The organism is Nocardioides sp. CCNWLW239 (assembly GCF_037137035.1).
In the GTDB taxonomy this organism is placed as follows: Bacteria; Actinomycetota; Actinomycetes; order Propionibacteriales; family Nocardioidaceae; genus Nocardioides.
On the sequence record NZ_JBBBNW010000006.1, the window covers coordinates 232,269 to 343,889 of the forward strand.

General features: G+C 69.8%; 98 protein-coding genes and 2 tRNA genes. 34 read left to right on the forward strand and 66 right to left on the reverse strand.

What is annotated here, in order from left to right; translation table 11 throughout:
* Window positions 1-140 precede the first annotated feature (140 nt).
* The 3 genes from ilvC to WBG06_RS21785 are packed head-to-tail and all read right to left on the reverse strand — an operon-like array spanning window position 141 to window position 3,516.
* Window positions 141-1,166 carry a ketol-acid reductoisomerase gene (gene ilvC, locus WBG06_RS21775; RefSeq protein WP_336739180.1) on the reverse strand — a complete coding sequence of 342 codons (1,026 nt, stop codon included), beginning with the start codon at window positions 1,164-1,166 and terminating at the stop codon, window positions 141-143.
* Between the two features lie 35 nt (window positions 1,167-1,201).
* Window positions 1,202-1,765: an acetolactate synthase small subunit gene (ilvN, locus tag WBG06_RS21780; protein WP_336739181.1), complete on the reverse strand. Its 564-nt coding sequence runs from the start codon at window positions 1,763-1,765 to the stop codon at window positions 1,202-1,204.
* Window positions 1,765-3,516, reverse strand: a complete 1,752-nt coding sequence (locus WBG06_RS21785; protein ID WP_442945492.1) for an acetolactate synthase large subunit — start codon at window positions 3,514-3,516, stop codon at window positions 1,765-1,767. The genes ilvN and WBG06_RS21785 overlap by 1 nt, the downstream gene beginning before the upstream one ends.
* Before the next feature lie 357 nt (window positions 3,517-3,873).
* Here WBG06_RS21785 and WBG06_RS21790 point away from each other — a divergent pair, with 357 nt between their 5' ends.
* Window positions 3,874-4,356 carry a nitroreductase/quinone reductase family protein gene (locus WBG06_RS21790; protein ID WP_336739185.1) on the forward strand — a complete coding sequence of 161 codons (483 nt, stop codon included), beginning with the start codon at window positions 3,874-3,876 and terminating at the stop codon, window positions 4,354-4,356.
* A 4-nt stretch (window positions 4,357-4,360) separates the two neighbouring features.
* Here WBG06_RS21790 and WBG06_RS21795 read toward each other — a convergent pair whose 3' ends face one another.
* Window positions 4,361-6,481 (reverse strand): prolyl oligopeptidase family serine peptidase, encoded by a 2,121-nt coding sequence (locus tag WBG06_RS21795; RefSeq protein WP_336739187.1) that lies wholly within the window; start codon window positions 6,479-6,481, stop codon window positions 4,361-4,363.
* Window positions 6,482-6,615: 134 nt separating this feature from the next.
* On the opposite strand from WBG06_RS21795, the gene WBG06_RS21800 reads away from it, so the two are divergent.
* On the forward strand, window positions 6,616-7,953 hold the full coding sequence (locus WBG06_RS21800) for an ABC1 kinase family protein (RefSeq protein ID WP_336739189.1): 1,338 nt from the start codon (window positions 6,616-6,618) through the stop codon (window positions 7,951-7,953).
* A 4-nt stretch (window positions 7,954-7,957) separates the two neighbouring features.
* Here WBG06_RS21800 and WBG06_RS21805 read toward each other — a convergent pair whose 3' ends face one another.
* From WBG06_RS21805 to WBG06_RS21835, 7 genes are all read right to left on the reverse strand, one after another.
* A complete protein-coding gene (locus WBG06_RS21805; RefSeq protein ID WP_336739191.1) occupies window positions 7,958-8,371 on the reverse strand; it encodes a VOC family protein in 414 nt (137 codons plus the stop codon).
* A 32-nt stretch (window positions 8,372-8,403) separates the two neighbouring features.
* Window positions 8,404-8,727, reverse strand: a complete 324-nt coding sequence (locus WBG06_RS21810; protein ID WP_336739193.1) for an SHOCT domain-containing protein — start codon at window positions 8,725-8,727, stop codon at window positions 8,404-8,406.
* A gap of 113 nt (window positions 8,728-8,840) precedes the next feature.
* Window positions 8,841-9,536 carry a GNAT family N-acetyltransferase gene (locus WBG06_RS21815; RefSeq protein ID WP_442945493.1) on the reverse strand — a complete coding sequence of 232 codons (696 nt, stop codon included), beginning with the start codon at window positions 9,534-9,536 and terminating at the stop codon, window positions 8,841-8,843.
* 34 nt (window positions 9,537-9,570) lie between these two features.
* Entirely contained in the window at window positions 9,571-10,803 is a 1,233-nt protein-coding gene (locus WBG06_RS21820) for an MFS transporter (protein WP_336739196.1), read from the reverse strand.
* 135 nt (window positions 10,804-10,938) lie between these two features.
* On the reverse strand, window positions 10,939-11,502 hold the full coding sequence (locus WBG06_RS21825) for a pyridoxamine 5'-phosphate oxidase family protein (protein ID WP_336739198.1): 564 nt from the start codon (window positions 11,500-11,502) through the stop codon (window positions 10,939-10,941).
* A gap of 236 nt (window positions 11,503-11,738) precedes the next feature.
* Complete coding sequence (ilvD, locus tag WBG06_RS21830; RefSeq protein ID WP_336739200.1) at window positions 11,739-13,586, reverse strand: dihydroxy-acid dehydratase; 1,848 nt, start codon at window positions 13,584-13,586, stop codon at window positions 11,739-11,741.
* A gap of 66 nt (window positions 13,587-13,652) precedes the next feature.
* Entirely contained in the window at window positions 13,653-14,708 is a 1,056-nt protein-coding gene (locus WBG06_RS21835) for a hypothetical protein (protein ID WP_336739202.1), read from the reverse strand.
* A gap of 92 nt (window positions 14,709-14,800) precedes the next feature.
* On the opposite strand from WBG06_RS21835, the gene WBG06_RS21840 reads away from it, so the two are divergent.
* On the forward strand, window positions 14,801-15,085 hold the full coding sequence (locus WBG06_RS21840) for a type II toxin-antitoxin system Phd/YefM family antitoxin (RefSeq protein WP_336739204.1): 285 nt from the start codon (window positions 14,801-14,803) through the stop codon (window positions 15,083-15,085).
* Window positions 15,069-15,482 (forward strand): type II toxin-antitoxin system VapC family toxin, encoded by a 414-nt coding sequence (locus WBG06_RS21845; protein ID WP_336739206.1) that lies wholly within the window; start codon window positions 15,069-15,071, stop codon window positions 15,480-15,482. Before WBG06_RS21840 ends, WBG06_RS21845 begins: the two co-directional genes overlap by 17 nt.
* On the opposite strand, the gene WBG06_RS21850 is transcribed toward WBG06_RS21845, so the two are convergent.
* Window positions 15,483-16,550, reverse strand: coding sequence for a WD40/YVTN/BNR-like repeat-containing protein (locus WBG06_RS21850; RefSeq protein ID WP_336739208.1), 1,068 nt, complete (start codon window positions 16,548-16,550; stop codon window positions 15,483-15,485). It abuts the gene before it with no gap.
* Between the two features lie 138 nt (window positions 16,551-16,688).
* Between WBG06_RS21850 and WBG06_RS21855 the strand changes: the two genes are divergently transcribed.
* The 5 genes from WBG06_RS21855 to WBG06_RS21875 all read left to right on the forward strand — a co-directional run bounded on the left by WBG06_RS21855 (window position 16,689) and on the right by WBG06_RS21875 (window position 22,391).
* On the forward strand, window positions 16,689-17,465 hold the full coding sequence (locus WBG06_RS21855; protein ID WP_336739210.1) for an HAD family hydrolase: 777 nt from the start codon (window positions 16,689-16,691) through the stop codon (window positions 17,463-17,465).
* The gene (locus WBG06_RS21860; RefSeq protein ID WP_336739211.1) at window positions 17,462-20,131 is read left to right on the forward strand and encodes a glycoside hydrolase family 65 protein; all 2,670 of its coding nucleotides are present in this window, start codon (window positions 17,462-17,464) and stop codon (window positions 20,129-20,131) included. Before WBG06_RS21855 ends, WBG06_RS21860 begins: the two co-directional genes overlap by 4 nt.
* A 30-nt stretch (window positions 20,132-20,161) precedes the next feature.
* Window positions 20,162-21,049, forward strand: coding sequence for an EamA family transporter (locus WBG06_RS21865; protein WP_336739213.1), 888 nt, complete (start codon window positions 20,162-20,164; stop codon window positions 21,047-21,049).
* Window positions 21,050-21,196: 147 nt separating this feature from the next.
* Window positions 21,197-21,454: a hypothetical protein gene (locus WBG06_RS21870; RefSeq protein ID WP_336739215.1), complete on the forward strand. Its 258-nt coding sequence runs from the start codon at window positions 21,197-21,199 to the stop codon at window positions 21,452-21,454.
* A 13-nt stretch (window positions 21,455-21,467) separates the two neighbouring features.
* Window positions 21,468-22,391, forward strand: a complete 924-nt coding sequence (locus tag WBG06_RS21875) for an alpha/beta fold hydrolase (RefSeq protein ID WP_336739216.1) — start codon at window positions 21,468-21,470, stop codon at window positions 22,389-22,391.
* Window positions 22,392-22,580: 189 nt separating this feature from the next.
* On the opposite strand, the gene WBG06_RS21880 is transcribed toward WBG06_RS21875, so the two are convergent.
* From WBG06_RS21880 to WBG06_RS21900, 5 genes are read right to left on the reverse strand one after another with little or no spacing between them, the layout of a single operon-like run.
* A complete protein-coding gene (locus WBG06_RS21880) occupies window positions 22,581-23,396 on the reverse strand; it encodes an ECF transporter S component (RefSeq protein WP_336739217.1) in 816 nt (271 codons plus the stop codon).
* The gene (locus WBG06_RS21885) at window positions 23,393-25,000 is read right to left on the reverse strand and encodes an ABC transporter ATP-binding protein (protein WP_336739219.1); all 1,608 of its coding nucleotides are present in this window, start codon (window positions 24,998-25,000) and stop codon (window positions 23,393-23,395) included. The genes WBG06_RS21880 and WBG06_RS21885 overlap by 4 nt, the downstream gene beginning before the upstream one ends.
* Entirely contained in the window at window positions 24,997-26,109 is a 1,113-nt protein-coding gene (locus WBG06_RS21890) for an energy-coupling factor transporter transmembrane component T (RefSeq protein ID WP_336739221.1), read from the reverse strand. Before WBG06_RS21890 ends, WBG06_RS21885 begins: the two co-directional genes overlap by 4 nt.
* Complete coding sequence (locus WBG06_RS21895) at window positions 26,106-26,735, reverse strand: hypothetical protein (protein ID WP_336739223.1); 630 nt, start codon at window positions 26,733-26,735, stop codon at window positions 26,106-26,108. The genes WBG06_RS21890 and WBG06_RS21895 overlap by 4 nt, the downstream gene beginning before the upstream one ends.
* Window positions 26,729-27,802, reverse strand: a complete 1,074-nt coding sequence (locus WBG06_RS21900) for a hypothetical protein (protein ID WP_336739225.1) — start codon at window positions 27,800-27,802, stop codon at window positions 26,729-26,731. Before WBG06_RS21900 ends, WBG06_RS21895 begins: the two co-directional genes overlap by 7 nt.
* A gap of 268 nt (window positions 27,803-28,070) precedes the next feature.
* Between WBG06_RS21900 and WBG06_RS21905 the strand changes: the two genes are divergently transcribed.
* Window positions 28,071-28,697 carry a glycoside hydrolase family 19 protein gene (locus tag WBG06_RS21905; protein ID WP_336739226.1) on the forward strand — a complete coding sequence of 209 codons (627 nt, stop codon included), beginning with the start codon at window positions 28,071-28,073 and terminating at the stop codon, window positions 28,695-28,697.
* Between the two features lie 10 nt (window positions 28,698-28,707).
* Here WBG06_RS21905 and WBG06_RS21910 read toward each other — a convergent pair whose 3' ends face one another.
* From WBG06_RS21910 to gatC, 4 genes are all read right to left on the reverse strand, one after another.
* Window positions 28,708-29,463, reverse strand: a complete 756-nt coding sequence (locus WBG06_RS21910) for an NYN domain-containing protein (RefSeq protein WP_336739227.1) — start codon at window positions 29,461-29,463, stop codon at window positions 28,708-28,710.
* Between the two features lie 130 nt (window positions 29,464-29,593).
* Window positions 29,594-31,090 carry an Asp-tRNA(Asn)/Glu-tRNA(Gln) amidotransferase subunit GatB gene (gene gatB / locus WBG06_RS21915; RefSeq protein ID WP_336739228.1) on the reverse strand — a complete coding sequence of 499 codons (1,497 nt, stop codon included), beginning with the start codon at window positions 31,088-31,090 and terminating at the stop codon, window positions 29,594-29,596.
* A complete protein-coding gene (gene gatA, locus WBG06_RS21920) occupies window positions 31,087-32,583 on the reverse strand; it encodes an Asp-tRNA(Asn)/Glu-tRNA(Gln) amidotransferase subunit GatA (protein WP_336739230.1) in 1,497 nt (498 codons plus the stop codon). The genes gatB and gatA overlap by 4 nt, the downstream gene beginning before the upstream one ends.
* Window positions 32,580-32,879, reverse strand: coding sequence for an Asp-tRNA(Asn)/Glu-tRNA(Gln) amidotransferase subunit GatC (gene gatC, locus WBG06_RS21925; RefSeq protein WP_336739232.1), 300 nt, complete (start codon window positions 32,877-32,879; stop codon window positions 32,580-32,582). Before gatC ends, gatA begins: the two co-directional genes overlap by 4 nt.
* A gap of 92 nt (window positions 32,880-32,971) precedes the next feature.
* Here gatC and WBG06_RS21930 point away from each other — a divergent pair, with 92 nt between their 5' ends.
* The 3 genes from WBG06_RS21930 to WBG06_RS21940 are packed head-to-tail and all read left to right on the forward strand — an operon-like array spanning window position 32,972 to window position 35,150.
* Window positions 32,972-33,571 (forward strand): TetR/AcrR family transcriptional regulator, encoded by a 600-nt coding sequence (locus tag WBG06_RS21930; RefSeq protein WP_336739234.1) that lies wholly within the window; start codon window positions 32,972-32,974, stop codon window positions 33,569-33,571.
* Window positions 33,568-34,353, forward strand: coding sequence for an ABC transporter ATP-binding protein (locus WBG06_RS21935; RefSeq protein WP_336739236.1), 786 nt, complete (start codon window positions 33,568-33,570; stop codon window positions 34,351-34,353). The genes WBG06_RS21930 and WBG06_RS21935 overlap by 4 nt, the downstream gene beginning before the upstream one ends.
* On the forward strand, window positions 34,350-35,150 hold the full coding sequence (locus tag WBG06_RS21940) for a hypothetical protein (protein WP_336739238.1): 801 nt from the start codon (window positions 34,350-34,352) through the stop codon (window positions 35,148-35,150). Before WBG06_RS21935 ends, WBG06_RS21940 begins: the two co-directional genes overlap by 4 nt.
* Window positions 35,151-35,173: 23 nt before the next feature.
* Here WBG06_RS21940 and WBG06_RS21945 read toward each other — a convergent pair whose 3' ends face one another.
* On the reverse strand, window positions 35,174-37,456 hold the full coding sequence (locus WBG06_RS21945) for a glycosyltransferase (protein WP_336739240.1): 2,283 nt from the start codon (window positions 37,454-37,456) through the stop codon (window positions 35,174-35,176).
* Window positions 37,457-37,587: 131 nt separating this feature from the next.
* Entirely contained in the window at window positions 37,588-39,720 is a 2,133-nt protein-coding gene (ligA, locus tag WBG06_RS21950; protein WP_442945494.1) for an NAD-dependent DNA ligase LigA, read from the reverse strand.
* Window positions 39,721-39,997: 277 nt separating this feature from the next.
* On the opposite strand from ligA, the gene WBG06_RS21955 reads away from it, so the two are divergent.
* Window positions 39,998-41,551 carry a hypothetical protein gene (locus tag WBG06_RS21955; protein ID WP_336739244.1) on the forward strand — a complete coding sequence of 518 codons (1,554 nt, stop codon included), beginning with the start codon at window positions 39,998-40,000 and terminating at the stop codon, window positions 41,549-41,551.
* 6 nt (window positions 41,552-41,557) lie between these two features.
* On the opposite strand, the gene WBG06_RS21960 is transcribed toward WBG06_RS21955, so the two are convergent.
* From WBG06_RS21960 to WBG06_RS21985, 6 genes are all read right to left on the reverse strand, one after another.
* Window positions 41,558-42,655, reverse strand: coding sequence for a hypothetical protein (locus WBG06_RS21960; protein ID WP_336739246.1), 1,098 nt, complete (start codon window positions 42,653-42,655; stop codon window positions 41,558-41,560).
* A gap of 9 nt (window positions 42,656-42,664) precedes the next feature.
* Entirely contained in the window at window positions 42,665-43,663 is a 999-nt protein-coding gene (locus WBG06_RS21965) for a methionine synthase (protein ID WP_336739248.1), read from the reverse strand.
* Window positions 43,660-44,760, reverse strand: coding sequence for a tRNA 2-thiouridine(34) synthase MnmA (gene mnmA, locus WBG06_RS21970; RefSeq protein WP_336739250.1), 1,101 nt, complete (start codon window positions 44,758-44,760; stop codon window positions 43,660-43,662). The genes WBG06_RS21965 and mnmA overlap by 4 nt, the downstream gene beginning before the upstream one ends.
* A complete protein-coding gene (locus tag WBG06_RS21975) occupies window positions 44,757-45,950 on the reverse strand; it encodes a cysteine desulfurase family protein (protein ID WP_336739252.1) in 1,194 nt (397 codons plus the stop codon). Before WBG06_RS21975 ends, mnmA begins: the two co-directional genes overlap by 4 nt.
* A gap of 66 nt (window positions 45,951-46,016) precedes the next feature.
* Window positions 46,017-47,201: a glycerate kinase family protein gene (locus WBG06_RS21980; RefSeq protein ID WP_336739254.1), complete on the reverse strand. Its 1,185-nt coding sequence runs from the start codon at window positions 47,199-47,201 to the stop codon at window positions 46,017-46,019.
* A 59-nt stretch (window positions 47,202-47,260) separates the two neighbouring features.
* Window positions 47,261-48,679, reverse strand: a complete 1,419-nt coding sequence (locus tag WBG06_RS21985) for an SLC13 family permease (protein WP_336739256.1) — start codon at window positions 48,677-48,679, stop codon at window positions 47,261-47,263.
* Between the two features lie 161 nt (window positions 48,680-48,840).
* Here WBG06_RS21985 and ppk2 point away from each other — a divergent pair, with 161 nt between their 5' ends.
* Window positions 48,841-49,731, forward strand: coding sequence for a polyphosphate kinase 2 (ppk2, locus tag WBG06_RS21990; protein WP_336739258.1), 891 nt, complete (start codon window positions 48,841-48,843; stop codon window positions 49,729-49,731).
* A gap of 12 nt (window positions 49,732-49,743) precedes the next feature.
* On the opposite strand, the gene WBG06_RS21995 is transcribed toward ppk2, so the two are convergent.
* Both WBG06_RS21995 and WBG06_RS22000 read right to left on the reverse strand, forming a co-directional pair.
* Window positions 49,744-50,562 (reverse strand): phosphotransferase enzyme family protein, encoded by an 819-nt coding sequence (locus tag WBG06_RS21995; protein ID WP_336739260.1) that lies wholly within the window; start codon window positions 50,560-50,562, stop codon window positions 49,744-49,746.
* Between the two features lie 131 nt (window positions 50,563-50,693).
* On the reverse strand, window positions 50,694-51,860 hold the full coding sequence (locus tag WBG06_RS22000) for an HNH endonuclease signature motif containing protein (RefSeq protein WP_336739261.1): 1,167 nt from the start codon (window positions 51,858-51,860) through the stop codon (window positions 50,694-50,696).
* 450 nt (window positions 51,861-52,310) lie between these two features.
* On the opposite strand from WBG06_RS22000, the gene WBG06_RS22005 reads away from it, so the two are divergent.
* The gene (locus WBG06_RS22005; protein ID WP_336739263.1) at window positions 52,311-52,853 is read left to right on the forward strand and encodes a GNAT family N-acetyltransferase; all 543 of its coding nucleotides are present in this window, start codon (window positions 52,311-52,313) and stop codon (window positions 52,851-52,853) included.
* Here the strand turns inward: WBG06_RS22005 and WBG06_RS22010 are convergent.
* From WBG06_RS22010 to obgE, 4 genes are all read right to left on the reverse strand, one after another.
* On the reverse strand, window positions 52,850-53,359 hold the full coding sequence (locus WBG06_RS22010; RefSeq protein WP_336739265.1) for a hypothetical protein: 510 nt from the start codon (window positions 53,357-53,359) through the stop codon (window positions 52,850-52,852). The genes WBG06_RS22005 and WBG06_RS22010 overlap by 4 nt on opposite strands.
* Window positions 53,360-53,368: 9 nt before the next feature.
* Window positions 53,369-54,343, reverse strand: a complete 975-nt coding sequence (locus WBG06_RS22015; protein WP_336739267.1) for an endonuclease/exonuclease/phosphatase family protein — start codon at window positions 54,341-54,343, stop codon at window positions 53,369-53,371.
* Window positions 54,344-54,514: 171 nt separating this feature from the next.
* The gene (proB, locus tag WBG06_RS22020; RefSeq protein WP_336739268.1) at window positions 54,515-55,627 is read right to left on the reverse strand and encodes a glutamate 5-kinase; all 1,113 of its coding nucleotides are present in this window, start codon (window positions 55,625-55,627) and stop codon (window positions 54,515-54,517) included.
* 100 nt (window positions 55,628-55,727) lie between these two features.
* Window positions 55,728-57,287, reverse strand: coding sequence for a GTPase ObgE (gene obgE / locus WBG06_RS22025; protein ID WP_336739269.1), 1,560 nt, complete (start codon window positions 57,285-57,287; stop codon window positions 55,728-55,730).
* 77 nt (window positions 57,288-57,364) lie between these two features.
* Between obgE and WBG06_RS22030 the strand changes: the two genes are divergently transcribed.
* Complete coding sequence (locus tag WBG06_RS22030) at window positions 57,365-58,219, forward strand: LLM class flavin-dependent oxidoreductase (RefSeq protein WP_336739270.1); 855 nt, start codon at window positions 57,365-57,367, stop codon at window positions 58,217-58,219.
* Window positions 58,220-58,396: 177 nt separating this feature from the next.
* On the opposite strand, the gene rpmA is transcribed toward WBG06_RS22030, so the two are convergent.
* Together rpmA and rplU are read right to left on the reverse strand one after the other, a co-directional pair.
* A complete protein-coding gene (gene rpmA, locus WBG06_RS22035) occupies window positions 58,397-58,654 on the reverse strand; it encodes a 50S ribosomal protein L27 (protein ID WP_008358497.1) in 258 nt (85 codons plus the stop codon).
* 36 nt (window positions 58,655-58,690) lie between these two features.
* Window positions 58,691-58,993 (reverse strand): 50S ribosomal protein L21, encoded by a 303-nt coding sequence (gene rplU, locus WBG06_RS22040; protein WP_183547129.1) that lies wholly within the window; start codon window positions 58,991-58,993, stop codon window positions 58,691-58,693.
* Window positions 58,994-59,301: 308 nt separating this feature from the next.
* Between rplU and WBG06_RS22045 the strand changes: the two genes are divergently transcribed.
* The 5 genes from WBG06_RS22045 (at window position 59,302) to WBG06_RS22065 (ending at window position 64,863) form a co-directional block, all read left to right on the forward strand.
* On the forward strand, window positions 59,302-60,084 hold the full coding sequence (locus tag WBG06_RS22045) for a DeoR/GlpR family DNA-binding transcription regulator (RefSeq protein ID WP_336739271.1): 783 nt from the start codon (window positions 59,302-59,304) through the stop codon (window positions 60,082-60,084).
* A gap of 195 nt (window positions 60,085-60,279) precedes the next feature.
* Entirely contained in the window at window positions 60,280-61,608 is a 1,329-nt protein-coding gene (locus WBG06_RS22050) for an ABC transporter substrate-binding protein (RefSeq protein WP_336739272.1), read from the forward strand.
* Complete coding sequence (locus tag WBG06_RS22055) at window positions 61,608-62,555, forward strand: carbohydrate ABC transporter permease (protein WP_336739274.1); 948 nt, start codon at window positions 61,608-61,610, stop codon at window positions 62,553-62,555. The genes WBG06_RS22050 and WBG06_RS22055 overlap by 1 nt, the downstream gene beginning before the upstream one ends.
* The gene (locus WBG06_RS22060; protein WP_336739275.1) at window positions 62,555-63,391 is read left to right on the forward strand and encodes a carbohydrate ABC transporter permease; all 837 of its coding nucleotides are present in this window, start codon (window positions 62,555-62,557) and stop codon (window positions 63,389-63,391) included. Before WBG06_RS22055 ends, WBG06_RS22060 begins: the two co-directional genes overlap by 1 nt.
* A complete protein-coding gene (locus WBG06_RS22065) occupies window positions 63,388-64,863 on the forward strand; it encodes a mannitol dehydrogenase family protein (RefSeq protein ID WP_336739277.1) in 1,476 nt (491 codons plus the stop codon). Before WBG06_RS22060 ends, WBG06_RS22065 begins: the two co-directional genes overlap by 4 nt.
* Before the next feature lie 386 nt (window positions 64,864-65,249).
* On the opposite strand, the gene WBG06_RS22070 is transcribed toward WBG06_RS22065, so the two are convergent.
* Complete coding sequence (locus WBG06_RS22070) at window positions 65,250-68,855, reverse strand: Rne/Rng family ribonuclease (protein WP_442945495.1); 3,606 nt, start codon at window positions 68,853-68,855, stop codon at window positions 65,250-65,252.
* A 481-nt stretch (window positions 68,856-69,336) separates the two neighbouring features.
* On the opposite strand from WBG06_RS22070, the gene WBG06_RS22075 reads away from it, so the two are divergent.
* Both WBG06_RS22075 and WBG06_RS22080 read left to right on the forward strand, forming a co-directional pair.
* Window positions 69,337-70,233: an ABC transporter ATP-binding protein gene (locus tag WBG06_RS22075; RefSeq protein ID WP_336739279.1), complete on the forward strand. Its 897-nt coding sequence runs from the start codon at window positions 69,337-69,339 to the stop codon at window positions 70,231-70,233.
* A complete protein-coding gene (locus WBG06_RS22080; protein WP_336739281.1) occupies window positions 70,230-70,955 on the forward strand; it encodes a hypothetical protein in 726 nt (241 codons plus the stop codon). The genes WBG06_RS22075 and WBG06_RS22080 overlap by 4 nt, the downstream gene beginning before the upstream one ends.
* A 12-nt stretch (window positions 70,956-70,967) precedes the next feature.
* Here WBG06_RS22080 and WBG06_RS22085 read toward each other — a convergent pair whose 3' ends face one another.
* A complete protein-coding gene (locus WBG06_RS22085; RefSeq protein ID WP_336739283.1) occupies window positions 70,968-72,164 on the reverse strand; it encodes a winged helix DNA-binding domain-containing protein in 1,197 nt (398 codons plus the stop codon).
* 24 nt (window positions 72,165-72,188) lie between these two features.
* Window positions 72,189-72,917, reverse strand: a complete 729-nt coding sequence (locus WBG06_RS22090; RefSeq protein WP_336739285.1) for a TIGR03936 family radical SAM-associated protein — start codon at window positions 72,915-72,917, stop codon at window positions 72,189-72,191.
* A gap of 99 nt (window positions 72,918-73,016) precedes the next feature.
* Between WBG06_RS22090 and WBG06_RS22095 the strand changes: the two genes are divergently transcribed.
* Genes WBG06_RS22095 through WBG06_RS22105 form a run of 3 tightly spaced genes read left to right on the forward strand, consistent with a single transcriptional unit; the run spans window position 73,017 to window position 74,889 of the window.
* Entirely contained in the window at window positions 73,017-74,003 is a 987-nt protein-coding gene (locus WBG06_RS22095) for an endonuclease/exonuclease/phosphatase family protein (RefSeq protein ID WP_336739287.1), read from the forward strand.
* Entirely contained in the window at window positions 74,000-74,461 is a 462-nt protein-coding gene (locus tag WBG06_RS22100) for a GNAT family N-acetyltransferase (RefSeq protein ID WP_442945496.1), read from the forward strand. Before WBG06_RS22095 ends, WBG06_RS22100 begins: the two co-directional genes overlap by 4 nt.
* A 44-nt stretch (window positions 74,462-74,505) precedes the next feature.
* Window positions 74,506-74,889 (forward strand): RidA family protein, encoded by a 384-nt coding sequence (locus WBG06_RS22105; protein WP_336739291.1) that lies wholly within the window; start codon window positions 74,506-74,508, stop codon window positions 74,887-74,889.
* A gap of 59 nt (window positions 74,890-74,948) precedes the next feature.
* Here WBG06_RS22105 and WBG06_RS22110 read toward each other — a convergent pair whose 3' ends face one another.
* Window positions 74,949-76,919 carry a TIGR03960 family B12-binding radical SAM protein gene (locus WBG06_RS22110; RefSeq protein ID WP_336739293.1) on the reverse strand — a complete coding sequence of 657 codons (1,971 nt, stop codon included), beginning with the start codon at window positions 76,917-76,919 and terminating at the stop codon, window positions 74,949-74,951.
* A 118-nt stretch (window positions 76,920-77,037) separates the two neighbouring features.
* Between WBG06_RS22110 and WBG06_RS22115 the strand changes: the two genes are divergently transcribed.
* Entirely contained in the window at window positions 77,038-77,712 is a 675-nt protein-coding gene (locus WBG06_RS22115; RefSeq protein WP_336739295.1) for a class I SAM-dependent methyltransferase, read from the forward strand.
* A gap of 54 nt (window positions 77,713-77,766) precedes the next feature.
* Here the strand turns inward: WBG06_RS22115 and WBG06_RS22120 are convergent, their stop codons facing one another.
* The 8 genes from WBG06_RS22120 to ndk form a co-directional block, all read right to left on the reverse strand.
* The gene (locus WBG06_RS22120) at window positions 77,767-78,972 is read right to left on the reverse strand and encodes a S8 family peptidase (RefSeq protein WP_336739297.1); all 1,206 of its coding nucleotides are present in this window, start codon (window positions 78,970-78,972) and stop codon (window positions 77,767-77,769) included.
* Window positions 78,973-79,249: 277 nt separating this feature from the next.
* Window positions 79,250-80,962, reverse strand: a complete 1,713-nt coding sequence (locus tag WBG06_RS22125) for a S8 family peptidase (RefSeq protein WP_336739299.1) — start codon at window positions 80,960-80,962, stop codon at window positions 79,250-79,252.
* Window positions 80,963-81,056: 94 nt separating this feature from the next.
* Window positions 81,057-82,280, reverse strand: a complete 1,224-nt coding sequence (rodA, locus tag WBG06_RS22130) for a rod shape-determining protein RodA (protein WP_336739301.1) — start codon at window positions 82,278-82,280, stop codon at window positions 81,057-81,059.
* 10 nt (window positions 82,281-82,290) lie between these two features.
* Window positions 82,291-84,393 carry a penicillin-binding protein 2 gene (gene mrdA / locus WBG06_RS22135; protein ID WP_336739303.1) on the reverse strand — a complete coding sequence of 701 codons (2,103 nt, stop codon included), beginning with the start codon at window positions 84,391-84,393 and terminating at the stop codon, window positions 82,291-82,293.
* A 1-nt stretch (window position 84,394) separates the two neighbouring features.
* Window positions 84,395-84,925 carry a rod shape-determining protein MreD gene (gene mreD / locus WBG06_RS22140; RefSeq protein WP_336739357.1) on the reverse strand — a complete coding sequence of 177 codons (531 nt, stop codon included), beginning with the start codon at window positions 84,923-84,925 and terminating at the stop codon, window positions 84,395-84,397.
* 171 nt (window positions 84,926-85,096) lie between these two features.
* Window positions 85,097-86,119 (reverse strand): rod shape-determining protein MreC, encoded by a 1,023-nt coding sequence (mreC, locus tag WBG06_RS22145; protein ID WP_336739305.1) that lies wholly within the window; start codon window positions 86,117-86,119, stop codon window positions 85,097-85,099.
* A 1-nt stretch (window position 86,120) separates the two neighbouring features.
* Window positions 86,121-87,146 (reverse strand): rod shape-determining protein, encoded by a 1,026-nt coding sequence (locus tag WBG06_RS22150; RefSeq protein ID WP_336739307.1) that lies wholly within the window; start codon window positions 87,144-87,146, stop codon window positions 86,121-86,123.
* Between the two features lie 300 nt (window positions 87,147-87,446).
* Window positions 87,447-87,851 carry a nucleoside-diphosphate kinase gene (ndk, locus tag WBG06_RS22155; RefSeq protein WP_336739309.1) on the reverse strand — a complete coding sequence of 135 codons (405 nt, stop codon included), beginning with the start codon at window positions 87,849-87,851 and terminating at the stop codon, window positions 87,447-87,449.
* Window positions 87,852-87,952: 101 nt separating this feature from the next.
* Here ndk and WBG06_RS22160 point away from each other — a divergent pair, with 101 nt between their 5' ends.
* Window positions 87,953-90,349 carry a Tex family protein gene (locus tag WBG06_RS22160; protein WP_336739311.1) on the forward strand — a complete coding sequence of 799 codons (2,397 nt, stop codon included), beginning with the start codon at window positions 87,953-87,955 and terminating at the stop codon, window positions 90,347-90,349.
* An 87-nt stretch (window positions 90,350-90,436) separates the two neighbouring features.
* Window positions 90,437-90,802: a hypothetical protein gene (locus tag WBG06_RS22165; RefSeq protein WP_336739313.1), complete on the forward strand. Its 366-nt coding sequence runs from the start codon at window positions 90,437-90,439 to the stop codon at window positions 90,800-90,802.
* Window positions 90,803-90,822: 20 nt separating this feature from the next.
* Here WBG06_RS22165 and WBG06_RS22170 read toward each other — a convergent pair whose 3' ends face one another.
* The gene (locus WBG06_RS22170; RefSeq protein WP_336739315.1) at window positions 90,823-91,515 is read right to left on the reverse strand and encodes a pyridoxamine 5'-phosphate oxidase family protein; all 693 of its coding nucleotides are present in this window, start codon (window positions 91,513-91,515) and stop codon (window positions 90,823-90,825) included.
* A gap of 72 nt (window positions 91,516-91,587) precedes the next feature.
* Between WBG06_RS22170 and pdxR the strand changes: the two genes are divergently transcribed.
* Window positions 91,588-92,967: a MocR-like pyridoxine biosynthesis transcription factor PdxR gene (gene pdxR / locus WBG06_RS22175; RefSeq protein WP_336739317.1), complete on the forward strand. Its 1,380-nt coding sequence runs from the start codon at window positions 91,588-91,590 to the stop codon at window positions 92,965-92,967.
* Here pdxR and WBG06_RS22180 read toward each other — a convergent pair.
* Genes WBG06_RS22180 through WBG06_RS22190 form a run of 3 tightly spaced genes read right to left on the reverse strand, consistent with a single transcriptional unit; the run spans window position 92,964 to window position 95,125 of the window.
* The gene (locus WBG06_RS22180; protein ID WP_336739319.1) at window positions 92,964-93,227 is read right to left on the reverse strand and encodes a competence protein CoiA family protein; all 264 of its coding nucleotides are present in this window, start codon (window positions 93,225-93,227) and stop codon (window positions 92,964-92,966) included. The two genes, pdxR and WBG06_RS22180, sit on opposite strands and share 4 nt — an antisense overlap.
* A gap of 10 nt (window positions 93,228-93,237) precedes the next feature.
* Window positions 93,238-93,693, reverse strand: coding sequence for a DUF4233 domain-containing protein (locus WBG06_RS22185; protein WP_336739321.1), 456 nt, complete (start codon window positions 93,691-93,693; stop codon window positions 93,238-93,240).
* A complete protein-coding gene (locus WBG06_RS22190; RefSeq protein ID WP_336739323.1) occupies window positions 93,683-95,125 on the reverse strand; it encodes a bifunctional folylpolyglutamate synthase/dihydrofolate synthase in 1,443 nt (480 codons plus the stop codon). Before WBG06_RS22190 ends, WBG06_RS22185 begins: the two co-directional genes overlap by 11 nt.
* A 102-nt stretch (window positions 95,126-95,227) precedes the next feature.
* Here WBG06_RS22190 and WBG06_RS22195 point away from each other — a divergent pair, with 102 nt between their 5' ends.
* Window positions 95,228-97,048, forward strand: coding sequence for a M48 family metallopeptidase (locus tag WBG06_RS22195; RefSeq protein ID WP_336739325.1), 1,821 nt, complete (start codon window positions 95,228-95,230; stop codon window positions 97,046-97,048).
* Here the strand turns inward: WBG06_RS22195 and WBG06_RS22200 are convergent.
* On the reverse strand, window positions 97,035-97,931 hold the full coding sequence (locus tag WBG06_RS22200) for a GNAT family N-acetyltransferase (protein ID WP_336739327.1): 897 nt from the start codon (window positions 97,929-97,931) through the stop codon (window positions 97,035-97,037). The genes WBG06_RS22195 and WBG06_RS22200 overlap by 14 nt on opposite strands.
* Window positions 97,932-98,011: 80 nt before the next feature.
* On the opposite strand from WBG06_RS22200, the gene valS reads away from it, so the two are divergent.
* Window positions 98,012-100,642 carry a valine--tRNA ligase gene (gene valS / locus WBG06_RS22205; RefSeq protein WP_336739329.1) on the forward strand — a complete coding sequence of 877 codons (2,631 nt, stop codon included), beginning with the start codon at window positions 98,012-98,014 and terminating at the stop codon, window positions 100,640-100,642.
* A 149-nt stretch (window positions 100,643-100,791) separates the two neighbouring features.
* On the opposite strand, the gene WBG06_RS22210 is transcribed toward valS, so the two are convergent.
* The 5 genes from WBG06_RS22210 to WBG06_RS22230 all read right to left on the reverse strand — a co-directional run bounded on the left by WBG06_RS22210 (window position 100,792) and on the right by WBG06_RS22230 (window position 105,748).
* Complete coding sequence (locus WBG06_RS22210) at window positions 100,792-101,733, reverse strand: hypothetical protein (RefSeq protein WP_336739331.1); 942 nt, start codon at window positions 101,731-101,733, stop codon at window positions 100,792-100,794.
* Window positions 101,734-101,927: 194 nt separating this feature from the next.
* Window positions 101,928-103,220: an ATP-dependent Clp protease ATP-binding subunit ClpX gene (clpX, locus tag WBG06_RS22215; RefSeq protein WP_336739332.1), complete on the reverse strand. Its 1,293-nt coding sequence runs from the start codon at window positions 103,218-103,220 to the stop codon at window positions 101,928-101,930.
* A gap of 100 nt (window positions 103,221-103,320) precedes the next feature.
* Window positions 103,321-103,926: an ATP-dependent Clp protease proteolytic subunit gene (locus WBG06_RS22220; RefSeq protein WP_091049270.1), complete on the reverse strand. Its 606-nt coding sequence runs from the start codon at window positions 103,924-103,926 to the stop codon at window positions 103,321-103,323.
* Between the two features lie 4 nt (window positions 103,927-103,930).
* Window positions 103,931-104,539 (reverse strand): ATP-dependent Clp protease proteolytic subunit, encoded by a 609-nt coding sequence (locus tag WBG06_RS22225; protein WP_442945497.1) that lies wholly within the window; start codon window positions 104,537-104,539, stop codon window positions 103,931-103,933.
* Between the two features lie 198 nt (window positions 104,540-104,737).
* Complete coding sequence (locus tag WBG06_RS22230; protein WP_336739335.1) at window positions 104,738-105,748, reverse strand: hypothetical protein; 1,011 nt, start codon at window positions 105,746-105,748, stop codon at window positions 104,738-104,740.
* Window positions 105,749-105,958: 210 nt separating this feature from the next.
* Between WBG06_RS22230 and WBG06_RS22235 the strand changes: the two genes are divergently transcribed.
* Window positions 105,959-106,738: a zinc ribbon domain-containing protein gene (locus tag WBG06_RS22235; RefSeq protein WP_336739337.1), complete on the forward strand. Its 780-nt coding sequence runs from the start codon at window positions 105,959-105,961 to the stop codon at window positions 106,736-106,738.
* Between the two features lie 67 nt (window positions 106,739-106,805).
* Here the strand turns inward: WBG06_RS22235 and tig are convergent, their stop codons facing one another.
* From tig to WBG06_RS22270, 7 genes are all read right to left on the reverse strand, one after another.
* A complete protein-coding gene (tig, locus tag WBG06_RS22240; protein ID WP_336739338.1) occupies window positions 106,806-108,215 on the reverse strand; it encodes a trigger factor in 1,410 nt (469 codons plus the stop codon).
* Window positions 108,216-108,287: 72 nt separating this feature from the next.
* Window positions 108,288-108,360: transfer RNA gene (locus tag WBG06_RS22245), tRNA-Pro, on the reverse strand.
* A 35-nt stretch (window positions 108,361-108,395) separates the two neighbouring features.
* Window positions 108,396-108,469 (reverse strand) — tRNA-Gly (locus WBG06_RS22250).
* Between the two features lie 116 nt (window positions 108,470-108,585).
* Entirely contained in the window at window positions 108,586-109,662 is a 1,077-nt protein-coding gene (locus WBG06_RS22255) for a PP2C family protein-serine/threonine phosphatase (protein ID WP_336739340.1), read from the reverse strand.
* A gap of 66 nt (window positions 109,663-109,728) precedes the next feature.
* Complete coding sequence (locus WBG06_RS22260; protein ID WP_336739342.1) at window positions 109,729-110,589, reverse strand: Fpg/Nei family DNA glycosylase; 861 nt, start codon at window positions 110,587-110,589, stop codon at window positions 109,729-109,731.
* A 7-nt stretch (window positions 110,590-110,596) separates the two neighbouring features.
* Window positions 110,597-111,115, reverse strand: coding sequence for a ribose-5-phosphate isomerase (locus WBG06_RS22265; RefSeq protein WP_336739344.1), 519 nt, complete (start codon window positions 111,113-111,115; stop codon window positions 110,597-110,599).
* Window positions 111,116-111,435: 320 nt separating this feature from the next.
* Window positions 111,436-111,621: HNH endonuclease signature motif containing protein (locus WBG06_RS22270; RefSeq protein ID WP_336739346.1), on the reverse strand; the 186-nt coding region annotated here is incomplete at its 5' end.

Here is a 111,621-nt window from a genome sequence, read left to right on the forward strand (position 1 = left end):
CTGCCCAGCCCCCCCCCCGTGCGGGCCCCCCCCCCCCCCCCAACCCCGCGGCGGGCGCGGTTTTGCCCCCCCGCCCCGCCCAACCCCCCCCGACTCGGGTCGGTTTACCGGGACATTCGCGCCGACTCGGCAACTTCAGGTCAGCGGGCGGCCGAACCCTCGGTGTAGTCGTCGTCGGACTGGCTCCACGAGAAGTGGGCGCGGAGGGCCTTGCCGGTGGCCTCGATCGGGTGACCGGCCTCCTCCTCGCGCAGCTTCTGGAACTCGGTCGCACCGTTGTCCTGGTCGGCGATGAACCGGGCGGCGAAGGAACCGTCCTGGATCTCGGCGAGCACCTGCTGCATGGTCTCCTTGACCTGCGGGCCGATGACGCGCGGGCCGGAGACGTAGTCGCCGTACTCGGCGGTGTCGGAGATCGACCAGCGCTGCTTGGCGATGCCGCCCTCCCACATCAGGTCGACGATGAGCTTGAGCTCGTGGAGCACCTCGAAGTAGGCGATCTCGGGCTGGTAGCCGGCCTCGGTCAGCGTCTCGAACCCGGCCTGGACCAGGTGGGACACGCCGCCGCAGAGCACGGCCTGCTCGCCGAAGAGGTCGGTCTCGGTCTCCTCGGTGAAGGTCGTCTTGATGACGCCGGCGCGGGTGCCGCCGATGCCCTTGGCGTAGGACTTCGCCAGGTCCCAGGCGGAGCCGGAGGCGTCCTGCTCGACGGCGATGATGTCCGGGATGCCGCGGCCCGCGACGTACTCACGACGGACCGTGTGGCCGGGCGCCTTCGGGGCCACCAGGATCACGTCGACGCCCTCGGGCGCCTTGATGTAGCCGAAGCGCACGTTGAAGCCGTGGCCGAAGACGAGGGTCTTGCCGGCGGTCACGTGGGGCGCGAGCTGGTCGTTGTAGAGACCGCGCTGGTGCTGGTCCGGCGCGAGGATGACGATCACGTCGGCCTCGGCGGCGGCGTCGGCGGGGCTGAGGACCTTGAAGCCCTCCTCCTCGGCCTTGGGGGTCGACTTCGAGCCGGGCTGCAGGCCGATGCGCACATCCACACCGGAGTCACGCAGGTTGAGCGCGTGGGCGTGGCCCTGGCTGCCGTAACCGATGACGGCAACCTTCTTCGCCTGGATCAGTGCCAGGTCGGCGTCGTCGTCGTAGAAAATCTCAGCCACGAGGGCTTCTCCTTAGTTTGGTTGTTGATAGGGATTCAGACCGCGGAAGGCGGAGCAGGCACGGCCACGGACCGGAGGCTACGCTCGGAGATCGACCGGGAGCCGCGACCCATGCCGACCATGCCGGACTGGGAGAGCTCACGGATGCCGAAGGGCTCGATCACCCGGAGGAAGTCGTTGAGCTTGCCGGTGTTGCCGGCCAGCTGGACGACGACGGTGTCGGTGGACACGTCGACGACCTTGGCCCGGAAGAGCTGGATGGTGTCGAGCACCTGGCTGCGGGTCTCCGTGGTGGCGGAGATCTTGACCAGCATGAGGGCGCGCTGGACGCGCGACTCGGGCTCGAGCTCGACGATCTTGATCACTTCGACCAGCTTGTTGAGCTGCTTGGTGACCTGCTCGAGCGGGGTGTTCTCGAGATTGACCACGACCGTCATGCGGGAGACCTCGTCGTGCTCGGTCGGTCCCACCGCGAGGGATTCGATGTTGAAGCCGCGGCGCGAGAAGAGCGCAGCCACGCGGGCCAGGACACCGGGCTTGTTCTCGACCAGGACGCTCAGCGTGTGCTTGCCACCGGTCTTCACGGGCTGGATGCTCATCACAGGTCGTCCTCGTCGAACTCGGGCGCGAGGTCGCGCGCGTACTGGATCTCGTCGTTGGAGGAGCCGGCGGCGACCATCGGCCACACCATGGCGTCCTTGTTGACCCGGAAGTCGACGACGACGGGCATGTCGTTGATCTCCATGGCCTTCTCGATGGTGGCGTCGACGTCGTCGGCGGAGTCGCAGGCGAGCCCGACGCAGCCCATGGACTCGGCCAGCTTGGGGAAGTCGGGGATCCGCTTCGGCTGACCGTGGGACTGCAGGTTGGTGTTGGAGTAGCGCTCGCCGTAGAAGAGCGTCTGCCACTGGCGCACCATGCCGAGGTTGTCGTTGTTGATGATCGCGACCTTGATCGGGATGCCCTCGATCGCGCAGGTGGCGAGCTCCTGGTTGGTCATCTGGAAGCAGCCGTCGCCGTCGATCGACCACACCGTGGCGTCCGGACGGCCGACCTTCGCGCCCATCGCGGCGGGGACGGAGTAACCCATCGTGCCCAGACCACCGGAATTGATCCAGGTGTTGGGGTGCTCGTAGCCGATGAACTGCGCAGCCCACATCTGGTGCTGGCCGACACCGGCGGTGAAGATCGTCTCCTCGCCGGAGATCTTGCCGAGCCGCTCGATGACGTACTGCGGGGAGAGACCGTCGGCGGGGAGGTCGTAACCGAGCGGGTAGGCCTTCTTGATCCCGGCCACGAAGGCGATCCAGCCCTCGTAGTCGCCCTCCTTGCCGGCCTCCTTCTCGGCGGTGAGCACCGCGATCAGGTCGGTGAGGACCTCGCGCACGTCGCCCACGATCGGGACGTCGGCGTAGCGGTTCTTGCCGATCTCGGCGGGGTCGATGTCGGCGTGGATCACCTTGGCGTTGGGGGCGAAGGAGTCCAGGTTGCCGGTGACCCGGTCGTCGAAGCGGGCACCGAGGCTGATGATCAGGTCGGACTTCTGCAGGCCGGCGACCGCGGAGACGGTGCCGTGCATGCCCGGCATACCGAGGTGCTGCGGGTGCGAGTCGGGGAAGGCGCCGCGCGCCATCAGCGTGGTCACGACCGGGATCCCGGTGAGCGTGGCCAGCTGCAGCAGCTCTCGGTGGGCACCGGAGCGGATCGTGCCGCCGCCGACGTACAGGACAGGCTTCTTGGCCTCCAGCATCAGGCGCGCCGCCTCGCGGATCTGCTTGGCGTGCGGCTTGGTCACCGGGCGGTAGCCCGGCAGGTGGAGCTCGGTCGGCCACCGGTAGGTGGTGGTGGCCTGCAACGCCGACTTGGTGACGTCGACGAGGACCGGACCCGGACGCCCCGAGGACGCCAGGTGGAAGGCCTCAGCGACCCGCAGCGGGATCTCCGCCGGGTCGGTGATGAGGAAGCTGTGCTTGGTGACCGGCATCGTGATGCCGCGGATGTCCGCCTCCTGGAAGGCGTCGGTGCCGATCATCGCCGCCCCGACCTGGCCGGTGATGGCCACCATCGGCACGGAGTCCATGTTGGCGTCGGCGAGCGGCGTGACCAGGTTGGTCGCGCCCGGGCCGGAGGTGGCCATGCACACCCCGACCTTGCCGGTCGCGGCCGCGTAGCCCTGGGCTGCGTGGCCGGCGCCCTGCTCGTGGCGTACGAGGATGTGGCGGATCTTCGAGTCCATCAGCGGGTCGTAGGCCGGAAGGATCGCTCCTCCCGGAATGCCGAAGATGTTCTCGGCTCCCGCTGCTTCCAGCGACTTGATCAGGCTCTGGGCGCCTGTCATCTGCTCGCTCATGTCCGCCGTCCTACTCAACTGTTTTTGGGATCTCGCACGTTGCTCGTGCAACAAAAAACCCTCCGGCCCGGCGGGCAACGGAGGGAGACGCGTCGTCTGGGGCCAGTGGCTCCTAGGCGACGCGCCTGATAAGTACGAGAATGCTGTTCAGCATGCCCACACGTTAACCCCATGTGTCGCGCCGTGTCACCACACCCTACCGCGCGTCCCATGATCTGAGATCACCGTCCCAGTATCTGTCAGTCGTTCGGCAGGGGTGCACATCTCAGGGTTCTCACCGAGGCGGCCGGACCACGCGCGTCGCTAGCCTGGACGGACAACGTGGATCTCGGGTCTGTCTGCCCTGTGGAGGCACCGATGTCGACCGACGAGAAGCCCAGATCCGGGTGGCTGCCGCCACGCTGGTTCATCCGCACCGCGTGGTGGGTCCACCGCCGGCTGTACGCCGCGGGCGGAGCCCGCTTCCTGCGCCGACCCCGCGCCGACCGGGCCGGGATGCTCCGGCTGACCACGGTCGGGCGCCGCACCGGCCAGGAGCGCTCGGTGATCCTGTCCTATGTCCCCGACGGGTCGACGTACGTGACCCTGGCGATGAACGGCTGGGCCGACCCGCCGCCCGCCTGGTGGCTCAACCTGAAGGCTCGGCCCGAGGCCCTCGCCGAGACCGTCGACGGACCTCGGCAGGTGCGCGCCCGCGAGGCCACCGGGGCCGAGCGCGAACGGCTGTGGGCGATGCTCGCGGCCGCCGACGACGGGTGGGGCGAGCTCGACGACTTCGCCGCCCGCCGCTCGCACCAGACTCCGGTGGTGGTCCTGGAGGTCATAGAGCCCGCCTCGTGACGACTCAGCCCAGGCCCAGCCTCTCCCGCAGGAAGGTCCAGGCGAAGGCGGAGAGGTGGGCCGACTGCGCGTTGTTGGCCGCTCCGCCGTGGCCACCCTCGATGTTCTCGTAGTAGGTGACGTCCTTGCCGGTCGCGGCCAGCAGCGCAGCCATCTTGCGAGCATGGCCGGGGTGGACCCGGTCGTCCTTGGTGGAGGTGGTGAGCAGGACCGGCGGATAGTCCTTCGACCCGTCGAGCAGGTGGTAGGGCGAGAACGTCTTGATGAACGCCCACTGCTCCGGCACGTCCGGGTCGCCGTATTCGGCCATCCAGCTCGCTCCGGCGAGGAGATGCGAGTAGCGCTTCATGTCCAGCAGCGGCACCTGGATCACGACCGCACCGAACAGCTCGGGGTAGAGGGTCAGCATGTTGCCGGTCAGCAGGCCGCCGTTGGAGCCGCCCTGGATCCCGAGGTGGTTCGCGTCGGTCACGCCGGTCTCGACGAGGTGGCGGGCGACGGCTGCGAAGTCCTCGTAGGCCTTGTGCCGGTTCTCCTTCAGCGCCGCCTGGTGCCAGGCCGGACCGTACTCCCCGCCTCCGCGGATGTTGGCCACCACGTAGACGCCGCCCTCGCTGAGCCAGCTGCGGCCCACGCCGGCGGAGTAGCCCGGGGTCATCGGGATCTCGAAGCCGCCGTAGCCGTAGAGCAGGGTCGGCGCCGGACCACTGCCGCCGTCGAGCGCAGCCTCGGAGCCGACGATGAAGTAGGGGATCCGGGTGCCGTCCGCCGAGGTGGCGAAGCGCTGCTCGGCGCGGAGTCCGTCGGTGTCGAACCAGGCCGGCGCCGACTTCAGCGGCTCGATCGTCTCCTCGCCGATCTGCGTGAGCCCGTACGTCGCGGGGGTCAGATAGCCGCTCGTGACGACCCAGACCTCGTCCGACTCGACCGCGTCGACGGCCCGGACGCCGACCGCTGCCACCGGGTCGGTCGCCGGGAACTCCGAGCGCACCCACTCCCCCGAGGCCGACGGGGTCATGACGTGCAACCGGTTCTTGACGTCCTCGAACACGTTCAGGACGAGGTGGTTGCGGGTCCAGGTCGCCCCCGCGAGCGACGTGCTCGGGGTGGGCTCGAAGAGCACGGTGAGGTCACGCTCGCCGGCCAGGAACCGGTCCGCCTCGATCGCGAGGAGTGAGCCGGCGGCGTACGTCCTGTCGTCGAGCTCCCACGCGTCGCGGAGCTCGACGAGCAGCCATTCGCGGTGGAATCCGGCCTCGGCCGAGTCGGGGATGTCGAGCTTGGTGAGGGTCTGCTCCGGTGTGCCGGGGTCGATGGCGACGTACGTCTCGGACTTGTAGAACGCGATCGAGCGGCTGACCAGGTCACGCTCGAAGCCGGGGGTGTGGATGCGTCGGGCGGAGATGTACATGTCCTCGTCGGTGCCCTCGTAGACCACCGCCGCATCCTCGAACGGGGTGCCGCGGCGCCACAGTTTCACGATCCGCGGGTAGCCGCTCGGGGTCAGCGACCCCGGACCGAAGTCGGTGAAGACGTAGACCGCGTCGGGGCCGCACCATGACAGCGCGCCCTTGGCACCGCCCTGCTCGACCGCACGGGTGAAGCCACCGTCCTCGGGGGCCACGAACGCCTTCTCCACCAGGTCGAACTCCCGGGTCACATCGGCGTCCGAGCCGCCCGGCGAGAGGTCGACGAGCACCTTGCGCCACGGCTCGCCGGGCTCGGGCCGGAGCACCGAGGCCCCGTGCCAGACCCAGCTCTCGCTCTCCTCGGCGGCGAGCGCGTCGAGGTCGAGCAGAAGCTCCCACTCGGGGTCGTCGGTGCGGTAGGACTCGGGCGTGGTGCGCCGCCAGATGCCCCGCTCGTGGTCGGCGTCGCGCCAGAAGTTGTAGAGGTGCTCGCCGAGGCGGGAGACCTCGGGCACCCGGTCGTCGGAGTCGAGCACCTCGAGGATCTGCGCCTCGATCTTGGCGAACACCGGGTCGGCGCCGACGCTCGCGTGGGCCTCGTCGTTGCGCGCCCGGACCCAGGCCAGCGCCTCGACGCCCTCGACCTCCTCCAGCCACCCGAACGGGTCGGGCGCACTCGGGTCCAGCGGGGTCGTGATGCTCGGCTCGGAGGTCATGCCACCGCCTCCGTAGGGCAGGGCAAAGAGTACGGATGCGGTGGCCTGACGCTTGTCGTCGTTCGCTGGCGCTCACTCATGCGGGAAGGCTACTTCGCGGTGTGCAAGTTGTGACCGACAGGCACAATTGCGGCATGAGTGCCGCGGAGGAGTCGTCGAAGGGTCTGCCGCGGCGAGCGGCGACACGGACGGCCAAGCTGGCCGCGTTGCCGATGGGTTACGCCGGGCGCAAGGCCCTGGGGCTCGGGAAGCGGGTCGGGGGCAAGCCCGCCGAGGCCGTGCTGGCCGATGTGCACCAGCGTACGGCCGACCAGCTGTTCCGCACCCTGGGCGAGCTCAAGGGTGGCGCGATGAAGTTCGGGCAGATGCTCTCGGTGATGGAGGCGGCGCTGCCCGAGTCGCAGGCGGCCCACTACCGCGACCAGCTCACCCGGCTCCAGGACTCCGCTCCCCCGATGCCGACCGGGATCGTACGTGGCCTGCTGGCCCGGGATCTCGGCACCGACTGGGCATCGCAGCTGGTGGAGCTGTCCGAGGAACCGGCCGCCTCGGCCTCGATCGGACAGGTCCACCGGGGCCGGTGGGCCGACGGTCGCGAGGTTGCGGTGAAGGTGCAGTACCCCGGCGCGGACGAGGCGCTGCGTGCCGACCTGCGTCAGATCGGACGCCTCGGAGCGATCGGCAACGCGGTCGTACCCGGGATGGACGTCAAGGCGCTCGTCGCCGAGCTGCAGGAGCGGGTCGTCGAAGAGCTCGACTACCCGAAGGAGGCCGAGGCCCAGCACGTCTTCTCCGAGGCGTACGCGGACCATCCTCTGATCGACGTCCCCGACGTCGTCGCGGTCGGACCGTCGGTGCTCGTCACCGAGTGGGTGGAGTCGGAAGGCTCGATCGCGAAGGTGATCGCCTCCGGGACGCCGGCGGAGCGGGACCACTACGGCGAGCTGCTGGCGCGGTTCTGGTTCTCCGCGCCGGAGCTGACCGGGATGCTCCACGCCGACCCGCACCCCGGCAACTTCCGGGTCCTTCCCGGCGGCCGGCTGGCCGTCCTCGACTTCGGGCTCGCCGCACGGCTCCCCGAGCGCGGCTTCCCGGAGCCGATGGGCCGGCTGATCCGGATCGCCGCGACCGGCGACGCCGACGCCCTGGTCGCAGGTCTTCGCCACGAGGGCTTCATCCGGGAGGGCATCAAGGTCGAGCCGCAGCACGTGCTCGACTATCTGGCGCCGTTCGTGACTCCCGCACTGGAGGAACGCTTCCGGTTCACCCGGGAGTGGATGCGGGAGGAGTTCAAGCGGATCAACGACCCCAAGGACCCCGCCTACACGGTCGGGCTGAAGCTCAACCTGCCGCCGTCCTACCTGCTCATCCACCGGGTCTGGCTCGGTGGTCTCGGGGTGCTCGCTCAGCTCAACGCGGAGGCGCCGTTCCGGGAGATCCTCGAGGAGCACCTGCCCGGGTTCGCCGGCTGAACGTTCAGCCGGGCAGCACGCTCAGCCCCACCGGGCCAGGGTTGTAGGCGATCTCCCAGCGCACACCGTCCGGGTCGGCGAAGTAGCCCGTGTAGCCGCCCCAGACCCGTTCCTGGCCGGCCGAGACCTCCCGCCCCAGCGATCGTGCGAGGTCCAGGATGTCGTCGACCTCCTCGCGGGTGGCGACGTTGTGGGCGAGGGTGAACGGCGCGACGCCGTCGGCGACGGCGATCGGGCCGACCTCCTCCTCGAACTCCTCGCGGTCCCACAGCGAGAGGATGACGTGCTCGCCGACCCGGATCATGAGCACCCCGTCGGCCTCCAGCTCGGGCGTCCAGCCGAGCCCGTCGACGTAGAACGACCGGCTCGCCGCCACGTCAGCGACGGCGAGGGTGATGAAGCTGATGCGCTGGTCCATGGCAGCCACCCTGCCACGGACCAGCGCGGGTTTCAGTCCTTCGTCGTCCCGCCCGGCTTGGCCGGCTTCTCGCGCAGGACGTCGCGACGGAGGCGGTACTCGTTCTCGTCGATCTCGCCGGCCGCATAGCGCTCGGCCAGCCGCGCCTCCCCCGCGCGCCGCGGCCCCTCGGCGACCCGCCGGCGGTTGTAGAGGACGACCGCGGTGATGATCGCCGCGATCACCAGGAACCACAGGATCGGGAAGATCGGCCAGAACGCCGGCGGCCCTCCGCCGTCGTGCCACGGGCCGCTCTCGCGCCACGGGCCCCAGTGGTCGTCCGCCACCACGGTGGCGATCGTCTCGTTGATGCTCATTGCTCGTGTCCTATCTGTCGGGCGTGCCTATGCCCTCCAAAGTGCTGTGCACGAGCGGCCGACACATCGGCTCAGGAGCGGGGGCTGCGTACGCAATCGTGCGTACGCCGCCCCTACCCGATCCGGAGGCGGCTGAGCTGGAGTCCGTGCTCGTCGAAGTTCGCGGGGTCGAGCCAGCGCTCGTGCGCCTCTCGCACACCGGGCCACTCCTCGTCGGTGACCGAGAACCAGTCGGTGTCGCGGTTGCGGCCCTTGACGACCATGTGGTTGCGGAAGCGGCCCTCGTAGCTGAACCCCAGGCGCTCGGCGGCACGACGCGAGGGCTCGTTGAGCGCGTCGAGCTTCCACTCGAAGCGGCGGTAGCCCAGGGTGTCGAAGGCGTGCCGCATGAGCAGATGGATCGCCTCGGTCGCCGCCCTGGTCCGGGCCAGCGCCGGACCGAAGAGCACCCCACCGACCTCGATGGTTCCGTTCGCGGGGTTGATCGCGTGGAAGCCCGCGACCCCGCTCGCCCTGCCCGCCCGTTCGCCCTCCAACGGGACGAACGCGAACGGTACGACGTCGGCCGCATCGACGAGAGCCGCCAGGTGCATCCACAGGTCCTGCAGCGAGGTGGGCATCGCGATCGGCCGGTAGGTCCACAGGTCCTCGTTGCCGGAGCCGCAGACCGCGGCGTACAGGTCCGCATACTGTGCCGACGACAACGGCGCGACCCGAACGTAGCTCCCCTCGAGGCTCACCGGTTCGGGCCACGGCCGCGTCTCCCAGCCTTCGACGAGAGCACCCACGGGATAGCTGAAGTTCGTCACGGCGGTCATTGTCGCCGACCGCCATGACCGGTGGTCAGGAGGCCGTCGCATCGACCGTGGCCAGCGAACGCCGGGCACCGCCGAGGGCGAGCATCCCGGCCAAGCAGGCCAGCAGCAGCACCCCGGCGAGGACCATCACCGACTCCACCGCGAACCGGTCCGCGAGCGGCCCGAAGACGATCATCGAGAGCGGCATCGCCACCGACATCACGATCCCGTAGAACCCGAACACCCGGCCGCGCATCGCGTCCTCGACCTGCTCCTGCAGAACCGTCGCGGCCGGCACCAGAAGCGTCTGGAAGAGGATGCAGATGACCAGGCCGGCGACCGAGAACACCCAGAAGTCTGCCGAGACGCCCAGCCCGACAACGAGCACGCCGACACCGACCGAGGCAGTGACCATGAGTCGTACGCGGCGCTTCACCCTGGGCCCGAAGACGGCCATCATCGCACCGCCGAGGACCATCCCGACGCTCCAGAACAGCTCGTTGACGCTCAGCATCCAGACCTCGTCGCCGAAGCTGCGTGTGATCATCAGCGGCGTGAGGTGCGCCGGGGCACCCGCCATGAACATGACGACGGCCACGAGGCCCATCACCCACCGCACCGAGGCGTTGCCCTTGACGTACCGGACGCCGGCGACGAGGTCACCGAAGTAGCTGATCGGCTCCGTCGTGCGAACCATCCGCGCCACCGGCACCAGAAGCAGCAGGAGTACGCCGGCCACGGCCGTCACCACGTCGATGAAGAACACCGCGACGATGCCGGTGCTCGCGTAGACAGCGGCCGCCACCGCGGGGGCGAACAGCATCATCCCCGACTGGATCGTCTGCTGGACGCCGTTGACCCGCATCAGATGCTCGGCCGGGACGATCTGCGGGAGCATGGCGTTGACCGCCGGTCCCTGGATCCCGGCCAGCGCTGAACGGACCGCCATCGCGAGGAAGATCATCCACAGGTCGCCGACCCCGCTCAGCATCAGCAGCGCGAGGACCAGGGTGGCCACCGCGATCGTCGAGTCGGCCCCGATGATCAGCAGCTTGCGCGAGTGCCGGTCGGCCCAGACACCGCCGAAGACCGACACCACCGCCTGCGGCAGCATCCCGACCGCGACGCTCAGGGTGAGCACGACCGCCGAGCCGGTCTCGACGGTGAGATGCCACATCACCGCGTACCCGACGATCATCGAGCCCAACGACGACACCGTCTGGCCGCCGAGGAACACCAGCAGATTGCGCTTCCAACGATCCGACACTCGATCCGACATCGCCATCACTCCCACACCTGGTGGGCCGCTCGTTCGGGCCCCTCACCCACACCACGAACGGGGGCGACCGAATCCGACAGGTTGTGAAGCCGAGAGTGGTCTATAGGTCACTCTCGGCTTCACAACTCGCTTCGGCTACTCGGGTGCCGGGTCGAAGTCGAAGGCCGGCAGGCCGTCGAGGCTGGTCAGGTTCTTGGTGCGCCGGTAGTCGGCGGAACCCTCGACCCCCTTGCGCTCGAAGTACGGCCCGAGCAGGTCGCGCTCGCCGACGTACGACATCAGCGGGACCGCGAAGCCGCACGAGTCGGAGACCCGTTCGATGTCCACGACGACGACCGCGCGAGCGCCGGGAAGGTCGGTGAAGCGGCCGGCCAGATCGGCGTACTCCTCGTCGTAGCGGGTCACGACCCGGCCGCGGCCATGGAAGCGGACGATGTTCGGCGCCCCGTCGAAGGCGCAGAACATCACCGTGATCCGGCCGTTCTCCCGCAGGTGCGCGATCGTCTCGCTGCCGCTCCCGGTGCCGTCGACCCACGCGAAGGTGAGCTCGTCGATCATCCCGAAGGTGCCCGGCATGCCTCGGGGCGACAGGTTGACGTGACCGTCCTCGGCGAGCGGCGCGGTGGCCACGAAGAAGACGACCTGACGGTCGACGAACTCCCGCAGGCGTCCTTCGACGCGCGCATGAACCTTTCCCATGCGGCAGATGCTCCCAGCAGGTACGCCACGTCCGCCCGCAATATCCAGCGGGCGGACCGCCACGGTCGTGAATGCCCACCGAGGTAACTCGGTCAACGCCCACCCCCCTCGCGGAACTCCACGAGGGACGTGACTGTTGACCGAGGTAACTCGGTGAGCATTCCACCCACCACCGCCGCGGTCGCGACTGTTGACCGAGGTAACTCGGTCAACAGTCCGCCACCTCAGCGCACCAGCTACTCGGGCACGTTGCGGTAGGCGCCGTCGGAGGCCGAGGTGGCCATCGAGGCGTAGGCCCGCAGGGCCGCGGAGACCTTGCGGTCGCGGTTGGCCGGGGTGTAGGGCTTCTCGCGCTTCTCCTGCGCCGCACGGCGCTGGTCGAGGACCAGCTCATCGACCTCGAGGGAGATCGAGCGGTTCGGGATGTCGATGGAGATCTGGTCGCCGTCCTCGACGAGCGCGATCAGGCCGCCGCCGGCCGCCTCCGGGGAGACGTGACCGATGGAGAGCCCCGAGGTGCCGCCGGAGAAGCGACCGTCGGTGATCAGCGCACACTTCTGACCCAGGCCGCGGCCCTTGAGGAACGAGGTCGGGTAGAGCATCTCCTGCATGCCCGGCCCGCCCTTCGGCCCCTCGTAGCGGATCACCACGACGTGGCCGGGCTCGACCTTCTTGGACAGGATCCCCTCGACCGCGGCATCCTGGGACTCAAAGACGATCGCGGTGCCAGTGAACGTCCAGACCTCCTCGGGAACACCGGCGGTCTTCACGACGCAGCCGTCCGGAGCGATGTTGCCCGACAGGATCGCCAGGCCGCCGTCTTCGGAGTAGGCGTGCTCGAAGTCGCGGATGCAGCCCTCGGCGGCGTCGGTGTCGAGGCTGGCCCAGAGGTTCTCGGTGGAGAACGCCTCGGTCGTACGCACCCCGCCGGGCGCCGCGAGGAAGAGGTCGAGCGCCTCCTGGCTGGGGTTCTCGGCGCGGATGTCCCAGGCACCCAGCCACTCGTCGATGGAGTCGGAGTGGATGGTGTGGACGTCCTCGTTGAGCGCTCCACCGCGGCGCAGCTCGCCCAGCAGGGCGGGGATGCCGCCGGCGCGGTGGACGTCCTCCATGTGGTATTTCGGGCTGTTGGGCGCGACCTTGCTCAGGCACGGCACCCGGCGCGAGATCGCGTCGATGTCGTGCACGTTGAAGTCGAGCTCGGCCTCACGCGCGGCGGCGAGCAGGTGCAGCACGGTGTTGGTCGAGCCGCCCATCGCGACGTCGAGCGCGACCGCGTTCTCGAAGGCGCTGCGGTTGGCGATGTTCCGCGGCAGGACGGACTCGTCGCCCTCCTCGTAGTAGCGGCGGCACAGCTCGACGATGGTGCGTCCCGCCTCCTCGAACAGCGCGCGGCGCTTGGCGTGGGTGGCCAAGGTCGATCCGTTCCCCGGCAGGGAGAGCCCGATGGCCTCGGTGAGGCAGTTCATCGAGTTGGCGGTGAACATGCCGGAGCACGAGCCGCAGGTCGGGCAGGCGGAGCGCTCGACCGTGTCGAGCAGCTCGTCGCTGACGGCCTCGTTGGACGAGAGCACCATCGCGTCGACCAGGTCGAGCTTGTCGTGGACCAGGCCCTCGACGGCGACCGTCTTGCCGGCCTCCATGGGACCACCGGAGACGAAGACGACCGGGATGTTCAGCCGCAGGCTGGCCAGCAGCATGCCCGGGGTGATCTTGTCGCAGTTGGAGATGCACACGATCGCGTCGGCACGGTGCGCCTCCACCATGTATTCCACCGCGTCCGCGATCAGCTCGCGGCTCGGCAGCGAGTAGAGCATTCCGGCGTGGCCCATCGCGATGCCGTCGTCGACGGCGATCGTGTTGAACTCCTTGGCTACTCCCCCGGCCTCCTGGATCTTCTCGGCGACGATCTTGCCGAGGTCACGGAGGTGGACATGGCCGGGCACGAACTCGGTGAACGAGTTGGCGATCGCGATGATCGGCTTGCCGAAGTCGTCATCAGTCATGCCGGTCGCGCGCCACAGCGCGCGGGCACCCGCCATGTTGCGGCCCGAGGTCGAGGTTGCGGAGCGAAGAGTGGGCATGGCAGAAGGCTAGACCCGTCAGCGGATGTCCTCGAACACAGCGCCACGCGATGGACGGATCGTTCGTCAACGGAACGCCGGCGCCAGGCGGAGCCGGTGATCACCCCACCGGCCGAGGAGCTCCGTACGCAGCGATTCCGCCCAGCTCACCAGCGGCTGTGGTCCGGGCAGCCCAGCAGCGAGCCCCAGACGGGCGAGAGTCAGTGTCCGCCGTCCGGGCATCCGATCATCGTCGGCATGGTGAGCGGCGCCCGGGTCGAGAGAGGCCGGGAGGAACCAGCTCACCGAGAGAAGGCACCACAGCAAGGTGGCCGCCTCCAGGTCGGCCTCGAAGGTCGACGGTGGCCCGTCGGTGCCGTACGAGGCGTCGAGATACGCCGCGAGCGCCAGGCCGGAGATGCCGTCCGGGACCCGCCACGCACACCAGCACGACGGCCACGGCACCCGGAGATAGGCGGCCTCCCAGGCGCGGTGCCGGATCTCGGCATGCTCGAAGTCGAGCAGCATCAGTCCGTCCGGGCCGAGCAGGTTGTTGTCGGGGCAGGTGTCGCTGGGCGTCAGCGCAAGATCAGGCCCGGTACGCAGCGGCCCGAGCAGGTGCTGGATCGCCTCGCCGACGGACTCCTCCCACGGCAGCCCGTGCGTCGCGCAGAGCGCCGCCAGAGCGGATCCGAGGTCCTCGATCTGGCTGACGGTGAGGTCGGTTGGTACGCCGCTCGCGAGCCCCTCTCGGAAGACGTCCAAGCGGTCGGCCGTGTGCGCCTGCAGCTCTCCGACGGCCTGCGCCCACGCCAGGATCCGGTCACGGCCGAGGACGGCGTCGGCGCCGAGCAGCGCATCAGCGACATTGGGCCCCGGCCCGAGATCGGACATCACGACCACCGCTGGGTCCTCGCGGACCCCGATCAGCCGAGGCGCACGGACACCATCCGCCGCCTTCAGCCCCGCGGCCTCCCGTGACCAGGTCATCTCCTCCGGCTCGAGATACTCCTTGACGATGACCGTCTCCGTGCCGGCCCGGACGCGGCGTACGACGCTTCGACGGCTCCCGCCGAGATCCGCCACGGGCTCGACCCGGTCCACCCCGAGGATCTCGGCCGCGACCCGGAGCGCGTCAGACATGCCGTGACCATATCCGGGCATCACATCACGCGCTGCTACCGAGGAGAATCAGACCGGCGGACTTTCTAGCATCTACATGCTAGATTCGACTCATGAAGACGATCACGATGACCGAGCTGAACCAGCGGATCTCCGCGGTGACCCGAGCCGTCATCGAGGACGGCGAATCGTTCCGGGTGACCAACCGGGGTCGCGCGGTGCTTCGCCTCGTGCCCGAGGTCCAGGGCTCAGACAACCCGGTGGAGGCGCTGATCAACGCCGGGCTGGCGACTCCCCCGAAACGACCGCACAGGCGCCTCTCGGGCCGTCCCGCGGTCGCACTCTCCGGCGATCTCGATGACATCCTCGACGAGGTCAACAGTGACATCGACCTCTGAGCAGACGTGGTACCTGGACTCGTCCGTCGCGCTCCGCGCCCTGCTCGGACACAGCCAAGCCGCCGCGGACTGGTATGACGAGCGCTGCGACGACGGCGACGTCTTCATCTCCTCGCGCCTGCTCCACCTCGAGATGACCCGAGTGCTTCGCCGCGATCAGCTCCCTGTCTCCATCGTCGATGACTTCGTCGATGAGCTCACATTGCTGACCATCGACGACGTCCTCGTCGACGAGGCCAGAGCGATCGAACCTCACATCAAGTCATTGGACGCGATCCACCTGGCGTCCGCGCTGCGCGTCGGGACCGAGAACGTCACGGTCGCCACGCACGACAGCAACATGCGTAAGGTCGCCGAACTCCTCGGGTTCACGGTCCACGACCCCGTGACCGACTGATCAGACCTTGGCGGCTCGCACCACCATCACGTCGGGGATGTCGCGGAGGATCTCGCGCCAGCTCTCGCCGGCGTCGGCGGAGGCCCAGACCGAGCCGTTGCGGGCGCCGAAGTAGACACCTGCGGTCTCGTGGTCGTCGGCGCACATCGCGTCGCGCATGACGCCGACGTAGAACTGGTCCGGCAGGCCGCTGGTGAGCGGCTCCCAGTGGTCGCCGGCATCGCGGGAGCGCCACACGATCGGCTTGGCCTCCGGTGGGTAGCGGGACTCGCCGGCGCCGATCGGGAAGGTGTAGATCGTGTCGGGCTCCTGCGGGTGGACGACCATGGCGAAGCCGAAGTCGGTGGGCAGGCCGTCGGCGATCGACTTCCAGGACAGACCTTCGTCGTCGGAGCGGTAGACGCCACCGTGGTTCTGCAGGTAGAGCCGCTCGGGGCGGGACGGGTGGCGCGCGACCTTGTGCACGCACTGGCCGAACTCCGGGTATTGCTGCCCCTCGGGAAGGAAGACCGCGATGATGCCGTTGTTGCGCGCCTCCCAGGTCTCCCCGCCGTCGCGGGTCTGGTAGACGCCGCCGGTCGAGATCGCGGCGGTCACCGAGTCGGGGTCGGTGGGGTGCGGCAGGATCGTGTGGAAGGCCTGACCTCCGAACCCTTCGTTCCACTCGGTGCGGTGCGGGTGATCCCACAGGCCGCGGACGAGCTCGAAGCTCTTGCCCGCATCCGTGGAGCGGAAGATCGCACCGGGCTCGACACCGGCCCAGATCGTGCCTTCCGGCAGCCCCGGCTGGAGCTGCCAGACCCGGGCCAGGCTCGCATCGACGTCCTCGGGGAACGACATCGAGGTCTCGGTCCAGGTCTCACCACCATCGGCGGAGGCGCGCACCAGCGCGCCCAGCCACAGCGAGGAGCATCCGGCAAGGACTCGCCCGGTCCCGGGCTCGATCATGGCGGAGTAGATCTCCTCCATGTCATGGTGCGGACCGGTGAAGTCCCAGTCCTGCCGGGCGTCGTCAGAGCGCCCTATCCACAGACCCTTCCGGGTCCCGACCAGCAGCTGCGTACCCATGTCTTCCAGCATCCACCCGCACGCCCCGTGTGGCCAGGAGATTTTCGGCGAAAGAACGCGCATGAAACGGCCCACGTCTGCGGTATCCCTCGGGCGCGGGTTCTTCGACCTGGACGACCCAGCCCCTAGCCTGAAGTCATGACCAGACCTGTTGCCTGGGAGACGTTCACCGCGATCCTCTTCGACCTCGACGGCGTGATCACACCGACCGCGGTCGTGCACATGCGCGCATGGGAGGAGATGTTCAACGCCTACCTGCAGGAGAAGACCCCGGGGGCGCCGGCCTACACCGACCAGGACTACTTCGCGTACGTCGACGGCAAGCCGCGCTACGACGGCGTGCGGGACTTCCTCGCCTCGCGCGACATCCGCCTTCCCGAGGGCACCCCGGAGGACGCGCCGGAGCTGGAGACCGTCTGCGGTCTCGGCAACCGGAAGAACAACGCGTTCAACCTGGTGCTCGAGCGGGACGGGGTGGAGGCCTACCCCGGCTCGGTGAGGTTCTTGGACTATCTGGCTACGCTCGATGTCCGGCTCGGCGTGGTCTCGTCGTCGGTCAACGCTCCCACGGTGCTGAAGGCGGCGGGGCTGCTGGACCGGTTCGAGACCGTCGTGTCGGGAGCCGTCGCAGATGAGCAGGGCCTGCCCGGCAAGCCTGCACCCGACACCTTTGTCTACGCCGGTAAGGTCCTCGGAGCCACCCCGAGCGAAGCCGTCGTCCTCGAGGACGCCGTCTCCGGGGTGCGCGCCGGCAAGGCAGGAGATTTCGCGCTCGTCGTCGGGGTGGACCGTGGCGCAGGCCACGACACCCTCACGGCCGCAGGCGCCGGCCTTGTCGTGTCCGACCTCGACGAACTCATCCCTGATCCGCACAGTCCTGACCAACACAGCCCTGCTCGAGGAGCACAGCAGTGAAGACCAACGTCGGCCCGAACCCCTTGGACCGGGCCCGTTACCCCATCGACCCGTGGCGGCTGGTGGAGACCAGCTACTCGCCTGACGACCTCGGCCTGACTGAGACGATCTTCAGCGTCGCCAACGGCTATCTCGGCATGCGCGGCACCCCCGAGGAGGGGCGGCCGACCTATGCGCACGGCACCTTCATCAACGGGTTCCACGAGACCTGGCCCATCCGCCACGCCGAGAACGCCTACGGTTTCGCCAAGACCGGCCAGACGATCGTCAACGCCCCCGACGCCAAGATCATGAAGATCTACGTCGACGACGAGCCGCTGACCTTCGGCACCTCCGACCTGGAGGAGTACGAGCGGGTGCTCGACTTCCGCGAGGGCGTGCTGCGGCGACACCTGGTGTGGCGTACGCCGTCGGGCAAGCGGGTCGCGATCGACTCGACCCGGATGGTGTCGATGACGCAGCGCCACCTCTCGATCCAGACGCTGGAGATCACGATGCTGAGCGGCTCGGCGCCGATCGTGATCTCCTCCCAGCTGCTCAACCGGCAGGACGGCAAGGACGAATACCACGTGCCGGCCGCGGCCCTCGGCGAGGGCATGGACCCGCGCAAGGCCTCCGCGTTCGACACCCGCGTCCTGATCCCGCAGATGTCGGTCGCCGACGAGGAGCAGATGACCCTCGGCTACCGGTGCACCAACTCCGGGATGACGATCGCCGTCAGCGCCGCCCACCAGATCGACACCCCGGACCCGGTCGAGACCGTCGTCCGTGCCGAGGACGACCTCGCCAAGACGGTCTTCCGGGTCGATGCGACCGAGGGCAGCACGCTGCGGATGCAGAAGACCGTGGCCTACCACACCTCGCGCGGGGTTCCGGTGCGCGAGCTGGCCGACCGCTGCGGACGTACGCTGGACCGGGCGATCCGGCTGGGCGTCGGCCACTTCGAGCGCGACCAGCGCACCTGGTACGACGAGTTCTGGTCGGCCGCCGACGTCGAGATCTCCGCCGCCCGCGCGGAGGACGACGAGGACATCGCCGCGGCCCAGCAGGCGATCCGGTTCAACCTCTTCTCGCTGGCACAGGCGACCGCCCGCACCGACGGGCTCGGCGTGCCCGCGAAGGGTGTCACCGGGTCCGGCTACGAGGGGCACTACTTCTGGGACACGGAGTGCTACGTCGTCCCGTTCCTCTGCTACACCCAGCCCGAGGTCGCTCGCAACGTGATGCACGCCCGCTCGGTGATGCTTCCAGCCGCCCGGCAGCGCGCGCTGGAGATGGCGGCGAAGGGCGCGCTGTTCGCGTGGCGCACCATCAACGGGCAGGAGGCTTCGGCCTACTACGCGGCCGGCACCGCACAGGTGCACATCGACGCCGACATCGCCTACGCGCTGATGAAGTACGTCTACGCGACCGGCGACACCGGCTACCTCATCCGCGAGGGCGTCGACATCCTGGTCGAGACCGCGCGGATGTGGGCCGACCTGGGCTTCTGGCGCCACAACGGCGAGCCGTCCTTCCACATCCACGGTGTGACCGGGCCGGACGAATACACCACGGTGGTCAACAACAACCTGTTCACCAACGTGATGGCCCGCTACAACCTGGAGAAGGCCGTCGAGACCATGGAGATGCTGCGGGCGGACCATCCGCGCGAGCATGCGCAGGTCGTCGGCCGCCTCGACATCTCCCCCGACGAGGTCGAGGAGTGGGCTCGCTGCGCTGCCGCGATGCACATCCCCTACGACGAGGGCCTCGGCATCCACCCGCAGGACGACAACTTCCTCGACCGCGAGGTGTGGGACCTGCCCAACACCCCCGACGAGGTACGTCCCCTGCTGCTGCACTACCACCCGCTGGTCATCTACCGGTTCCAGGTGCTCAAGCAGACCGACGTGGTGCTCGCCCTCTTCCAGCAGGGCAACCGGTTCACGCCTGAGCAGAAGCGCGCCGACTTCGAGTACTACGACCCGATCACGACCGGCGACTCGACGCTGTCGGCGGTCGTGCAGTCGATCGTGGCGGCCGAGGTCGGCTACCACGACGACGCGCTGCGCTACTTCTACGATGCGCTCTACGTCGACCTGCACAACATGCACGGCAACACCGTGGACGGCATGCACATCGCCTCGACCGGCGGCGTGTGGGGCGGGCTCGCGTTCGGCTTCGGCGGGATGCGCGACTACGACGGCAAGCTCTCCTTCGACCCGCGACTGCCGGACCAGTGGGGATCACTGATCTTCCGGGTCCAGTGGCACTCGACCCGGATGCAGGTCGCGGTGACCCGGGACCAGATCGTGTTCACGGTCGTGGACACCCCGGGCGAGGAGTTCGACATCCCGATCAGCGTCCGCGGGGAGGAGTACGTCGTCTCGAAGGGCTCGCCGGTCGTCGTGCCGCTCGCCGACCAGGGGCCGCGGATCGGCACCCACCTCGACGAGGAGCCGCACGGCGGCGTGCGGTCCGACGGGTCGAAGATCACCGCGACCGTACCGACCCCCATCCCGCCGGAGGTCTACGAGCAGGAGCACATCGAGGGAACGGCCGCCCGGGGCACGGACCACCCGATGGTGCCCCACGACGCTCCGAGGGGCTCCGAGCGGCTCGCGGAGGAGGCCAACAAGGCCGCCAACCTCTCCAACATCTCGCAGTCGGACTCGGCTGAATAGCCGGGCTTCACATGGTCCTAGACTGACCGGGTGGTCACAGCGTCTTCCTCTCTCAGGGCGAGGCTGGCCCACCCGGTCGTCCTGGTTCTGATCGGGATCGCGTCGGTCCAGGTCGGTGCGACGTTCGCGAAGTCGCTCTTCGACGAGGTCACCCCCACCGCGATGGTGTGGCTGCGGCTGTCGCTCTCGGCGCTGATCCTGCTGGCGATCACCCGGCCCCGGATCCGGGGTCTGGCACGGCGCGACTGGATGGTCGTGTTCGCCTTCGGCGCCTCACTCGGGCTGATGAACTGGGCGATCTACCAGGCCTTCGCGCGCCTCCCGATCGGGATCGCGGTCACCATCGAGTTCATCGGCCCGCTCACGATCGCACTGGTCACCTCGCGACGGGCACGCGACCTGGTCTGGGTCGCGCTGGCGGCCGCCGGGGTGGTGCTGCTCGGGCTCGAACCCGGCCCGATCTCGGTCGCAGGCGTGCTGTTCGCGTTGCTCGCGGGGGCCGGCTGGGCTGCGTACATCATGCTGTCGAAGGCGACCGGGGCACGGTGGGAGGGGCTCGACGGGCTCGCCCTGGCCTCCACGGTCGCGGCTGTGGCGCTGACGCCTGCGGCGATGGCGTACGCCGACGGGCTCGGGTCTCCGCACGTATGGCTGGTGGGGCTGATGGTCGGGCTGATGTCCTCGGTGGTGCCCTACTCCCTCGATCTCGTCGCGCTGCGTTCGATCAAGTCGGGGCTCTACGCGATCCTGATGTCGCTGGAGCCGGCGGCGGGCGCGCTGGCCGCGATCCTGATCCTCCACGAGGGGCTCTCGGTCCTGCAGTGGTTGGCCATCGCGTGCGTCGTCGTCGCCTCCGCGGGAGCGACCCGCACAGGGAAGCCGGAGCATCACGTCCCGGCGGAGTCGACCCCGGCGTGACGTACCGGCTTCGTCGCGCGAGATAGTGCGGCGTTTCACACGAGCGACACCGGAACGTCACTGACTCCGAATGTTTCGGTCACTACAGTTTGGTGACAACTCCCCCACTCTCCGCTCGGTCCCTCGCCTGTCTCTGGAGTTGCTCCGTTGTCGACGATCCTCGCCCCCGTACCCACCGCTGCCGCCGCCCAGGTCGCCGTGCTCTTCGCCGCACGCACCGCGGGGAGGATGGCGGGCCCGTTCCTGAGGCCGCTCCAGCTGTTGATCGCCTGGCCGGTGGCCTCGCAGCTCGCCGCCCGGCACAACGCGAAGGCCGCCGAGGAGGCACTCCTGCTGCGGCGTGCGGAGCGCGAGGACGTCGAGCACTATCTCCAGCTGCTCGCATCGGAGAGAATGCCTGCATGACGAAGGCGGCGGCATGACGGTGCCGAGAGCGATCGCGGAGTCGACGGTGGCGTTCCGTGACGTGCTCTCCGACGACGGCACGCTGCTCCGCGCCTGGACCAACGACCCCGAGGGCGTCATCGACGGACCGACGGTCCTGCTGTGCAACGGCCTCGGCACCAGCCCGTGGAACTGGCCGGCGCTGCTGCACACCTCGTGCGGCGTACGTGTCGTCTCGTGGCAGCATCGCGGCACCTCCGGATCGGCTCGTCCCACCGACCCGGAGCAGACGACCTCTCGCCAGTTCGCCGAGGACGCGCTCTCCGTGATGGACGCGTTCGCGCTCTCCCGGACCGTCGTGATGGGCTGGTCGATCGGCGTCAACACCGCCTTCGAGCTGGCCGCGGACCACCCTGAGCGAGTGTCGGGCATCTTCGGGGTCGCCGGGGTGCCCGGCGACACCTTCAAGTCGATGCTGGGACCGCTGCGGCTGCCGGCACCCGCGGCCGGGATCCTCACCCGCACCGCCTCGAAGGTGCTGCATCGCACCGGGTCCCTCCTCACCCCGGTCGCGTCTCGACTCGAGCTCGGGCCCCGGGCGATCGAGATGTTCTCGAGGGCCGGTCTCATCGGCAAGGTCCCCGACCCCGAGCTCGCCGCAGCGGCTCTGGCCGAGTTCATGACGACGCCGGTCGAGTGGTACTTCCATCTCGCGCTGCGCACCTCTCAGCGCCGCTCGGTCTCGCTGCGCCGGATCAAGGTGCCGGTCGTTCTCGTCGCCGGCACCCGGGACCTCATCGCCGGTGCACGCCACATGTCGCGGGTCGCCGCCGGGGTCAGGAACAGCACCTTCGTCGAGCTCGACGGCACCCACTTCGTACAGATGGAGCAGCCCGAGCGCGTCCACCAGCTGCTGCTCGGCTTCCTCGCTCGCGTCGCCGAGCACCAGCGAGCCTGACCCACGCCGAGGGGTCACCCCGGTCGGCCGAGGCGTCGGGCGCGTCGGCCGAATGGTCACCTGGGGCGCCGTGGCGAGCTGTAACACGTCGTTCGTAGTACTACTCGCCCTATCTGAACGACCGGATAGTGCTACGAACGACGTGTTACACGTGCGGCGCCGGCCCAGCGCCTCGGCCGACCGGAGCGACTACTCGGCCGACCGCAGTGACGGCTCGGCCGACGGGAGTGACGGCTCGGCGGGGGTGATCATGGCTCGGCGGGCGGCTCGGCGGAGGGTGGCGAGGACGGCCGGGCCGAGGAGGGCGATGGCGATGGCCGTGGTGATCGCGCGGACGGTGTCCCAGCTGCTGGTCGAGGTGATCAGGGTGTAGCGCAGGAACGTCGCCAGGTTCTCGCCGACCGCGGCGTCGGGATCGTAGGAGAGGTTGCCGCTCCCGCCGGGGACCGTGACCCCGGTGAGCAACGGCCAGCCCTGCAGATTGAGGAGGAGGCCGTAGGCGTAGGAGGCGAAGATCCCGTACGCCGCGAGCAGCCCGATCTCCCGCCGGCCGCTCGCGCGCGGCAGCAACCCGGCTCCCATCGCGACCCAGGCAGCGCCGAGCATCTGGTAGGGCAGCCACGGGCCGACGCCGGCGGTGACGAGCGCAGCGACGAACAGGCTCGTGCAGCCCAGCACGAAGCCGAAGGCGGGGCCGAAGACGCGGCCGCCGAGGATGAGCATGAAGAAGACCAGCTCCACCCCGCCGGTGCCGGCGGAGATGGCGCGGAGGACGGCCTCGATCGCGCTGAGCACGCCCAGGACCGCGATCATCCGGGTGTCGATCCCGCCCGCGGAGAGCTCGCTCAGCAGCACCACCAGCATCAGCGGCAGCAGCGCGAGGAAGATGAACGGCGGCTGGACCCGTTCGTAGCCGTGGAGCAGCAGCGGCCAGGCGAACATCATCAGCCCGGCGAGAGAGATGATCGCGAGCAGGACGGCAGTCCGCGGTGAGAACCTGATCATGTCTCCCCCACCGCCTCGACGATCTCGCGCACGTTGAGCCAGCCCGGACCGAAGACCTTGCTCACCTGGGGCGCGAAGGCGGGCGACTCGGCGGTGACGCTGCGTACGTCGCCGGAAGAGACGATGTCGCCGTCTGCGAGCACCACCACGTCGTCGGCGGCCTCGGCGACGAACTCCACGTCGTGGGTCGCCACCAGGACGGCCTTGCCCGCCGCGGTGAGCTCGCGAAGGATCTCGGACAGCGCATGCTTGGCGGCGTAGTCGAGTCCACGGGTGGGCTCGTCGAGGAGCACGACCGGCGGGTCGGCGCTCAGGATCAAGGACAGCGCCAGCGCGAGACGCTGGCCCTCGGAGAGGTCGCGCGGGTGCTGGTCGTCGGGGATGCCCGGGACGAGGCTGTCCAGGATCTCCCTCGTCCGCGGCCCGCCGGCATCACACTCCTCGGCCACCGTCTCCAGGTAGAGCAGGTCCGCCGCGGTCTGCGGGAGCAGCCCGACCAGGGTGCGTCGGGCCTCGGGGTCGAGAGCCGCCGGATCCCTGCCGTCCACGTCGACCGATCCGGCCAGCCGCTTCTGGGTCCCTTGCAGCGTCCACAGCAACGTCGACTTGCCCGAGCCGTTGCGTCCCATCAGCGCCGTCACCCGCCCCGCGGGCAGCTCGATCGAGACGTCGTGCAGGACCGGCGTACGTCCTCGGGTGACGGTGAGGCCGGAGCTTCTCAGGCCTTTCCTGCGCTTGTCGGGTGTCGCACTGCCAGAGGAGTGCGGGCCAGAAGTATGGGAAGGGGCCCGGTCATCAACCGGGTGTTCCAACGCCCGTGCCTTCCGCCGAGCATCCCGCACCGTCAGCGGCAGCGGCGACCAGCCGAGCTCGCGCCCGAGCTCGACGAGCGGGGGAACGATGGGTGAGGTCTCCAAGATCTCGGCGGGGTCACCGACGGCGACCGAGCCGTCACCGACGAGAAGCGCGATCCGGTCGGCGAAGGGGACGACCCGTTCGAGGCGGTGCTCGGCGAGGACGACGGAGGTGCCGAGGTCGTGCACGAGCCGGGTGACGGTGGCGAGCACGTCCTCGGCGGCGGTCGGGTCGAGGGCGGAGGTCGGCTCGTCGAGCACGACGACGCGCGGGTGGGTGGTGAGGACCGAGCCGATCGCGACGCGCTGCTGCTGCCCACCCGAGAGCGTACGCAGCGGCCGCTGCCGCAACTCGGCGATGCCGAGCAGGTCGAGGGTCTCCTCCACCCGGCGCCGCATCGTCGCGGGCGCGAGGCCGAGCTGCTCCATCCCGTAGGCGAGCTCCTCTTCGACCGTGTCCGTGACGAACCCGGCCACCGGGTCCTGCCCGACGTAGCCGATGATCCCGGCTCGCTCGCGCGGCGGCGTACGGATGATCGAGGCGCCGTCCAGCAGCAGGTCACCCTCCAGTGCGCCCCCGGAGAAGCGCGGCACCAGGCCGGCGAGGACACCGAGCAGAGTGGACTTCCCGGAGCCGGTCGGGCCGGAGACGAGCAGCAGCTCGCCCTCCTCGATGGTGAGGTCGACGTCCTTGAGCACGTGCTCGGAGGAGTCGGGCGGGGTGAAGGTGATCCTTCGCAGCTCGATCATGCCGCTGCCTCCTCGGGAACGAGTGATGCCGGGACCGGCGCGGCGACGGCCGGGACCAGGCCGATGAGCACACCCGCCATGGCGGCCATGGTGACGGTCGGAGCGGTGCTCACCGCTGGAAAGGCGACCGGGATCTGCTCGCGGGCGACCCACCAGCCGACGGCGCCGACGACGATCCCGCTCAGCGCCACCACGATCTCCGGCCAGCGCCAGCGGTCGGGCCGGTAGACGGTGCGCGTCACCCGGCGCCCGGCGAGCGTCAGTCCTCCGGCAGCGGCGCCGGCGCCGAGCACCAGCATCGTCGCAGCCAGCCAACCGGGAGTGGTGCCGTCCAGCACCGCGTAGACGCCGACGCAGAGGCTGACGAGCGAGACCAGCATGAGCGCCGAGGTGACCCGCCTGGTGGCGATCGGGATTCCGGCCGTACGTCCGTAGCCGCGGGTGTCCATCCCGGCCGCGAGCGCCATCGACCGCTCCAGAGCGTCCTCGAGCACCGGGACGAGGAATCGGCGCAGCCGCTTGACCCTCCCGGTCGCGCCCGCGCGCAGTCGTTGCGCGGCGCGCACCCGCTGCACCGACTCGGCCAGCTGCGGCAGCACGGTCACCGCGACGACGACCGCGGTGCCGACCTCGTAGAGGGCCGGGGGCAGCGAGCGCAGCAGGCGCTTCGGGTTCGCCAGCGAGTTGGCGGCGCCGACGCAGATCACGATCGCGCCCAGCCGCATCCCGTCGTAGAGGCCGGCCAGCAGCGCTTCGCGGGTGAGCGGCCCGAGCAGCCTGATCCCCAGCACCCACTCGGGGAGCGGGATCTCGGGCAGGTCGATGAGCACGTGCCCGGGCACAGCACCCAGGAGCACCCGGAAGAGCACCCGGGTCACGACGATGAACAGCGCGAGACCGACGTAGAGCCGGAAGGACCTCGCCCACGGGTGGTCGCCGCGCCGTGCGGCGACCACGACCGACACCACCCCCACCAGCAGCAGGAGCAGCAGGGGGTTGGTGGTGAAGGAGGCGTACGCCGCCATGCCGATCGCCCACACCCACCAGGCGACCGGGTGCAGGTCACGCGGCAGGCGCGCCACAGCGGCCCGATGGATCACTGTCGTCATCGCCGACGCCACCACAGCACACCGGCGACGGCGAAGAGGGCGATGATCCCGGACGGCGCGACCCAGACGGGCAGCTGCCCGGTCTCGGAGGTCGGCTCGGAGTCGTCTGCGGAGGACGATCCTTCCGCAGATGGCTCCGGCGACGGGCTCGAGGGCGCCCCCACAGCATCCCCTAGCACCGTCGCCGGAGCGGTAACGACGTTGTCGTCTACCCACGTGAACGCAACACCCTGCCCGGAGGTCACGCTGATTTCGGTAACATTTCTGGAGGCGTAGCTCCAGGCCCCCGAGTCGTCGGTGATCCAGAGCGACCAGTACGCGTCGGCAGGCGGCATCTGGGCACATCCGGCCGCCTTCGGCCGGTCATCGATACGGCAGACGACGCTCGGCATCGACGTCACGTAGGTGAGCGGATGCCCCGCCTGCTCGAAGAGGTCGGCGCCGGTGTCACCCTCCCCCGGCTGGACACAGCTGACCTCGGCCTCACCGCCCAGTGCGTTGGGCTCGACGACGACGGTGACCCCGTCGCACGCCTCGACCGCCGGCAGGGCGGACGCCGGCGAGACGGGTGCGGTGGCCCCGGCGAGGATCGCCAGGGCCACCAGGGAGAACCGCAGGATCAGCACGAGCTCTTCGTGGTCGCGTCCTTGGGCAGGAAGACCAGCGACGGCAGCGACTGCGCGGCCGCGAGGCGGTACATCCCCTCGGACTCCTTGGTCAGGCCCTTGGTGTTGCCCTCGGTCAGCGCGGCGTCGTCATAGGCCACCGCGCCGACGTCGTCGCCGCAGGTCACGACGTGGTCGGCGACCCAGGAAGCAGCGCTCTCGGCGGCAGCGGTCTCGCCGGCGCGGCCGAACGCCCACCCGGCCAGGCCAGTGGTGTTGGAGTTGGGGACGTTGCCGGTCGCGGACGAGAACGACCCGTCCTCGGCCTGGGTCTCCTCGAGCCACTCGACGCCTGCCTTGACGGCCTTCTCCGCCTCCGGAGTGGCGACCCCGGACAGGGCGATCAAGGCGAATGCGGTGGCATCGGCGTCGGGGGTGGCCTTCGGGTCACCGTCACAGGTCTGGTCGGCAGCCTTGGGGTCGGCGGTGAAAGTGACCCGGAACCAGCCCTCCTCGCACTGCTGCCCGGCCAGGAACTCCGCTGCCGCCGCGGCCTCCTTGCTCTCCGCGTTGTTCAGCGCCCACACGGCGTACGACTGTCCGATGGTGTTGGAGTAGTCGGCCGCCTTCTTGTTCTTCGGGTCGAGCTTGTCGGCGATACGGCCGTTCTCGGCGACCGTGCCCTCGAGCTGCTCGAGCAGAGCGGGGTCGGAGGCGTCGGTGTTCTGCTGGAGGACGAGCGCCTTGGCGGTGGCACCGGCCGAGGTGACCGTGCCGAAGCCCGGCGAGGTGTAAGCCTTCTTGTTCTTCATCACGGCGTCGGTGATCGTGGCGATCTCCTCGTCGTAGCCGCCGACCTCCGCCAGCGCGATCCCGATGTCGGCGCTCAGCCCGAAGTCGTCGGTGCCGTACTGCGCGTTGTGGGCCACCCCATCCGGCGCCTGGGCAGCGAGCCAGTCAGCCACCGAGGTCGACACCTTGGCGTCGTAGGCGGGCTTCTCCCCCTCCTCGATGGTCTTCTCGCCGCAGCCGGCGAGCGAGGTGAGGGCGAGGGCGGCGGCGATGCCACCGAGGACGGTCTTCTTCATGGTTCCTTCCGCGCTGTTCGTCGGGAAGGCCCAGGGCCGACCCGCTGCTTTCCACGACAGCGTCAGGTCAGTACGCGCCCGTCGGCAGGTGCTCCGGCTCGCTCAGGGCTCCCGATGCCCTGGGCCTACGGTTGCGGGTCAGCGCCGGAGTTCGACCGGCTTCCCCCGCCACGGCGTGTGGTGATTGAGGCTCTGCTAATTCGGGGGCCCATCCTATGCCGGGACGGCTCTGCTTGCGGGATCGACGTCGACCAGTCACTCTGTCCCCATGCGCCACAGGATTCTCGGCCTTGTCGCAGCATCGACCTCGGCCGCCCTTCTCGCCCTCTCCCCGGCCACCGCGGCCGGCACGGAACCGGCGCGGACCTCGGTCACGTACGCCGATCTGGTCGCCATGTTCGGCGAGAAGGTCGGTGACCGCAGGGCCGTCGAGACCGGGCTGCCGAGCCTCAACCGGGCGATGGCCGAGGGCCAGATCACCACCGCCTACCGGCAGGCCGCCTACCTGACCACGCTCGCCAACGAGAGCTCGTTCCGCCACGACGCCAAGGGTGGTGACAAGCGGAAGTACACCGGCCGCGGCTACATCCAGCTGACCGGCGAGGCCAACTACGCCGATGCGGGCGCCTACTTCGGGATCGACCTGCGTCGTCGCCCCGAGCTGGCGCGGTCGCTGGACCACAGCGCCCCGATCTCCCGGTGGTACTGGACCGTCGCCCGCGACATCAACCCGCTCGCCGACGCCCTCGACATGGGCAGGGTCAACGCCGCGATCGGCTATCCCCGCAACAAGTCCGAGGATGCCGAGCGCTGTCGCGACTTCAAGTCCGCACTGAAGCACCTCCACGGATCGGTGCCGAAGGGCATCCGCTGCACCCGCCCGGCGAGCGGCTAGCAGACGTACGTCACTTCCGGGTGCGCTTGTCGCTGACCGCGATCGCCGAGGTGCCCTCGTCCTTGAGCTCGAACAGGTCGATCGCCTTGATGAGCTTGGTCCAGGTGGCGTACCCGTAGTTGCGGGGATCCTCGGAGGACTGGTTGCGGATGCGGGAGACGACGGTGCCGACCAGGGCCCAGCCGTCGTCGTCGGCAGCCGCGGCGATCGAGTTGCGCAGCAGCTGGATCAGCCTGGCGTTGCGCTTGAGCAGCTGGCCGGTCGTCGCGCCGGAGGACTGCTTGCGGGCCGGCGCGGCACCGGCCTCGGCATCGGTCTCCTCCTCGGAGTCGCCGAGCTTCTCCACGACGGTGAACCGGGTGCAGGCGCTCTTGAACGGCGCCGGGGTCTTCTCCCGGCCGTAACCGTAGACCGCCCGCCCCTTCTCCCGCAGATAGTGCACCAGCGGAGTGAAGTCGGAATCGGAGGAGACCAGCGCGAACGCGTCCGGGACGGCCGCGTGGAGCAGCTCGACCGCATCGATCGCGAGCGCCATGTCGGAGGCGTTCTTGTGGGCGGTCAGGTCGAACTGCTGCATCGGCCGGATGGCCGCATCATGCAGCTCCCCGATCCACCCCTTGAGCTCGGGCTTCGTCCAGTTGCCGTAGGCCCGCCGGATCGTCACCTCGCCGTATTCGGCCAGGTCGTTCAAGATCGCGTCGATCTTCGCGGCAGGCGCGTTGTCGGCGTCGATGAGCAGGGCGATACGGAAGGGCTCGTCGGTCACGCCGGACAGTCTGCCAGTCCCCAGCCCCGCCGAGTCGGCCCGTCTTGACCAGAACCACCGCCGAGTCGGCCCGTCATGACGGGCCGACTCGGCGGATTCTGGTGTCAAGACGGGCCGACTCGGCAGGGTGTCAGGCGAGCTTCTCCAGGATCAGCTCGCGGACGCGCTTGGCGTCTGCCTTGCCACCGGTGGCCTTCATGACCGCGCCGATGAGCGCACCGGCCGCGGCCTGGTTGCCGCCGCGGATCTTCTCCGCGACCGCAGGCTGGGCGGCGATGGCCTCGTCGACGGCCGCACCGAGGGCGCCGTCGTCGGAGACGACCGCGAGGCCGCGGGCGTCGATGATCTCGGCGACCGTGCCCTCACCTGCGAGCAGGCCTTCGAAGACCTGGCGGGCGAGCTTGTCGGTCAGCGAGCCGCCGTCGACCAGCTTCTGCACCTCGGCGACCTGGACCGGGGTGACCCCGAGACCGGCCAGCTCCACACCGCGGTCGTTGGCGGCCCGGGAGAGCTCGGCCATCCACCACTTGCGCGCGGCCTGCGGCGAGGCGCCGGCGGCGACCGTCTCCTCGATCAGCACCATCGCGCCGGCGGCCCAGACGTCACGCATCTCCAGATCGGAGTAGCCCCACTCGGCCTGCAGCCGGGCCCGCTTCTCGGCCGGCGGCTCGGGCAGCGTGCCGCGCAGCTCCTCGACCCACTCGCGCGACGGCGCGACCGGGACGAGATCCGGCTCGGGGAAGTAGCGGTAGTCGTCGGCGTCGGACTTGGCCCGTCCGGCGGAGGTCGTCCCGGTGTCCTCGTGGAAGTGGCGGGTCTCCTGGAAGATCGCCTCCCCCGCGTCGAGGATCCCGGCGTGGCGCGACATCTCGAAACGTACGGCCCGCTCGACCGAGCGCAGCGAGTTGACGTTCTTCGTCTCGGTGCGGGTGCCGAGCTTGCCCGACCCCTTCGGGGAGAGCGACAGGTTGACGTCGCAGCGCATCGAGCCCTGGTCCATGCGTACGTCGGAGACGCCCAGACCCAGCAGGATCTCGCGCAGCGCGGCGACGTAGGCCTTCGCCACCAGCGGCGCCTTGGCACCGGCGCCGAGGATCGGGCGGGTGACGATCTCGATCAGGGGGATGCCCGCGCGGTTGTAGTCGACCAGCGAGTAGTCGGCGCCGTGGATGCGGCCGGTGGCACCACCGATGTGGGTGGTCTTGCCGGTGTCCTCCTCCATGTGGGCGCGCTCGATCTCGACCCGGAAGGTCTCGCCCTCGACCTCGACGTCGAGGTAGCCGTCGTAGACGATCGGCTCGTCGTACTGGGAGGTCTGGAAGTTCTTCGGCATGTCCGGGTAGAAGTAGTTCTTCCGGGCGAACCGGCACCACTCCGCGATCTTGCCGTTGAGCGCGAGACCGATCCGGATCGCGCTCTCGACGGCCTTGGCGTTCACGACCGGCATCGAGCCGGGCAGGCCGAGGCAGGTCGGGCAGACCTGAGAGTTGGGCTCGCCGCCGAACGTCGCCGGACAGCCGCAGAACATCTTGGTGTTGGTGTTGAGCTCGACGTGGACCTCGAGACCCATCGCCGGGTCGTAGCGCTCCAGCACCTCGTCGAACGGAACCAAAGTCTCCGTCGTCATCGGGCCACCTCCAGCTTGTCGATCGAGAGCACCGGACCGATGGCGGCCTCGAGGGCGGCACCGACACGGTAGAGACGGGCGTCCTCCAGGACCGGCGCCAGGATCTGCACGCCGACGGGCAGCCCGTCCACGTCGGAGACCCCGGCCGGGATGGAGATGCCGGGCGTGCCGGCCAGGTTGGCCGGGATGGTGGCCAGGTCCTGCATGTACATCGCCAGCGGGTCGTCGAGCTTCGCCCCCAGCGGGAACGCAGTGCTCGGGGACGTCGGGGAGACCAGCACGTCGACCTGCTCGAAGGCCTTCTTGAAGTCCTCGATGATCAGCGTGCGGATCTTCTGCGCCTGCCCGTAGTAGGCGTCGTAGTAGCCGCTGCTCAGCGCGTAGGTGCCGAGGATGATGCGGCGCTTGACCTCGTCACCGAAGCCGGCGTCGCGCGAGGCCTTCATGACGTCCTCGGCGCTCGGGTCGCCGTCGGGCGTGACCCGCAGGCCGTAACGCATCGCGTCGAACTTGGCCAGGTTGGAGGAGCACTCCGCCGGCAGGATCAGGTAGTAGGCCGCCATCGCGTGCTGGAAGCTCGGGGTGGAGACCTCGACGACGTCGGCACCCAGCTTGGTGAGGATGTCGACCGACTCGTTGAACTTGCGCATCACGTCCGGGGCCCAGCCCTCGCCGGCGAGCTCCTTGATGACCCCGACCTTGAGACCCTTGAGGTCGCCGGTCAAACCGGCTCGGGCGGCGTCGACGAGCCCGGTCACCGGGGTCGTGGTGGAGGTCGAGTCGAGCGGGTCGTGACCGCCGATCAGCTCGTGCAGGAGCGCCGAGTCGAGGACGGTGCGGGTCACCGGACCGACCTGGTCGAGCGAGTTGGCCAGGGCGACCAGGCCGTAGCGGGAGACCGAGCCGTAGGTCGGCTTCACCCCGACGGTGCCGGTGACGGCGCCCGGCTGGCGGATGGAGCCACCGGTGTCGGTGCCGAGCGCGAGCGGCGCCTCGAAGGCGGCGACGGCGGCCGCCGAGCCACCGCCGGAGCCGCCGGGGATCCGGTCGAGCTTCCATGGGTTCTTCGTCGGTCCGTACGCCGAGTGCTCGGTCGAGGAGCCCATCGCGAACTCGTCCATGTTGGTCTTGCCGAGGATCGGCAGACCGGCGTTCTTGATCTTCTTGACGACCGTCGCGTCGTAGGGCGGCACCCAGCCCTCGAGCATCTTGGAGCCGCAGGTCGTCGGCAGACCGATGGTGGTCAGCACGTCCTTGACCGCGATCGGGACGCCGTCGAGAGCGTGCAGCGCGTCGCCGTTGGCTCGGCGCGCGTCGGAGGCGGCGGCCTGCGACAGCGCACCCTCGGCGTCGATGTGCAGGAAGGCGTGGACGTCACCGTCGACCGCGGCGATGCGGTCGAGGTGGGCCTGGGTCAGTGCGACCGAGGTGGTCTCGCCGGCGGCGAGCGCGTCGATCAGCTCGGCCGCGGTCTTCTGGATCAGCTCGCTCACTGCTCGTCCCCCAAGATCCGCGGCACCGAGAATCGCTGGTCCTCGACCGCAGGCGCTCCGGAGAGCGCCTGCTCCGGCGTCAGGCTCGGGGTCACGACGTCCTCACGGAAGACGTTGGTCAGCGGAAGCGGGTGGGAGGTGGCAGGCACGTCGTCGCCGGCAAGCCCCTGGATCGAGGCGACGGACTCGAGGATCACCTGCAGCTGCGGGGCAAGGTGATCGAGCTCGGCGTCGCTGAGGTCGATGCGGGCGAGGTCGGCCAGGTGCGCGACCTCGTCGCGGGTGATTTCTGGCATGCCGCACATCCTAGGCGGCAGAACCCCCAACTCTCATCTCGGTGACCCACCGGTGTTGCCACCTCAGAATGTTAGCAACTAACATTAGGAGCATGGTCACTCCCAAGTCGCTTCGCACCAGGGCTCGGATCCTCGATGTGGCTCTGGATCTGTTCGAGCATCAGGGGTACGACATGACCACCGTGAACGAGATCGCCGAAGCCGCCGGTATCACGCAGATGACCTTCTTCCGGCACTTCCCCACCAAGGACGCGGTGCTGGTCACCGACCCCTACGATCCGCTCATCGCCGAGGCAGTCGGGGCGCAGCCTCTCGACCTGCCGCCGCTCCAGCGGGTCCGACTGGGCTTCCTCAGCATTGTCTCCGGCATCGCCTCCGTCGAGGACGCCACAGCCCGCCGACGCGTCGCGATCGTCGCTCGTCACCCGAGCCTGCGGGCAGCAGTCAACGCGTCCACCCAAGACACACAGGACGCGATCGTCGAGCGGCTGACCGCTGACGGTGCGCCCCGCCTGGACGCCGTGATCGCGACTGCGGCCGTCCTCGGTGCGGTGACCGCGGCGCTGCTTTCCTGGGCGGACCCGGACGGCATCACGCTCGACGAGGACGCTTCGCTGGAGGATCTCGTGCGCCACGCCCTCGACCAACTCACCCCGACCTCCACCGGGCTGATCACTGGCGAGCGACCATGACAGCGCTGCTCCTCGACTCGGTCAGCCACGATTTCAGCACCCGTCGAGCACCCTGGCGCAGACGACGTACGACCGCGACCGGCCCGGCCGTGGACAACCTCTCCCTGCACGTGGACCACGGCGAGGTGGTCGCGATGATCGGCCTCAACGGCGCGGGCAAGACGACCGCGCTGCGCGCGCTGACCGGCAGGCTCCGCCCCGACTCCGGAACCGCGGAGATCCTCGGCCATGACGCCGCAGAGCTGCCTCCGAGCGTCGCGGCACAGTTCGGGCACGTGGTCGATGCACCGCTCGTCTTCGCGGATCTCACCGTGACGGAGAACCTACGGGCCGCCGCGAGACTGCACGGCTGCCCCGTGGGTCACATCGAGGATCTGGTCGGCGACACCAGGAGACAGCTCGCTCTGGATGCCTGGGCGGACGTCCGCGCACGCGCCCTCTCGCAGGGCAACCGGCAGCGTCTCGGCATCGGAAGCGCGACGATCCACTCTCCGCGCGCGCTGGTCCTCGACGAGCCCACCAGCGCCCTGGACCCGCGCGGCGTGGTGATCGTGCGGCAGCTGGTGCGGGACCTGGCCGCACAGGGCACGGCCGTCCTGGTCAGCAGTCACCATCTCGACGAGGTGTCCCGGGTCGCGGACCGCATCGTCGCCGTCCACGCCGGTCGTGTGGTCGAGAACTTCGACCCCAGTGGCCCCGATCTCGAGTCGCGCTTCTTCGCGAGCGTGCTCGCGGCCGAACGCGAGGTGCCCCGAGCCGACAGAACAGGAGAAGAAGCATGATTCCCGGCCTTGGAGCAGCCCTCCAAGTGGAAGCGCTGCTGCTGCGCCGCTCGGTGGTCCTCTGGATCGCCCTTCCGGTGCTGGCCGGGCTCGTCCCGGGCGGCAGCTTCGGCGCCGTGGCCCTGGCGCGCTCCGGCTACGGAGACGGCGCCGCCGCGGCGAAGCTGGCGCCGTACGCCGCCGGCGAGCCCGGCACCACGGTCATGGTGGCGCTCGCCCAGATCCTCAGCGTCGCCGTGCTCACCGCCGGAGGGTTCGCGACGGCGTGGGCATTCGGGCAGCCCTTCGCCGACGGCACCGCCGGTGCGTCCTTCGGGCTGACGGTGCCGCGTACGACGATCGCCCTGGCTCGCTGTCTGGCGCTCGTCGCGACTCTCGCGACCGCCGTTCTCGCCGCGACGCTCGTCGGCCTGGCTCTCGCAGCGCTGGGAGGAGCGATCCTCCCGGAAGGGCCACCGAGCACCGGCCCCGGACTCGGACGGGCCACCTTTACCGCCCTCACCGCCGGCCTGCTCGGCATCGGACTGGCTCTTCCGCTCGCGTGGGTCGCCACGGTCACCCGCAGCGCCTTCGGCACGATCGGCGTACTCGTAGCCCTCATCGCCACCACGCAGGTCATCGTCCTTCTGGGCGCCGGCTCCTGGTTCCCGTACGCCGCGTCGTCCCTGTGGACCGGAATGGGCGGGACGGAAGCAGCCTCAGCCGTCGGCCTGCCCCAGCTGGCGCTGACCGCTGCCGTCGGCCCGACTGCCGTGGTCGCTGTCGTACACGCCTGGCGACACCTCACCGACGTGTGACCCGCCGGGCCGGCGAACGACTCCTACCGGTCCTTGTCCGGCCCGCCACGAGAGGGCTTGTCGGTCGGCCGTCCCCCGGTCGTGGGCCGGTCGGAGGCCGCCTGGGTCGGGTCGGTGCCGCGGCTGGGCTCCGCGGACGGCGTCGGTTCGGCGGTTCGTGTCGGTCGGGGCGTCGCTGTCTCGACGTCCCGGCTCGGTGTCGTCCGCGGCGTCGGGGTCGGGGTCGGCGCGACGGCCGGTTCCTCGTCCGCATCCCGGGCATCACCCGGAGCAGGTGCCCGCTCGTCCCGCTTCTCCTCGGTGTCGGCCTTCTCCAGCGCACCGTGGACGTCGCCGACCCGGGGCACCTCCGGGCTGCCGACCGGAGCCGCCACCGCGACCATCCCTGCCAGGATGACTGCCGAGAAGGCCAGCACGAGCCCGCCCCGGCGGGCGGCCGGAGCCGCCGCGCTCCAGGCCCAGATCCGTTCCCGGCGGCGGCGCAGGTCTGCGGGCAGGTCGCTGCGGATCGCGGCCCAGCTGTTGATCGGGGCCAGCGCGTAGCCGAACCCCTGGAAGCCGAGCAGAGCCGCGACGGCGACCCCGGTCGCCCCGCCGGCGACGGCCACGGGGATCGCCACGACCAGGCAGACCGCGGCCGCGACCGACTCGGCGAGGTTGCCTCGCACCACGTCGCGCAGCCGCGGGCGGCGGCCCTTGATCTTCGGCGTACGCAGGAAGGTGCCCTCACGCGAGACCAGCCCGAGCCAGGAGGCGCGTGCGACGGTCACCCCGAGCGCCAGCCACAGCCCGAACGCACCGAGCGCATCCCGCCACGAGGCCCCGCTCCTCAGCCGGACCAGCGCGATCGAGCGAGCCGCGCCGAAGAGCACCAGCGCGACCGTGGCGAACAGCAGAAGGCCGGAGAGGCGGCGTACGACCAGGCCGTCGCCCAGCATCAGGTCGAGCGCGCCCGTGATGAGGAACAGGGTGAACAGCGCACCCGCGAGGTCGCCGAACCACTGCAGCCCACCGACGAGGTAGGCCCAGCGCTGCGCGAGGGTCATCTGGTTGTCCTCGGTGCGAGGGCCCGGCAGCAGCGAGCGCCAGTGCATCCGCAGGATCTGGATGCCGCCGAAGCACCACCGGAAGCGCTGCTTCTTGAGCGTCTCGAAGGTCAGCGGCATGACTCCGTGACCGTAGGACCGGTCGACATGCATGCCGTTGTAGCCCATCTTCAGCAGCCGTAGCGAGAGCTCGGCGTCCTCGGTGATGCACCACTCGTCCCACCCGCCGGAATCGACCAGGGCGGAGGCGCGGATCAGTCCCATGGTGCCGCCGAAGATGGCGCCGTTGCGCTCGTTGCGCGAGACCTGGCTGACGTCGAAGAAGTAGCCGTAGGAGTGGTAGAGCCGGCGGAAGTAGCCCGAGACGTCCCAGTCGCGGTAGTCCTGGGGCGTTTGCACGAAGGCCACCGACTCGTCGCTGAACAGCGGTGCGTTGTGGGCCAGGAAGTCGGGCGCCACGTGATAGTCGGCGTCGACGATCCCGACGACCTCGGTGCGTGGGTTCATCCTGGTCAACGCGTAGTTGAGCGCACCGGACTTGAACCCCGGCCAGTTGGCCAGATGGATGAAGGTGACCCCGTCGTACTGCTCGCAGAACTCCTGCACCGGCTGCCACAGCGCGGGATCGTCGGTGTTGTTGTCGATGACCAGGATCTCGTACGCGTCGTAGTCCAGCTCCAGCATCCGCTGGAGCGTCTCGATGACCATCTCGGGCGGCTCGTTGTGGGTCGGCACGTGCAGACTCACGAACGGCCGGTGCCACCCCGGGTGGTACTCGCCGCGGATCGGCCACCCACGCCAGCGGCGCCGGGCGAGCACATCGACCATCTCCCACAGATAGCCCACGCCGATCACGAAGACGAAGACCTCCAGCAACCACAGCAGGCCCGACAGCGTCGTCGTCCAGATGCCGGGGTGGACGGTGACCGTCCACAGCCCGACGTAGGTGAGGTAGAGCAGTCCGACGTCGATGGTGAGCGCCCAGGCGACCAGTCCGCGTACGTCCCAGTCCCGCACCGCAGTCAGCCACGCCAGCAGCGACGCACCGAGGACGACACCTCCGATCGCCGCCCGGATCACGTCCTGCCCGAGCAGCAGGCCGACCCCGAGAGCTGCCGCCCCGGTGACGGCAGCTGCGAGGCCAGCCGTGCCGGCAGTGAGGGAGCCCGCAGGAGGCGTACGGATCAGGAACAACAGCACGGTCGCCGGGACCAGCATGACCGCGGCGACCGTGAGAAGCGGGGGAAGAGCGTCGAGCACGGCGACACACTATGGGGGGTATCTCCTCCCTGCGTCCAGACGCCCCCACCCCGAGAGGTCGATTTCTGACGCCGAGGGGTCGATAGCCGAACCCGCGGTTCAAGAATCGACCCCTCGGCGCCGATAACTGACTACTCGGCGTCAGAAACTGACGTCTCGGCGGGGCCGTTTTCGAGGAGGGCCTTGAAGTCGTCCTCGGTCAGGATCTTGAGGCCCAGTTCTTCGGCTTTGGCCGCTTTGGAACCGGCGTTGTCGCCCACCACGACGTAGTCGGTCTTCTTGGAGACCGATCCGGCGGCCTTGCCGCCGCGGGCGATGATCGCCTCTTTGGCGCCGTCGCGGGAGAAGTCCTCCAGAGATCCGGTGACGACGATGGTCAGGCCCTCGAGGGTCCTCGCCACCGACTCGTCGCGCTCGTCCTCGAGGGAGACCCCGGCCGTACGCCATTTCTCGACGATCTCCTGGTGCCAGTCGACCTGGCGCCACTCGACGATGGCCTCGGCGATGATCCCGCCGACGCCCTCGGTGGCGGCCAGCTCCTCCTGGGAGGCGGCCCAGATCGCGTCGAGGGAGCCGAACTCGGTGGCCAGCGCGCGGGCCGCAGAGGGACCGACGTGGCGGATCGACAACGCGACCAGCACCCGCCACAGCGGGACCTGCTTGCGTTCCTCGAGGTTGCGCAGCAGGCCCAGGGCGTTGGCGTTGAGCACGCGGTCGCCGGCGCCCGCCTCCTTCTCGGCCTTCTTCGCGGCCCGGGTGAAGAACGCCGTGGTGGCGAGCTTGGCCTCGTCGAGCGCGAAGATGTCGCCTTCGTTGGTGATCACCTCGGCAGCCAGCAGCGCGTCGGCAGCCTCGTAGCCCATCCCCTCGATGTCGAAGGCTCCGCGTCCGGAGGCGAAGAAGACCCGCTCCCGCACCTGGGCCGGGCAGCCGCGGTGGTTGGGGCAGCGCAGGTCCTTGTCACCCTCCTTCTGCTCGGCGAGCGTGGTGCCGCACGCCGGGCACTCGGTGGGCATCACCCACTCCGGCAGTCCCTCGGGGCGCAGCGGCAGCACCGGTCCGAGGATCTCGGGGATCACGTCGCCGGCCTTGCGCAGGATGATGGTGTCGCCGGGCCGCACGTCCTTGCGCTTCACCTCGTGGGCGTTGTGCAGGGTCGCGCGCTCGACGGTCGACCCCGCGACCTTGGTGGGTTCCATGACGCCGAAGGGCGTGACCCGTCCGGTGCGGCCGACGCCGACGTCGATGGCGAGCAGCTTCGCGTTGACCTCCTCGGGCGGGTATTTGAAAGCGATCGCCCACCGTGGCGCGCGGGAGGTGGAACCCAGACGGCGCTGCAGCGAGATGTCGTCGACCTTGATCACGACGCCGTCGATCTCGTGCTCGGTGACGTCGTGACGGTGCTCGCCGAAGTAGCCGATGAACTCCTCGACCTCCTCGAGCGTCTTGAGCACCTTGACCCGGTTGGAGGTGGGCAGACCCCACGCCTTCAACGCGTCGTACGCATGCGACTGGGCGACCGGCTGGAAACCCTCCCGGGCCCCGATGCCGTGGCAGACCATGCCGAGCTCGCGGCTCGCGGTCACCCGCGGGTCCTTCTGGCGCAGGGACCCGGCGGCGGAGTTGCGCGGGTTGGCGAACATCGGCTTGCCCGCCTCGACCAAGGACGCGTTGAGCTTGTCGAAGGCCTCGATGGACAGGAACACCTCCCCGCGCACCTCGACCAGGTCGGGCACCGGGAACTCGTCGGTGCCGCTGAGCCGGTGCGGGATCGACCTGATGGTGCGTACGTTCGGGGTGACGTCCTCCCCCGTGCGGCCGTCGCCGCGGGTCAGCGCCCGGACCAAGCGGCCCTTCTCGTAGAGCAGGTTGATGGCGAGACCGTCGACCTTGAGCTCGCACAGCAGCTCGGCCTGGCCGGCCCCGTCCTTGGCGATCCGCGCGTACCAGCCCGCGAGCTCCTCGTAGGAGAAGACGTTGTCGAGCGACTCCATCCGCTGCAGGTGGTCGACCGCGGTGAACTCCGTCGAGAACGTGCCGCCGACCTTCTGGGTCGGCGAGTCGGGCGTACGCAGCTCGGGGAACTGCTCCTCGAGCTGGTTGATCCGACGCCACTTCTGGTCGTAGTCCGCATCCGAGAGCACCGGATCGTCGAGGACGAAGTAGCGGTAGCGAGCGTCCTCGATCTGCTCGGCGAGCTCCTGGTGCTCGCTCTTCTGCTCAGGTCCGGCCTCGGCGGTCACGTCATCGTTCACAGGCACCATCTTGCCTGTTCCCGCCGACATTTTCCGGCCCGGAGGACGTGCAACACGGACGACATACCCTCCCGGGCGTTTTCGGCGTTTGACCGGCCCGAACACCACTCGTCGGACTCAATATCGACGCAAGCGATCAACACCTGGGTGACGCGGCTCACGATCCAGGGTAAACCGGGCTACCTTCCACCCGCGTCGGCTGAGGCGGGCCGACATCCAGCACCCCCAGCCCCCAGTGACCGCCTTTGTGAGGTCTGCAGTGTTCTCTCGGCTCGCGGTGACGCTGTTGACAGCGCTCACGATCCTGCTGGCGCCGGTCGGCGCCACTCATGCGCTCGGCCTGGGCAGCGCGTTCTCGAACGCCGAGGTCGAGGTCTCGATCGTCTCGCAGTCCAAGAGCGGCGTGGTCCTCGACGTGCACGGCACCGACTACACGGGCCGCGACCCGGGCATCGAGATCGCGCTCAACCCGGCAGGATTCCGCGGCTCCGGCACCAGGAGCACGTTCATCAAGTCGGTGGTCCACAATCCCGCGGACCCCGACGACTGGACCTACCGGTTCACCCTCGACGCGGCCCAGGTCGCCGCGCTCGACCCCGACACCGACTACCAGATCATGACGATGCGCGCCGAGGGGCGCGACGTCTTCGACTCGTCCGACTCGAGGTACGCAGGGGTCCCCTTCGACTTCGGCGCGCTCTCCCAGCCGCCCAGCTCTCCGGATGCCGAGGAGCCCTCGTCCGGCACCGGCTCCTCGGACGGCTCGGACTCTGGTTCGGGCGCCGGTTCCGGCTCTGGTTCCGGCTCCGGCAGTGATACGTCCCCTGGCCGAACCACCGATGGCGACTCCAACGCCGGTTCCGGCGCCGGCGAGAAGCCGCGTAAGAAGGCGTCCGAGAAGCCGTGGACCGCACCCGAGGAGCCGCCGACGGCGAAAGGGCTGGAGCTCACCGGCCTGGGCGAGGCCGCCGTCGACGCCGACGAGGTGATCCACGCCCGGGCCTCCGGCTTCAAGCCGCACGAGACCGGCATCAAGGTCGTCGTCTACTCCACGCCCCTGGTCCTCTCGACCGACGTCAAGGCCAACGGCCGCGGCGTCGCGAAATGGTCGGGGCGGCTCCCCAAGGACATCGGGCTGGGCAAGCACACCCTGACCTTCCAGGGCTCGGTGAACCGCGGCATCCGCTTCGTCGTCACCGGCACCCCCAGCGACGGCGAGTGCGTCCAGAGCGGCTGCGCTCCGGCGACAGCGGCTATCAAGAAGTCGGCGCCGGCCGAGGAGGGCGGCGTCGGCCCGCTCACCTGGATCATCGTCGCGACGATGATCGTCCTGGCCCTGGCGGCCAGCGCCATCGCGCTGATGTCCGGGCGCCGCAAACGCGACCGGGAGTGGGACGATCCGGCCGGCGCCCAGGCCCGGCCCCGCTACCCGTCGGACCCCTACTACGCCTCCGAGCCCTACCCGACCCGCCAGCCGCCGATACGCCAGCCCCAGCCCCGGGACGAGACTCCGCTCCCGCGCCGGCTGCCGCCGGGCCAGCAACCGGCCCAGCACCTGGACCAGCAGCCGGCCCAGCATCTCCAGAGCCCGCGCCAGCGTGATCAGCGCCAGCCTGGTCCACGTCAGCCGAGCCACCGCCAACCGGTTCCTCAGCCCGTGGCCTCACAGCCCGCTGCTCCCCCGCAGCCCGCGCACCGTCAGCCGCGTCCGCCGGAGTCCTTCGCTCCGCCGAGCCAGCGGAGCCCAGCCTTCAACGATCAGGTCTACAACGACCAGGTCTACAACGAGCAGGCCTACGAGGACCGGCCCTACGTGGGCCAGCGGATCGCCGGACGCTGACCGCCCTCAGCCGACCAGCGACTCACCGCGACGAGCACTCTCGGCGGAGACCGTCGGCCACAGAGTCTCCAGCGCGCCCTCGAGTCCGGTGAGGACCGGGTCGAGGTCGTCCCCGGGGAACGGGGCGGGCGCCTCCTGGCGTACGACCGCGCAGAACGCTCTTTGGTCCCCCTCCGCCGGGTGGCAGCGAACGGTCTCGGCCGATCCTTCGGTCCAGCCGTCGTAGCCGTCGGTGTCGCCCTTCGAGCAGGTGAGCGCCTTGGGGCACTTCCGCTGCGCCGCCGGCAGGTTCGGAGCGTGGATCGCGGTGATGGTGCTGCCGTCGGGGCGGGTGCCGACGACACCGATCGCGCCCTTGCCGTAGGTGGAGACGTCGGCCTTCGCGAAGGAGTCGATGTCGGCGTACGCCTTGGTCTCGAGGAGCTCCGCAGCGATCGCGCCGGCGGTCAGCGCGACCTCGTTGTCGCCGTTGGCACCCTCCGAGGGGAAGCCGCTGACCTGCGCCTTCGTCATCTTCGCGGTCGTCTTCGTGCCGAGGCGCGGGTCGGTGACCAGGGCGACGAGGTCGCCCACGCTGACCTCGAGGTCGAGCTTGCGGGGGTCTGCGGTGATCTTCTCGCCGAGATAGGCGGCCCGGCGCTCCTCTCCCCCGGCCTGGTAGGAGGCCATCACCTGGCCCGGGGTGCCATCGCTGGCGAGGTCCCAGCCGACGGTGGTGGTGCCGGCCTCGGTCTTCACCTCGACACAGCCCGACATCCCCTCGCGGCACCAGGTCGAGAGCAGGTCGTCGTCGACCGCGCCTGCCTTGACCTCCAGCGAGCGGTCGTCTCCCCACATCAGGACGGTGCCGACCTCGTCCTGCTCGAAGTAGTCGTCGCCGCCGTCGAACTCCTCCGGCACGACGCGAGCATGCTGGAGCGCGATCGCCGCGAGCGCCTCAGGGGTCGCGGGCTGGTTGCCCGGCTTCAGGTCGGCCGGGTCGATGCTCACCGAAGGCGCCGGGGTGGGCTTCTCGCTGGCCCCGTCGTCTGCCTCCGTCGCGCTGCTGCCACAGCCTGCCAGCAGAAATGCCACCGCCAGCAGTGCCGTCCATCGTCGTGTCATGGGCGAAATCTACGCCAGGTGACGGGCGCTCTCGGTGAGGATTCGAAGGACGGTGCGGGCCCACCGCCAGTCTGCGCCGGCGAGGCCGCACGCGGGCGTCAGCACGATGTCGTACGCAGCGTCCAGCCCGAGCATGTCGAGCCAGCGCTCCACGGCCTCGGTGACCGTCTTGTCGGTGGGCGCGCTGCCCGCCGGTCCGAGCGCGGGCGCCACGCCGAGCGCCATCGTGTCGCCGGCCTCCAGGGCCGTGGCCAGGTCGTCGTGGTCGGCGGCGGTCAGCTGGGTCAGATCGACGCTGATGCCCATCGCACCGGCCTTGCGGAGCAGGTCCAGCGGCGTTCCCGGCGCGCACGAGTGCACCCACGGGATCGCGCCCTCCTCGGCGATCGCGCCGAGGACCCACTCCAGCGACTGGGAGGCCTCGGGGAGGTCGATGCTGCGGTGCTTGCCGAAACCCGAGGCGGTCGGCACCTGGGCGTTGAGCACGGCGCTGAGCGCGGGCTCGTCGACCTGGACGACCAGGGTGTCCGCGCCGGGGAGGCGGCGGCGTACGTCTCGGATGTGGGTGCGTACGCCCTCGGCCAGCGCCTGCGCGAGGTCGCGCCGCGCGCCGTGGTCGGCGAGCAGCTTGTCGCCGCGCGGCCGCTCGACGGTCGCGGCCAGGGTCCACGGCCCGGCGATCTGGATCTTGAACGCGCCGCCACCGGAGACGAGCGGAGCGTCCTGGACCAGCTCCTCGACGGTGTCGAGGTCCTGGGCGAGCAGGCTGCGGGCCCGGCGATGGTCGACCCCGGCGGAGCCGGAGGTGCCGGTCAACCGCCAACCGGCCGGCTGCAGGTCGGCATCGAGTCCGTCGAGGACAGCCAGCGCCCGACCGGTCATGTTCGCGATCGCGCCGCGTGCGGGCAGCTCGGGAAGATGCGGGAGATCCTGGAGCTCACCGAGCACGATGCGGGCCGCCTCCGCGTAGTCCTCGCCAGGCAGCGACCCGACCCCGGTCGCCCTCACGCGCGGGCCACCCGCCGCGTGGCGGAGATCGTGGCCGACCCGACGACTCGGGTGCCGTCGTAGATCACCGCGGCCTGGCCCGGCGCGATGCCGTAGGCCGGGTCGAGCAGCTCGATCTCGACGTCATCGCCGGTCACGGTCACCCGGGCACGGTGCTCGTCGCCGTGGGCGCGCAGCTGGACGGTGCCCTCGAGCACACCCTCCGGCGCCCGCCCGGCCCAGCGCGGCCGGATCCCGGAGAGCCCGTCGACGGCGAGATGCTCACGAGGTCCCACGGTGACGGTGCCGGAGACCGGTTCGATGTCGAGCACGAACCGGGGCTTGCCGTCGGGGGCGGGCTTGCCGAGGCGGAGGCCCTTGCGCTGCCCGATGGTGTAGGCATAGGTCCCCTGGTGCTCGCCGAGCACCTCGCCGGACTCGTCGACGATCGGCCCGGACTCGTTGGGCGCGCGGTCGCCCAGCTTCTCGCGCAGCCAGCCGGCGTTGTCGCCGTCGGCGACGAAGCAGATGTCGTGGGAGTCGGGCTTGTCGGCCACGAGCAGGCCGCGGCGGGCCGCCTCCTCGCGTACGAGCGGCTTGGGAGTGTCGCCGAGCGGGAACAGCGAGTGGCGCAGCTGGTCCTGGTCGAGCACTCCGAGCACGTAGGACTGGTCCTTGCCGCCGTCGACTGCACGGTGAAGCTCGACCAGCCCGTCGGCGTCTTCACGAAGCGTCGCGTAGTGGCCGGTCGCGACCGCGTCGAACCCGAGCGCGAGCGCCCGGTCGAGGACGGCGGCGAACTTGATCTTCTCGTTGCAGCGCAGGCAGGGGTTGGGGGTGCGCCCCTCGGCGTACTCCGACATGAAGTCCTCGACCACGTCCTCGTGGAAGCGGTCGGAGAGGTCCCACACGTAGAACGGGATGCCGATCACGTCGGCGGCACGGCGGGCGTCGTTGGAGTCCTCGATCGTGCAGCATCCCCGAGCGCCGGAGCGGTAGGACGCCGGGTTGCGGGAGAGGGCCAGGTGGACGCCGGTGACGTCGTGGCCCGCTTCCTTCGCGCGAGCGGCGGCGACGGCGGAGTCCACGCCCCCGGACATGGCGGCGACGACTCTCATCGGTTCAGTCCTGCCGCGCGGCCGCGCTCCACGGCCGGACCGATCGCCGCGACGAGCCGGTCCACGTCCTCGTCCGTCGTGGTGTGGCCGAGCGAGAAGCGCAGCGAAGATCGCGCCTGCTCGTCGGACTGGCCCATGGCGAGGAGTACATGAGAGGCCTGAGGTACGCCGGCAGAGCAGGCCGCACCGGTCGAGCACTCGACCCCGGCGGCGTCGAGCAGCATCAGCAGCGAGTCGCCCTCGCATCCCGGGAAGGCGATCTGGGCGTTGTTGGGCAGCCGGTAGCGGCCCAGCGGCTCCAGCGGCGGGCCGTTGAGGTGGGAATCCGGAACGGCGGCGAGCACCTGCTCGACCAGCCGGTCGCGCAGCGCGCCGACCCTGGTCGCGTACGCCTCCTGCTCCTTGACCGCGAGCTCGACCGCCGCCGCGAAGCCGGCGATGGCAGCGGTCGCGTGGGTGCCGCTGCGTACGTCTCTCTCCTGGCCGCCGCCGTGGACGAGCGCGGTGAGCTCGAGCTCGCGACGCACGACCAGCGCGCCCGCACCGACGGGGCCGCCGAGCTTGTGACCGGTCAGAGAGAGCGCGTCGACGCCGCTGGTCGCGAAGTCGACCGGGACCGCGCCGACGGCCTGGACGGCGTCGGTGTGGACCGGGATCCCGTGCTCGGCGGCGAGCGCGGCGATCTCGGGGGCGGGCTGCAGCGTGCCGACCTCGTTGTTGGCCCACATCACCGAGATGACGGCGACGGAGCCCGGGTCGCGCTCGACGGCCGCCTTCATCGCCGCGAGGTCGATGCGGCCGGTCTCGTCGCACGGCACCAGCTCGATCTGGGCTCCCTCGGTCGCCTCCAGCCAGTGCAACGGGTCGAGGACAGCGTGGTGCTCGACGGTCGAGGACAGGATCCGGGTGCGCGCCGGGTCCTGGCTGCGGCGAGCCCAGAAGGCTCCCTTGAGCGCGAGGTTGTCGGCCTCGGTGCCGCCGGAGGTGAAGACGACCTCGCCCGGCCGGGACCCGAGCGCCGCGGCGATCCGTTCGCGCGACTCCTCCAGCACCCGGCGCGCGCGGCGGCCTGATGCGTGCAGCGAGCTCGCGTTGCCGACCAGCGCCAGCTCCGCGGTCATCGCCTCGATCGCCGCCGGCGCCATGGGCGTGGTGGCGGCGTGGTCCAGATAGACGGTCCGGGGATTCATCGTCTACCAAGGGTACGGCGCACCCGGTCCACCCCACGAACCGCGGGCACCACGGGTGGACCGCGCTCAGGCCGCGGCGATCGCACAGCCGATCAGCACGGTCCGGATGAGCTGCTCGGTCGCGTCCTCGACCAGCTGGTAACCCTGCGCCACCGCCGCCGACAACGGCATCGGCACGTTGAGGATCGAGGTGTACGAGCCGATCCCCACCTCGTGCACGCCGTCGGCGCCCTCGCCCACGCTGCCGGCCAGCGCGAGCACCGGCGTGCCCTGCCGCTTGGCGCGACGGGCGACCTCGGCCGGGATCTTGCCGCGCGGGGTCTGGAAGTCGATCGCGCCCTCGGCGGTGATCACCAGGTCTGCCGCGGCGATCAGCCCGTCGAGGTCGACGTGGTCGAACATCACCTCGAACCTCGGCAGCAGCCTCGCGCCGAGACCCCCGGCCAGCCCGGCGCCGAGCCCGCCGGAGGCACCGGTCCCGGCGCCCGTACGCAGGTCGACGGAGCGACCCGGGTGACCGTCACGCTCGAGGACACCCGCCCAGACGCTCAGCGCCCGGTCGAGCTGCTCGACCTGCTCCGGCGTCGCTCCCTTCTGCGGTCCGAACACCCTGGCCACGCCGTCGGTGCCGGTGAGCACGTTGTGCGGGTTGCAGGCGACCAGGATCTCGGCATCGGCCAGCCGGGGGTCGAGCCCGTCGAGATCGAGGCGATCGGCCCGGTCGAGGGCGGCGCCGCCTCGCGCCAGCTCCTGCCCGGCGGCGTCGACGATGCGTGCGCCCAGCGCCTGGAGCGCACCGGCGCCGCCGTCGCAGGTGCCGGAGTCGCCGCAGCCGACCAGGATCCGCTCGGCGCCTTCGTCCAGGGCAGCCAGGATCAGCTCCCCCACGCCGTACGTCGTCGTCGCGGCCGGGTCGCGATGGCCGTGCGGCACCAGGGAGAGGCCCGCGACGGCGGCCATCTCGACCACCGCCGTACGCGGCCCGTCGCCACCGAGGACGGCGATGTGGCTGGGTACGGGGTCGCCGATCGGGCCGGTGGCGGCGACCGGGACGAGGTGGCCGGCGGTGGCCGCAGCGAGGGCGGCCGCGGAGCCTTCGCCGCCGTCGACCAGCGGAGCCAGGTCGATCCGGGCGCCGGGGAGGGCGCGGCGTACGCCTGCTCCGATCGCCTCGGCGACCTCGTCGGCCGAGAGGCTCTCCTTGAAGCCGCTCGGGGCGACCAGGATGCGTTGCGGGACAGGGATGGTCATGACGTACTCCTCGGGGTGGGACGGTGGGGTCGGTTGAGCTGCGTGGTCAGGTGAGGGGGTCAGGTGAGCGGGAGCCCGAGGTGCGGCCAGACCCACAGGGCGAAGGCGAGCACCAGCACGGCGTGCAGCGGCATCAGGACACGGGAGAGCCGGAGCAGGTCGGTGCGGTCGTAGGTGTCGATGCCGTCGATACGGGCGAAGACCGCCACCGGCTTGGCCGAGGCCGGGAGGGTGTGGCAGAAGCCGGCTGCGGCGGTCGAGGCGAAGGCAGCGGCAGCGGGGGCGAGACCGGCCGCCGGGGCAAGCGCCACCACGATCGGGACGAGCACCGAGGAACGCGCCGAACGGGACTGCACCACCAGGTGCAGCAGCGTGGAGAGCACCACGACGACGGCCAGGAAGACGACCGGCGGGGCGGCGCTGAGCGGCTCCAGCACGAGCCCGGCGAGCCAGGCGGCCGCTCCGGAGTCGACCAGCGCGGCGCCGAGCGCGAGGGTGGCAGCGAGGAAGACCAGCAGGCTCCACGGCACCTCCTTCAACGCCGGCCCGACCTCGATCACACCGTGTCGCGGAGCCGCGACGGCGAGGGCACCGAGGAGCGCCACGACCGCCGGGGAGATGCCGTGCAACGGCTCGCTGATCCACAGGGCGACGGCCGCCGAGAGCACGAGCAAGGCACGGAGCTGGAGCCTCGTGAGCGGCCCCGTGAGGCCGTCACCGGAGAAGTCCTCCGGCGCGATCCGGACCGCGGTCGAGCGGTCTCCCGGGTCGGTGAACATCCACAGCAGCAGCTCGGCGGCCAAGTGGGAGGAGACCACGGCCAGCGGAAGACCCAGCAGCATCCAGCCGACGTACCCGATGCCGGTGCCGGTCACCGTGGCCAGCACCTGGCTGGTCAGCAGATGGGCGCCGGCACCCAGCAGGGAGCCGACCGCGGAGAGCAGGATGACGGTCGGGAACAGCAGCGCGAGGGTCTTGACCAGCCGCTCGCGGGGACCGAGGACGGCGGCGAGGGCCACGAAGACCGGCACGGCGAGCGCCGCCCGCGCGGAGGTGGACGGCACGACGTACGCCGTCAGGACCAGTCCCACGGTCAGCAGGTGCACCAGCTGGCGGGGGTTCCTGGCGCGGACGGCCAGGGCCACCGCTGTCCGGGTCGCGAGCCCGGTGCGGGCGACCCCGGCCGCCATCACGAACGCGCCGAGCATCAGCCAGACCAGCTCGCTGCCCAAGGCGGCGAAGAGTTCCTCCGCCGGGAGCACGCCGACCAGGATCAGCGCGAGGACCGCTGCCAGCGAGACGTACGTGTCGTCGAGCCCGCTCCCGACCCAGGCCCACACCGCCGCACCGAAGACCACCAGGGTCAGCAGGGCCGGGACGCTCGGCGGGTCGGCGTTGCGGAAGCCCGCGTTCCAGGCGTACGTCCCAACCACCGCCACCACCACGGCCCCTGCGACGACCTGTGCCGTGCTGCCCATCCGGTCGACCCCCGACATGTCTGTGCCCGGGACGTTCCCGAGGACACCGAGGACGATGTCGGCCGCTCGTGAGATCGTGATGATGAGCGGATGAGAGGGTTCTCATCCACCGGAACCGAGGCGCAACCTCGCGTTCATCTCGGATCCTTAGGTTTCGGGCCATGTCCCAGGGATTCCGTGAATACATCGACAACCTGATCACCGAGGGTCACACGATCGGCGAGGACCACGATGACGATCCGGTGCTCCTGGACCCGGCCGGCAGGGCCGTCGACACCTGGCGCGAGAACTATCCCTACACCGAGCGGATCGCCCGCGAGGTCTACGACGAGCAGAAGTACCTCCTCCAGGTCGAGCTGCTGAAGTTCCAGCGCTGGAACGATCAGGTCGGCGGCAAGCACGTGCTGCTCTTCGAGGGCCGGGACGCGGCCGGCAAGGGCGGCACGATCAAGCGGTTCATGGAGCACCTCAACCCCCGCTATGCCCGCACGGTCGCACTGTCGAAGCCCTCGGACCGGGAGGCGCGGCAGTGGTACTTCCAGCGCTACGTCCAGCACCTGCCCACCGCCGGCGAGATGGTCCTCTTCGACCGGTCCTGGTACAACCGCGCCGGCGTCGAGCGGGTCATGGGCTTCGCATCTGACGACCAGTACGAGCAGTTCATGCACCAGGTGCCGCTCTTCGAGCGGATGCTCGTCGACTCCGGCATCACGCTCACCAAGTTCTGGTTCTCGGTCGCCCGCTCCGAGCAGCGCACCCGTTTCATCATCCGCCAGATCGATCCCGTGCGGCAGTGGAAGCTCTCCCCCATCGACGTGCAGTCCCTCGACAAGTGGGATTCCTACACGGCCGCCAAGGAGGAGATGTTCCGCCGCACCGACACCGACTGGGCCCCCTGGACCACCATCAAGTCCAACGACAAGAAGCGCGCCCGCCTCAACGCGATGCGCTACTTCCTCGCCAACCACGACTACGACGACAAGGACCCCGAGATCGTCGGCACCCCCGACCCGCTCATCGTCCAGCGCGGCATCGACGCCGTCGACGACTGACTGCGGGCGGGGTCAGCTCGGCCACGGCACGCTCACCAAGTGCTCCTCGATGCTGTCCTCGAGCGCTGCGGCGTCGTCGTCCTCGAGAGGAAGAACCGACGCGTACCCCGCGACGAATGCCTTCCGCACCGCGGCCGGGGTCGGGCGCCACTCGTGATACCGAGTTCCGAGAAGGACGGCGGCTCGGGCGAGGTCGTCCACCCGCCGACGGTAGGCCGCTTCCTCCAGATCCAGGACCGCCGCCACCGCCCCGCCCGACCAGAGGATGTTGGCCGACCTGAAGTCGTTGCCCACCAGCTGGGTGCCAGGCGCGGCCGGTTCTTCGGTCGGGACCGCCTTCGGGTAGTCAGCCATCGCGACATGCATCCGCGCGAGCATCTCGCCTGCGGCGTGGACCTGGACGGGGTCGGCGACGTCCAACAGGTCGCCATCGATCACCCGCTGAAGCCCCAGCGAGAAGCCGTCGACCTCGACCTGGAGCTGCCCGTCCCGATCTGCTTGCGGCGCCGAAACAGGTATCCCCCGCTGCTCCAACCACACCGTCAGCCCGGCGATCGCCGCCAGGCGTGCGAACCTCGGTGGCCACATCGACCACTTGGCGATCATCCGGCAGCCGTCAGCGGTGATCCACGCCAGGCAGTTGGCATCGCTGATCACCAGCCGTTCGCAGGCAACCATGCGCAGCCCCCAACGCTCGGCCAGAACCTGCCGGAGCCAGCTGGTCGCATCAGCTGCGGAAGCGAATCCGAACCGCTCAGTCAGCTCTGTGTGTGGATCTGCTGACTCCCAGAGCATGCTGATCGGCGTACGCATCTGCTGGGGTTCTGGCATAGACCAGAGTCAAGCAGGTAGCGGTGGGCGTTGTTTGGCGTCATCGGAGTGCTCCTTCCTCAGTGGTGGCCACCAACCCGATTGAGTTGCATACGGGCCTGGGAATGGATGCTGGAGTCCTCGCGGAATGGTCAGGTGCGGCGTGTGTACCTGATTCGTCCATCCGGCAGCCGCTCATACCCGTAGTTCGGGTCGTGGATGCGGCGATGGTCGCGTGGGCACAGCAGGATCATGTTCGCGAGGTCTGTTCTGCCGCCTTCGGCCCAGGGTTTCAGATGATGCGCCTCGGTCCAGGCCGCTGGTGCATCGCAATCTTCTGCTTGGCAGCACCTGTCTCTGAGTCGTAGCGCCCGGTGCTGGACTGGGTGGGCGAGGCGGGCGGTGCGGCCGAGGTCGAGGACCTCGGAATCGGTGCCGAGTACCACCGGGACCAGATCTGCATTGCATGCCATCTTGCGGGCCTCGGCCGCGGAGATCTTCTCTCCATCAAAGCCGAGGGCAGCGGTACCGAGGTCGTTGCGGAGGTCGTCGATGCTCATCGTGATGAACACCGTGGTCGCATGCCCACCATGCCTCGGGAGCTGGTTGACGTCATAGGTCTCCACGATCCGTGTAAACGCCTGGCCCAGGAGCCGGTCGTACGGGAGGTGGCGGCCCTTGTCGTGGGCCGACCACTTCCGAGGCTGCGCCAGGGAATCGACCATCGTGCGCAACCGGAGCCCGACAGCGCGGGAGACCCGAGCGTGAATGTCGATGGTCCCATCACCGTTGTCACGCGAAGAGAAGAACGTCCGCCGCGCGGCACGCTCCTCCTCCCGCAGCAACGCCTTGGCCTCGGCGGCCTCGAACCGTCCGGGGTCGACCTCGGCCAGGATCCGTTTGCCAATGTTCTTCAACTCGTTCGCGGTGTGCTGGGAGGCGTACTCCACCAGCAGCTTCTCCGCCAAGACCAGGTCCTCGACACTGGCGGCCGGGTCGGCCTCCACCGCGTCCAGGGCGCGGGTGATCACATGGGCTTTGGCCTGGGAGACCACGCCTTCGGCAAGGCCGGCGGCGACGAGGTCGTACTTCGCGACACCGGCAGCCAGTTTGATCTGCGACCGGGCCTCCGCTTTGTCGACGAGCAGTTCGGTCAGCATCCACCCCGAGGCGTCCTTCGCCCCGGTCTCCTCAGCGATATCACCAGCCACAGCAAGCACCCGCAGCTTTAGCGCAGCCTGCTGGGCTTGAAGCTTCTCCAGCCGCTCGAGCAGGTCTTTCTTCTGATCGGTGCGCCAATAGATCGGGTCGGTCGACAACAGGTCCTGGACGGCGTTCTCGATGACGGTCAGGGCGGCGTCGATCGCATCACCGGGGTGGGTGCCCCAGTGGTCGATGTCGCGCCCGAGACTCATCGCAGTTCCTTCCAGGAGTGCGTGCCTGATGCTCGATATTATACGCGACGACACTCCGTGAGGCTACCCGTTTCCGCAGGTCATCCCTGACTTTCGCGGTGAGCGAACAACCTCAGGTTTGGTGACACACCCGGGCCGCCGCCCCGATAACCAGCCAAATCTTTTCTCGACGGGGCCCGGTGTCAAGGACCGCGAAGCGGCCGGCGTAGCCGGCGGCCGAAGGCCGTCCTTTACTCCGGGTGCCGTCGAGAAGACCCTCAAAGAAGGGTCGGCGGCCCACCCCAACCCCACAAGAAGCTTCCCGGCAGGGAGAAGGTTCGCCTCCACCCCAAAGAACCAGTACGTTCGAACCCGATGAAACCCCTGGTCGACGTCCCCTGGCCCCCACCCCCGATCGTCACCGAGCGCCTGATCCTCAGACACACCAAGAACCAGGACAGATCAGGCCTCGCCGAGCTGCTCTCGTCGGAGATCGTGCAGGCCTACCTCGGCGGACCGCAGCACACCCGCGAACAGCTCGAGGAGCTGATCCCGGACGATCCCAACACCAGGCCCGGAATCTTCGCGGTCGAGCGCGCGGGTGAGTTCATCGGCAGGATCACTATCCAGCGCCGGGATCCGGCGTGGCCGCACCACGTACGCGACGAGGGTAACGAGGTCGAGATCGGCTACGAGTTCCATCCGACGTCGTGGGGCGAGGGCATCGCGACCGAGGCGACCCGGGCCGCGCTCGGCTGGATCGCGGAGACGCTCCCCGGCGAGCCGGTGGTCCTCACCACCCAGGTCGCCAACGAGCGCTCGATCCGGCTTGCGCAGCGACTCGGGTTCGTCGAGGTGGAGCGGTTCACCGCGTACGGAGCGGAGCAGTGGTTCGGCCAGCTCGTACGGCCGAGCTAGACGTCGGTCTCCAGGATGTTGGCCGTCCAGAACCCGAGGACGACCGGGAGCAGCAGGCCCCAACTCGGGCTGAGGTCGGCGTATCCGTCAGGCCCCTCGCCGACGACGGCCAACCAGCACAACAGCGACAGGGCCACCCCGACGACCGCCGCCAGCCCGGCGGCGACACGCGCGGCGCCCGCCCGCTGCACCGCGAGGACGAGACCGAGGATCGGTGCGGCCAGCACGAACAGAAGCACGACGTACAGCATGACCGTCAGCCACGCGTAGGAGACCGGAATGTCCCCGGAGGCGTCCTGCACGTCAGCGATCCACTGGATGGTGGCCCAGGCGTTGAGCTGGGTGTCGAGGTCCCCGTCGTCGTCGATGACCCGGACCATCGGTGAGGCGAGAGTTGCGACGACGAGGGCGAGCACACCGAGGAGCTGCGTACGTCGCAACCGCGAGGCGGTCTCCTCGTTCCCGCGCAGCGCCGAGCGAATCAGACCGTCCGAGTTGTTCGTCACGGCCGCAGGTTATCGCTCGGGAGCTCCGAGGTAGGCGACCAGCGCCAGATGATCGGATCCGGGGACCTCGACCGTCTCGGTCGCCAAGGCGACCAGCGCGTCACCGGTGAGCACGTGGTCGATCGCGACCGCCGGTGGAAGAGGTAGGCCGGCGAAGCCCTCGGTCGGCCACGTCGGCTGCCAACCGGCGTTGCTGGCCCGGGCGGCGTCCTGCACGTCTGCGTCGTCGAGCAGCTGCCGGACGGTGTGATGGTCGAGGGACGCGTTGAGGTCCCCGAGGACGAGGTCCGGTTCCTCGGCGGCAGCCTCCTCGATGACCACCTCCTGCTCGGCCGGCCACGAAGCGAGCGTCGGCGGAGCCGGATGGGCGACGAGGACCCGCAGCTCCCCCACGTCAGCCACCCACGATCCCATCGACGTGTCGAGACGCCGCGCCTTCGTGATCGGCTGGTCGGCGAAGAGCATGGTGCCGGTGGTGCCGGGAGCGGCCTCGCCGATTCGGTAGGGCAGCTGGTCCCGCAGTGCCGTCGACAGCCTTCCGAACGCCTCCCCGGTGATCTCCTGCACCGCGAGCACGTTGACCTTGTGGGCACGCACCGCCGCAACCACCTCGTCGGTGTCGCCCCTGCCCTCGAAGAGGTTGGTGGTCATCACGGTCAACGGCTCGCCCGCGCTGGTCGCCCGGGAGCCGGCGTGGAACGGCGCCTGCCAGGCGACGTGCACCGCGAGCAACAGGGCGACCACCCCGGCGACGACCGCGAGCCGGATACGGCTACGACCGGCCGCCAGCCACACCAGGACGAGGACCGCTACCAGACACAGGGCGTACAGCACGACGCCGACGGGAGCGAACGCGGCCAGGCGCACCGCCCGCAGATCCGTGCTCGCCAGCGCCCGGGAGAGCGTGATCGCCAGCGCGGGCAGGCCGCAGACGACCAGCACCCCCCAGGCCAGAACCAGGGGAACCCACCGCGCCCGGTTCATGATGACCGCTCGCTCACGCTGCCACCTCCGTGGCGCAAGCGCCAGAATACGGACGCGGCAGCGTGTTGATCACATGGTTCGCTCGCTGACGCTCGCTCACGCTGCCACCTCCGTAGCGCAAGCGCCAGAATACGGACGCGGCGACGTGTTGATCATTCGCCTGGCGCTCGCTCACAGGACCACCAGGTCGTCGCGGTGGATGACCTCCCGAGCGTACGCAGCGCCAAGGTTGGCCTCGAGATAGCCGGAGGAACGCCCGGCCAGCCGCGGGATCTCGTCGGCATCGTAGTTCACCAGGCCGCGAGCGACGGCCACCCCGGACGGGTCGACGACATCGACGGGATCACCGGCGTGGAACGCCCCGGACGCGCCGGTGATGCCCGCGGCGAGGAGCGAGGCGCCACGACGACTGATCGCGGCGACGGCACCCGCGTCGATGGTGATCGAGCCGACCGGTTCGGTGGCGTGCTGGAGCCACAGCAACCGGGCTGGACGCCGCTTGCCGACCGCATGGAACAGGGTGCCGACCGCCTCGCCCGCCAGCGCGGCCTCCGCCTGGGCGGCCGAGGTCAGCACGACCGGGACACCGTCGTCGACCGCGATCCGGGCGGCCTCCAGCTTGGTCACCATCCCACCGGTGCCGACGCCGGCCGCGCCGGCCTTGCCGATGGTCACCCCGGCGAGGTCGGCCAGCGACGCGACCTCGTCGATGCGGTGCGACCCCGGCTGCGACGGCGGCGCGTCGTAGAGCGCGTCCACGTCGCTGAGCAGCACCAGCAGGTCGGCCTTGACCAGATGAGCCACCAGCGCCGCCAGCCGGTCGTTGTCGCCGAACCGGATCTCGGAGGTGGCCACCGTGTCGTTCTCGTTGACGATCGGCAGCACACCCAGATCGAGCAGCTTCGACAGCGTCGCATCGGCGTTGCGGTAGTGCGCCCGCCGGTTCAGGTCGTCGACAGTGAGCAGCACCTGACCGGCGATGATGCCGTGCCGGGCGAGCTCGTCGGTGTAGCGGTGCACGAGCAGTCCCTGCCCGACGCTCGCCGCCGCCTGCTGCTTGGCCAGCGCCCGCGGCCGCTTGGCCAGCCCCAGCGGCGACAGCCCGGCTGCGATCGCTCCGGAGGAGACCAGCACGACCTCGGCGCCCGTGGCCCGGGTCTTGGCGAGCACGTCGACCAGCGCGCTCACCCGGTCCGGGTCGATGCCGCCTGCGGCCGTCGTCAGTGACGACGACCCGACCTTGACCACGACCCGGCGTGCCCTGGTCACGACCTCGCGCTGCACCGATCCCCCTCGTACGTCAGCCTGTGCTCTCCGCTGCGCCGGATCCTACCGGCGGCGCCGCCGATCGGCCCGCCGGTTTCCGCCGGTCGAGCAGGGGCCGCTACTCGCCCGTGCGCTCGGTCTCCGCCGACGGGTCGTTCTCGGCCCAGTCGCTGTCCGGGTCGTCCTCGCCGCCGATCTCGTACGCCACGGGGCCAGCCCCGTCGCGCAGCCGCCGGGCGACGTCGGCGCGAGCCTCGTACTCTTCCTTGGTCTCCATCCCGGCGTCGATCTCGCGGCGCCGAGCAGCGGCAGGCCGCTCCTCGTAGAAACGCTGGTCCTCGCCGCGGCGGCCGAGCATCTCGGCGCCGGTGTCGATCGAGGGCCGGAAGTCGAAGACGACCGCGTTGGCCGGGTCGCCGATGATGACGGTGTCGCCCTCCTCGGCGCCGAGCTCGACCAGGCGCGTCTCGACGCCGAGCCGGTTGAGGCGGTCGGCGAGGTAGCCGACGGCCTCCTCGTTGTCGAAGTCGGTCTGCCGCACCCAGCGCTCCGGCTGCGGGCCGCGGACGAGGTATTCGCCGTTCTTGGAGACCTTGACCGTGAAGCCGTCCTTGCCCTCGGCACCCGCCGGTCGGAGCACGATCCGGGTCGGGGCGACGACGGGCGCCTCCTTGCGCGAGGCGGCGACCAGGTCGGCCATCGCGTAGATCAGCTGCTGGGTGCCCTCACCCGACGCGGCGGAGATCTCGAAGACGTTCAGGCCGCGCTTCTCGAACTCGCCGATGGTCATCTCGGCGATCTCCCGGCCGTCCGGGACATCGACCTTGTTCAACGCGACCAGCCGCGGCCGGTCCTCGAGGCCGCCGTGGCGGGAGAGCTCGTTCTCGATGACGTCGAGGTCGTCGATCGGGTTGCGGCCCGGCTCGATGCTCGCGGTGTCGATGACATGCACCAGAGCCGCGCAGCGCTCGATGTGGCGCAGGAACTCGTGGCCGAGACCACGACCGTCGGCCGCGCCCTCGATCAGGCCCGGGACGTCGGCGACGGTGAAGGTGGTCTCGCCACCCTTGACGACGCCGAGGTTCGGGACCAGCGTCGTGAACGGGTAGTCGGCGATCTTCGGCCGAGCCCGCGAGATGGCCGCGATCAGCGAGGACTTGCCCGCGCTCGGGAAGCCGACCAGGCCGATGTCGGCGACGACCTTGAGCTCCAGCCCGATCTCTCGCGCCTCGCCCGGCTCACCGAGCAGCGCGAAGCCGGGCGCCTTGCGCTTGGAGGAGGCCAGCGCCGCGTTGCCGAGACCCCCACGACCGCCCTCGGCCACGACCAGCTCGGACCCGGGGCCGACCAGGTCGGCCAGCACGTTGCCCTGCATGTCGGTCACCACGGTGCCGTCGGGGACGGGCAGGACCATGTCGGCGCCGTGGGCGCCGTTCTTGTGGTCGCCGGCGCCCTGACCACCGTTGGGGGCCTTGCGCTTGGGACTGTGGTGGTAGTCGATCAGCGTGGTCACGTCGGGGTCGACGCGCAGGATGATCGACCCGCCCGGGCCGCCGTTGCCGCCGTCGGGGCCGCCCAGCGGCTTGAACTTCTCGCGGTGCACCGACGCCACCCCGTGTCCGCCTCGACCGGCCTCGACGTGGAGGGTGACGCGGTCTACGAAGGTGGGTACAGCCATGGCTCCAGCCTACCGACGGCACGCCCCACACCTGCTATCCGCGCGACGCGTCACGATCGCGGGTGCAGACTGTGCGCATGCGTGTAGGAACTGTGATGTGGCCGATCGAGGACTGGCCGGCGATGGGCGAGCGCTGGGCGCAGGCCGAGGAGCTCGGGTTCGAGACGGCGTGGGTCTACGACCACCTGGCCTGGCGTGGGCACTCCCCCTGGGAGGAGGCGTTCACCTCGATGGCCGCCGCGGCGGCCCTCACCTCCACGATCCGCCTCGGGACGCTGGTGACCACCCCGAACTTCCGTACGCCGATCCCGACCGCCGCGGCGATCCGCAGTCTCGACCGCATCTCCGGCGGGCGCATCACCATCGGCGTCGGGGCGGGCGGCGACGACCACACCTCCGACGGCGACGTGCTCGGGCGGGAGTTCACGCCGCGCGAACGTGCCGACCGGTTCGCGGAGTGGACCCGCACCGTCGACCGGCTGCTGCGGGAGTCGCCGGTGACGATCGACGGCGAGCACTGGCAGACCCGCGAGGTCACCGTCTCCCCCGGCCAGGTGCAGCAGCCGCGTACGCCGCTGTGGCTGGCCGGCAACGGCCCCCGCGGGATCCGGCTGACCGCCGAGGTCGGCGACGGCTGGATCGCCAACCCGCACGGCGACGACCCGAAGGGTTTCGTCGCCCAGCGTCTCGAGATGCTCCGGGAGGCGTGCGAGAAGAACGGTCGCGACTACGACAGCATGCCGAAGCTGTTCATGTCTGGCTTCACCGACGAGCCGTGGACCGAGTCGGCCGACGCGTTCGAGGACCTGGCCGGCTCCTACGCCGAGATCGGGATCACCGACATCGCGCTCCACTGGCCGCGCGCCGGCACCCGCTGGGAGGTCTCGCAGGAGACCTTCGAGGCGATCGCGGGCCGCGCGGCGTACGTCTGAATGTTCGTCTAGGTATGCAGCCCAACCGCCACTTCCCGGGTGGAGTTCCACACGGGAAGTGAGCGTTCGGCTGCATACCCTTCGACAAGCTCAGGACAGCGCCTAGACGAACCGCCACCCCACCCGACGACGCCAAAGGGCCCCCTCCTTACGGAGAGGGCCCTTCGAAAACGTTGCTCAGGCGTCGCCCGGAACGATGTTGATCACCCGACGGCCGCGGCGCTTGCCGAACTCGACCGCGCCCGGCTGCAGGGCGAACAGGGTGTCGTCGCCGCCGCGGCCGACGTTGGTGCCGGGGTGGAAGTGGGTGCCACGCTGGCGGACGATGATCTCGCCGGCGTTGACGAGCTGACCGCCGAAGCGCTTCACGCCGAGGCGCTGGGCGTTGGAGTCGCGACCGTTCTTGGTGCTTGCCGCACCCTTCTTGTGTGCCATCTTCTCAGTCCTTTAAGTGTCTCTAGAACGCCGGAATCAGGCGTTGATCGCGGTGACCTTGACCTGGGTGTACTTCTGACGGTGACCCTGGCGCTTCTTGTAGCCGGTCTTGTTCTTGTACTTCTGGATGATGATCTTCGGGCCCTTGGAGGCACCGACGATCTCAGCAGCGACCGAGGCCTTGTCGAGGCCGGTCGTGGTGACGTTCTCACCGTCGACGAGCATGACCACGGGCAGCGAGATCGCAGCACCGGCCTCGCCGTCGAGGCGGTCGATCTCGATGACGTCGCCGACAACGACCTTCTGCTGCTTGCTGCCAGCCTTCACGATCGCGTACACCGCGGTCTCCTTCATGCTCCGAACTCAAAGTCTTGTGTCGCCCCGCGGCAAAGCAGACCGGACCCCGAAGCGATAGGTGCCAGCAGATGCCTGCAGGAACGGCGCACTGCGCACGCCGAGATTCAATCTTACGTACGCGGCCAGGTAGCCGCAAAACGCCGCGACCTCGGCCGCTCGACGCTGTTCCCGCCGGTGTCGCCGCGAGCCACCCGGAAAATGGTGCCCGAGGACCACGGGTCAAGCCAACCGGGCGCCCGTTTCGGCACCGGCTCCGACGAACCGGGCATCGATCCGGGCATGATGGGCCCATGACGTCGACCGATCCGTCGCAGACGAACGAGTCGAGGCAGGAGGAGATCCTGGCTCGGGCGCGCTCGACCGGGCGGGTGTCCGTCGCCGATCTCGCCCCCGATCTCGGGGTGAGCGTCGAGACGATCCGGCGCGATCTCAAGGTGCTGGCCGACCGCGGTGTCGTGGAACGGGTCTACGGCGGCGCTGTCGCCCTGGAGAGCGGCAACTTCGAGACGTCGCTCGAGTTCCGGGCCGACCGCGACGTCGACGAGAAGCACCGGATCGCCAGGGCCGCGCTCCAGGCCAGGCACGGCGCGGAGACGATCTACATCGACGAGGGCACGATGCCGCAGTTCCTGGCCGAGGAGCTCAGCGGCTCGGGGCCGGCGACGATCATCACCCCCTCCCTTCCGGTCGCGACCCGCCTCGCCGCCGACTCCGACCTCACCGTGATCGTCCTGGGTGGTCGCGTACGCACCCTCACCCTGGGCGTCGTGGACCAGTGGGCGACCCGGATGCTGGCCGACCTGGTGATCGACCTGGCCTACATCGGCGCCAACGGGATCTCCCGCGAGCAGGGCCTCACCACCCAGGACCCGTCGGTGGCGGCCGTCAAGCGCGCCGCGATCGAGCGCTCCCGGCGCCGGATCTTCTTCGGCGCCCACACCAAGTTCGGGGCCTCCAGCCTCTGCCGTTTCGCGGGCGTACGCGACTTCGAGCTGCTCATCACGGGAACCGAGCTCTCGGCCTCCGAGGCACGCCGGTTCGCGGCGCTCGGGCCCCGGGTCGTCCGAGCCTGACAGGGGCCCCGAGAGGGGTCCCGAGAACGGGCAGCAACCGGGCAACTCGGGCGCACCGAACGGGCTAGGGGGTCGGGCCAAAACTGGGCCATCGTTGTCGTGACCACAGTCACACTGCGAGGAGGCAGATCTATGCGGGCACGGAGACGGACCTCCGCAGCGCTGACAGCGCTCTCTTTGACCACCGCGGTTGCCATGATCACAGCATTGACGGCATGCGGCACGGGCGGGCTCGGCGCCGGCGGGACGAGCGCGGGTGAGCACAGCATCACGGTGCTGATGGTCAACAACCCGCAGATGCTCGAGCTCCAGGAGCTCACCGCGGAGCACTTCACCGAGGAGACCGGGATCGAGGTGAACTTCGTGGTCAAGGTCGAGCAGGACATGCGCGACACCGCGAGCACCGAGTTCGCCAACCAGTCCGGGATCTACGACGTGGCGACGCTGTCCAACTTCGAGATCCCTTACTACGCCGAGGCCGGCTGGATCTCGGACATGGAGAGCATCGCCAACGACCCCGAGTTCGACCAGGACGACATCCTGCCGCCGATGACCGAAGCGCTCTCGGCCAACGGGAAGGTCTACGGCCAGCCGTTCTACGGCGAGTCCTCGTTCCTGATGTACCGCAAGGACCTGTTCCAGAAGCACGGCCTCGAGATGCCGGCCGAGCCGACCTGGGACCAGGTCGCCGACTTCGCCGCGACGATCAACGAGGCCGAGCCCGACATGCGCGGCATCTGCCTGCGCGGCCTGGCCGGCTGGGGCGACAACCTCGCCTCGATCACCACCGTGGTCAACACGATGGGCGGCACCTGGTTCGACGAGGACTGGAACGCCCAGGTCAACACGGGCGGCTTCAAGAAGGCCGCCAACTTCTATGTCGACCTGGTCCGCGAGCACGGCGAGGCCGGTGCCGCGACCTTCAGCTTCCCGCAGTGCCTCAACGCCATGCAGCAGGGCAAGGTCGCGATGTGGTACGACGCCACCTCCGGTGCCGGGCCGCTCGAAGCGCCTGAGTCGCCGGTCAAGGGCAAGATCGGCTACGTCGCCGCCCCGCACGACCAGACCGCGAACGCCGGCTGGCTCTACACCTGGGCGTGGGCGATCCAGAAGTCCTCGCAGCACCAGGAGGACGCGAAGAAGTTCGTCGCCTGGGCCTCCAGCAAGGAGTACGAGGAGCTGGTGATGGCCGACACCGAGAACGACACCGGCGGCCCGACCAACGTCCCCGCGGGCAAGCGCGCCTCGACCTACGAGAACCCCGACTACCTCGAGGTGGCCGGCGCCTTCGCGACCCCGACCATGAACGCGATCAAGAACGCCCAGGCCGACAACCCCGGCGTCCAGAAGCGGCCCTACACCGGCATCCAGTTCGTCGGCGTCCCGAGCTTCACCGGCTTCGGCACCGAGTGTGCCAAACAGCTCTCCAGCGCGATCTCGGGCTCGAAGACCACCGACGCGGCACTCGACCGGTGCCAGTCGCTCGCCCAGGCGTACGGCGATGTCCAGAAGGAGAAGCAGTGATGGCATCTGTGACCGCGACGCTCCCCGCCACGGCGGACCCGATCGAGGGACGTCCGCCGGCGGCGTACAAGAAGTGGGGTCGGGAGTCCTGGAAGCGTCGGGCGCCCCTGCTGCCTGCGCTGATCTTCATGATCGTGGTGACGCAGCTGCCGTTCGTGGCGACGCTGGTGATGTCGTTCATGAGCTGGAGCGCCCAGCCCGATGCTCCCGAGCGCAGCTTCGCCGGCCTCGACAACTTCAAGACGGTGTTCACGACGCCGGCCTACCGGACCGCGGTCCTCAACACGATCGAGATGACCGTGGTCGTCATCGGGGTCAGCGCTCTGCTCGCCCTGGGGATCGCGATGCTGCTCAACCATGCCTTCGTCGGCCGCGGGCTGGTGCGCACGATGCTGATCGCGCCGTTCCTCATCGTGCCGATCGCGGCCGCGGTCTTCTGGGGCAACGGCATCCTGATGACCGGCTTCGGGCTGGTCGACGGTGTTCTCGGGCAGCTCGGGGTGCCCGGCGCCCAGGACATCGCGTTCCTCACCGACCATCCCAAGCTCGCCATCGAGATCGAGCTGATCTGGCAGTGGACCCCGTTCATGATGCTGATCGTGCTCGCCGGCCTGCAGTCGCAGGATCCCGAGGTGATGGAGGCGGCGAGCATCGACGGCTGCAACGGCTGGCAGACGTTCGTGCACATGACGCTCCCCCACGTACGCCGCTATCTCGAGCTCGCGATCGTGCTCGGCACCATCTTCGTGGTCCAGAACTTCGACTCGGTGCTGGGCATGACCGGCGGACTGAACTCGACCAACGTCCCGTTCGCCGTCTACGAGACCTTCTACTCGGCCAAGGACTACGGGGTCGCCTCGGCACTGGGCGTCGTCGTGGTCATCGGCTCACTGATCATCGCGACCTTCGCGCTGCGCGTGGTGTCGTCCCTGCTGGAGGAGAGCTGATGGAGACCTGGAACCGCCAACGGATGGCGAAGATCATCATCCCGATCGCTGCGTGGCTGGTCGGCATCGTCTTCGTGATCCCGATCCTCTACATGGTGCTCACCTCGCTGCACCACCCGCAGGACGCCCAGACCTATCCGCCGAGCTGGGGTGCCCCGCTGACGCTGGACAACTACGCCGGCCTGTTCACCTCCGCGAACCCGATCACCCCGGCATTGATCAACTCGGTGATCACCAGCGTGATCTCGACGCTGCTCGTGCTCGCCCTGGCCATCCCCGCTGCGTACGCGCTGGCGATCAGGCCGGTGAAGAAGTGGTCGGACGCGATGTTCTTCTTCCTGTCCACGAAGATGCTGCCGATGGTCGCGGGGATCCTGCCGATCTACCTGTTCACCACCCAGGTCATCAAGATGCCCGACAACGTGATCATCCTGATCCTGCTCTACACCGCGATGAACCTGCCGATCGCGGTCTGGATGATGCGCTCGTTCCTGGCCGAGGTGCCGCCCGCGATCATCGAGGCGGCCTCGATGGACGGTGCCAGCACGTTCCGCATCCTGACCCGGATCGTGGCCCCGATCGCGATGCCCGGCGTCGCCGCGACCTCGCTGATCTGCTTCATCTTCGCCTGGAACGAGCAGCTCTACGCCAAGGTGCTGACCTCGGTGGCCGCCCAGACCGGTCCGGTCTATGTGAACACCTTGATCCAGACCGAGCACGCCTACCTCGCCGAGCTGGCCGCGGGCGCGACACTGATCTCGCTGCCTGTGCTCATCGCCGGCTTCGCCGCCCAGGACAAGCTGGTCCAGGGCCTCTCCCTCGGGGCGGTCAAATGACTCACCCCCGACTCACGACGGCTCGGCTCGGCGAGCTGTCTGCGGCCATCGCCGTGCCTACCTACGACCGCTCCGCCGTCACCCCCGGGATCGTCCATCTCGGCGTCGGAGGCTTCCACCGCGCCCACCAGGCGCGCTACGTCGACGACCTGCTCGCCTCCGGCGTCGCCGACTGGGGCATCGTCGGGGTGGGGCTGATGCCTCAGGACGTACGCATGCGGGACGCGCTCGCCGCCCAGGACCATCTCTACACGCTCATGGAGCGGGCCCCGGACGGGGCGGTGCAGGGGCGGGTGATCGGCTCGATCATCGACTACCTCTTCGCGCCCGACTCCCCCGAGGCCGTGCTGGCGCTGCTCACCGACCCGCGGATCCGGATCGTGTCGCTGACCATCACCGAGGGCGGCTACCACGTCAACCAGGCGACCGGCGGCTTCGACGCCTCAGACCCCGGGATCCAGGCCGACCTGCAGCCGGGGGCGATGCCGACGACCGCGTTCGGTTACGTCGTGGAGGCGCTCGCGCGGCGACGGGCCGCGGGCGTCGCGCCGTTCACGGTGATGTCGTGCGACAACATCGCGGGCAACGGCGAGGTCGCGCGGGCGATGCTGTCCTCGTTCGCGTCCTTGCGCGACCCTGCTCTGGGCGCCTGGATCGCCGCCGAGGTGGCCTTCCCGAGCTCGATGGTGGACCGGATCACCCCGGCGACCACCGACGCCGACATCGAGGAGGTCGGCTGGCGGTTCGGGATCGCGGACGCCTGGCCCGTGGTCAGCGAGCCGTTCTCGCAGTGGGTGCTCGAGGACCACTTCCCCCAGGGGCGGCCGCCGTTCGAGCGGGCCGGCGTCGAGATGGTGCCCGACGTCGAGCCGTACGAGCTGATGAAGCTGCGTCTCCTCAACGCCAGCCACCAGGCGCTGTGCTACCTCGGCTACCTCTCCGGCTACCGCTATGCCCACGAGGTCTGCACCGACCCGCTCTTCGTCGACTTCCTGCTCGGCTACATGTCGCAGGAGGCCACCCCGACCCTGCCGCAGGTGCCGGGCGTCGACCTGGCGGCCTACCAGCGGGAGCTGATCTCCCGCTTCGCCAACCCGCACATCCGCGACACCTTGGCCAGGCTGTGCGCCGAGAGCTCCGACCGGATCCCCAAGTGGCTGGTGCCGGTCATCACCGCTCAGCTCGGTCGTGGCGGTTCGATTCGTCGGTCGGCGCTCGTCGTTGCCTCGTGGGCGCGCTACGCCGAGGGCGTCGACGAGCAGGGGACGCCGATCGAGATCGTCGACCGGCGCCGCGGCGAGGTGATGGCGCGGGCTGCGGCTCAGCGCAACGACCCGCTGGCCTTCCTCCGCGACCCCGACCTCTTCGGCGACCTCGCCGAGGATCCCGGGTTCACCGAACCGTACGCCGAGGCGCTGGCGTCGCTGCATGCGATCGGGGCGCGTCGGACGCTGGAGAGCTGGGAGGCCTGACACACAGTTCGGGTGATCTGGGCGGGTCGGCGGGCCGAATTGCGGTTGAACCTGGTGCGTCGATGCACCAGGTCGGATCCACTCGGGCGGCTGACCTGCCCAGATCACCCGTGCGGTGAACTGTGTGTGCTGCCCCTGATCTGACGGACGCCCTACGCGTACGCGGCGGGGCCAACGCACACGCCTGGCACCTCGTACGCAGCGTTCGTCTCGGAGGAGGCGGCGGTGCGACCTGAACTGTGTGCATCGACCACACGACACCCGGTGGGCCTGGCCCGTGGGTCGAGAATCCCGAGTCACGAGACACAGCACGACGCCCCAGCGTCCGCAGGAGCGGGCACCGGGGCGTCGTGGTCGGGGTCAGCTGTCTTCGACCCCTCGGACGGTCATTCCGTCGGCGTGGTGTCGCGGCTCGCGCCGCCGCGGGTGCGGGTCACGACCTTCGGCGCCGGAGTCGAGGTGGTGCCGTTGCTGACGGGTGCGGCCTCGGTCTTGGTCGCGGTCATCACCGCGCCCTCGCCGGTGCTGACGACCTCGCGGCGGGCGCCGCGGCGCTGCCGGGTGACCACCTTCGGCTTGGAGTCGACCGGCTTGGAGTCGACCGGCTCGGCAGCGACCGGCTCTGCGGCTTCCGGCTCCGTCGTCTCAGGCTGGGTCACCTCGGGCTCGACGGGCGGGGCCACGGGAGCAGTGGGCTCCTCGGCGACCGGCTCGCTCGCCACGGGCTCCGGCTCCGGCTTCGGCTCCGTCTCGGGCTTCGACTCGGCGGCGGTCGAGCTGCCGACGACCGCGGCCAGGACCGGGCGACCGGTCGTGGCGGCACGACGGGTGCGGGTGCGCGTGGTGACCTTCGGGGCCTCGGGCTCCGCAGGAGCCTCGGCGACCGGGGCCGCTGCGGGCGCCTCGACAGGCGCCTCGGCAGGCGCCGCGGCCGGCTCGGCCACCGGGGCCGACGCCTTGGAGCGACGCGACCGCGTACGCGTCGTCACCTTCGGAGCCTCGACCGGCGCGGCGGGCGCGTCCGGCGTGGTCTCGGCGGGCTCGGTCGCCGCCGGCTCCGCCTGCGTGGTCTCGGCGGGCTCGGCCACGGGGGCCGACGCCTTGGAGCGACGCGACCGCGTGCGGGTCGTCACCTTCGGGGTCTCGGCAGGCTCGACCACCGCGGCGGGCTCGGGAGCCTCCGGCTCGGTCGCGGGCTCCTCGGCCTTCTCCGCCTGTCCGGCCATCGCGGCGAACTCGGCGGGCGACGGCGTCTTCGCGGACTCCTCGGCGGGCTCAGGGCGCGACTCGTTGCCGGTCTCGTCCTTGCCCTTGCCCTTGCTTCCGCGACCGCCACGACGACGCGAGCGGGGCTCGTCGGGAGCGACGCCGGACGACTTGCCGGCCTCGACCGGGTGCTCGTGGATCACGAGTCCGCGGCCGGCGCAGGCCTCACAGTTCTCGGAGAACGCCTCGAGCAGGCCGGTGCCGATCCGCTTACGGGTCATCTGCACCAGGCCCAGCGAGGTGACCTCGGCGACCTGGTGACGGGTCCGGTCACGGCCCAGGCACTCGACCAGACGGCGGAGCACCAGGTCACGGTTGGACTCGAGGACCATGTCGATGAAGTCGACGACGATGATGCCGCCGATGTCGCGCAGCCGGAGCTGGCGCACGATCTCCTCGGCCGCCTCGAGGTTGTTCTTGGTGACCGTCTCCTCCAGGTTGCCGCCGGAGCCGGTGAACTTGCCGGTGTTGACGTCGACGACGGTCATCGCCTCGGTGCGGTCGATGATCAGCGAGCCGCCGGACGGCAGCCAGACCTTGCGGTCGAGGCCCTTCGCGATCTGCTCGTCGATGCGGTACGCGGCGAAGGCGTCGACCTCGCCGTCGTACTTCTCCACGCGCTCCTCGAGGTCCGGGGCCACCGACTGGACGTAGTCCTTGACGGTCTCCCACGACGACTCGCCGGAGATGACCAGCTTGGCGAAGTCCTCGGTGAACAGGTCGCGGACGACCTTCAGGGTCAGGTCGGGCTCACCGTAGAGCAGCTGCGGCGCGTTGCCGCCGGCCTTCTTCTCGATGTCCTCCCAGCGCGCCTTGAGCCGCTCGACGTCGCGGGTGAGCTCCTCCTCGGCGGCGCCCTCGGCGGCGGTGCGTACGATCACGCCGGCCGTGTCGGGGACGATCTCCTTCAGGAGGGTCTTGAGGCGGTTGCGCTCGGTGTCGGGCAGCTTGCGGGAGATGCCGGAGGTGGTGCCGTCGGGTACGTAGACCAGGAAGCGGCCGGCCAGCGAGATCTGCGAGGTCAGCCGGGCGCCCTTGTGGCCGATCGGGTCCTTCGTCACCTGGACGAGCACCTTCTGACCGGAGGTCAGCACCGACTCGATCTTGCGGGGCTGGCCCTCCTTCCAGCCGAGCGAGGGCCAGTTGACCTCACCGGCGTAGAGCACCGCGTTGCGGCCCTTGCCGATGTCGATGAAGGCGGCCTCCATGCTCGGCAGCACGTTCTGGACGCGGCCCAGGTAGACGTTGCCGATCAGGCTGGTCTGCGACTCGCGGGCGACGTAGTGCTCCACGAGCACCTTGTCCTCGAGCACGGCGATCTGGGTGAGGTCCTCGCGCTCGCGGATGACCATGACCCGCTCGACCGACTCGCGGCGGGCCAGGAACTCGGCCTCGCTCACGATCGGAGCGCGCCGGCGACCGGCCTCGCGACCCTCGCGGCGACGCTGCTTCTTGGCCTCGAGACGGGTGGAGCCGGACAGCGCGGTGATCTGGTCGTCGCCGGTGCGGCTCTGACGCACCTTGGTGACAGTGTTCTCCGGGTCGTCCCCGGCGTCGCCGGAGGCCTCGCCGGCCCGGCGACGACGACGACGGCGGCGGGACGAGCCACCCTCGCCCTGCTGCTCGGCGTCGGCGTCCTTGGCGTCGTTCTGATCCGCATCGGACTCGTCGGCCTTGCCCTCGTCGTCGGCAGCGTCGGAGCCGTCGGCGTCACCGTTGGCACCCTTGCGCCGGCGACGGCCACCACGACGGCGACGACGACGGCCGTTGCCGCCGCCCTCGCCTTCACCCTCGTCGGCCGAGGCCTCGTCGGACTCGGTGTCGGGCTCGGAGTCGGGCTCGGTGTCGGACTCGTCCTCGGGGGTCTGAGCCTCGGCGTCGGGCTCGGGCTGCTCGTCCTCGGCGGGCTTCTCCTCGGCCGCCTCGGCGCGGCGCGCGTTGCGCTTGCGGCCTCGGCTCGGGGCCTCCTCCGTCGCCTCGGCGGCGGGCTCGGCGGCCTGCGGCTCGTCCTCGGCGGGCGCCTCTTCAGCGGCCTCGACGGGCTTCGGCTCCGCCGTCTTGCGCGTACGCCGGCGGGTGGTCGTCTTGGTCGGCGCCTGGAACAGCACCGCGGGGGCCGGCGGACCGGCCTGCTCGGTCGCGGTCTCCTCGGCGACCTCCTCGTCGGCGACCTCCCCGGCGGGGGTCTCGCCGGGCGCTGCGACGGGCTCGGCGACCGGCTCCGCGACGGGCTCGACGACCGGTGCAGCGGCCTTCTTGGCGGCCGTCTTCTTCGTGGTCCGCTTGGCGGTGGTCTTCTTCGCCGCCGTCTTCTTGGCCGGAGCCTCGACGGTCTCGGCGGGAGCTTCAGGGGCCTCGGGGGTCTCGCCCTCGGGTGCGGCGGTGGCCTCGGGGGTCTCGACCTCGGTCGGCGCGGGGGCCGCCCTCTTGGTCGTACGCTTCCGGGTCGTCTTCTTCGCCGCCGTCTTCTTGGCGGGGGCCTCCGCTGCCGCAGCGGGCTCAGCAGGCTCGGCGGTCTCCTCGGCGGGGGCCTCGACAGCCTCCGCCGGGGCCGCGGCCGCGGCCTTCTTGGTGGTGCGCTTGCGCGTGGTCTTCTTCGCCGCGGTCTTCTTCGCGGGAGTGGTCTCGGCGGTCGTGTCCGCTTCGGTGGTGGGGGTGTCGGTCACCGGGTTCTGCGGCGTTTCAGCGCCGTTCCCGGTGTTCTCGACAGTGGTCTCGTCGGCCATGCCGTTCTCCTCATCCAGGACCTTCACAGGTGCCGGATAGTCAGGTGCCGGGAAACGGACGCTGCGCAGTATCGAACTTTTCCACGTAGCAGCCGCGTCGCGGCGCAAAGCTTGTCAGGGCGGCGGCATCCTCCGCAGCGGTGCGTCACAGGCTGTGGTTCGTCACCTGCCGCGGTCGCTCGGCCGTCCGGGACCTTCCCGGGCGAGTCGCTCTCACTGACCTGCTAGGCCTGCGTCGCGGTCTGGTGACGACCTACCTCCTGCGTGCCGGTGTGCAGCCCCGGAGGGCCCACGCCGGCGAGGCGTCGTCGGACTGTCCATTCCTCGGGCCGGGCCCGATTGTTTGAGCAGTCGTCTCGGAGTATCGCATACACCCTGTCGACAGACCGATATCCGGGATGAAACGTACGCCCCGGGGTGGACCCGCCAGATCATCCCGCAGGCTGATTCGCTCGCGGCGCCGCGTACCTAGGCTCTGCCCGTGATCCAACTGCGCAACCTCACCAAGAGGTACGGCGACAAGACGGCCGTCGACGACCTCACCCTTGATCTCGAACCCGGGTCCGTCATCGGGTTCCTCGGTCCCAACGGCGCCGGGAAGTCGACCACGATGCGCCTGATCCTCGGCCTCGACACCGCGACGTCCGGCACTGCGACCATCGACGGCAAGGCGTACGCCGAGCTCGACCGTCCCACGCACACCATCGGCGCACTCCTGGACGCCAAGGCGGTCCACCCGGGCCGCTCGGGACGGGACCACCTGCGCGCCATCGCCCGGACTCAGGGCATCGCAGACCGCAGGGTCGACGAGGTCCTGGAGCTGACCGGCATGACCGCCGCCGGCCGCCGTCGTGCCGGGATGTACTCCCTGGGCATGAGCCAGCGCCTCGGCATCGCCGGCGCGCTCCTCGGTGACCCCGAGGTGCTGATGCTCGACGAGCCGGTCAACGGCCTCGACCCCGACGGCGTCCGCTGGATCCGTACGCTGCTCCGGACCCTCGCCGCCGAGGGGCGCACCGTCTTCGTCTCCTCCCATCTGATGAGCGAGATGGAGCAGACCGCCGACCGGCTCGTCGTCCTGGGTCGCGGGCGCCTGGTCGCCGACGCACCGATGAGCGAGTTCCTCTCCCCCAGCGGCACCCGCGTCCGCGGCCCCGAGCTCGGCCCGCTCGCCGACCTGCTGACCGACCATGAGGTCACCTGGAACGGCGAGAACGAGTTGACCGTGGCCGTGTTGTCCACCGAGGAGGTCGGCGCGCTCGCCCATCGGGCCGGGGTGCTCCTGCACCTGCTCGAACCCGTCGAACCGACCCTCGAGGAGTCCTACGTGAAGCTGACCGCCGAAGCCGTCGAGTACACCGCCGGAGGTGCGGCATGAGTCCCTTGGCCCGGGTCGTGAGCTCGGAGTGGCTCAAGGTCCGGACCGTACGCTCCTCGCTCTGGTTCCTCGGTGGCGCAGCCGCGATCATGCTGCTGACCTCGGTGGTCCAAGCCGACGACGGCGATCCGTCGACCGTCGCCTCCACGGCGTCGGTGATCGGGTCGACGCAATACTTCGTCCAGTTCCTCGCCGCCGCTTTCGGCATCCTCGCGATCACCGCCGAGTTCGCGTCGCGCTCGATCACCGTCACCTTCGCGTGCACCCCTTCGCGGGCCCGGGTGATGAGCGCCAAGGCGCTGGTGGTCGCGACGAGCGTTCTCCTGGCCGGGCTGGTCGTGGCCGGCCTCGGCCTGCTGGCAGCGGCGGTCCGGCTCGGGGAGCTCGGCGACCTGACCCGCGACGACGCCGCTCTCGTCCTGCGACTCGCGGTCTTCCTGGCGCTGCTTGCGACCGTCGGCCTCGGTTTCGGTGGCCTGTTCCGGCGCACGGCCGGTGCGCTCTCGTTCGTGCTCTTCCTCCTGCTGCTGATGCCCGAGCTGCTCGGGCTGGTGGCCCAGCGGTTCGGCTGGTCGTGGCTGGAGACGGCCATCGACTACACCCCCGCACCGGCCGGGTACGCGCTCATCCAGGGTGACTGGATCTTCGGCGGCGTACTCCTGGCTTGGGCGGTCGGACTGGTCGCCGCCTCCGCCTGGGTGCTGCGCCGCCGCGACGTCTGACCCTCCGGTCGGTCAGGGGAGCCGTGCTTCCTTCATCTGACGCGACTTGTAGACGTTCACGATCAGCACGCCGTCGAGCCACTCGGTCAGCCGCTCCGCCTCGGCTGCCAGCGCCGCCCGCCCGGCGTCGCCGATGTCGTGGCGCACGATCGGGTGCACCCGGCCGGCCTCGTCCTGAGCCCACGCACCCACGATCCGACCGTCCCACCACGCGGTGTTGCCGGCGTTGCCGTTCGAGTCGAAGAGGTACGCCACGTCCTCCGCAGCCAGGTAGAACCCTCGTTCCTTCCAGCCCATGACGGTGGGATCGAGGGTGGGTAGCAGCGCCGCCCAGGGCTCGATCTCGGGCTCCGGGGAGGTGGCGATCGGGTCGTCCGGCAGCACCCAGCCGATCCCGCCGCCCTCGAGCCCGACCTCGACGGCACCGACCGCGGCGAGCGCGGCCCGGACCGCTGACTTGGTGGACCCGAGCCACCAGACCAGGTCGGCCTCGGTGCCGGGCCCGAAGGTGCCCAGCCAGCGACGGACGAGCTCCGCGTAGCCCTCGGCCGGGGTGAGCGGAGGCGGCATCTCGCCGAGCCAGGCCTCGGTCAGGGTCCAGGCCGGCTTGTTCAGCCGCCAGTGCCCGAGGTTGGTCGCCCGCATCAGCCGCCCTTGCGCGGCGAGGGTGCCGATCACCCAACGACCGATAGGAAACGCCCCGCCCCACTTCTTGTCGGGGGCGCCCATCTGGAAACGCATGTCGAGCTCGGGCACCAGCTCACGCAGCTGCGTCGTCGTCCGGGGCACGCCGTCGGAGAGTGCTGCCAGCGTCGCCGCGTACGCCTTCTCGATCCAGCCGTCCTGGTCCTCGTCGACGCCACCGGCGGTCAGCCACTTGTGGAGGTTCTTCTCCTCCTGGGCCGCCACCCGCGCCGAAGCGCTCCCCCAGACCGCCGGGACCAGCTCGCGCGGAAAGGCGAAGAGCGTACGCCGCATCGCCAGCTGCTTGACCAGGCTCCGGTCCTCGTAGAGGGCCCGCTCGACGTCGTCGGTCCGAAGGTCCCGGACCCGCGCGTGCAGGGCGAGGTGGACGGTCGCAGCCTCGGTCGCGTGCCAGGCGGTCATCGCCTGTGTCGCGGCGGCCACGTCGGCGTACCTGTGGGCGGGAGCGAGCCCGTGCCGGCGGGCCAGTCTCGCCCGACGCTCGCGATCGGTGACCGTTCTCATCGGGAGAGCCTCACCGGTCGAACACTAGTGCAGGGGGTCGCCGATGGTGCCGGATTCCTCGTCGAAGACACCTTGGGTGAGCCGGGTCAGCAGCGGCAGGCCGCCGTGCTCCGGCCCGACCTTCAGCCCGCCGACGCGCTCCAGACCGGTGACGACGTCGTCGGGACGTACGGCCGGGGTGCCGTGCTTGAGCAGGAGCTCGAGCCGCGAGCCGCCCTCCCGGGGCGTTGCGGCGAGGCGTACGACCGCGGCCCGGGCGTCGAACTCGCGCAGACCCTTCTTGGTCATCCGGGACACGATGACCTCCTCGGCGGCGACGAACGCCTCGACCGCCGCGGCGGCATCCTCCGGCGATGTCGGAAGATCGATGATCCACTCGCTGCCGGTGAGCAGGTCGGCCAGGGCACCCTTGGGCGAGGTCGCCGTGTCGACCACGTCGAGCAGGTCGAGACCGTCGGGCATGACCGCGTCCAGGGCAGCCTTCGTCGCGGCCGGGTCGACGGTCTCGCGCAGTCCGAGCTCGACGTACTCGGCCTCGCTCGCCGCGCCCGTCGGGGCAGCACCGGCGTAGGAGATCCGCGGGTGCGGGTTGAATCCCGAGGAGTAGGCCACCGGGATCCGGGCCCGTGCGACCGCGCGCTCGAAGGCGCGGCTGAAGTCGCGGTGGCTGGTGAACCGGAGCCGGCCGCGCTTGGCGTAGCGGATGCGGAGACGCTGGACCGGTGGGGCCTGCTGTTCGGGCTGTTGACGCACGGGACGATTATGGCGGCCATCAGGTGCAATGACCCATCTGGCGAACGGCGGACGAACTGGCTGTAACGGTTTCCGCACGAAAAATGGGAGACTCGCGCGGTGAGCCACCACAGGAGCAGGACGATCTCGGTACGCCTCAAAGAGCTGTTGCCGATCCTCGCGGTCGTTCTCACCGTCGCCGCCATCGCCGGTCTGAGCGTTCTCGCCCCGCGGTTGGGTGCCTCGAGGCAAGCCTCGGCCGACGTCTCTCCCGCGGCCTCGCCGAGCGCCGAGCCGGCCGACGCCAGCGGTTCCGCAGCCGCGGAGCCGCTGCCGAAGTTCACGACGCACAAGGCTCCGCCGGTGATCACCAAGGTCCCGAAGAAGCCGAAGATCGACCCGTGCGCGGTCCCGCGCAACCTGACCGTGATGACCTTCAACATCAAGGGCGGCAAGGTCTCCCCCGGCGAGCTCGGCGGCATCGCCGGGGTGATCCGTGATGCCGGCGCCGACGTCGTACTCCTCCAGGAGGTCGACCAGAACCGCCGTCGCTCCGGCAACGTCGACCAGCCGGCGATCATCGCCTCGCACCTGGGGATGCAGTCCGTCTTCGGTGCCAACGACTACATCACCTCCCGCGGCGGTTACGGCACCGCGATCCTGTCGCGCTACCCCATCGACGGCTTCGACAACACCCACCTGCCCAACCGCGACGGCAAGGAGCAGCGCGGGGTCCTGCGGGCGAACATCATCGTCGAGGGGCAGCGTCTCGTCGTCTTCAACACCCACCTCGACCACACCTCCGACTCGCTGCGGCAGGCGCAGATCGGTGCCGTGATGGCCAAGGTGAACGCCTACGACGGCGCCAAGATCCTCGGCGGCGACCTCAACGCCGGCTCCGGCTCCGGTGTCCTGGGCACCGCCCTGGCCTCGCTGTCCGACGCCGGCGCCTCTCTCGGCGCCAGCCACGACGGTGGCGGCCGCGTCGACTACCTCCTCCCCAACTCCTGGCTCGCCGCGGGCGACGGCGACGTCTCCCCCACCCGGCTCTCCGACCACCACGCCGTCACCATCGACTTCTCGATGCGCGGCGCCGCCGACTGCTGAGCCACGACCCGGGTGAGAGACTTCCGGGCGTGATCGAGCTACGGCCAGCCACCCCTGGGGACGTCTCTGCGTTGATGGAGCTGTGGGAGGTGGCGGCGGAGAACGACGCGCGTCCGGCCGACTCCGCTGCGAAGATCGAGACGCTGATCGCGCGGGACCCGGAAGCCTGCACGGTCGCGGTCACCGCCGAAGGCCGGGTCGTCGGGTCCCTGATCTCGGGATGGGACGGCTGGCGCGCCCACCTCTACCGGTTGGCGGTCCATCCCGACGTACGTCGCCAGGGGCTCGCCCGCCGTCTGTTGACCCATGCCGAGGCGCGGCTCGTGGCGCTGGGCGCGAGCCGGATCGACGCGATGGTCCTGGAGGGCAACGACCTCGGCCAGTCGCTGTGGAAGGACTCCGGCTACGAGCCCCAGGAGGACTGGCGCCGCTGGATCCGCCCGGTCGGCACAGCCTGAAGTAATCGTTCGCGCAGATTCGGCTTCGGGTCTACTTTCGGCCAATGGATTTCGTCACCCCCGAGGACCTTCCCGCGCCCGCCGGCTACAGCCATCTCGTGATCACCGACCCGGGATCGCGGCTGGTGGTCATCTCCGGACAGGTGGGTATGTCCTCTGACGGGACCGTGGCCTACGGCTGGGAGGCACAGACCCGGCAGACCTTCACCAACCTCGGCATCGCCTTGGCCGCCGCCGGCGCCACCTGGGCAGACGTGGTGAAGCTGACCTACTTCGTCGTCGCCACCACCGAGCTGCCGATGATCCGCCGCGTACGCAACGAGTTCGTCGACGTCGAGCGTCCCCCGGCCAGCTCGTTGGTGCAGGTCGCCGGCCTCTTCCGCCCCGACATCCTCATCGAGATCGAGGCGACCGCGGCTGTCCGCTGACGCCGCGACGTAGGAGGGTGAGGGTCAGCATGTGACCCTCACCCTCCTAGGTTGAATGGTCAGACGACCGACAGCGGGAGCAGCTTCTGACCCGTGGGGCCGATCTGGATCTCGGTATTGAGCTCCGGGCAGACGCCGCAGTCATAGCAGGGCGTCCAGCGGCAGTCCTCGACCTCGATGTCTTCGCCGTCGGCGACCGCGAGGGCGTCCTCCCAGTCGGCCCAGAGCCAGTCCTTGTCGAGACCGGAGTCGAGGTGGTCCCAGGGGAGGATCTCGTCGTACTCCCGCTCGCGGGTGGTGTACCAGTCCAGGTCGACGCCGGTGCCTGCCAGGCCCTTCTCGGCGGCGGACATCCAGCGGTCGTAGGAGAAGTGCTCGCTCCAGCCGTCGAAACGGCCACCGTCGCGCCAGACCTCTTCGATGATCCGGCCGACGCGGCGGTCGCCTCGCGAGAGGAGGCCCTCGACGATGCCGGGCTTGCCGTCGTGGTAGCGGAACCCGATCGCACGACCGAACTTCTTGTCGGCACGGACCACGTCGCGCAGCTTCTGCAGCCGCTCGTCGGTGGTCTCGTGGTCGAGCTGGGAGGCCCACTGGAAGGGGGTGTGCGGCTTGGGCACGAAGCCACCGATCGACACGGTGCAGCGGATGTCGTTGCGACCGGAGACCTCGCGGCCCTTGGCGATGACCTTCTTGGCGAGCTCGGCGATCTGGAGCACGTCCTCGTCCGTCTCGGTCGGCAGGCCGCACATGAAGTAGAGCTTCACCTGGCGCCAGCCGTGCGAGTAGGCGGCACCGACGGTGCGGATCAGGTCCTCCTCGGTCACCATCTTGTTGATGACCTTGCGCATCCGCTCCGAGCCGCCTTCGGGGGCGAACGTCAGACCGGAGCGACGACCGTTGCGGGAGAACTCGTTGGCGAGGGTGATGTTGAAGGCGTCGACGCGCGTCGACGGCAGGCTCAGTGAGACGTTGGTGCCCTCGTAGCGGTCGGCCAGACCGGTCGCGACGTCACCGATCTCGGTGTGGTCGGCGGAGGACAGGGACAGGAGCCCGACCTCCTCGAACCCGGACTTCCGGATGCCGTTCTCGACCATGTCGCCGATCGTGGTGATCGAGCGCTCGCGCACCGGCCGGGTGATCATCCCCGCCTGGCAGAAGCGGCAGCCACGGGTGCAGCCGCGGAAGATCTCCACCGAGAACCGCTCGTGGACGGTCTCTGCCAGCGGCACCAAGGGGTTCCGCGGGTAAGGCCAGGCGTCGAGGTCCATCAGGGTGTGCTTGCGCACCCGCCACGGGATGTCGGGGCGGTTGGGCACCACGGCTTCGATCTGACCGTCGGCGGCGTAGTTCACGTCGTAGAACTTGGGGACGTAGACGGCCCCGGAGACGGCCAGCCGGCGGAGCAGCTCGTCGCGGCCGCCGGGACGACCGTCCTGCTTCCACTCGCGCACGACCTCGGAGATCTTGAGGACGACCTCCTCACCGTCACCGAGCACGGCGGCGTCGAGGAAGTCGGCGATCGGCTCGGGGTTGAACGCGGCGTGGCCGCCGGCGAGCACGATCGGGTCGTCGTCGCCACGGTCGACCGCGTGCAGCGGGATCTGCGCCAGCGAGAGCGCGTTGAGCATGTTGGTGTAGCCGAGCTCGGTCGAGAAGCTGAGCCCGAACAGGTCGAACGCCTTCACCGGACGATGGGCGTCGACGGTGAACTGCGGGATCGGCCCCTGCTCGTCGCCCTCGCGCATGATCTTCTCGAGGTCGGGCCAGACCGCGTAGGTCCGCTCCGCCGCGATCCAGTCGCGCTCGTTGAGCACCTCGTAGAGGATCTGGACACCCTGGTTGGGCAGACCGACCTCGTAGGCGTCCGGGTACATCAGCGCCCACCGGACCTCGACGTCGTTCCACTCCTTGACGGTCGAGTTGAGCTCCCCACCGACGTACTGGATCGGCTTGGACACCAGCGCCAGGCGCGGCTCCAGCCGAGGGAACACGGATTCAGGAACGAGGTCGCTCTGGGCGACGGTCACGATGGGCACCTCAAAGCTCGGGAACGATCAACCCCAAGGGTACGCCGCACCCGGACTCCCCCACCAAACCTCGCGCCGCCGGGCCATCTCCCCGGCGCCAGCGGGTAAGAATGACGTCATGGCATTGCGAGCGTGGGCCGAACAGTTCGCCGGCGGCGCTGTGTCGGACACCATGGCGACGCTCAACGCGCGTCATCCCTGGAGCCACAACGACCACTTCCACAGCTGGATCCTGGCCAACCTTCCCGCCCGGCGAGGGACCGCGCTGGACGTGGGGTGCGGCCGAGGCGAGCTGCTGGCCGCGCTCTCGCCGAAGTTCGCGGCCGTCCATGGCACCGATCGCGACGGCGCGATGAGAGGTCAGGCCGCGACCCGTTGCGCCGGACTGTCCAACGTCACCGTCCACGACGGCACCTGGGTCGAGGAGCCGGTCGACCTGGTCACCATGGTCGCGGTGCTGCACCACCTCGATGTCGCCACCGCACTCACCGAGGTGCGTCGCCTCCTCGCGCCGGGCGGACGGTTCCTGGCGGTCGGACTCGCCCCTCCGCAGAGCCCGACCGACCACCTGTGGGATCTCGCCTCCGCCGTGACGAACCCAGTGATCGGCTACGTCAAGCATCCGTGGCCGTCCGACACCACCCCGTCCACCGCCCCGTTCCCGGTCAAGGAACCCGACCTGTCCTTCGACGAGCTCCGGGAGATCGTCCTCGACCTCATGCCCGGCGCCAGGCTCCGGCATCGCCTCGGATTCCGGCACACCATCGCCTGGACCAAGCCGGGACAGGACTGAGGTGTGGGGCCGTTCCCCCGAAACGGCCCCACACCTCAGGTCAGCGCAGCCGGATCAGAACAGCGTGGTGAGCAGCAGGTTCGGCGAACCGGTGCCCGGGTTGATGACCACGTCAGGAGTTCCGGCGCCGGTCAGGCCCGTCGCGACGTCGGCCGGGGTGGCCGACGGGTTCGCCTCGAGGAAGAGCGCCGCAGCGCCGGCGACGTGCGGCGTCGCCATCGACGTACCGGAGATGGTGTTGGTCGCACCGTCGTTCCAGGCCGAGGTGATGTCGACGCCGGGAGCGAAGAGGTCGAGGCACTCACCGGTGTTGGAGAAGTCCGCGGCGGTGTCGGTGTCGTCGGTGGCACCGACGGTGATCGCCTCCGGAACCGCCGCCGGGGAGGAACCGCAGGCGTCGGCGCTCTCGTTGCCGGCCGCGACGGCGTAGGTCACACCGTCGGCGATCGAGGCCTGGACGGCCGCGTCGAGAGCGGGGTCGTTCCCGCCGCCGAGCGACATGTTGGCGACGGCCGGGCCGTCGGTGTGGTTCTCGGTGACCCACTCGATTCCCGCGACGACGCCCTCGGTGGTGCCGGAGCCCTGGTCGTCGAGCACCCGGACCGGTGCGATCGTGGCCTCCTTGGCGAGGCCGTAGGTGGTGCCGGCGACGGTGCCCGCGACGTGGGTGCCGTGGCCGTTGCCGTCGCTCGGGTCGGTGTCGCCGTCGACGGCGTCGAAGCCTTCCCCGATCCGGCCGCTGAACTCCGGGTGGTCGGTCGCGACGCCCGTGTCGATGATGTAGGCGGTCACGCCCGCCCCGGTCTGCTCGTAGTGGTAGTTCTTGTCGAGCGGCAGCGCGGCCTGGTCGACGCGGTCCAGACCCCAGGTCGGGTCGGCCTGGTCGCCCTGGGTGGTGTAGCGGTGGTTGGCCTGCACGTAGGCGACGTCCGGGTTGTCGCGGACCTCGGCGAGCGCATCCTTGTCGAGCGCGGCGGAGAAACCGTTGAAGGCGGTGTTGTAGACCTCTCGTACGTCGCCACCGGCGGCGCGGGCGTCGCTGCGGACCGACTTCGCCTCGGACTTCGCGACGTCGCTGCGACCCTGCTTCTTCATCACGACGATGTACTGACCCTCGATCGCGGTCGAGGAGTCCGCTCCGCGCAGCGGCGCCGGACTGTCCGCGGCACCGGCCGGGACGGTGAAAGCCATCGCCGACGCTGCTGCTCCCACAGCTACGGCGGAGATGACCGCCGGCGTCTTGATGGCACGGTTCTTCATGGTTCGGAACACGTTCTGACTCCCGTCATCGTGCGGTCCTGTAGGACCGCCGTGAACGCCTTGCGCCCTCCCTACGGCCGCAACCCGAAGCGTTCGGGCAACCACGTAATCACGTTACACAGGTGAGGTAACGACCCAACTCTTCGCATTGCAGCAACCCGCAGACAGCGAAGGTGAACACCTGTAAACAGCCTGGAGACAAGGGAGGAACGGCCCTGTTACCGACGCACCGGGCCGCTCGCGTTACGCGAGCGGCCCGGCTGAGCGAGGCAGGCGATCAGGCGATCGAGGTGTCGTCGATCAGGAAGCTGGTCCCGAGCGAGGAGTCCTCCGTCCCGGTGAACGTCAGCGTCACGGTGCTACCCGCGTAGGCGCCGAGGGAGAACGACTTCAACGCGTACGAGGAGCTCGCGTTCAGGTTCGAGTAGGTCGCCAGCGTCGTCGAGCCGATCTTGACGGTCAGCTTGTCGTAGGCCGTCGAGGTGGTCGTCTCGTTGGTGATCACCCGGAGGTAGAACGACAGGGTCTTTCCGGTCGCGGGCAGCGTGACCGACTGCGACAACGTGTCGGTGCGCGCGGTGCCGTAGCCGTTCAGCCATGCCTTGTAAGAACCCGTACGCGCCGGGGCACCGCTCGAGCTGTCGATCACGCCCGAGGACGAGCTCCACCCGGTCGCGCCGGACTCGAAGCCCGGGTTGACCAGCAGGTTGCCGGTGGTCGGCGGATCCGTCGGGTCGGTGCCACCGCTCCACAGCGAGTAGAGAAGGCGGTTGGGAGAGCCGGTCCCGGGAGAGGTGACGACGCCGGTGGTGGCGTTGGAGACGATCGCCGACGCGACGGAGGAGGCCGACGCCGTCGGGTGTGCCTGGAGGTAGAGCGCGGCCACACCCGCGACGTGCGGGGTCGCCATCGACGTACCGGAGATGGTGTTGGTCGCGGTGTTGGAGGTGTGCCACGCCGAGGTGATCGACGAGCCCGGGGCGAACAGGTCGAGGCACGAGCCGATGTTGGAGAAGTCCGACTTGGCATCGGTGCTGGTCGTCGAGCCGACGGTCAGCGCCGCGGCCACACGCGAGGGCGAGCCGTTGCAGGCGTTGGCGCCGTAGTCGTTGCCCGCCGCCACGGCGTAGGTGACGCCGTCGGCGATGGAGTTGGACACGGCGGTGTCGAGCGTCGAGGAGACCCCGCCGCCGAGCGACATGTTGGCAACCGCGGGACCGGAGGTGTGGTTGGAGGTCACCCAGTTCACACCTGCGATGACACCGGCGGTCGTGCCGGAACCGGAGGCGTCGAGCACGCGGACGGGCACGAGCGTGACGTTCTTGGCGACGCCGTACGTCGACCCGCCGACGGTGCCGGCGACGTGGGTGCCGTGGCCGTTCTCGTCCTCGGTGCTCGATCCGATGGCGGTGTAGCCGGAGGTCACCCGGCCGCCGAAGTCCGCGTGCGCGGAGCGGATGCCGGTGTCGATGATGTAGGCCTTCACCCCCGAGCCGGTGTAGTCGTAGTGGTAGTTCGAGTTCAGGGGCAGGTTGCGCTGGTCGATCCGGTTGAGGCCCCAGGTGGGGTTGGCCTGGTCGCCGCTGGCCTTCACGGTCTGGTTGGCCTCGACGTAGTCGACGTCGGGGTCGTTGCGGAGCGCGTCGAGCGCATCGGCGTCGAGCGTGGCGGAGAACCCGGTGATCGCCTTGTCATAGGCGTACTTCACCGAGCCACCCTTCTCCTTGGCGAGCGCGCGGGCGTCGGCGGCGTTGGCCTTGGCGGCCGAGCCGTTGCCCTTCATCACCACGATGTAGGAGTTGTCGATGGCCGTCGGCTTCTCGGCACCGATCAGCGGTGCCGGGCTGTCGGCCGCGCCGGCCGGGCCGGACATGGCGAGGATGGCGGTGGCCGCACCGACGGCCGTCACCGTCGCGGCGGCCAGCGCGCCGAGGCGCTGTGCTCTGTCGAAGCGGAGCCCGCGACCGTGGGCTCTGTGGGGTCGGTTCATGATTGCTGCTCCCGTCGTCAAGCAGCCTCGGGTTGAGGCTGCAAGGGGTCACACGGATGCCCTGTAGGGCAACCGGGAGGGAACGTAATCGAGTTTAATTTCGATGAAACGCGGCATCTTTTCGCACTGCAGCAACCTGCAGGCGATCACGCGAGCGGAGGTCCTGAAGTGGTCCGGACCGGTCCAGACCGGTGCGCCGCGAACGGCCCGAGATGCCGAGCAGCAGACCCACCGCGAGCAGCACCGAGATCATCGAGGAACCGCCGTAGGAGAGGAACGGCAGCGGCACCCCGGTGACCGGCATGATGCCCAGGCACATCCCGATGTTCTGGAAGCTCTGGATACCGAGCCAGCACACGATCCCGGCGGCGGCGACCCGTCCGAAGAGGTCGTCGGTGCGCGCCGCGATCCGCAGCCCGCGCCACAGCACGACCCCGATCAGCGCGATCACCAGGAGCGAGCCCACCAGACCGAGCTCCTCGCCGACGACCGTGAAGATGAAGTCGGTCTGCTGCTCGGGGACGAAGCCCGCCCGGACCTGCGATCCCTGGAACAGCCCCTGGCCGAAGATGCCGCCGTCACCGATCGCGATCCGGGCCTGCTGCACGTTGTAACCCGCACCGCGCGGGTCCAGCGACGGATCGGTGAACGCCATGAACCGGTTGATCTGGTACTGCTTCAGCACCCCTGCCGCGACGACGATGGTGGCACCGGCCGCGCCGATCAGGGCGAGCAGCGCCAGCCACCGTCGCGGCGTCCCCGCCGCCGCGAGGACGCAGAAGACGGTCACGCCGAGCACAAGCGTGGTGCCGAGGTCGGGCTGGAGCATGACGAGCGCGATCGGCACCGCGGCGACCAGGATCATCGCGACCACGTCTCCCAGCGACACCCGGGCCTGCCAGCGGCCCTCGCTGCGCTCGGCGAGCACCAGAGCCATCGCGATGACCACGGCCAGCTTCGCCAGCTCGGAGGGCTGGACCTGCACCGGCCCGAGGATCACCCACGACTTCGAGCCGTTGATCGTCGACCCCATCACGAGCACCAGCACCAGGCCGACCACTGCGCCCAAGTAGACCACCGGCGTCAGCAACCGGACCCAGCGATGATTGGTGGCGACCACGCCCACCATCAGCACCAGACCAGCCGCCACGTTGATCATCTGCTTGCGCAGATAGGCTGTGGGGTCACCGCCGGTGATCGCGTCACGGTGGATGGTCGCGGACCAGACCAGCAGCGTCGAGAGCGACACCAGGACCAGCACCGCGCCCAGGAGGACCAGGTCGATGCGGCGTACGAAGGCCATCACATCGTTCTTCATGCTGTGCCCCTCACCCCTTCGGCGCGACGATCGAGCCGTCGGTGCCGAACACCGGCAGGTTCTTCGGCGGGTCGATGCCCTTGATCGCGGCCTTGTCCGGCCTGACCTCGGCACCACCCTCCTCGATGCCGTAGAGCGACTCCCACAGCTTGCGCACGGAGTCGCCGACCGAGCCGGAGCCGGTGCCACCCTGGGAGATCGTCATGATGACGACGTACTTCTTGTTGTACGTCGCGACCCAGCCGGTCGTCTGCTTGCCGGTGACCTCGGCGGTGCCGGTCTTGCCGCGCACCTTCACCTCGTCGAGCGGGAACCCGCCGAACTTCCAGGCCAGGGAGCCAGACTGGGGGGTGCCGAGCAGCGCCTCGTTGACGTAGTCGATGCTCTTGGCCGACATCTTGACCTTGCCGGCGACCTTCGGGTCGATCTTCTCGACCACGGTGCCGTCGGCGCCGACGACCGCCTTCCCGATCCGGGGCTCGTAGAGAGTGCCGCCGTTGGCCAGCGAGGCGTAGGCGCGGGCGAGCTGGATCGGGGTGACCATGGTGTCGCCCTGGCCGATGGAGAAGTTCACCGCGTCGCCCGTGCGGTAGTAGTTGCCCTCGATGCAGAACTCGTGGGCGAACAGCTGCAGGAACTGGGACGGAGCGTTCTTCTTCTCGTCCATCCGGCAGTAGTAGCCCTTCATGGCCTGGTAGTACTCGGCCTTCCACTTCCGGTCCGCGATCCGGCCTGACGACTCGCCGGGCAGGTCGATGCCGGTGCGCTTGCCGAAGCCGAAGGCCTTGGCGGTCTCGACCAGCGGGTCCTTGGCGTTGACGTTGGCCGGGTTCGAGCCGTACTTCTGCCAGTAGTGGACCCCGACCTGATAGAAGAACGTGTTGCAGGAGACCTGGAGCGCCTTGGCGAAGTCGATGTAGCCGTAGGCGCCCGACTCGTAGTTCTTGAACACCCGGTTGCCCACCTGGAGCCCGCTGGAACAGTTGAGCAGGGTGTCGCGGCTGTAGCCGTTGTTGAGCGCGCCGACCGTCATGAACGGCTTCCACGTCGAGCCCGGCGCGAACTGACCCTGCGTCGCCCGTGGCAACAGCGGGTAGCCCGCCTTCTCGGAGTAGAGCCGGTCGAGCTGCTTCTGGGTGATCCCGCCGACCCACTCCTCCGGGTCATACGTCGGCTGGTTGGCCATCGCGACCAGCCGGCCGGTCTGCGCCTCCATGACCACGACCGAGCCGGAGTCGGCCTCGAAGTTGCGGCCGGTGATCTTGTCGAAGGTGTTGCGCGCCGTCTCGATCGACTCGGCGAGCAGCTTCTCGGCCCGGGCCTGCACCTTGGCGTCGATGCTGGTCACCAGGGTGTCCCCGGGCTGGGAGGCGACCGAGTCGCCGCGACCGATCTCACGGCCCAGCGAGTCGACGGTGACCGTGTCGTAGCCGGGCATCCCGCGCAGCCACTGGTCGTACTCCTTCTCCACGCCGGAGCGCCCCACCATCGAGGTGATGTTGAGCGACTCGTCGCCGCGTTCTCGGGCGTCCTTGTTCTCGTCCTCGGTGATCGGCGAGAGGTAACCGAGCACGCCGGCGGCGTTGATGCCGAAGGGGCTCGGGTAGGAGCGCAGCGTCTGCTTCTCCGCGACCACCCCCGGGAAGTCCTCGGGCTGCTCGAGGATGCGCAGCGCGGTCGACTCGGAGACGTCGGTGGCGATCGGGACCGGCTGGTAGCGGGTGCCGGACCAGTTGGCGATCGCGTCGTTCTGCTTCTTCGGGGACACGTCCACGGCCTTGGCGACGCGCTGCATCAGCGTCTTGCGGTCCGCCTCCTCCAGCCCGTCGAGCACGCCGAGGTCGAGACTGACCACCCAGGCCGAGCGGTTGGTCACCATCGGCCGGCCCTGGGCGTCGACGATGATGCCGCGCACCGGCTGACGCACGATCTCGCGCTTGGACTGCGAGGCGGCGGCGGCCTGGTAGGCGTCGCCGTGGCGCACCTGCAGGTAGAAGAGCCGGACCCCGAGCGTGGCCAGCAGCGAGAAGACGAGCGCCTGGATCACGATCAGCCTCAGCCGGCTGACCTGCGCGGTGGGGAGCCGCGCGCGTCGAGACCTGCTCAGCCCCATGTCAGTCCCCCTTACCGATCAGCCACAGCAGTGTCGGGATCAGCAGCGGCGCCAGCAGCAGGTCATAGCCCACGCTGATGGCCACGGTCGGCAGCAGCGTCAGCGGCGCCTCACCGAGGATCAGGCCGCTGACCGCGAAGATGCTGACCCCGATGAACGCGCAGCAGGCCACCGTGATCATCACGGTCATCGCGTTCGGGCGGCCCTGGCCGCTGTGGGCGATGCTGCCTTCGCGTACCCGACCGGCGACGTAGCCGACGATCAGCAGCGCGAGCGCCCATCGGCCCGCGGTGTGATCGGCGGGCGGCGCCAGATCGAGGAGTACGCCGGCCGCGAACCCGGTCACCATGCCGGCCTGCCCGCCCCGGGTCAGCGCGACCGCGACGACGACCAGGAGGGCCAGGTCGGGGGTGATGCCGCGGATGGCGAAGGCCGGGGCCACGCTCAGCTGGAGGACGACCGCGATCACGATCAGGAGGCCGACCAGTACGTTGCGCAGCACCGGTGCAGCGCCACCCGTGCGTGCTTCCATCTCGCTCACGCCACCACCCCCGTAGCGCAAGCGCCAGAATACGGGCGCGGTGGCGTGTTGATCGTCTGGTTCGCTCGCTGGCGCTCGCTCACGCCACCACCCCCGTAGCGCAAGCGCCAGAACACGGGCGCGGTGGCGTGTTGATCGTCTGGTTCGCTCGCTGGCGCTCGCTCATCGCAGCTCCCCCTCCGGCGTGATCAGGGCTCGGTCGCTCACGGTGTCGCCGGGAACCACCACACCGACGACGTCGAGCGAGCCGAAGTCGACGTACGGCTTGATCCGCACCGTCCGCGAGGAGTCGCGCACGCTCTCGAAGGTGTCGGTCACCTCGCCGATCGGCAGCCCGGAGACGTAGGGAGCGGCTCGGCCGTCACCCCAGGTGACGACCGTCTCCCCCTTGAGCGGGGCGGCGGTCTGGTCGACGAGGTCGAGGGCCAGCAGGCCGGCGTCGGAGCCGCCGGCGACCACGCCGGAGCCCCGGACCATACCGACCTGGCCCGACTTCTTGCCGCTGCGGTCGGCACCGCCGACCCGGCCGCCGACGACCGAGGCGGCATCGACGATCAGCAGGACGGTGGCGCTCGTCTTGGTGACCCGGAGGACGCGGCCGACCAGGCCGTCCCCGGTCACGACTGACATGTCGGACTTGATCCCGGCAGCGCTTCCGGCATCGATGGTGACGGTGCGGTTGAAGGTCTGGGCGGGGCCGAAGGCGGTCACCCGGGCCGGGACCAGGGCGTAGCCGAGGTCGTCGGCCGCGCGGGTGATCGACTCGTATTCGGCGAGCTTGGCCCGGCCGTAGTCGGTGACCTCGAGCTGGCGGCGCAACGTGGAGTTCTCGGCCTCCAGCTCGGTGAGCCGCTCACGGAGGTCGTCCCGGGTGTCGAACCACTCCGGGACCCCGGTGAACGGACGGGCCACCATCGCCGCGCCGGTCTCCAGCGGCGAGAGCACCTCACCGACCGCGGTGCGGGCCGGCTCCAGGACGGGGGTCTGGTCGAGCGTGGCCAGGGTCGCGCAGCACAGCACGAGCACGACCAGCCAGGAGCGCCGTGGACCGCCGCCGGACTTCGTCTCGAGGCTGCCGCGGCGGTTGAGCCGCTCCCGCGGCGTACGGACCATGGGCGGAGGGCCTTTGCGCTGTTCCAGCCCTTTGCGCAGACGCTCGCTCGGCCGGGGGCTCAACAACGACACGTCACCATCTCCTGTTCTCGTTCACCAGGACGGGGCGGAGCACGTCGTAGTCCTCGACGCAGCGGCCGGCGCCCATCGCGACCGAGGTCAGCGGGGACTCGGCGATGTGGACGGGCATCCCTGTCTCGTGGCGCAGGCGCTCGTCGAGCCCGCGGAGGAGGGCGCCGCCGCCGGTGAGCACGATGCCGCGGTCCATGATGTCCCCGGCCAGCTCTGGCGGCGTCTGGTCGAGCGTGGACCGGACCGCGTCGAAGATGTCGTGCAGCGGCTCCTCGATCGCCTTGCGCACCTCCGCGCTGGAGACGCTCACGGTGCGCGGCAGGCCACTGACCATGTCGCGGCCGCGGATCTCGGCCTCGGGCTCGTTGGGCAGCGGCCAGACCGACCCGAGGGTCATCTTGACCTCCTCGGCGGTGCGCTCGCCCAGGAGCAGGGCATGCTCCTTCTTGAGCCAGGTCATGATCGCGTTGTCGAGCTGGTGGCCGGCGGTCCGGATCGACTGGCTCGTCACGATGCCGCCGAGGCTGATCACCGCGACCTCGGTGGTGCCGCCACCGATGTCGACGACCATGTTGCCGGTCGGCAGGTGCACCGGGAGCCCGGCGCCGATCGCCGCCGCCATCGGCTCCTCGATGATGTTCACCATCCGGGCGCCGGACTGGTAGCCGGCCTCCTTCACCGCACGGATCTCGACCGCGGTGATGCCCGACGGGACGCAGATGACCATCCGCGGCTTCGCGAAGTAGCGACGCCGGTGGACCTGCTGGATGAAGTAGCGGAGCATCTGCTCGGTCGCCTCGAAGTCGGCGATCACGCCGTCCTTCAGCGGCCGCAGCGCGACGATGTCGTCAGGCGTACGTCCCAGCATCTTCTTGGCCTCATGGCCGACGGCGACCATCTCGCCGGTGAACTTGTTGAGCGCGACCACACTCGGCTCGTCGACAAGGACACCCTTGCCGCGGACGTAGACGAGGGTGTTTGCGGTGCCGAGGTCCACCGCCATGTCGCGTCCAATGATGCTCGCCATACGTCCTCGCGTTCCCGGGGCGCCGCGTCGGGGATCTGTGCTGCAGGATGCGGGCCTGCCGACGAGGCTACGAAGGTGTGAGCCTCAAACCGGAGAGGCTCGCCGAAACCGCAACGATACGGGGTGTGTCCACGTCACCGAACCAGGGGATGCCGGTGTTCACCGGGTGTTGCGGAACGGCTCACCGAGGCCGGTGAGAGGCGTCTCGGCGGGCACCGCAGATCGCGCGGGCCGCTTCGTGTTCCCACCAAAAGCGAGATCGCCCCGGTAGGGCTACCGGGGCGATCTCGGAGTCGTTGCTCAGGCGCCGAACCAGAGCTTGATCTCACGGTCGGCGGACTCAGGAGAGTCGGAACCGTGGACGAGGTTCTCGCGGTTGGAGAGCGAGAGGTCGCCGCGGATGGTCCCCGGCGCGGCCTTGCGGCCGTCGGTGGCGCCGTTGAGGGCGCGGACGACCTCGATCGCCTCGTCGCCCTCGAGGACGGCGGCGACGAGCGGGCCGGAGGTGACGAAGTCACGCAGCGGCGGGTACCACGGCTGCTCGACGTGCTCGGCGTAGTGCTCGTCGGCCAGGCCCGCTTCGATGGTGCGGTGCTCCAGCTTCACGATCGAGAGGCCCTTGGCCTCGTAGCGGGACAGGATCTCCCCCACCAGGCCCCGGCGGACGGCGTCGGGCTTCAGGATCACGAACGTGCGCTGCGTCATGGGGTGAGGGTATCGGGGCGGGCACGTCCAGGCACGTTCGGGCCTGTCGAGGCTGAGCCGTGTTGAGAGAGTGTCGGTGGGATGCGGCAGGATGACGACCCGTGACGACAACCCCATCAGCTCCGACCCTCGCAGACTCGATGGCCGCCATCCCGGCCCGCATCGCCGAAGACCTCGGGGTGCGCCCGGCGCAGGTGGCAGCCGCGGTCGCCCTGCTCGACGAGGGCTCGACGGTGCCGTTCATCGCGCGCTACCGCAAGGAGGTGACCGGCGGCCTCGACGACGCCCAGCTGCGTACGCTGGAGGAGCGGCTCGGCTACCTGCGCGACCTCGAGGAGCGGCGCGCGGCCGTGCTCGCCGAGATCGCGAAGCAGGACAAGCTCACCCCCGAGCTGCAGGCCTCGATCCTCGCCGCCGACACCAAGGCGCGGCTGGAGGACATCTACCTGCCGTTCAAGCCGAAGCGGCGTACGAAGGCGATGATCGCCCGCGAGAACGGGCTCGAGCCGCTGGCCGACGGGCTGCTGGCGGACCCGTCGCTGGATCCCGCCGTCGAGGCCGAGAAATACCTCGGGGAGAACGTCGCGGACGCCAAGGCCGCGCTCGATGGCGCCCGCGCGATCCTGGTCGAGCGGTTCGGCGAGGACGCCGACCTGATCGGCACCCTGCGCGAGCGGATGTGGAAGCAGGGTCGACTGGTGACCCGCGTCCGCGAGGGTCGCGAGAACGATCCGGCGGCGGCGAAGTTCTCCGACTACTTCGAGTTCTCCGAGTCCTACGCGTCGCTGCCCTCGCACCGCACCCTGGCCGTGCTCCGTGCGGAGAAGGAGGAGGTCCTCGACGTCACCCTGTCTCCCTACGCCGAGGAGCCGGAGGCGGGCGTGGTGACCGACTACGAGCGCTCGATCGCCTCTCGTTTCGGGATCACCGACTCCGGCCGACCGGCCGACAAGTGGCTGGCCGAGACGGTGCGGTGGGCGTGGCGCACCCGGATCCTCTTCCGCCTCGAGCTCGACATGCGCACCCGGATCCGCACCGCCGCCGAGGAGGCCGCGATCGCGGTCTTCGCCGACAACCTGCGTGATCTGCTGCTGGCCGCGCCGGCCGGCACGCGGGCCACGATGGGCCTCGACCCGGGCATCCGGACGGGCGTGAAGGTGGCTGTGGTCGACGCGACCGGGAAGGTGGTCGACACCTCGACGGTCTACCCGCACGAGCCGCGGCGTGACTGGGATGGCGCGCTGGCGACCCTGGCGAGGCTGTGCACGAAGCACAAGGTCGACCTGATCGCGATCGGCAACGGCACCGCCTCGCGCGAGACCGACAAGCTCGCCGCCGACCTGCTCAAGCTGCTGCCGGACCAGAAGATGACCAAGGTGATGGTCTCCGAGGCAGGCGCCTCGGTCTACTCCGCCTCGGCCTACGCCTCCGCCGAGCTGCCCGATCTCGACGTGTCGCTGCGAGGCGCGGTCTCGATCGCGCGCCGCCTCCAGGACCCGCTGGCCGAGCTGGTGAAGATCGAGCCGAAGTCGATCGGCGTCGGGCAATATCAGCACGACCTCCCGGAATACGGGTTGTCGAAGTCGCTGGACGCCGTCGTCGAGGACTGTGTGAACGGCGTCGGGGTCGACCTCAACACCGCCTCCGCTCCCCTGCTGCGCCGGGTCTCGGGGATCACCGAGTCGCTCGCGTCGGCGATCGTCGCGCACCGCGACGCCAACGGCCCCTTCCGGACCCGCCGCGAGCTCACCAAGGTGGCGCGGCTCGGCCCGAAGGCGTTCGAGCAGGCGGCCGGGTTCCTCCGGATCCGAGGCGGCGACGACCCGCTCGACCAGTCCGGCGTGCACCCGGAGTCCTACCCGGTCGTGAAGCGCATCCTCGACAAGGCCTCGGCCGACATCGGGTCGGTGATCGGCAACACCCGGGTGCTGAAGTCGCTGAAGCCCGCGGAGTTCGTCGACGAGACGTTCGGTCTGCCGACCGTGACGGACATCCTCGCCGAGCTCGAGAAGCCCGGACGTGACCCGCGCCCGGAGTTCAAGACGGCGACCTTCGACGACTCGGTGCACGCCGTCTCCGACCTGCGCCCGGGCATGGTGCTGGAGGGCACGGTCACCAATGTGGCCGCTTTCGGTGCCTTCGTCGACATCGGCGTCCACCAGGACGGCCTCGTCCACATCTCCGCGATGTCGGACAAGTTCGTCGAGGACCCGCGTGACGTGGTCCGCTCCGGCGACGTGGTCCGGGTGAAGGTGATGGAGGTCGACGAGGCCCGCAAGCGGATCTCGCTCACGCTCCGTCTCACCGACGACGCACCGGCGCCGGGTGAGCCGAAGTCCACCGGCGGCAACCGCGGTCAGCGCGGTGGCGGCGGCGGTGGCGGTGGCGGCAAGAGCCAGTCGCGCGGCAAGGGCGGCGGCCGCCCGCAGGGTCGATCGGGCCCGCCTCCCGCCAACAGCGCGATGGCCGACGCCCTGCGCCGCGCGGGTCTCTCCTAAGCCCCGCGACCGCCGGGGAGGAGATCTGCACAGGACCTGCACATCTCCTCCCCGCATCCTCCCGGCTCCGCGGCCTAGGTTCGGATCATGACCTCGAAGAACCTGTACGTCCTCGGCGGGATCGCCACCGTCGGCACCGCGATGCTCCTCGTCCTCGGCGCAGGCGCGCTCGGGATCATCGGCGACGGCGGGCGCGCGGACATGATGTATCTCGTCCCCATCGGCCTCGTCGTCCTCGGTGGCCTCGTCGCCCGCTTCCGGGCGCGCGGGATGGCGTTCGCCGTCGGCGCTGCCGCCCTCGTCACCTTCGTCATCGGCCTGATCGCGATCGCGGCCGGGCTCCACGACGACCTCGACGGAGCCCGCGACATCGTGATGGTCAGCGCGATGTACGCCGCCATGTTCGCGGTCTCGGGTTGGCTGTTCTGGCGATCCAGCTCGCTGAGCCGGTGAGCAGGCCGAGACTCCTCGGGCTACCGGGCGCCCAGCTGGGCAGCGCGGCGGACGACATCGGGCGGGACCGGCGCCGTCTTCGCGTCGTCGGCGGTGATCGGGGCACCGGCGACCCGGTGGATCGGGATCACGCCGGCCCAGGTCCCGGCGTCGATGTCCTCCGGGTCGTCGACCGGACCTTCGGCCCGCGCCTTCATCGAGGCCTCGGCGAGCGGGAGGGCGACCACGGCGGTCGCCGCCATCTCCTTGCGGGTCGCGGGGCGCAGCGTCGCCCAGCGGCCGGGGATCATCTGGTCGACGACCAGCGCGAGGGCCCGTTCGCGTTCGTCCGGGTCCTCGACCAGACGCGGACGCCCGATGACGACCGCGGAACGGTAGTTCATCGAGTGATGGAATCCGCTGCGTGCCGCGACCAGCCCGTCGAGCTCGGTGATCGTGACGCACACCTCGCGCTCGAGCGCCCGACCGAGCCAGCCGGCGGCGACCGAGCCGTGCAGATAGAGGGACCCGCCCGCGTCCGGGCCGTCGAGATCGAAGCCGTACGCCGTGGGCAGGACGACCGGGTGAGCGTCCTCGCCGCTCCCGACGGTGACGCCGAGGTGGGCGACAAGCGCCTCGCCCAGGAAGGTGTGCAGGCGCTCGCGGTCGGGGACGGCGCGGTTCTTGCCGCGAGTGACCCGGGTGCGTGGGGTGGGTGACAACGTCGTGCTCATGGCACCATCCTGATAGCGAAGTGGCCTGCACGCACGGGCCAATTCTCATCAACTCCGACAGGCCATTGATCCATGCTTCCCGTGACCCTCGACCGCACCACCACAGAGCCGCTCCCCGCCCAGCTCGCCGCACAGGTCCGCTCCCTGGTGCTGTCCGGCACCCTCACGGCCGGCGACCGGCTGCCCTCGAGCCGTGCGCTCGCCGCAGACCTGGGTGTCTCCCGTGCCGTGACCGAGCAGGCCTACGACCAGCTCACCGCCGAGGGGTGGACCGAGGCCCGGCCCGGGTCCGGGACCTACGTCACGATGACCCGCACCACGACCGCGGTCGCACCGCGGGTGACCACTCGGCCGACAGGGGTGGCGCCTGCACGCTCCGCGCGGTCCCTCCCTCGCTCGGCCTCGCCCCGCTCGTCTCGGCTGGATACGGGCACGCCGTTCTTCGACCCGCGACTGGAGCCGGGCTGGCGACGGGCGTGGCGGGAGGTCTCGGCGACCGCTCCGCCACGCGGCTACGACGACCCGCGCGGGCTGCCCGAGCTGCGCGAGGCGCTGGCGGCGCGACTGGGGCGTACGCGCGGCCTCGAGCTCCACCCCGACGAGATCGTCGTGACCGCGGGGACCACCGACGGGCTCCGTGCCCTCCTCCCCGAGCTGCGACCGGGACCGGTCGCGGTCGAGGATCCGGGTTACCGGGCCGCGGCCGAGACGGTGCTCACCTATGGTCGCGAGGTCGTCGACCTGCCCGCTGTGGAGACGGTCCGCGACCTGGGGGATGCGGTGGCCGCGTACGTGACTCCGGCGCACCAGCATCCGCTGGGACGAGTGATGCCGGCCGCGGACAGGCTGGCCCTTCTCGAGGCCGCCCGACGGGCGGACGCGGTGGTGATCGAGGACGACTACGACTCGGAGTTCCGCTACGACGTCGCGCCGGTGCCCGCGATGGCGACCCTGGACCGCGAACGGGTGGTCTATCTCGGGACCGCCGCGAAATCGGTGGTGCCGACGCTTCGCCTGGGTTGGCTGGTCGCGCCGGCCGAGCTGCACGAGCTGATCCTGCGCCGCCGGACCATCACCCACGCCGGCGCTGCCTGGCCCTCGCAACGCGCGCTGCTCACCCTGCTCCGCGACGGCTGGCTCGACAAGGCGGTGCGGTCGGCTCGGCGTGTCTACGCCGAGCGCGCGCCGAGGGTGGCCGAGGCGATGAGCCCGTACGCCACGCTCGCCGGGCCGCTGGCCGGGATGTACTCCACGTGGCTGCTGCCCGAGACCGACGCGGTGCGGGCACGCGACGCCGCGGCAGCGGCCGGCTTCGAGATCAACCTGCTCTCTACCTACGCCCGCAGCAGCGGTCTGACCGGGTTGGTGATCGGCTTCGGCGGGGTCAGCGACGTCGAGCTGGACCAGGCGCTCACGGCCGTCACCGGGGCGCTCGTGGAGCGGGTCGTCTAGGCCGACCCGTCGTCCTCGATCAAATCGAAGAGGTTCTCCAGGCTGTCCGGGTCGTCCTCGCCGCCACCGACCGCCCACCCGGAGCTGGTGCGCCGCAGCTGCGCGCCGACCAGTCGGCACGACTCACCGGCCTTGTGCGCGTAATGAGCCGTCCGCGTCCGCGGACGCCGTAGCACCAGCGCGTTGCCGCACGCCGGGCACAGCGCCCAGTCGGTCGCGGTCTCGTCGGTCGCCATCTGCAGCTCGTCGGGCTCCTCCACGGCCGCCAACCTACCTGGGTCCGGCCTCGCCACCGGCCGATTCCTCGGCGGAATCCTCGGCGGAATCCTCGGCGGAATCCTCGGCCGATTCCTCGGCGACGATCCGGTCGAACGCCTCGAACGCGGCAGCTCGCTCACGCTCGATCTTGCGCCCGAGGATGTCGGCCAGGCCCCACAGGACCGCGAAGATCACACCGACGACGAACATGATCGAGATCAGGAAGCCCATCCCGATCGCGACGACCTGCAGCGCCCAGCCGAGCCAGTAGGCCCACGGTCGGCGCAGCATGCCGGCCACGAGGATGCAGGCCACGAAGAACCCGAGACCCAGCGGGAGTGCCAGCGCGGCGGAGACCCCGCCGATCGAGATCATCACCGGCGCGGCCAGCGCGACTGCGAGCCCCTCCATCGACACGATCGCCGCGCACATCCCCCGCCGTGGGGACTTCTCGCGCTCAGTCGTCATCGGCGTCCGCCTCCAGGTAGGCCTCCAGCTCGGGGTCCTCGGTCGGCACGACCCGCGCGGTGGCGGCCGAGGCGGCGGAGGAGCCGCGAGTCCCCAGCAACGTACGCGCCTCTCCTGCGGTCACCACGGAGCCGGTGACGAGCACCGCGCCCTCCGAGATCGAGCCGCCTCCGGAGGACTCCGACAGGCCCATCGCCGCATCGATGGCGTCGGCGAGACGGGGCACCACCGAGACCCGCTCCTCGCCGTAGATCTCGACGGCGATCTTGCCGAGATCGACGGCCGGCAGCGCCCGCTCGGTGGAGTTCTGGGTGACGACGAGGTGCTCCAGCGCAGGCTCGAACGCCGCGAGCAGGCCCTCGACGTCCTTGTCCCCCATCACGCCGATGACCCCGACGACGCCGGAGAACGAGAAGGAGTCCTCGAGTGCCGCGACGGTCGCCTCGGCACCGGCCGGGTTGTGGGCGGCGTCGAGCAGGATCGTCGGGGACGATCGCACGATCTCCAGCCGTCCGGGTGAGTCGACCTTGGCGAACGCGTCGCGCACGACCTCGTCGGAGAGCACGGTCTCACCGAGGAACGCCTCGACCGCGGCCAAGGCGGCCGCTGCGTTCTGCGCCTGGTGGGCACCGTAGAGCGGCAGGAACAGATCCTCGTACGTCCCACGCAGCCCGCGCAGCGTGATGATCTGTCCGCCGACGGCCGGCGTCCGGGACACGACCGCGTAGTCGGTGCCCTCCCACAGCAGCCGGGCGCCGACCTCGGCCGCGTGCTCGTCCAGCACAGCGGCGACCTCGACGGTCTGCTCGGCGATCACCGCGACGGCCCCGGGCTTGATGATCCCGGCCTTCTCACGGGCGATGGCGACGGGCGTGTCACCCAGGTATTTCGCGTGGTCGACCGCGATCGGCGTCACCACGGCCACGTCGGCGTCGGCCACGTTGGTGGCGTCCCAGCCTCCGCCCAGCCCGACCTCGACCACGGCGACGTCGACCGGAGCCTCGGCGAACTTGGCGTACGCCATCCCGACCATCGTCTCGAAGAACGACAGCGGGTGCGGCTGGTCGTCGTCGACCATGCCGAGATAGTGCGCGACGTCGTTGAACGCGGCCACGAACTCGTCATCGTCCAGCGGCTCGCCGTCGATGGAGATCCGCTCGTTGACCCGCTCCACGTGCGGCGAGGTGAACCGGCCCACGCGCAGGTCCAGCGACCGCAGCAGCGTGTCGATCATCCGGGAGGTGGAGGTCTTGCCGTTGGTGCCGGTCAGCTGGATGATCCGGAACGCGTTCTGCGGATCGCCGAGGATCTCGAGCAGGGCACGGATCCGGTCCAGGGAGGGCTCGAGCCGGGTCTCGGGCCAGCGCGACTGCAGCGCTTCCCAGACCTCCTCGATCGTGGCCGCCAGGCGCGGCGCGGGAGTCTCACTCATCGGGTCGAGTCTATGCGCCTGGCACTTCCCAGCGAATCGCCGGACCCGCTACCCTCCCCCTGATCTCGGACTGAACCCCATCCCCCACAAGGTCCACCATTCATGCGTACGCTCCGGGCCGCTCTCGCGGTCTCGCTCCTGGCCGGTGCCTACGTGCTGGCTGCCCTCGCGCTCGTCGGGAAGCAGGCGCTCCCCCGCGGCCGCTCCCGGACCGTGAGCGACCTCGGCGGGCTCGTCCTCACCGAGCAGGATCAGCCGACCTTGTGGGCGGAGGTCCGCCAGCTGGCTGCCACCGCCGGCACCCGCGCGCCCGACGAGATCCGCCTGGTGCCGGACGCCAATGCCGCCGTCAGCGAGGAGACCCGTCTCCTCGGGCTCAGGACCGGGACCCGGCGCCTGTTCCTCGGCGTGCCTCTCCTGCAGGGACTCTCCCGCAACCAGCTCCACGCGGTGCTCGCCCACGAGCTCGGGCACCACAGCACCCTCCACACCCGGCTCGGTGCTCTCCTCCACCGCAGCCGCCTGGCGATCGCCGAGGTCGCCGCCGGTCTCTCGAACCCGCTGGTGAAGCGGCCCTTCCGGACGTACGCGCGTGCCTTCTTCGCCCTCACCAGACCGCTCGCGCACGCCCATGAGCTCGACGCCGACCGACTCAGCGCGAAGATCGCCGGGCCACGGACCGCGGCGACCACCCTGCGTACCCTGCCCGCGCTCGACGCCGCCTGGCACATCTACCTGGAGCAGTACGTCGAGGCCGGCACCCACTACGGCCTGCGGCCCACGCGCTTCTTCGACAACTTCACCCACCTGATGAGCGACCCCGCGCGTCTCGAGGAGCTCGCCCGTATCAGCGCAGCACCGCCCACGGCGCCGTCGTCGGCCTACGACTCGCATCCGCCGCTGTCGGAGCGGATCGCACGACTGGAGGCGATGGCCTCCGCCGACTCCTCCGAGGAGGCGGAAGGCGACAGGTCCGGCAACGCCACCAGCATCCTGCGCTACCCGTCCCAGAACTTCCTCGCCCTCGAGGACAAGACGTTCGCCGGCTCGGGCCTGACCCCGGCCCCGATGGCCGAGATCGTGACGGTCGCCGGCGCCCGCGCAGCAGCCGTCAACGCCGAGATCCTCCTCGACGCGATGCGCGAGAACCAGATCGAGCCGGCCACCGTACGCGGAGCCCTCGACCTGGTCGCCTCCGGCAACCTCGACACCCTCCTCGACCTCGTCGAGGCCGAGTTCTCGACCCCCGAGACCCGCCGGCGGATCATCGCCCGTCTCCTCGGCGCCGCCCTCGCCCACGAGCTCGTCAGCGAGGACAAGGCTCGCTACGAGCTCAGCTGGTCCGGTCCATGGCGGCTGGTCGACCTCACCGGCCAGGACGTCGACCCCGAGAACCTCGCCTACGAGGCCCTCGGCTCCCCCGGATACGCCGCCGCGCTGCGTGCCTGGGTCCACCAGCTCGACGCACAGGTCGACCCCGACCCGCCGGTGCACACCCACGAGACACCGGCCCCCACGTCGCCCGACGGCTACATCGGAGCCCTGGCCCCGATCTCCGGCGACGGCTTCCGTACGCTCCTGGCGACCGACGCCGGCCTGATGCTGCTCAAGCCCTCCGGCTCCGACCGTCTCGCGACGGGCTTGGCCTCGCTGACCTCCGGCTCACCCGGCAGGAAACTCATCCAGCGCGCCCTGGACAGACCACCCGCAGACGTCGCGACCTCCCCCTACGCCACCTTCCTCCCCTGGGGCCACATCCGCGCCCTCCATCTCAAGCACGGCAGCACCGGCCGCCGCTCCGCCGACATCACCACCACCGCCGGCAACGGCTGGTCCCTGCACTGGACCGACGCCGCCGAGTCAGAAGGCCACCTCTGGCCCGCCGTCGACCACTACCTCGGCCGCCGCTTCACCGTCGACTGATCGGGTCGACTGACGGGACGAGGGTGTGGTCGGCCATGTCGACGACCGGGCGGTAGCCGATCTTGGCGTAGACGTGGTTGGAGACGGGGTTGTCGACGTCGGTGAACAGGCAGAGCCGGGTGCCGTCGGCTCCGAGAATCCGGGAGGCCTCGGCGGTGACCGCGGCGCCGTAGCCCTTCCCGCGTTCTGACACCGGCGTGTAGACCGGAGCGATCCGGATCACGCCGTGCACCGGTGGGGTAGCTCCGGCGAGCGACACGACCGTGCCGTCGACCTCCCACAGCAGGACGAACTCGTCGATCTTGCGCCGCACGTGATCGTCATCGTGGACGGTGGCCTCGTGAGCGAAGTCGGGGTTCTCCGACTGCTCCCTGGCGGCGTGGCCGAAGTCGTTCAGCCACTCGCGGCACAGCTCGAGATCGTCGTACGTCGCCCGGCGGGCACGCCCGGGCACGCCGGACGGCATCACCAGCGAGCCGAGCTCGTGCAGACGGGACGCCATCGCCACGGTCACCTCCCCGCCGGCGAGACGGGCGGTCTCCTCGACGACCGTCCGGGCGGCCGGGAGCGCCCCGTTGGCCCCACCTGCATACTCCCCACGCTCGTGCAGCCGTCGCGCCAGCTCGAGCGCGGCCGCCTCGGGCATCGGGCAGACGTACAGCGGATACGGCTGGAACGGCGCCGTCCGCATCGCCGCCCCGACGACCTGATCGTCGTCTCGAGCGACCGCGAACCACCGGTACGGCTCGTCCTGCTGAGCCAGTCGAGTCGCCCGCTCCGCGTTGGTGGCGAGCACGCTCGCGGTCAGCGGCTCCGCGGCAAGGTAGTCCTTCGCCTCGATGAGGAACTCGGCTGCGTCGGTGAAGAACTCGATGGTGACCATGACCGAAGCATGCCGAGCCCGCGGCGCCGGTCTCAACCGGGTTTCGCGCCAGCAACCGCGCGCCCATAGGATTTGGTCCCATGACTGAGACCACGCCCACGCAGACCGCACCGGAGACGACGACGCCCGCTGAGCAGCGCGTAGTCGCCGTACCGGACAAGCCGGTCCTCGAGGGCCTGGAGGCCAAGTGGGCCGAGCAGTGGAAGAACGACAAGACCTACGCCTTCGACCGCAGCCAGCCGCGCGAGAACGTCTACTCGATCGACACCCCGCCGCCGACCGTCTCCGGCAGCCTGCACGTCGGCCACGTCTTCTCCTACACCCACCCCGACCTGATCGCCCGCTTCCAGCGGATGAACGGCAAGTCGGTCTTCTACCCGATCGGCTGGGACGACAACGGTCTGCCGACCGAGCGTCGCGTCCAGAACTACTTCGGCGTCCGCTGCGACCCGAGCCTGCCCTACGACCCCGACTTCACCCCGCCGGAGAAGCCGGACCCGAAGCGCCAGATCTCGATCAGCCGGCCCAACTTCGTCGAGCTGTGCAACCAGCTCGTCGTCGAGGACGAAAAGGTCTTCGAGGACCTGTGGCGCACGCTGGGTCTCTCCTTCGACTGGGACCAGCAATACACGACCATCGGCAAGGTCTCCCAGACCGCCTCGCAGAAGGCGTTCCTGCGCAACCTGGCCCGCGGCGAGGCCTACCTGCAGGAGGCGCCGACCCTGTGGGACGTCACCTTCCAGACCGCGGTCGCCCAGGCCGAGCTGGAGGCGAAGGACTACCCCGGCTTCTTCCACCGCGTCGCCTTCCACCGTCCTGACGGCACCCAGGTCCACATCGAGACCACCCGTCCCGAGCTGATCCCGAGCGTCGTCGCGCTGATCGCGCACCCCGACGACGACCGCTACAAGGACCTGTTCGGCAAGACCGTCACCAGCCCGATCTTCGGCGTCGAGATCCCCGTCCTCGCCCACGAGGCCGCGGAGATGGACAAGGGCGCCGGTATCGCGATGTGCTGCACCTGGGGCGACCTCACCGACGTCCAGTGGTGGCGTGAGCTCAACCTGCCGGCCCGTGCGCTGATCGGCCGCGACGGCCGCTTCTCCCGCGAGACCCCGGAGTGGATCACCACCGAGGCCGGCGTCGCCGCCTACGAGGAACTCAAGGGCAAGACCGTCCACTCGGCCCGTGAGGCGGTCGTCGCGATGATCCGCGACTCCGGCGACCTCGACGGCGAGCCGAAGAAGACCCAGCGGATGGCCAACTTCTACGAGCGCGGCGACAAGCCGCTCGAGATCGTCGCCAGCCGGCAGTGGTACATCACCAACGGTGGCCGCAACCCCGAGCTGCGCCAGCAGCTGCTGGCCCGCGGCGGCGAACTGTCCTGGCTGCCCGAGCACATGCGTCACCGCTACGACAACTGGGTCGGTGGCCTCAACGGCGACTGGCTGATCTCGCGCCAGCGCTTCTTCGGCATCCCGTTCCCGGTCTGGTACGCGCTCGACGCCGAGGGCAACCCCGACTACGACAAGCCGCTGCTGCCGAGCGAGGACCAGCTGCCGATCGACCCGTCCACGGACGTCCCGGCCGGCTACGAGGAGGCGCAGCGCGGCAAGCCGGGCGGCTTCCAGGGCGACCCGGACGTGATGGACACCTGGGCGACCTCGTCGCTGACCCCGCAGATCGCCGGCGGCTGGGAGGCCGACCCCGACCTGTTCAGCCGGGTCTACCCGATGGACCTGTGCACCCAGAGCCACGAGATCATCCGCACCTGGCTCTTCGGCCGCATCGTCCGCGCCCACCTCGAGGACGGCACCGTCCCGTGGAGCCACGCGATGATCGCCGGCTGGATCCTCGACCCCGACCGCAAGAAGATGTCGAAGTCGAAGGGCAACGTCGTCGTCCCGACCGAGATCCTCGAGAAGTTCGGTGCCGACGCGGTCCGCTGGCGCGCCGCGCTGACCCGTCCGGGCATGGACTCGCCGTTCGACGAGACCCAGATGAAGGTCGGTCGCCGACTGGCGATGAAGATCCTCAACGCCTCCAAGTTCGTCCTCGGCAACGTCGGCGCGACCACGCTCAACCCGGTCGCGATCACCCAGCCGGTCGACTGCGCGCTGATGGCCCGCCTCAAGGAGACGATCACCAAGGCGACCGACGCCTTCACCGCCTACGACTACTCGACCGCGTTGGAGACCTCGGAGAAGTTCTTCTGGGAGTTCTGCGACGACTACCTCGAGCTGGTCAAGGAACGTGCCTACGACGCCGACGGCGGCCTCGCCACCGAGTCGGCTCGCGCGACCCTGGCCACGGCCCTGCACGTCCAGCTCCGACTGCTGGCCCCCTTCCTGCCGTACGTCACGGAGGAGGTCTGGTCGTGGTGGCAGACCGGTTCGATCCACACCTCCGCGTGGCCGCGTGAGCTCGAGCTCGGCACTGCGGCTGCCGCCGACGCGGCTGCCCTCGACGCCGTCGCGGCGACGCTGAGCGGGATCCGTGGCGCGAAGTCGACGGCGAAGGTGAAGATGCGCCACCCGTTGGCGAAGGCCGAGGTCACCGGGCCCGCCAAGCTGGTCAAGGACGCCGAGGCCGCCGCGCCCGACCTCAAGCGGGTCGGCAACATCGTCGGCGATCTCTTCTTCACCGTCGACGAGAACGCCACGGAGATCACCGTCACCGCTGAGCTCGCCGAGGTCTCCGAGGAGGCCTGAGCGTCACCACCGCGCATCCGAACGACGGAGCGGGCCCCGGACCGTATCGCGGTCCGGGGCCTGCTTCGTCCCTCACTCCGGCCCAGCGTCCGGGGGGATTCGCTCGGCCGGTCACTCTGGCGTGGTGCGGGTCGCCATCGGAGTGATCTCTACTGCACCGATTTCTCGGCACACGTCTTCTCGTCCTTGCCGCCGCCCTTCGGCTCCTCGAGCTCCTCCGGACCGTCCTGGTCCTTCGGCTCCGCCGACTCCGTCGTCGCGTCGGACGGTTCGGCGGAATCGGTGGTGACCTCGGGGTCGGCTGCGGGCGACGACCCTACCGGGGTCTTCGGCTCAGCGCACGCCTCAGCGCACTCGGGCGTGGCCTCCGGTGCGGGGGCCTCGCTCGCTCCCGGCAACGTCTTGACGTCCTCGGCCATCGCGGCAGTGAGCTCGCAGGCGTCCCGGGTGACCCGCTCGGCGTCGGACTCGCGCTCGTCCGGTCGCGCGTCAGGCTGCTTCGTCGTCTGCTCATTCGCCTCGTCGGACTTCCGCTCGTCCTTGGGCTCTTCCAACGGCAGCGACTCGACCGGGACCCCGGCGTCGGCGGCGATCAGTTGACGCAGGAACATCGGCACCGCCTCATCGACGGGCTTGGCGTCCTCCTCGGCCACGAACGGCCACAGCAGCGGCGCCATGATGCCCGGGATCGGCCCGACCGGCGGCACCAACGTGGGCGGGGTGGCCTCGTCGTTGCCCTCCCCTGGGTCGGCAGGCTCCGCGGGCTCGTCGGGCGTCGGCGTCTCGGGCTGCTCCTCGGGCGGAGCCGACGGCACCATGTCCGGCTTCTTCTCCGCCGGCTTCTCAGGCTCGGCAGGCTCCCGCTGGTCGTTGCCTCGCCCCGCTTCCGGTGGGGTGCTGGGGATCTTCGACACCCCGGAGACATCAGGGGACGGTGCCGGCGGGACCACCGTGAACTCGGCCTGGCCGGACAGCGTACGCGGCACCCGGTGCAACGCGGACACGTCGGGGCTGAGGGTCTGGACGATCACGAGCAGGCCGATGAGCACCACGGCGGCATAGGCCACCACCGGGCCCCTCTGGAACCTCACGTGCCCACTTCCCTACCGAGTGACGGAGCTGGAAAGGTACAGATGATCATCAGTTCGTATTGTGTCCGACCGTTCGGGCCGATACCGACCCGAACGGCGAAAATGACCCAAACGGGCTAGGGCATGTCTGGTGAAGACGCGGCGGGCGCGAACGCGAGCTGCGCGGATGTGCCAGACATGCCCTGGTGGCCGTCCTAGGCCGACTTCTTCTTGGTTTCCTTCTCCCGAGGCACGAGCGTCGGCATCTCGCCGTCCTCGACGACCTCACGGGTCACGATCACCTTGCCGACGTCGCCACGCGAGGGCACGTCGTACATCACGTAGAGGAGGACCTCTTCGATGATGGCGCGCAGGCCGCGGGCGCCGGTGCCACGCTCGAGGGCCTTGTCGGCGATGGCGGTGACCGCGTCCTCGGTGAACTCGAGCTCGACACCGTCGAGGTCGAAGAGCTTCTGGTATTGCTTCACCAGGGCGTTGCGCGGCTCCGTCAGGATCTGCACCAACGCGGCCTGGTCGAGCTTCTCGACGCTCGCGATCAGAGGCAGGCGGCCGATGAACTCCGGGATCAGCCCGAACTTGGTGAGGTCCTCGGGGCGGACCAGCTTGAGGAGGTCCTCGGCTTCCTTCTCGGCCTTGCCGCGCACCTCCGCGGTGAAGCCGAGGGTCTTCTTGCCGACCCGCTGCTCGATGATGTGCTCCAGACCGGCGAAGGCACCACCCACCACGAAGAGGATGTTGGTGGTGTCGATCTGGATGAACTCCTGGTGCGGGTGCTTGCGGCCACCCTGCGGCGGCACCGAGGCGGTGGTGCCCTCGATGATCTTCAGCAGTGCCTGCTGCACGCCCTCACCGGAGACGTCGCGCGTGATCGAGGGGTTCTCCGCCTTGCGGGCCACCTTGTCGATCTCGTCGATGTAGATGATGCCGGTCTCGGCCTTCTTGACGTCGTAGTCGGCGGCCTGGATCAGCTTGAGGAGGATGTTCTCGACGTCCTCGCCGACGTAGCCGGCCTCGGTCAGCGCGGTGGCGTCCGCGATCGCGAACGGGACGTTGAGCATCCGGGCCAGCGTCTGGGCCAGGTAGGTCTTGCCGCAGCCGGTCGGGCCGATCACCAAGATGTTGGACTTGGCGACCTCGACCTGCTCCTCCTTGGCGTGCTTGCCGGGGCCCTGCGGGCCTCCGGGCTGCAGGCCCGCCTGGACGCGCTTGTAGTGGTTGTAGACCGCCACCGCGAGCGACTTCTTCGCCTGCTCCTGGCCGATGACGTAGGAGTTGAGGAAGTCGAAGATCTCCTTCGGCTTGGGGAGGTCGGCGATCTCCACCTCGGAGCCCTCGTTGAGCTCCTCCTCGATGATCTCGTTGCAGAGGTCGATGCACTCGTCACAGATGTAGACGCCGGGACCCGCGATGAGCTTCTTGACCTGCTTCTGGCTCTTCCCGCAGAAGGAGCACTTCAGCAGGTCACCTCCGTCGCCGATGCGTGCCACGAGTGGCCTTCCTTCCCCGACTTGTGCTGCTAGGTCCGAATAATTACTGACGGTACCCCGCGCCGCGCCTTCGATGTGGGAGCGGCGCGGGGCCCGAGGGTCAAACGAGCGCCGGCGTCTTGAGCGACTCGAGCACCGAGTCGATCAGGCCGTACTCGACCGCCTGGGCGGCGGTGAGGATCTTGTCGCGCTCGATGTCGTGGCTGACCTCGTCCATCGACTTGCCGCTGTGGTCGGCGATCATCTTCTCGAGCAGCTCACGCATCCGCAGGATCTCGTTGGCCTGGATCTCGATGTCAGAGGTCTGGCCGAACGTGCCCTCGGTGTAGGGCTGGTGGATCAGGATGCGACTGTTGGGCAGTGCCATCCGCTTGCCGTGCGCACCCGCGCCCAGCAGGATCGCGGCGGCCGAGGCGGCCTGACCGATGCAGACGGTCTGCACGTCCGGCTTGATGAACTGCATCGTGTCGTAGATCGCGGTGCAGGCCGTGAACGAGCCGCCCGGGCTGTTGATGTAGATCGAGATGTCCTGGTCCGGGTTCATCGACTGCAGGCAGAGCAGCTGGGCGATGACCGCGTTGGCGACATCGTCGCTGATCGGGGTGCCCAGGTAGATGATCCGGTCCTCGAAGAGCTTGGCGTAGGGGTCGATCCGGCGGACGCCGTAGGACGTACGCTCCTCCCACTGCGGGATGTAGTAGTTCATGTCCTCAGTCCTTCTTGTGGGCGGGGCGGCCCTCGTCGGAGGCTTCCTTCGCGCTCTTGATGACCTGGTCGACCAGGCCGTAGTCGAGCGCCTCGGAGGCGGTGAACCAGCGGTCGCGGTCGGCGTCCTTGGTCACCTGGTCGACGCTCTGGCCGGTGTGCTCGCTGATCAGGTCCAGCAGCACCTTCTTGATGTGCAGGGACTGCTGGGCCTGGATCTTGATGTCGGAGGCCGAGCCGCCCATACCCGAGGAGGGCTGGTGCATCATGATCCGCGCGTGGGGCAGCGCGTAGCGCTTGCCCTTCGCGCCGGCGCAGAGGAGGAACTGGCCCATCGAGGCGGCCAGACCCATGCCGACGGTGGCCACGTCGTTGGGGATGTAGTTCATGGTGTCGTAGATGGCCATACCGGCATCCACCGAGCCACCGGGCGAGTTGATGTGAAGGAAGATGTCGGCCTCGGGGTCCTCCGCGGAGAGCAGCAGGAGCTGCGCACAGATCGCATTGGCGTTCTGGTCACGGACCTCGGAGCCGAGGAAGACGATGCGCTCCCGCAGCAGTCGGTTGTAGATGTTGTCGTCGAGAAGGCTCAAACCGCCGCCGTTGCCGCCCAGGCTCGGAGAGAGCCCTGGGGCACCGGCGTGAGCGTCAGCCGCGCTGGAGTCGATGTTCACAGGATCGACACTAGCCGCCGAAGCCAGTTGTTCCACGGCTGGTGTGCCATTGTTCGCCGACGGCAGAACTGCACCGTCCGGTGGTCGCCTCACGATCCGCGTCGCGCGTGAGGGTCGAAAGCTGTGCCCGTGCCGGCGCTACGCCAGCCAGCGCAGCAGCGCGTCGTGCACCGCCGGATGGTTCGAGAGCGGCGTCTCGTCGGTCGAGAGCGTGAACCGCTCCGCGGTCGGGAAGAGGTCGCGCACCCGTCGCGACCGCAACGGAGTCTTGTGCCGCCACCACAGGATCTCCCCGAAGAGGCGCCCGACCCGGTTGGGTCGCGAGGTCGCCTTGTCGGTGACCAGCAGGTAGTCCACGTCCGGCCGCGGCGGCAGCATCGCCTCGTCCGCACCGACGACCGCGATCCCAGCGAGGTGCTCGTCGAGCTGCTTGCCGACCCCGCTCGAGATCGGCGCCGACGTGACCGCGTAGGGAGTCGTGCCGAGGGCGATCAGCTCGGTGACGTACGTGGTCCACGGTCGAGCCGCCGAGGTCGCCACCCCGAGCGCGTTGCGGGCGATCAGGCCGCCGCCGGCGTACCCGACCAGGACGATGCGAGGTGAGTCGGCCGCATCGATGGGCGACTCCGCTGCCAGGGCGTCCATGCACTCCTGGATCCGGCTGCTGAGCGCGACCGCGGCCGGCACCGACGCGCTGCCGGCCGAGACGTGCAGGTGCAGCGGCATCCAGCCGAGCAGCTCGGCGAGCCGGTCCGCGTACGTCGCGCCGGTCGACTCGGAGCCTGCGTCCCAGACGGTCTCGTCCCGGCCCGTCGGCGGGATCAGGACCAGGACACGAGAGCTCGTTCCCGCGTGCCGCTGCACCGCCGCCCACTCCTCCGGGCTGACCGATCGGCCCTGGTGACGAACGCCGACCGCGGGCCCGGACTCGGCGGTGACGACGCCGCGGACGATCGGCGTCGCGAGCGCGAACGGAGCCACGAACGGCCGCCGCGCGAAGGCCGTGATGCGCCAGGCGAACCGGGCCAGCCCGACGAGGCCGGCCACCGTGCCCTGGCCGCGGTCGAGCTGCTCCGCGGCATCGGGGTCCACCGGGGCGTCCTCGACGTTGAGGACCACGGCGCGGACGGTCTCGGGGCTGGAGCTCACGCTGGAAGCGTAGGGCCTGCGCCGCGGAGCCGGGTCCATCTGCGCCGTACGGTCCCCACGATTGTGTCTCGGATCACATCCCCGCCGTGGTATCTCGTACGTTTGCGTTCACTCGCGCGTATGGTGTTTGTGAGGCTGTTGTTACAGAAGTTACGTGACGATGGCCGTCTTCACGGGTTACCGTCGAAGGGGGAAGGGGGTGACGGTCCGGTGAGCGACGAGAAGGAGTCACGCTGCCCGTCGTGCGGCGATCCGCTGCTTCCGGGAGCCATCTTCTGCATCGGCTGCGGCAGCTCGCTGCTCGCTCCCCCGGAGCATCACCGCCCGCTCTTCGTCGACGAGGTCGACGACGCGGCCGCTCCTCGCAGCACCCGTGGATTCGTCTTCGACGACGGGCCCGAGCCGACACCGTCGATGTCGCCGGGCTCGCCTGCCCAGGACCCGCGCACGAGCCGGACCGCCCCGATCCTGGTCGCGATCGCGGTGCTGGTGCTCGTCGCCGGGGTGCTCGGCTTCATCGTCGGCAAGGACGGGAACCGCCCGGGCCAGACCGAGGCGAACCCTTCGACCAGCCCCACCACGACCACGCCGTCGACCGAGCCTTCCGTGGACCCCGACGCGCCCCCGGAGGACCAGCTGCTCCGTATCTCCCGGGTGGACACCGAGGCAGCCAGCAAGCTCATCGGCACCTGGATCCCGCAGCTCGCGGCCGTCGGTGCCGGCGACGGCGGCGACGCCGACTGGCACAGGGCACTGTCTCGCTACCAGAAGCTCAAGTCCGACCATCCCGACGTGCTGCTCCTCGACACCGGCGAGTGGCCGAGCTCCTACGTGAAGCCGGGGATGTACGCCGTCGTGGTGCCCTATCCCAGCGACACCTCCGCGCCCGCACTGGAGTGGTGCGTGGAGCAGGGTCTGTCCCGGACCCACTGCGCGGCCAAGCACCTGGAGGTCTCCGGCGACCCGACGGACAACTACGACTCCCAGTAGCTCCAGCGTTGCCACAAGACGAAACCGCCCCTGCCCGGATCGGGCAGGGGCGGCGTACGTCTGATGATCAGGCGTCGGTCTTCTCGGAAGCCTCGTCGCTCTCAGCAGCCTCGTCGGCGGCCTCGTCAGCGGTCTCGGGCTCGTCCTCGCCGATGGTGCCGTCAGGGCGCAGGTTCTTCAGCTCGACGTGGTTGCCGGACTCATCGGTGACCGTGGCGGCCTCGACCAGCTGGGCCAGCGCCTTGCCGCGCAGGATCTCCTGGACCAGCTCGGGCACGTGGTTGTGCTCGAGCATGTGGTTGACGAACTCCTGCGGGTCCTGACCGGACTGCTGCGCACGGCGCATCATGTGCTCGGTCAGCTCCTGCTGCTCGACCCCGATCTCCTTCTCCTTGGCGATCTGGTCGAGGATCAGCTGGGCGGCGACGGCGTCACGAACGCGGCGCTCGAGGTCGGCCTCGAACTCCTCGATCGTCTGCTCCTCGTCCTCGAGGTACTTCTCGAAGGTGAGGCCGGCGAAGCCGAGCTGCTGCTCGATGCCCTCGCGGCGCGCGTTGAGCTCGTCGGCGACGATGCTCTCCGGGAGCGGGATCTCGACCTTCTCCAGGAGGGCCTCGAGGACGGCGTCACGGGCGGCGGCGGCCTGCTCGAGGCGCTTGCCGTTGCCGAGGCGGGTGCGGACGTCCTCCTCGAGCTCCTTGACGGTGTCGAACTCGCTGGCGAGCTGGGCGAACTCGTCGTCGTACTCCGGGAGCTCCTGCTCCTGCACCTGGTTGACGGTGACGTTGACGTCGACCTCCTGGCCGACCAGCTCACCGCCCACGAGGGTGCTCTTGAAGTCCTTGGACTCGCCGGCGGACAGACCGGTGATGGCCTCGTCGAGACCGTCGAGCATGCCGCCCTTGCCGACCTGGTAGCTCATCCCGACGGCCTCGGCGCCATCGACGTCCTCGCCGTCCTTGGTGGCCTTCAGGTCGATGACCACGAAGTCACCGTCTGCGGCGGGGCGCTCGACGTCCTTGAGGGTGCCGAAACGCTCGCGCATCGCCTGGATCTGCTCCTCGACGTCAGCGTCGGTGAGCTCGATGTCGTCGACCTTCGCCTCGATGCCGGCGTAGTCGGGCAGCGTGATCTCGGGCTTGACGTCGACCTCGGCGGTGAACTCGAGGGTCTCGTTGTCCTCGAGCTTGGTGACCTCGATCTCGGGCTGCGCGAGCGGCTCGAGCGAGTTCTCCTGGAGAGCGTCGAAGTACATCTGCGGGAGGACGTTGTTGACCGCCTCGGAGAGCACCGCACCGCGGCCGACCTGCTTGTCGATCACCTGGGGCGGGACCTTGCCCCGGCGGAAGCCGGGGACGTTGATCTGCTTGGCGATCTGCTTGTACGCCGCGTCGAGGCTCGGCTTGAGCTCCTCGAAGGGCACCTCGACGGTCAGCTTGGCCCGGGTCGGGCTCAACGTCTCGACGGCGCTCTTCACAGGGTGTCTCCTGTCGTTTGATTCTGAGAATGGTGTCGCATGCAGGGGCTGTATGGATTTTCAGGGGAGATGTCGGGGCGACAGGACTCGAACCTGCGGTCTCCTGCTCCCAAAGCAGGCGCGCTAGCCACTACGCTACGCCCCGTCAAGGGCCCCTCCCCAATCAGCGGGAATGGCACTTGGAGCGGATGACGGGAATCGAACCCGCGTAATCAGTTTGGAAGACTGAGGCTCTACCATTGAGCTACATCCGCGCACGCGAGAGCAGCTGCCCTCGTGCGACCCGCGAAATCCTGCCATAGATCTGGCTCACACCTGTAACCGGCTCCCCTACTGGCCGGTTTCACCGGTCGGTTCGGTGCCGTTCTCGTCACCGTCTCCCGACAGCGACGAGCGCGCGATCGTCCGCGCTGGCGCTCAGCCCTTCGAGCAGGCGGCGCGCGCCGCCCCCACGTCCGGTGACCGCGAGATGGTCCGCGGTGGCGACCAGATTGCCGATGCCGTGGTCGAGATCGACGCCCCGCGCCTCCACGACCCCGTCGGTGTAGAGCATCACCATGTCGCCCACCCCGAGCGTGCCGAGACAAGGGTCGAAGTCGACGTCGTCGATGAGCCCGAGCACCGGGCCGTCGCTCTCGGCCTGCTCCCAGCGACCGGTCGCCGCGCGGCGTACGAGCGCGGGCGGGTGGCCGGCCGTGCGGATCTCGTAGGCACCGGTGCCGAGGTCGATGGAGAGGTAGACGGCGGTCGCGAAACCCTCCTGCCAGTCCTGGCGGAGCAGGTAGCGGTTGGCGGCGGGGAGGAAGTCGGCCGGCGGGACCGCGCCCAGGAGGCCGCCGAACGCGCCGGAGAGCTGGAGCGCGCGGGTGCCGGCACGCTCCCCCTTCCCGGAGACGTCGACGACGACGACCTCGAGCCGCTCGCCTGCCCGCGCGGCCACCACGAAGTCGCCGGCGAACCGGGTGCCACCCGCAGGCAGCACCGCCGAGTCCGCGAGCCACCCGGAAGGCATCGGGGGGATCGCGCCCTGGTCGAGCTTGTGGGTCAGGTCGAGCAGCATCAGCTCGTCGCTCAGGCCGCCGACCCCGAGGTAGGTGCGGCGCATCGCGACGAACAGCACGATCGCGCCGAGCAGGAAGTGCACCCCGATCGCGGCGGCGTCCCGGTCGGAGAGCGTGACCCGGCTGGCGGCGACCACGATCATCACCATCACGAAGACGACGAACCAGCTGAGCGTACGCGGCCCGAGCAGCACTGCGCCGAGCAGCAGCGGCACGGTGAGGACGGCCACCGGGACCACCTGCAGCCAGCCGGTCTGAGCCGCCGCGAGGACGGTCAGGACGATGGTGAGCAGCCCGAGCCACAGCACCGCCCGCAGCTCCGGGTCACGGAACCTGCGGCGGATCGCGTTGCTCCGCAAGAGGTCTGCGAAGGCATGGCTCGACATGGCCTCACTCTAGGTCTCGAGGTGGGGGCTGCGTGGTCGTTCTCGCAGGCCGGAGAGTAGTGCGGGCTACTTCCTCACGGTTGCCCGGGGCCGGTAGGTGCGCTGGCACTTCGGGCACCAGAACAGGTTGCGCTGCTGAAGCTCCGTGGTGCGTACGCTCGTCCCGCAGACCAGGCACGGCTGGCCGTTGCGGCGATAGACGTAGACCTCGCCGCCGTGATCGTCCTTGCGCGGCGGGCGACCCATCGCCTCCGGCGTGTGCTCGTCGCGGACGGTGTCGATGCGGTTCCTCTGGACGCCGAGCTTCATGAGCTCGACCAGGTCATCCCAGATGGCCTCCCACTGCTTCCTGCGCAGCGTGTTGCCCGGCCGCATCGGGTCGATCCGGTGCCGGAAGAGCACCTCGGCGCGGTAGACGTTGCCGACTCCCGCCAGGACGGACTGGTCCATCAGCAGCGCACCGATGCTCGTCCGGCTCCGGCTGATCCGCAGCCATGCTCGGTTGGGGTCGGCGTCGTCGCGCAGCGGGTCCGGCCCGAGCTTCGCGACCACCGCGTCCCGTTGAGCCGCGGTGACGAGGTTGCATGTGGTGGCACCACGTAGATCTGCGTAGGTCCCACCCTCGGTGGCCGAGCCGGCGGAGACCAGACGGAGCCGGACCTGGCCGACCGGCAGTGGCGGTTCCGCCGTGTAGGGCTTGAGGTCGAGCTTGCCGTAGAGGCCGAGATGGATGTGGACGTACTGCTCCCCCGGGAACTCCACGAACAGCTGCTTGCCCCATGCCTCGGCCCCGGCGACGACCTGGCCGTCGAGGAGCGCCGCGGAGTCGGCGAACCGTCCCTGCGGGCTGCTCACCCGCACCTGTTCGCCGGCGAAGGCGTCGCTCAGATCGAGCGCGAGGCGGTGGAGGGTGTGCCCCTCGGGCATCCCCGGATCAGTCCTGGTCCTCGGCCGGCCCCAGGCCCTTGGCCGACTCAGGGAGCGGCGGACGTACGCCGTCCGCGTCGTAGGCGTGGAGTTGCTCGATGCGGCGTACGTGCCGCTCCTCGTCGCTGAACGGCTCCGCCAGGAAGATCTCGACGAACTTCGTCATGTCCTCGAGACTGTGCATTCGGCCGCCGACCGCGACCACCTGGGCATTGTTGTGGTCGCGAGCGAGCTTGGCGGTCTCCTCGCTCCACGCGAGCGCGCAACGGATCCCGGTCACCTTGTTGGCCGCCATCTGCTCACCGTTGCCCGAGCCGCCGATCACGACCCCGAGGCTGTCGAGCCCCTGCTCCCGGTCCCGAACCACACCCTCGGCCGCCCGGATGCAGAAGACCGGGTAGTCATCGAGTGCGTCGTAGACGAACGGGCCATGGTCGACAGGCTCGTAGCCGAGCTCCGTCAGACGGTCGATCAAGTGGGACTTCAGTTCGAGACCGGCGTGGTCACAGCCGATGTGGACGCGCATGCGTCCATCTTCTCTCACCCGGGGCTCATGTTCGGATTTGGTGTCTCTTTGGGGCTGGGGGCTGTCCTCGGTGTTGGTCGTGTCGCTGGGGCTGGGCCGCCGACCCGTTGTGGATGGTGTTCTCGGCGGGGTTTGGCGCGGATTCCTTTGGCTGGGTAGGTGCTTGGGGACTGGGGCTGGGGTCTCTCTTGGCCGGGGAATGTCTCGTCGGTGCTTTTACTAGCCGATGACACCTTGTGAAGCGTTCACAAGGGACGGACAGCAGGGAAACACCCCGACAGTCCGACCCTCCCCGGGCGGCAGCAACGCGGCGGGCAGGTTCAGGTGCGGCGGGTGAACCGGATCCGTCCATCCGGCAAGCGCTCATACCCATAGTTCGGGTCGTGGATGCGGCGATGATCCCGTGGGCACAGCAGGACCATGTTCGCCAGGTCGGTTCTGCCGCCTTCGGCCCAGGGGTTCAGATGGTGGGCTTCGGTCCAGGCGGCTGGGGCGTCGCAGTCTTC

What these genes read in the sequence shown, in the direction of transcription:
- ilvN (WP_336739181.1), bottom strand. Translation starts at nt 1,765, where the DNA reads ATGAGCATCCAGCCCGTGAAGACCGGTGGCAAGCACACGCTGAGCGTC.
- WBG06_RS21785 (WP_442945492.1), bottom strand. Translation starts at nt 3,516, where the DNA reads ATGAGCGAGCAGATGACAGGCGCCCAGAGCCTGATCAAGTCGCTGGAA.
- WBG06_RS21790 (WP_336739185.1), top strand. Translation starts at nt 3,874, where the DNA reads ATGTCGACCGACGAGAAGCCCAGATCCGGGTGGCTGCCGCCACGCTGG.
- WBG06_RS21795 (WP_336739187.1), bottom strand. Translation starts at nt 6,481, where the DNA reads ATGACCTCCGAGCCGAGCATCACGACCCCGCTGGACCCGAGTGCGCCC.
- WBG06_RS21800 (WP_336739189.1), top strand. Translation starts at nt 6,616, where the DNA reads ATGAGTGCCGCGGAGGAGTCGTCGAAGGGTCTGCCGCGGCGAGCGGCG.
- WBG06_RS21805 (WP_336739191.1), bottom strand. Translation starts at nt 8,371, where the DNA reads ATGGACCAGCGCATCAGCTTCATCACCCTCGCCGTCGCTGACGTGGCG.
- WBG06_RS21810 (WP_336739193.1), bottom strand. Translation starts at nt 8,727, where the DNA reads ATGAGCATCAACGAGACGATCGCCACCGTGGTGGCGGACGACCACTGG.
- WBG06_RS21820 (WP_336739196.1), bottom strand. Translation starts at nt 10,803, where the DNA reads ATGTCGGATCGAGTGTCGGATCGTTGGAAGCGCAATCTGCTGGTGTTC.
- WBG06_RS21825 (WP_336739198.1), bottom strand. Translation starts at nt 11,502, where the DNA reads ATGGGAAAGGTTCATGCGCGCGTCGAAGGACGCCTGCGGGAGTTCGTC.
- ilvD (WP_336739200.1), bottom strand. Translation starts at nt 13,586, where the DNA reads ATGCCCACTCTTCGCTCCGCAACCTCGACCTCGGGCCGCAACATGGCG.
- WBG06_RS21835 (WP_336739202.1), bottom strand. Translation starts at nt 14,708, where the DNA reads ATGTCTGACGCGCTCCGGGTCGCGGCCGAGATCCTCGGGGTGGACCGG.
- WBG06_RS21840 (WP_336739204.1), top strand. Translation starts at nt 14,801, where the DNA reads ATGAAGACGATCACGATGACCGAGCTGAACCAGCGGATCTCCGCGGTG.
- WBG06_RS21850 (WP_336739208.1), bottom strand. Translation starts at nt 16,550, where the DNA reads ATGGGTACGCAGCTGCTGGTCGGGACCCGGAAGGGTCTGTGGATAGGG.
- WBG06_RS21855 (WP_336739210.1), top strand. Translation starts at nt 16,689, where the DNA reads ATGACCAGACCTGTTGCCTGGGAGACGTTCACCGCGATCCTCTTCGAC.
- WBG06_RS21875 (WP_336739216.1), top strand. Translation starts at nt 21,468, where the DNA reads ATGACGGTGCCGAGAGCGATCGCGGAGTCGACGGTGGCGTTCCGTGAC.
- WBG06_RS21880 (WP_336739217.1), bottom strand. Translation starts at nt 23,396, where the DNA reads ATGATCAGGTTCTCACCGCGGACTGCCGTCCTGCTCGCGATCATCTCT.
- WBG06_RS21885 (WP_336739219.1), bottom strand. Translation starts at nt 25,000, where the DNA reads ATGATCGAGCTGCGAAGGATCACCTTCACCCCGCCCGACTCCTCCGAG.
- WBG06_RS21890 (WP_336739221.1), bottom strand. Translation starts at nt 26,109, where the DNA reads ATGACGACAGTGATCCATCGGGCCGCTGTGGCGCGCCTGCCGCGTGAC.
- WBG06_RS21900 (WP_336739225.1), bottom strand. Translation starts at nt 27,802, where the DNA reads ATGAAGAAGACCGTCCTCGGTGGCATCGCCGCCGCCCTCGCCCTCACC.
- WBG06_RS21905 (WP_336739226.1), top strand. Translation starts at nt 28,071, where the DNA reads ATGCGCCACAGGATTCTCGGCCTTGTCGCAGCATCGACCTCGGCCGCC.
- gatB (WP_336739228.1), bottom strand. Translation starts at nt 31,090, where the DNA reads ATGACGACGGAGACTTTGGTTCCGTTCGACGAGGTGCTGGAGCGCTAC.
- gatC (WP_336739232.1), bottom strand. Translation starts at nt 32,879, where the DNA reads ATGCCAGAAATCACCCGCGACGAGGTCGCGCACCTGGCCGACCTCGCC.
- WBG06_RS21930 (WP_336739234.1), top strand. Translation starts at nt 32,972, where the DNA reads ATGGTCACTCCCAAGTCGCTTCGCACCAGGGCTCGGATCCTCGATGTG.
- WBG06_RS21935 (WP_336739236.1), top strand. Translation starts at nt 33,568, where the DNA reads ATGACAGCGCTGCTCCTCGACTCGGTCAGCCACGATTTCAGCACCCGT.
- WBG06_RS21940 (WP_336739238.1), top strand. Translation starts at nt 34,350, where the DNA reads ATGATTCCCGGCCTTGGAGCAGCCCTCCAAGTGGAAGCGCTGCTGCTG.
- ligA (WP_442945494.1), bottom strand. Translation starts at nt 39,720, where the DNA reads ATGGTGCCTGTGAACGATGACGTGACCGCCGAGGCCGGACCTGAGCAG.
- WBG06_RS21960 (WP_336739246.1), bottom strand. Translation starts at nt 42,655, where the DNA reads ATGACACGACGATGGACGGCACTGCTGGCGGTGGCATTTCTGCTGGCA.
- mnmA (WP_336739250.1), bottom strand. Translation starts at nt 44,760, where the DNA reads ATGAGAGTCGTCGCCGCCATGTCCGGGGGCGTGGACTCCGCCGTCGCC.
- WBG06_RS21975 (WP_336739252.1), bottom strand. Translation starts at nt 45,950, where the DNA reads ATGAATCCCCGGACCGTCTATCTGGACCACGCCGCCACCACGCCCATG.
- WBG06_RS21980 (WP_336739254.1), bottom strand. Translation starts at nt 47,201, where the DNA reads ATGACCATCCCTGTCCCGCAACGCATCCTGGTCGCCCCGAGCGGCTTC.
- WBG06_RS21985 (WP_336739256.1), bottom strand. Translation starts at nt 48,679, where the DNA reads ATGGGCAGCACGGCACAGGTCGTCGCAGGGGCCGTGGTGGTGGCGGTG.
- ppk2 (WP_336739258.1), top strand. Translation starts at nt 48,841, where the DNA reads ATGTCCCAGGGATTCCGTGAATACATCGACAACCTGATCACCGAGGGT.
- WBG06_RS21995 (WP_336739260.1), bottom strand. Translation starts at nt 50,562, where the DNA reads ATGCCAGAACCCCAGCAGATGCGTACGCCGATCAGCATGCTCTGGGAG.
- WBG06_RS22005 (WP_336739263.1), top strand. Translation starts at nt 52,311, where the DNA reads ATGAAACCCCTGGTCGACGTCCCCTGGCCCCCACCCCCGATCGTCACC.
- WBG06_RS22015 (WP_336739267.1), bottom strand. Translation starts at nt 54,343, where the DNA reads ATGAACCGGGCGCGGTGGGTTCCCCTGGTTCTGGCCTGGGGGGTGCTG.
- obgE (WP_336739269.1), bottom strand. Translation starts at nt 57,287, where the DNA reads ATGGCTGTACCCACCTTCGTAGACCGCGTCACCCTCCACGTCGAGGCC.
- WBG06_RS22030 (WP_336739270.1), top strand. Translation starts at nt 57,365, where the DNA reads ATGCGTGTAGGAACTGTGATGTGGCCGATCGAGGACTGGCCGGCGATG.
- rpmA (WP_008358497.1), bottom strand. Translation starts at nt 58,654, where the DNA reads ATGGCACACAAGAAGGGTGCGGCAAGCACCAAGAACGGTCGCGACTCC.
- WBG06_RS22045 (WP_336739271.1), top strand. Translation starts at nt 59,302, where the DNA reads ATGACGTCGACCGATCCGTCGCAGACGAACGAGTCGAGGCAGGAGGAG.
- WBG06_RS22050 (WP_336739272.1), top strand. Translation starts at nt 60,280, where the DNA reads ATGATCACAGCATTGACGGCATGCGGCACGGGCGGGCTCGGCGCCGGC.
- WBG06_RS22055 (WP_336739274.1), top strand. Translation starts at nt 61,608, where the DNA reads ATGGCATCTGTGACCGCGACGCTCCCCGCCACGGCGGACCCGATCGAG.
- WBG06_RS22060 (WP_336739275.1), top strand. Translation starts at nt 62,555, where the DNA reads ATGGAGACCTGGAACCGCCAACGGATGGCGAAGATCATCATCCCGATC.
- WBG06_RS22065 (WP_336739277.1), top strand. Translation starts at nt 63,388, where the DNA reads ATGACTCACCCCCGACTCACGACGGCTCGGCTCGGCGAGCTGTCTGCG.
- WBG06_RS22070 (WP_442945495.1), bottom strand. Translation starts at nt 68,855, where the DNA reads ATGGCCGACGAGACCACTGTCGAGAACACCGGGAACGGCGCTGAAACG.
- WBG06_RS22080 (WP_336739281.1), top strand. Translation starts at nt 70,230, where the DNA reads ATGAGTCCCTTGGCCCGGGTCGTGAGCTCGGAGTGGCTCAAGGTCCGG.
- WBG06_RS22085 (WP_336739283.1), bottom strand. Translation starts at nt 72,164, where the DNA reads ATGAGAACGGTCACCGATCGCGAGCGTCGGGCGAGACTGGCCCGCCGG.
- WBG06_RS22105 (WP_336739291.1), top strand. Translation starts at nt 74,506, where the DNA reads ATGGATTTCGTCACCCCCGAGGACCTTCCCGCGCCCGCCGGCTACAGC.
- WBG06_RS22115 (WP_336739295.1), top strand. Translation starts at nt 77,038, where the DNA reads ATGGCATTGCGAGCGTGGGCCGAACAGTTCGCCGGCGGCGCTGTGTCG.
- WBG06_RS22120 (WP_336739297.1), bottom strand. Translation starts at nt 78,972, where the DNA reads ATGAAGAACCGTGCCATCAAGACGCCGGCGGTCATCTCCGCCGTAGCT.
- WBG06_RS22125 (WP_336739299.1), bottom strand. Translation starts at nt 80,962, where the DNA reads ATGAACCGACCCCACAGAGCCCACGGTCGCGGGCTCCGCTTCGACAGA.
- rodA (WP_336739301.1), bottom strand. Translation starts at nt 82,280, where the DNA reads ATGAAGAACGATGTGATGGCCTTCGTACGCCGCATCGACCTGGTCCTC.
- mrdA (WP_336739303.1), bottom strand. Translation starts at nt 84,393, where the DNA reads ATGGGGCTGAGCAGGTCTCGACGCGCGCGGCTCCCCACCGCGCAGGTC.
- mreD (WP_336739357.1), bottom strand. Translation starts at nt 84,925, where the DNA reads ATGGAAGCACGCACGGGTGGCGCTGCACCGGTGCTGCGCAACGTACTG.
- WBG06_RS22150 (WP_336739307.1), bottom strand. Translation starts at nt 87,146, where the DNA reads ATGGCGAGCATCATTGGACGCGACATGGCGGTGGACCTCGGCACCGCA.
- ndk (WP_336739309.1), bottom strand. Translation starts at nt 87,851, where the DNA reads ATGACGCAGCGCACGTTCGTGATCCTGAAGCCCGACGCCGTCCGCCGG.
- WBG06_RS22165 (WP_336739313.1), top strand. Translation starts at nt 90,437, where the DNA reads ATGACCTCGAAGAACCTGTACGTCCTCGGCGGGATCGCCACCGTCGGC.
- WBG06_RS22170 (WP_336739315.1), bottom strand. Translation starts at nt 91,515, where the DNA reads ATGAGCACGACGTTGTCACCCACCCCACGCACCCGGGTCACTCGCGGC.
- pdxR (WP_336739317.1), top strand. Translation starts at nt 91,588, where the DNA reads ATGCTTCCCGTGACCCTCGACCGCACCACCACAGAGCCGCTCCCCGCC.
- WBG06_RS22185 (WP_336739321.1), bottom strand. Translation starts at nt 93,693, where the DNA reads ATGACGACTGAGCGCGAGAAGTCCCCACGGCGGGGGATGTGCGCGGCG.
- WBG06_RS22190 (WP_336739323.1), bottom strand. Translation starts at nt 95,125, where the DNA reads ATGAGTGAGACTCCCGCGCCGCGCCTGGCGGCCACGATCGAGGAGGTC.
- WBG06_RS22195 (WP_336739325.1), top strand. Translation starts at nt 95,228, where the DNA reads ATGCGTACGCTCCGGGCCGCTCTCGCGGTCTCGCTCCTGGCCGGTGCC.
- WBG06_RS22200 (WP_336739327.1), bottom strand. Translation starts at nt 97,931, where the DNA reads ATGGTCACCATCGAGTTCTTCACCGACGCAGCCGAGTTCCTCATCGAG.
- valS (WP_336739329.1), top strand. Translation starts at nt 98,012, where the DNA reads ATGACTGAGACCACGCCCACGCAGACCGCACCGGAGACGACGACGCCC.
- WBG06_RS22220 (WP_091049270.1), bottom strand. Translation starts at nt 103,926, where the DNA reads ATGAACTACTACATCCCGCAGTGGGAGGAGCGTACGTCCTACGGCGTC.
- WBG06_RS22255 (WP_336739340.1), bottom strand. Translation starts at nt 109,662, where the DNA reads ATGTCGAGCCATGCCTTCGCAGACCTCTTGCGGAGCAACGCGATCCGC.
- WBG06_RS22260 (WP_336739342.1), bottom strand. Translation starts at nt 110,589, where the DNA reads ATGCCCGAGGGGCACACCCTCCACCGCCTCGCGCTCGATCTGAGCGAC.
- WBG06_RS22265 (WP_336739344.1), bottom strand. Translation starts at nt 111,115, where the DNA reads ATGCGCGTCCACATCGGCTGTGACCACGCCGGTCTCGAACTGAAGTCC.